The organism is Mesorhizobium sp. M8A.F.Ca.ET.207.01.1.1, from assembly GCF_004794715.1.
Classification (GTDB): Bacteria; Pseudomonadota; Alphaproteobacteria; order Rhizobiales; family Rhizobiaceae; genus Mesorhizobium.
Genome location: NZ_SRUS01000011.1, coordinates 1 through 110,365, shown reverse-complemented (window position 1 = coordinate 110,365; position 110,365 = coordinate 1). Strand labels below are relative to the sequence as shown.

The 110,365-nt window shown below is 64.6% G+C and carries 117 protein-coding genes and 3 pseudogenes (1 of these 120 cut by a window edge); 46 read left to right on the top strand and 74 right to left on the bottom strand.

Translation table 11 applies throughout. The features are described 5' to 3' along the window. Window positions 1-208, bottom strand: the 5' portion of a protein-coding gene (locus EN850_RS27450) for a P-II family nitrogen regulator (protein WP_127280023.1). It extends 131 nt beyond the left edge of the window; 208 of the gene's 339 nt are visible here — the first part of the coding sequence; its start codon is at window positions 206-208; its stop codon lies beyond the left edge, outside the window. A gap of 302 nt (window positions 209-510) precedes the next feature. Further along, window positions 511-1,371 carry an acyl-CoA thioesterase II gene (tesB, locus tag EN850_RS27445; RefSeq protein ID WP_023771879.1) on the bottom strand — a complete coding sequence of 287 codons (861 nt, stop codon included), beginning with the start codon at window positions 1,369-1,371 and terminating at the stop codon, window positions 511-513. A 118-nt stretch (window positions 1,372-1,489) separates the two neighbouring features. On the opposite strand from tesB, the gene EN850_RS27440 reads away from it, so the two are divergent. Then, window positions 1,490-2,749 (top strand): ubiquinone biosynthesis hydroxylase, encoded by a 1,260-nt coding sequence (locus EN850_RS27440; RefSeq protein ID WP_136092686.1) that lies wholly within the window; start codon window positions 1,490-1,492, stop codon window positions 2,747-2,749. A gap of 60 nt (window positions 2,750-2,809) precedes the next feature. On the opposite strand, the gene EN850_RS27435 is transcribed toward EN850_RS27440, so the two are convergent. The 3 genes from EN850_RS27435 to EN850_RS27425 form a co-directional block, all read right to left on the bottom strand. Further along, window positions 2,810-3,340: a hypothetical protein gene (locus EN850_RS27435; RefSeq protein WP_135921984.1), complete on the bottom strand. Its 531-nt coding sequence runs from the start codon at window positions 3,338-3,340 to the stop codon at window positions 2,810-2,812. A gap of 153 nt (window positions 3,341-3,493) precedes the next feature. Then, complete coding sequence (locus tag EN850_RS27430) at window positions 3,494-3,850, bottom strand: YciI family protein (protein WP_127276761.1); 357 nt, start codon at window positions 3,848-3,850, stop codon at window positions 3,494-3,496. Next, window positions 3,847-4,074 carry a hypothetical protein gene (locus tag EN850_RS27425; protein ID WP_127276763.1) on the bottom strand — a complete coding sequence of 76 codons (228 nt, stop codon included), beginning with the start codon at window positions 4,072-4,074 and terminating at the stop codon, window positions 3,847-3,849. The genes EN850_RS27430 and EN850_RS27425 overlap by 4 nt, the downstream gene beginning before the upstream one ends. Window positions 4,075-4,290: 216 nt before the next feature. On the opposite strand from EN850_RS27425, the gene EN850_RS27420 reads away from it, so the two are divergent. Continuing rightward, window positions 4,291-4,716: an OsmC family protein gene (locus EN850_RS27420; protein WP_135863403.1), complete on the top strand. Its 426-nt coding sequence runs from the start codon at window positions 4,291-4,293 to the stop codon at window positions 4,714-4,716. A gap of 67 nt (window positions 4,717-4,783) precedes the next feature. On the opposite strand, the gene EN850_RS27415 is transcribed toward EN850_RS27420, so the two are convergent. The 7 genes from EN850_RS27415 to EN850_RS27385 form a co-directional block, all read right to left on the bottom strand. Then, window positions 4,784-5,410: a DUF480 domain-containing protein gene (locus EN850_RS27415; protein WP_136092685.1), complete on the bottom strand. Its 627-nt coding sequence runs from the start codon at window positions 5,408-5,410 to the stop codon at window positions 4,784-4,786. Between the two features lie 229 nt (window positions 5,411-5,639). Next, on the bottom strand, window positions 5,640-6,419 hold the full coding sequence (locus EN850_RS27410; protein ID WP_127276771.1) for a succinate dehydrogenase iron-sulfur subunit: 780 nt from the start codon (window positions 6,417-6,419) through the stop codon (window positions 5,640-5,642). After that, entirely contained in the window at window positions 6,419-6,853 is a 435-nt protein-coding gene (locus EN850_RS27405) for a DUF3052 domain-containing protein (protein ID WP_127872833.1), read from the bottom strand. Before EN850_RS27405 ends, EN850_RS27410 begins: the two co-directional genes overlap by 1 nt. 2 nt (window positions 6,854-6,855) lie before the next feature. Next, window positions 6,856-8,691, bottom strand: a complete 1,836-nt coding sequence (gene sdhA / locus EN850_RS27400) for a succinate dehydrogenase flavoprotein subunit (RefSeq protein ID WP_127872832.1) — start codon at window positions 8,689-8,691, stop codon at window positions 6,856-6,858. A 4-nt stretch (window positions 8,692-8,695) separates the two neighbouring features. Continuing rightward, a complete protein-coding gene (sdhD, locus tag EN850_RS27395) occupies window positions 8,696-9,091 on the bottom strand; it encodes a succinate dehydrogenase, hydrophobic membrane anchor protein (RefSeq protein ID WP_136092684.1) in 396 nt (131 codons plus the stop codon). A 2-nt stretch (window positions 9,092-9,093) separates the two neighbouring features. Further along, entirely contained in the window at window positions 9,094-9,507 is a 414-nt protein-coding gene (gene sdhC / locus EN850_RS27390; protein WP_127276780.1) for a succinate dehydrogenase, cytochrome b556 subunit, read from the bottom strand. A 256-nt stretch (window positions 9,508-9,763) separates the two neighbouring features. Continuing rightward, a complete protein-coding gene (locus EN850_RS27385) occupies window positions 9,764-10,189 on the bottom strand; it encodes a hypothetical protein (RefSeq protein ID WP_135883208.1) in 426 nt (141 codons plus the stop codon). 271 nt (window positions 10,190-10,460) lie between these two features. On the opposite strand from EN850_RS27385, the gene EN850_RS27380 reads away from it, so the two are divergent. Continuing rightward, on the top strand, window positions 10,461-10,823 hold the full coding sequence (locus EN850_RS27380) for a hypothetical protein (protein WP_127872906.1): 363 nt from the start codon (window positions 10,461-10,463) through the stop codon (window positions 10,821-10,823). Here the strand turns inward: EN850_RS27380 and EN850_RS27375 are convergent. From EN850_RS27375 to rplS, 9 genes are all read right to left on the bottom strand, one after another. After that, complete coding sequence (locus EN850_RS27375) at window positions 10,807-12,024, bottom strand: GGDEF domain-containing protein (RefSeq protein ID WP_135863416.1); 1,218 nt, start codon at window positions 12,022-12,024, stop codon at window positions 10,807-10,809. The genes EN850_RS27380 and EN850_RS27375 overlap by 17 nt on opposite strands. A 75-nt stretch (window positions 12,025-12,099) precedes the next feature. Continuing rightward, window positions 12,100-13,296 (bottom strand): GGDEF domain-containing protein, encoded by a 1,197-nt coding sequence (locus tag EN850_RS27370; RefSeq protein ID WP_127276786.1) that lies wholly within the window; start codon window positions 13,294-13,296, stop codon window positions 12,100-12,102. Between the two features lie 157 nt (window positions 13,297-13,453). After that, on the bottom strand, window positions 13,454-14,863 hold the full coding sequence (gene leuC / locus EN850_RS27365; RefSeq protein WP_127276788.1) for a 3-isopropylmalate dehydratase large subunit: 1,410 nt from the start codon (window positions 14,861-14,863) through the stop codon (window positions 13,454-13,456). A 401-nt stretch (window positions 14,864-15,264) separates the two neighbouring features. Beyond that, on the bottom strand, window positions 15,265-15,900 hold the full coding sequence (locus EN850_RS27355) for a class I SAM-dependent methyltransferase (RefSeq protein ID WP_127872827.1): 636 nt from the start codon (window positions 15,898-15,900) through the stop codon (window positions 15,265-15,267). Window positions 15,901-15,955: 55 nt separating this feature from the next. Further along, a complete protein-coding gene (locus EN850_RS27350; RefSeq protein ID WP_136092683.1) occupies window positions 15,956-16,765 on the bottom strand; it encodes an amino acid ABC transporter permease in 810 nt (269 codons plus the stop codon). A 260-nt stretch (window positions 16,766-17,025) separates the two neighbouring features. Beyond that, window positions 17,026-17,823, bottom strand: coding sequence for a transporter substrate-binding domain-containing protein (locus EN850_RS27345; protein WP_127276794.1), 798 nt, complete (start codon window positions 17,821-17,823; stop codon window positions 17,026-17,028). 169 nt (window positions 17,824-17,992) lie between these two features. After that, a complete protein-coding gene (locus EN850_RS27340; protein ID WP_135922246.1) occupies window positions 17,993-18,493 on the bottom strand; it encodes a MarR family winged helix-turn-helix transcriptional regulator in 501 nt (166 codons plus the stop codon). Then, a complete protein-coding gene (locus tag EN850_RS27335; RefSeq protein ID WP_135863425.1) occupies window positions 18,490-18,903 on the bottom strand; it encodes an organic hydroperoxide resistance protein in 414 nt (137 codons plus the stop codon). Before EN850_RS27335 ends, EN850_RS27340 begins: the two co-directional genes overlap by 4 nt. 427 nt (window positions 18,904-19,330) lie before the next feature. Next, window positions 19,331-19,879, bottom strand: coding sequence for a 50S ribosomal protein L19 (gene rplS / locus EN850_RS27330; protein ID WP_096451662.1), 549 nt, complete (start codon window positions 19,877-19,879; stop codon window positions 19,331-19,333). 338 nt (window positions 19,880-20,217) lie between these two features. Here rplS and EN850_RS27320 point away from each other — a divergent pair, with 338 nt between their 5' ends. Further along, window positions 20,218-20,970: a sulfite exporter TauE/SafE family protein gene (locus EN850_RS27320; protein ID WP_136092682.1), complete on the top strand. Its 753-nt coding sequence runs from the start codon at window positions 20,218-20,220 to the stop codon at window positions 20,968-20,970. Here EN850_RS27320 and trmD read toward each other — a convergent pair. Then, the gene (gene trmD, locus EN850_RS27315) at window positions 20,952-21,650 is read right to left on the bottom strand and encodes a tRNA (guanosine(37)-N1)-methyltransferase TrmD (protein WP_136092681.1); all 699 of its coding nucleotides are present in this window, start codon (window positions 21,648-21,650) and stop codon (window positions 20,952-20,954) included. The two genes, EN850_RS27320 and trmD, sit on opposite strands and share 19 nt — an antisense overlap. Next, window positions 21,647-22,246, bottom strand: coding sequence for a ribosome maturation factor RimM (gene rimM / locus EN850_RS27310; RefSeq protein ID WP_136092680.1), 600 nt, complete (start codon window positions 22,244-22,246; stop codon window positions 21,647-21,649). Before rimM ends, trmD begins: the two co-directional genes overlap by 4 nt. A 115-nt stretch (window positions 22,247-22,361) precedes the next feature. Between rimM and EN850_RS27305 the strand changes: the two genes are divergently transcribed. Together EN850_RS27305 and EN850_RS27300 are read left to right on the top strand one after the other, a co-directional pair. After that, window positions 22,362-23,300, top strand: coding sequence for a tyrosine recombinase XerC (locus tag EN850_RS27305; RefSeq protein WP_136092679.1), 939 nt, complete (start codon window positions 22,362-22,364; stop codon window positions 23,298-23,300). A gap of 62 nt (window positions 23,301-23,362) precedes the next feature. Further along, entirely contained in the window at window positions 23,363-24,433 is a 1,071-nt protein-coding gene (locus EN850_RS27300) for a TraB/GumN family protein (RefSeq protein WP_127276291.1), read from the top strand. Window positions 24,434-24,436: 3 nt separating this feature from the next. On the opposite strand, the gene EN850_RS27295 is transcribed toward EN850_RS27300, so the two are convergent. The 12 genes from EN850_RS27295 to mdh all read right to left on the bottom strand — a co-directional run bounded on the left by EN850_RS27295 (window position 24,437) and on the right by mdh (window position 37,055). Further along, window positions 24,437-24,913, bottom strand: coding sequence for a DUF2867 domain-containing protein (locus EN850_RS27295; protein WP_135883808.1), 477 nt, complete (start codon window positions 24,911-24,913; stop codon window positions 24,437-24,439). Window positions 24,914-25,681: 768 nt separating this feature from the next. Beyond that, complete coding sequence (gene lpdA, locus EN850_RS27285; RefSeq protein ID WP_136092678.1) at window positions 25,682-27,088, bottom strand: dihydrolipoyl dehydrogenase; 1,407 nt, start codon at window positions 27,086-27,088, stop codon at window positions 25,682-25,684. Window positions 27,089-27,112: 24 nt separating this feature from the next. Next, window positions 27,113-27,868: an SDR family oxidoreductase gene (locus tag EN850_RS27280; RefSeq protein ID WP_136092677.1), complete on the bottom strand. Its 756-nt coding sequence runs from the start codon at window positions 27,866-27,868 to the stop codon at window positions 27,113-27,115. Continuing rightward, window positions 27,865-28,377, bottom strand: coding sequence for a hypothetical protein (locus EN850_RS27275; RefSeq protein WP_246689285.1), 513 nt, complete (start codon window positions 28,375-28,377; stop codon window positions 27,865-27,867). The genes EN850_RS27280 and EN850_RS27275 overlap by 4 nt, the downstream gene beginning before the upstream one ends. Before the next feature lie 35 nt (window positions 28,378-28,412). Beyond that, window positions 28,413-29,690 carry a 2-oxoglutarate dehydrogenase complex dihydrolipoyllysine-residue succinyltransferase gene (gene odhB, locus EN850_RS27270; protein WP_136092676.1) on the bottom strand — a complete coding sequence of 426 codons (1,278 nt, stop codon included), beginning with the start codon at window positions 29,688-29,690 and terminating at the stop codon, window positions 28,413-28,415. Window positions 29,691-29,736: 46 nt separating this feature from the next. Next, complete coding sequence (locus EN850_RS27265; RefSeq protein ID WP_135883795.1) at window positions 29,737-32,721, bottom strand: 2-oxoglutarate dehydrogenase E1 component; 2,985 nt, start codon at window positions 32,719-32,721, stop codon at window positions 29,737-29,739. A 97-nt stretch (window positions 32,722-32,818) separates the two neighbouring features. Further along, complete coding sequence (gene sucD / locus EN850_RS27260; RefSeq protein ID WP_136092675.1) at window positions 32,819-33,721, bottom strand: succinate--CoA ligase subunit alpha; 903 nt, start codon at window positions 33,719-33,721, stop codon at window positions 32,819-32,821. Window positions 33,722-33,733: 12 nt separating this feature from the next. Continuing rightward, window positions 33,734-34,231 (bottom strand): DUF1579 family protein, encoded by a 498-nt coding sequence (locus EN850_RS27255; RefSeq protein WP_136092674.1) that lies wholly within the window; start codon window positions 34,229-34,231, stop codon window positions 33,734-33,736. Between the two features lie 2 nt (window positions 34,232-34,233). Beyond that, a complete protein-coding gene (locus tag EN850_RS27250) occupies window positions 34,234-34,605 on the bottom strand; it encodes a cupin domain-containing protein (RefSeq protein WP_136092673.1) in 372 nt (123 codons plus the stop codon). 1 nt (window position 34,606) lies between these two features. Further along, complete coding sequence (locus EN850_RS27245; protein WP_135922252.1) at window positions 34,607-34,840, bottom strand: hypothetical protein; 234 nt, start codon at window positions 34,838-34,840, stop codon at window positions 34,607-34,609. 7 nt (window positions 34,841-34,847) lie between these two features. After that, window positions 34,848-36,041, bottom strand: a complete 1,194-nt coding sequence (gene sucC, locus EN850_RS27240) for an ADP-forming succinate--CoA ligase subunit beta (RefSeq protein WP_136092672.1) — start codon at window positions 36,039-36,041, stop codon at window positions 34,848-34,850. Window positions 36,042-36,086: 45 nt separating this feature from the next. Next, window positions 36,087-37,055, bottom strand: a complete 969-nt coding sequence (mdh, locus tag EN850_RS27235) for a malate dehydrogenase (protein ID WP_135932789.1) — start codon at window positions 37,053-37,055, stop codon at window positions 36,087-36,089. Between the two features lie 215 nt (window positions 37,056-37,270). Here mdh and EN850_RS27230 point away from each other — a divergent pair, with 215 nt between their 5' ends. Then, window positions 37,271-37,696 carry a GNAT family N-acetyltransferase gene (locus tag EN850_RS27230; RefSeq protein WP_136092671.1) on the top strand — a complete coding sequence of 142 codons (426 nt, stop codon included), beginning with the start codon at window positions 37,271-37,273 and terminating at the stop codon, window positions 37,694-37,696. A gap of 67 nt (window positions 37,697-37,763) precedes the next feature. Here EN850_RS27230 and zapE read toward each other — a convergent pair whose 3' ends face one another. From zapE to EN850_RS27215, 3 genes are all read right to left on the bottom strand, one after another. Next, a complete protein-coding gene (gene zapE / locus EN850_RS27225; RefSeq protein WP_136092670.1) occupies window positions 37,764-38,984 on the bottom strand; it encodes a cell division protein ZapE in 1,221 nt (406 codons plus the stop codon). 129 nt (window positions 38,985-39,113) lie between these two features. After that, window positions 39,114-39,653 (bottom strand): protease inhibitor Inh/omp19 family protein, encoded by a 540-nt coding sequence (locus EN850_RS27220; protein ID WP_127872818.1) that lies wholly within the window; start codon window positions 39,651-39,653, stop codon window positions 39,114-39,116. A 138-nt stretch (window positions 39,654-39,791) separates the two neighbouring features. Further along, entirely contained in the window at window positions 39,792-40,232 is a 441-nt protein-coding gene (locus EN850_RS27215) for a hypothetical protein (RefSeq protein WP_127281262.1), read from the bottom strand. A gap of 213 nt (window positions 40,233-40,445) precedes the next feature. Here EN850_RS27215 and EN850_RS27210 point away from each other — a divergent pair, with 213 nt between their 5' ends. The 8 genes from EN850_RS27210 to EN850_RS27175 all read left to right on the top strand — a co-directional run bounded on the left by EN850_RS27210 (window position 40,446) and on the right by EN850_RS27175 (window position 47,887). After that, on the top strand, window positions 40,446-41,465 hold the full coding sequence (locus tag EN850_RS27210; protein WP_136092669.1) for an MBL fold metallo-hydrolase: 1,020 nt from the start codon (window positions 40,446-40,448) through the stop codon (window positions 41,463-41,465). A 90-nt stretch (window positions 41,466-41,555) separates the two neighbouring features. Continuing rightward, a complete protein-coding gene (locus EN850_RS27205; protein WP_136092668.1) occupies window positions 41,556-41,717 on the top strand; it encodes a DUF1328 family protein in 162 nt (53 codons plus the stop codon). Window positions 41,718-41,808: 91 nt separating this feature from the next. After that, complete coding sequence (dapF, locus tag EN850_RS27200) at window positions 41,809-42,693, top strand: diaminopimelate epimerase (protein ID WP_136092667.1); 885 nt, start codon at window positions 41,809-41,811, stop codon at window positions 42,691-42,693. Next, a complete protein-coding gene (gene mtaB, locus EN850_RS27195; RefSeq protein WP_136092666.1) occupies window positions 42,693-44,018 on the top strand; it encodes a tRNA (N(6)-L-threonylcarbamoyladenosine(37)-C(2))-methylthiotransferase MtaB in 1,326 nt (441 codons plus the stop codon). Before dapF ends, mtaB begins: the two co-directional genes overlap by 1 nt. Window positions 44,019-44,031: 13 nt before the next feature. Next, complete coding sequence (gene ftsY / locus EN850_RS27190) at window positions 44,032-45,945, top strand: signal recognition particle-docking protein FtsY (RefSeq protein ID WP_136092665.1); 1,914 nt, start codon at window positions 44,032-44,034, stop codon at window positions 45,943-45,945. A gap of 57 nt (window positions 45,946-46,002) precedes the next feature. Continuing rightward, window positions 46,003-46,677, top strand: coding sequence for a septation protein A (locus EN850_RS27185; protein WP_127872812.1), 675 nt, complete (start codon window positions 46,003-46,005; stop codon window positions 46,675-46,677). A gap of 23 nt (window positions 46,678-46,700) precedes the next feature. Beyond that, a complete protein-coding gene (locus EN850_RS27180) occupies window positions 46,701-47,321 on the top strand; it encodes a pyridoxamine 5'-phosphate oxidase family protein (RefSeq protein ID WP_127280264.1) in 621 nt (206 codons plus the stop codon). A 35-nt stretch (window positions 47,322-47,356) separates the two neighbouring features. Beyond that, the gene (locus EN850_RS27175; protein WP_135922263.1) at window positions 47,357-47,887 is read left to right on the top strand and encodes an NADPH-dependent FMN reductase; all 531 of its coding nucleotides are present in this window, start codon (window positions 47,357-47,359) and stop codon (window positions 47,885-47,887) included. Window positions 47,888-48,169: 282 nt separating this feature from the next. Here EN850_RS27175 and EN850_RS27170 read toward each other — a convergent pair whose 3' ends face one another. Continuing rightward, entirely contained in the window at window positions 48,170-48,376 is a 207-nt protein-coding gene (locus tag EN850_RS27170; protein ID WP_127280266.1) for a 4-oxalocrotonate tautomerase family protein, read from the bottom strand. A gap of 162 nt (window positions 48,377-48,538) precedes the next feature. After that, window positions 48,539-49,459, bottom strand: coding sequence for an SMP-30/gluconolactonase/LRE family protein (locus tag EN850_RS27165; RefSeq protein WP_127872809.1), 921 nt, complete (start codon window positions 49,457-49,459; stop codon window positions 48,539-48,541). 250 nt (window positions 49,460-49,709) lie between these two features. Here EN850_RS27165 and EN850_RS27160 point away from each other — a divergent pair, with 250 nt between their 5' ends. Continuing rightward, on the top strand, window positions 49,710-49,877 hold the full coding sequence (locus EN850_RS27160; protein ID WP_127280268.1) for a hypothetical protein: 168 nt from the start codon (window positions 49,710-49,712) through the stop codon (window positions 49,875-49,877). Between the two features lie 222 nt (window positions 49,878-50,099). On the opposite strand, the gene EN850_RS27155 is transcribed toward EN850_RS27160, so the two are convergent. The 4 genes from EN850_RS27155 to ccmA all read right to left on the bottom strand — a co-directional run bounded on the left by EN850_RS27155 (window position 50,100) and on the right by ccmA (window position 52,463). Next, complete coding sequence (locus tag EN850_RS27155; RefSeq protein WP_127872808.1) at window positions 50,100-50,675, bottom strand: DsbE family thiol:disulfide interchange protein; 576 nt, start codon at window positions 50,673-50,675, stop codon at window positions 50,100-50,102. Then, complete coding sequence (gene ccmD, locus EN850_RS27150) at window positions 50,672-50,845, bottom strand: heme exporter protein CcmD (protein WP_127280270.1); 174 nt, start codon at window positions 50,843-50,845, stop codon at window positions 50,672-50,674. Before ccmD ends, EN850_RS27155 begins: the two co-directional genes overlap by 4 nt. A 132-nt stretch (window positions 50,846-50,977) precedes the next feature. Further along, window positions 50,978-51,643, bottom strand: a complete 666-nt coding sequence (ccmB, locus tag EN850_RS27145; protein WP_127872807.1) for a heme exporter protein CcmB — start codon at window positions 51,641-51,643, stop codon at window positions 50,978-50,980. A 211-nt stretch (window positions 51,644-51,854) separates the two neighbouring features. Then, the gene (gene ccmA / locus EN850_RS27135) at window positions 51,855-52,463 is read right to left on the bottom strand and encodes a heme ABC exporter ATP-binding protein CcmA (protein ID WP_135863545.1); all 609 of its coding nucleotides are present in this window, start codon (window positions 52,461-52,463) and stop codon (window positions 51,855-51,857) included. A 281-nt stretch (window positions 52,464-52,744) separates the two neighbouring features. Here ccmA and acnA point away from each other — a divergent pair, with 281 nt between their 5' ends. Both acnA and EN850_RS27125 read left to right on the top strand, forming a co-directional pair. After that, window positions 52,745-55,435: an aconitate hydratase AcnA gene (acnA, locus tag EN850_RS27130; RefSeq protein ID WP_135863433.1), complete on the top strand. Its 2,691-nt coding sequence runs from the start codon at window positions 52,745-52,747 to the stop codon at window positions 55,433-55,435. 422 nt (window positions 55,436-55,857) lie between these two features. Continuing rightward, window positions 55,858-56,673: a thioredoxin family protein gene (locus EN850_RS27125; protein ID WP_136092664.1), complete on the top strand. Its 816-nt coding sequence runs from the start codon at window positions 55,858-55,860 to the stop codon at window positions 56,671-56,673. Window positions 56,674-56,719: 46 nt separating this feature from the next. On the opposite strand, the gene EN850_RS27120 is transcribed toward EN850_RS27125, so the two are convergent. From EN850_RS27120 to EN850_RS27110, 3 genes are read right to left on the bottom strand one after another with little or no spacing between them, the layout of a single operon-like run. Further along, window positions 56,720-58,105 carry an FAD-binding oxidoreductase gene (locus tag EN850_RS27120; protein ID WP_136092663.1) on the bottom strand — a complete coding sequence of 462 codons (1,386 nt, stop codon included), beginning with the start codon at window positions 58,103-58,105 and terminating at the stop codon, window positions 56,720-56,722. Window positions 58,106-58,136: 31 nt separating this feature from the next. Next, a complete protein-coding gene (locus EN850_RS27115; protein WP_246689284.1) occupies window positions 58,137-58,382 on the bottom strand; it encodes a TOBE domain-containing protein in 246 nt (81 codons plus the stop codon). Window positions 58,383-58,402: 20 nt separating this feature from the next. Then, entirely contained in the window at window positions 58,403-59,062 is a 660-nt protein-coding gene (locus EN850_RS27110; protein ID WP_136092661.1) for an XRE family transcriptional regulator, read from the bottom strand. Window positions 59,063-59,592: 530 nt separating this feature from the next. On the opposite strand from EN850_RS27110, the gene EN850_RS27105 reads away from it, so the two are divergent. Further along, entirely contained in the window at window positions 59,593-59,979 is a 387-nt protein-coding gene (locus tag EN850_RS27105) for a DUF2794 domain-containing protein (protein ID WP_127279199.1), read from the top strand. Window positions 59,980-60,085: 106 nt separating this feature from the next. Here the strand turns inward: EN850_RS27105 and EN850_RS27100 are convergent, their stop codons facing one another. From EN850_RS27100 to EN850_RS27085, 4 genes and pseudogenes are all read right to left on the bottom strand, one after another. Beyond that, on the bottom strand, window positions 60,086-60,658 hold the full coding sequence (locus EN850_RS27100) for a GNAT family N-acetyltransferase (RefSeq protein WP_135883783.1): 573 nt from the start codon (window positions 60,656-60,658) through the stop codon (window positions 60,086-60,088). A gap of 104 nt (window positions 60,659-60,762) precedes the next feature. Next, on the bottom strand, window positions 60,763-61,536 hold the full coding sequence (locus EN850_RS27095; RefSeq protein WP_127872799.1) for a Bax inhibitor-1/YccA family protein: 774 nt from the start codon (window positions 61,534-61,536) through the stop codon (window positions 60,763-60,765). A 230-nt stretch (window positions 61,537-61,766) separates the two neighbouring features. After that, window positions 61,767-64,317: pseudogene (locus EN850_RS27090) on the bottom strand (ABC transporter permease). Further along, window positions 64,317-65,012 (bottom strand): ABC transporter ATP-binding protein, encoded by a 696-nt coding sequence (locus EN850_RS27085; protein WP_135883781.1) that lies wholly within the window; start codon window positions 65,010-65,012, stop codon window positions 64,317-64,319. The pseudogene EN850_RS27090 and the gene EN850_RS27085 overlap by 1 nt, the downstream one beginning before the upstream one ends. A gap of 84 nt (window positions 65,013-65,096) precedes the next feature. Between EN850_RS27085 and EN850_RS27080 the strand changes: the two genes are divergently transcribed. Beyond that, complete coding sequence (locus EN850_RS27080) at window positions 65,097-65,741, top strand: arylesterase (protein ID WP_135863450.1); 645 nt, start codon at window positions 65,097-65,099, stop codon at window positions 65,739-65,741. 128 nt (window positions 65,742-65,869) lie between these two features. Then, window positions 65,870-66,466, top strand: a complete 597-nt coding sequence (thpR, locus tag EN850_RS27075) for an RNA 2',3'-cyclic phosphodiesterase (protein WP_135883779.1) — start codon at window positions 65,870-65,872, stop codon at window positions 66,464-66,466. Here the strand turns inward: thpR and EN850_RS27070 are convergent. After that, the gene (locus EN850_RS27070; RefSeq protein WP_136092660.1) at window positions 66,370-66,888 is read right to left on the bottom strand and encodes a low molecular weight protein-tyrosine-phosphatase; all 519 of its coding nucleotides are present in this window, start codon (window positions 66,886-66,888) and stop codon (window positions 66,370-66,372) included. The two genes, thpR and EN850_RS27070, sit on opposite strands and share 97 nt — an antisense overlap. Window positions 66,889-66,993: 105 nt before the next feature. On the opposite strand from EN850_RS27070, the gene EN850_RS27065 reads away from it, so the two are divergent. The 3 genes from EN850_RS27065 to EN850_RS27055 all read left to right on the top strand — a co-directional run bounded on the left by EN850_RS27065 (window position 66,994) and on the right by EN850_RS27055 (window position 68,566). Then, window positions 66,994-67,290, top strand: coding sequence for a 4a-hydroxytetrahydrobiopterin dehydratase (locus EN850_RS27065; RefSeq protein WP_136092659.1), 297 nt, complete (start codon window positions 66,994-66,996; stop codon window positions 67,288-67,290). 138 nt (window positions 67,291-67,428) lie between these two features. Then, on the top strand, window positions 67,429-67,791 hold the full coding sequence (locus EN850_RS27060; RefSeq protein ID WP_127278702.1) for a YkvA family protein: 363 nt from the start codon (window positions 67,429-67,431) through the stop codon (window positions 67,789-67,791). 271 nt (window positions 67,792-68,062) lie between these two features. Continuing rightward, on the top strand, window positions 68,063-68,566 hold the full coding sequence (locus tag EN850_RS27055) for an invasion associated locus B family protein (RefSeq protein ID WP_127278701.1): 504 nt from the start codon (window positions 68,063-68,065) through the stop codon (window positions 68,564-68,566). A gap of 54 nt (window positions 68,567-68,620) precedes the next feature. On the opposite strand, the gene EN850_RS27050 is transcribed toward EN850_RS27055, so the two are convergent. Together EN850_RS27050 and EN850_RS27045 are read right to left on the bottom strand one after the other, a co-directional pair. Continuing rightward, window positions 68,621-69,976: a chloride channel protein gene (locus EN850_RS27050; RefSeq protein ID WP_135883777.1), complete on the bottom strand. Its 1,356-nt coding sequence runs from the start codon at window positions 69,974-69,976 to the stop codon at window positions 68,621-68,623. 209 nt (window positions 69,977-70,185) lie between these two features. Next, on the bottom strand, window positions 70,186-70,485 hold the full coding sequence (locus tag EN850_RS27045; RefSeq protein WP_127278699.1) for a hypothetical protein: 300 nt from the start codon (window positions 70,483-70,485) through the stop codon (window positions 70,186-70,188). Between the two features lie 268 nt (window positions 70,486-70,753). On the opposite strand from EN850_RS27045, the gene rlmN reads away from it, so the two are divergent. Genes rlmN through EN850_RS27030 form a run of 3 tightly spaced genes read left to right on the top strand, consistent with a single transcriptional unit; the run spans window position 70,754 to window position 72,911 of the window. Further along, on the top strand, window positions 70,754-71,989 hold the full coding sequence (gene rlmN / locus EN850_RS27040) for a 23S rRNA (adenine(2503)-C(2))-methyltransferase RlmN (RefSeq protein ID WP_136092658.1): 1,236 nt from the start codon (window positions 70,754-70,756) through the stop codon (window positions 71,987-71,989). Further along, window positions 71,986-72,435, top strand: a complete 450-nt coding sequence (locus EN850_RS27035; RefSeq protein WP_135863465.1) for a hypothetical protein — start codon at window positions 71,986-71,988, stop codon at window positions 72,433-72,435. Before rlmN ends, EN850_RS27035 begins: the two co-directional genes overlap by 4 nt. Continuing rightward, window positions 72,432-72,911, top strand: coding sequence for a hypothetical protein (locus EN850_RS27030; RefSeq protein ID WP_135863467.1), 480 nt, complete (start codon window positions 72,432-72,434; stop codon window positions 72,909-72,911). Before EN850_RS27035 ends, EN850_RS27030 begins: the two co-directional genes overlap by 4 nt. Here the strand turns inward: EN850_RS27030 and EN850_RS27025 are convergent. Then, on the bottom strand, window positions 72,883-73,524 hold the full coding sequence (locus EN850_RS27025) for a LysE family translocator (RefSeq protein ID WP_136092657.1): 642 nt from the start codon (window positions 73,522-73,524) through the stop codon (window positions 72,883-72,885). The genes EN850_RS27030 and EN850_RS27025 overlap by 29 nt on opposite strands. Before the next feature lie 91 nt (window positions 73,525-73,615). Next, a complete protein-coding gene (locus tag EN850_RS27020; protein WP_246689283.1) occupies window positions 73,616-75,667 on the bottom strand; it encodes a bifunctional diguanylate cyclase/phosphodiesterase in 2,052 nt (683 codons plus the stop codon). Between the two features lie 307 nt (window positions 75,668-75,974). On the opposite strand from EN850_RS27020, the gene EN850_RS27015 reads away from it, so the two are divergent. Both EN850_RS27015 and EN850_RS27010 read left to right on the top strand, forming a co-directional pair. Next, complete coding sequence (locus EN850_RS27015; protein ID WP_127872787.1) at window positions 75,975-77,198, top strand: argininosuccinate synthase; 1,224 nt, start codon at window positions 75,975-75,977, stop codon at window positions 77,196-77,198. Between the two features lie 5 nt (window positions 77,199-77,203). Further along, complete coding sequence (locus EN850_RS27010) at window positions 77,204-77,725, top strand: hypothetical protein (protein WP_136092655.1); 522 nt, start codon at window positions 77,204-77,206, stop codon at window positions 77,723-77,725. A gap of 48 nt (window positions 77,726-77,773) precedes the next feature. Here EN850_RS27010 and EN850_RS27005 read toward each other — a convergent pair whose 3' ends face one another. After that, window positions 77,774-78,571: a lytic transglycosylase domain-containing protein gene (locus EN850_RS27005; protein ID WP_127872785.1), complete on the bottom strand. Its 798-nt coding sequence runs from the start codon at window positions 78,569-78,571 to the stop codon at window positions 77,774-77,776. 296 nt (window positions 78,572-78,867) lie between these two features. Between EN850_RS27005 and EN850_RS27000 the strand changes: the two genes are divergently transcribed. From EN850_RS27000 to rpsP, 6 genes are all read left to right on the top strand, one after another. Continuing rightward, entirely contained in the window at window positions 78,868-79,965 is a 1,098-nt protein-coding gene (locus EN850_RS27000; protein WP_135863469.1) for a putative zinc-binding metallopeptidase, read from the top strand. Between the two features lie 63 nt (window positions 79,966-80,028). Next, window positions 80,029-80,628 (top strand): DUF1236 domain-containing protein, encoded by a 600-nt coding sequence (locus EN850_RS26995; RefSeq protein ID WP_127280417.1) that lies wholly within the window; start codon window positions 80,029-80,031, stop codon window positions 80,626-80,628. A 173-nt stretch (window positions 80,629-80,801) separates the two neighbouring features. After that, window positions 80,802-81,755: a type II CAAX endopeptidase family protein gene (locus EN850_RS26990; RefSeq protein ID WP_136092654.1), complete on the top strand. Its 954-nt coding sequence runs from the start codon at window positions 80,802-80,804 to the stop codon at window positions 81,753-81,755. A gap of 291 nt (window positions 81,756-82,046) precedes the next feature. Continuing rightward, window positions 82,047-83,651 carry a signal recognition particle protein gene (gene ffh / locus EN850_RS26985; protein WP_136092653.1) on the top strand — a complete coding sequence of 535 codons (1,605 nt, stop codon included), beginning with the start codon at window positions 82,047-82,049 and terminating at the stop codon, window positions 83,649-83,651. 7 nt (window positions 83,652-83,658) lie between these two features. Beyond that, on the top strand, window positions 83,659-84,000 hold the full coding sequence (locus EN850_RS26980; RefSeq protein WP_135883770.1) for a chorismate mutase: 342 nt from the start codon (window positions 83,659-83,661) through the stop codon (window positions 83,998-84,000). Window positions 84,001-84,063: 63 nt separating this feature from the next. Next, window positions 84,064-84,465: a 30S ribosomal protein S16 gene (gene rpsP, locus EN850_RS26975; protein ID WP_136092652.1), complete on the top strand. Its 402-nt coding sequence runs from the start codon at window positions 84,064-84,066 to the stop codon at window positions 84,463-84,465. 76 nt (window positions 84,466-84,541) lie between these two features. On the opposite strand, the gene EN850_RS26970 is transcribed toward rpsP, so the two are convergent. From EN850_RS26970 to EN850_RS26960, 3 genes are all read right to left on the bottom strand, one after another. Continuing rightward, the gene (locus tag EN850_RS26970) at window positions 84,542-84,805 is read right to left on the bottom strand and encodes a YMGG-like glycine zipper-containing protein (protein ID WP_127279015.1); all 264 of its coding nucleotides are present in this window, start codon (window positions 84,803-84,805) and stop codon (window positions 84,542-84,544) included. A gap of 122 nt (window positions 84,806-84,927) precedes the next feature. Next, window positions 84,928-85,338 (bottom strand): DoxX family protein, encoded by a 411-nt coding sequence (locus EN850_RS26965; protein ID WP_136092651.1) that lies wholly within the window; start codon window positions 85,336-85,338, stop codon window positions 84,928-84,930. A gap of 103 nt (window positions 85,339-85,441) precedes the next feature. Then, window positions 85,442-86,347 carry a bestrophin family ion channel gene (locus EN850_RS26960; protein WP_135930010.1) on the bottom strand — a complete coding sequence of 302 codons (906 nt, stop codon included), beginning with the start codon at window positions 86,345-86,347 and terminating at the stop codon, window positions 85,442-85,444. A 176-nt stretch (window positions 86,348-86,523) separates the two neighbouring features. Between EN850_RS26960 and EN850_RS26955 the strand changes: the two are divergent. Beyond that, window positions 86,524-86,932: pseudogene (locus EN850_RS26955) on the top strand (ACT domain-containing protein). A 2-nt stretch (window positions 86,933-86,934) separates the two neighbouring features. On the opposite strand, the gene EN850_RS26950 reads toward EN850_RS26955, so the two are convergent. The 3 genes from EN850_RS26950 to EN850_RS26940 form a co-directional block, all read right to left on the bottom strand. Beyond that, window positions 86,935-87,288 (bottom strand): GNAT family N-acetyltransferase, encoded by a 354-nt coding sequence (locus EN850_RS26950; protein WP_246689291.1) that lies wholly within the window; start codon window positions 87,286-87,288, stop codon window positions 86,935-86,937. 296 nt (window positions 87,289-87,584) lie between these two features. Next, window positions 87,585-88,619 (bottom strand): aspartate-semialdehyde dehydrogenase, encoded by a 1,035-nt coding sequence (locus tag EN850_RS26945; protein WP_127279020.1) that lies wholly within the window; start codon window positions 88,617-88,619, stop codon window positions 87,585-87,587. Window positions 88,620-88,726: 107 nt separating this feature from the next. Beyond that, window positions 88,727-88,915, bottom strand: a complete 189-nt coding sequence (locus EN850_RS26940; RefSeq protein ID WP_136092649.1) for a hypothetical protein — start codon at window positions 88,913-88,915, stop codon at window positions 88,727-88,729. 345 nt (window positions 88,916-89,260) lie between these two features. Between EN850_RS26940 and EN850_RS26930 the strand changes: the two genes are divergently transcribed. Further along, window positions 89,261-91,129 carry a DEAD/DEAH box helicase gene (locus EN850_RS26930; protein WP_127872776.1) on the top strand — a complete coding sequence of 623 codons (1,869 nt, stop codon included), beginning with the start codon at window positions 89,261-89,263 and terminating at the stop codon, window positions 91,127-91,129. 28 nt (window positions 91,130-91,157) lie between these two features. Here the strand turns inward: EN850_RS26930 and EN850_RS26925 are convergent, their stop codons facing one another. After that, a complete protein-coding gene (locus tag EN850_RS26925; protein ID WP_136092648.1) occupies window positions 91,158-92,591 on the bottom strand; it encodes a glycosyltransferase in 1,434 nt (477 codons plus the stop codon). A 136-nt stretch (window positions 92,592-92,727) separates the two neighbouring features. Between EN850_RS26925 and EN850_RS26920 the strand changes: the two genes are divergently transcribed. The 3 genes from EN850_RS26920 to EN850_RS26910 all read left to right on the top strand — a co-directional run bounded on the left by EN850_RS26920 (window position 92,728) and on the right by EN850_RS26910 (window position 94,473). After that, a complete protein-coding gene (locus EN850_RS26920) occupies window positions 92,728-93,438 on the top strand; it encodes a DUF805 domain-containing protein (protein WP_136092647.1) in 711 nt (236 codons plus the stop codon). A gap of 158 nt (window positions 93,439-93,596) precedes the next feature. After that, window positions 93,597-94,025, top strand: a complete 429-nt coding sequence (locus EN850_RS26915) for a polyketide cyclase (protein WP_136092646.1) — start codon at window positions 93,597-93,599, stop codon at window positions 94,023-94,025. Next, complete coding sequence (locus tag EN850_RS26910; protein WP_136092645.1) at window positions 94,018-94,473, top strand: MarR family winged helix-turn-helix transcriptional regulator; 456 nt, start codon at window positions 94,018-94,020, stop codon at window positions 94,471-94,473. The genes EN850_RS26915 and EN850_RS26910 overlap by 8 nt, the downstream gene beginning before the upstream one ends. A gap of 13 nt (window positions 94,474-94,486) precedes the next feature. Here the strand turns inward: EN850_RS26910 and leuB are convergent, their stop codons facing one another. The 3 genes from leuB to EN850_RS26895 form a co-directional block, all read right to left on the bottom strand. Then, window positions 94,487-95,590, bottom strand: coding sequence for a 3-isopropylmalate dehydrogenase (gene leuB / locus EN850_RS26905; protein WP_136092644.1), 1,104 nt, complete (start codon window positions 95,588-95,590; stop codon window positions 94,487-94,489). Between the two features lie 178 nt (window positions 95,591-95,768). Then, window positions 95,769-96,119 (bottom strand): VOC family protein, encoded by a 351-nt coding sequence (locus tag EN850_RS26900; RefSeq protein WP_127276575.1) that lies wholly within the window; start codon window positions 96,117-96,119, stop codon window positions 95,769-95,771. Window positions 96,120-96,131: 12 nt separating this feature from the next. Further along, a complete protein-coding gene (locus EN850_RS26895) occupies window positions 96,132-96,515 on the bottom strand; it encodes a RidA family protein (protein WP_127276581.1) in 384 nt (127 codons plus the stop codon). 213 nt (window positions 96,516-96,728) lie between these two features. On the opposite strand from EN850_RS26895, the gene EN850_RS26890 reads away from it, so the two are divergent. After that, the gene (locus tag EN850_RS26890; protein WP_136092643.1) at window positions 96,729-100,178 is read left to right on the top strand and encodes a tetratricopeptide repeat protein; all 3,450 of its coding nucleotides are present in this window, start codon (window positions 96,729-96,731) and stop codon (window positions 100,176-100,178) included. A gap of 164 nt (window positions 100,179-100,342) precedes the next feature. Here EN850_RS26890 and EN850_RS26885 read toward each other — a convergent pair whose 3' ends face one another. Together EN850_RS26885 and leuD are read right to left on the bottom strand one after the other, a co-directional pair. Next, the gene (locus tag EN850_RS26885; protein ID WP_136092642.1) at window positions 100,343-101,278 is read right to left on the bottom strand and encodes a hypothetical protein; all 936 of its coding nucleotides are present in this window, start codon (window positions 101,276-101,278) and stop codon (window positions 100,343-100,345) included. Between the two features lie 54 nt (window positions 101,279-101,332). After that, window positions 101,333-101,938, bottom strand: coding sequence for a 3-isopropylmalate dehydratase small subunit (leuD, locus tag EN850_RS26880; protein WP_127276567.1), 606 nt, complete (start codon window positions 101,936-101,938; stop codon window positions 101,333-101,335). A 153-nt stretch (window positions 101,939-102,091) separates the two neighbouring features. Here leuD and EN850_RS26875 point away from each other — a divergent pair, with 153 nt between their 5' ends. The 5 genes from EN850_RS26875 to EN850_RS26855 all read left to right on the top strand — a co-directional run bounded on the left by EN850_RS26875 (window position 102,092) and on the right by EN850_RS26855 (window position 104,758). Further along, window positions 102,092-102,517 carry a GNAT family N-acetyltransferase gene (locus tag EN850_RS26875; protein WP_127276565.1) on the top strand — a complete coding sequence of 142 codons (426 nt, stop codon included), beginning with the start codon at window positions 102,092-102,094 and terminating at the stop codon, window positions 102,515-102,517. Window positions 102,518-102,603: 86 nt separating this feature from the next. Then, the gene (locus EN850_RS26870) at window positions 102,604-102,924 is read left to right on the top strand and encodes a metalloregulator ArsR/SmtB family transcription factor (protein ID WP_136092641.1); all 321 of its coding nucleotides are present in this window, start codon (window positions 102,604-102,606) and stop codon (window positions 102,922-102,924) included. After that, complete coding sequence (locus tag EN850_RS26865; protein WP_135930019.1) at window positions 102,921-103,367, top strand: SRPBCC family protein; 447 nt, start codon at window positions 102,921-102,923, stop codon at window positions 103,365-103,367. The genes EN850_RS26870 and EN850_RS26865 overlap by 4 nt, the downstream gene beginning before the upstream one ends. 43 nt (window positions 103,368-103,410) lie before the next feature. Continuing rightward, window positions 103,411-103,902, top strand: coding sequence for an SRPBCC domain-containing protein (locus tag EN850_RS26860; RefSeq protein WP_135930020.1), 492 nt, complete (start codon window positions 103,411-103,413; stop codon window positions 103,900-103,902). Between the two features lie 70 nt (window positions 103,903-103,972). Continuing rightward, complete coding sequence (locus tag EN850_RS26855; protein ID WP_135930021.1) at window positions 103,973-104,758, top strand: DUF72 domain-containing protein; 786 nt, start codon at window positions 103,973-103,975, stop codon at window positions 104,756-104,758. Window positions 104,759-104,880: 122 nt separating this feature from the next. Here EN850_RS26855 and EN850_RS26850 read toward each other — a convergent pair whose 3' ends face one another. The 5 genes and pseudogenes from EN850_RS26850 to EN850_RS37875 form a co-directional block, all read right to left on the bottom strand. Beyond that, window positions 104,881-106,047: an FAD-binding oxidoreductase gene (locus EN850_RS26850; protein WP_135867704.1), complete on the bottom strand. Its 1,167-nt coding sequence runs from the start codon at window positions 106,045-106,047 to the stop codon at window positions 104,881-104,883. Between the two features lie 27 nt (window positions 106,048-106,074). Next, on the bottom strand, window positions 106,075-107,691 hold the full coding sequence (locus EN850_RS26845) for an ATP-binding protein (protein WP_136092640.1): 1,617 nt from the start codon (window positions 107,689-107,691) through the stop codon (window positions 106,075-106,077). Next, window positions 107,682-108,374, bottom strand: coding sequence for a response regulator transcription factor (locus tag EN850_RS26840; RefSeq protein WP_127276548.1), 693 nt, complete (start codon window positions 108,372-108,374; stop codon window positions 107,682-107,684). The genes EN850_RS26845 and EN850_RS26840 overlap by 10 nt, the downstream gene beginning before the upstream one ends. 3 nt (window positions 108,375-108,377) lie before the next feature. After that, window positions 108,378-109,922 (bottom strand): DUF4173 domain-containing protein, encoded by a 1,545-nt coding sequence (locus EN850_RS26835; protein WP_136092639.1) that lies wholly within the window; start codon window positions 109,920-109,922, stop codon window positions 108,378-108,380. Between the two features lie 339 nt (window positions 109,923-110,261). Continuing rightward, a pseudogene (locus EN850_RS37875) lies at window positions 110,262-110,365 on the bottom strand (IS110 family transposase); the annotation flags it as partial.

The window sequence follows — 110,365 nt, the reverse complement described above, 5'->3', positions numbered from 1 at the left end:
CCATGTCGGCCGCGACCGCGACTTCGATCTTGATCTTCGGCAGGAAGGAGACCGCGTATTCCGCCCCGCGATAGATTTCCGTATGTCCCTTCTGACGCCCGTAGCCTTTGACTTCGGTGACGGTCAGGCCCTGGATGCCGACGGCGGTGAGCGCCTCGCGCACCTCGTCCAGCTTGAACGGCTTGATGATTGCCATCACGATTTTCATAAGGTTTCACCCTTTGCTGTTGCGGTCCCCCGCGTTTGCACACCTTCACCGATCCCGAGGAGCCGGAGAGTGCCCCCAAGGATTCAAGCTCCGTGCCAAGTGCCGAAGCAGGGTATTAACCTGTTGTAAACAAAGGGAATGGAGTGGCCGGAACCGGCGGGTGCTGGCGCCTGCGGTGCATCATATGCTCAAAAATTATGCAATTTTTCGAAATTGCCTATTTTGCCGGCTTCGGGAGTGACCCCGAAAAGGCGAGGCTGGGTTTCGGAAAAGATCATGCTCAAACAAGACCCGCAAAGTGCTCAACGCTTGAGCCGGATCAGGCCTTCCTGTGCCATCGAGGCAATCAGCGTGCCGTCACGGGCATAGAGCGTGCCGCGGCTGAAACCGCGCGATCCCGAGCTCGAGGGACTGTCCTGTGCATAGAGCAGCCAGCCATCGAGCGAATGCGGCCGGTGGAACCACATCGAATGGTCGAGGCTGGCGGCCTGGATGTCGGGATCGAACAGGCCGCGCCCATGCGCGAAGGTCGAGGTGTCGAGCAACGTCATGTCGGAAAGATAGGCGAGCAGCACCGACTGCAGCGCGCGGTCGTCGGGGACGGGACCGGCAAGGCGGATCCAGACATTCTGCCGGGGCGGCAGCTTGTCGCGGCTTTCATAGTGCTGGAGATTGACGGGTCTCAGTTCCAGCGGCCGCTCGCGCGCCCAGAAACGGCGCACCGCTTCCGGCACCCGGTCGGCAGTTTCGAGCAGCTGGCGCTGCGTCTTCAGCCCTTCCGGCGGCGGCACGTCGTCGGGCAGCGCGAACTGATGCTCGAGCCCTTTCTCGTCGACCTGGAACGAAGCCTCCAGCGAAAAGATCGCCTGTCCGTGCTGGATCGCCAGCACGCGCCGCGTGGTGAAGGAACCGCCGTCGCGGATGCGGTCGACCTCGTAGATGATCGGCACCTTGATGTCGCCCGGGCGCATGAAATAGCCGTGCAGCGAATGCACGAAACGGTCCGGCTCCACCGTGCGCTGCGCCGCCACCAGCGCCTGGGCGATGGTCTGGCCGCCGAACACGCGCTGCCACTCCACCTGGGGGCTGCGACCACGATACAGATTGTGTTCCAGCCTCTCGAGGTCGAGAATGCGCAGAAGCTCGTCGATCGCCGCCGTCATGTTTTGTGACCTCGCCGCAAAATTGCTATGGCGGTTTCCGACAGGAAGAACGAGCCGTCAAGGGCGCGAGCCCCCGGTCGGCGCGCCCAAAGGGTCGCCGAGAGAAGGAGCCAGGACAATGGAACGCAAGGCGGACGCCAAGACCAGATCCGGGCTCGATGTTCTCGTCGCCGGTGCCGGCTATGTCGGCCTGGCCGCCGCCGTCTCGCTGAAGCAGGCACGGCCGGGCCTCGCCGTGGCGCTGGTCGATGCGGCGCCCGCCGGATCCTGGCAAAGGGATGGCCGCGCCTCGGCCATCGCCGCGGCCGCGTGCCGCATGCTCGACCAGCTCGGCGTCTGGGCCGAAATCGCGCCGAGGGCGCAAGCGATCACCGAGATGATCATCACCGACTCACGCAGCGCCGATCCGGTGCGCCCGGTTTTCCTGACCTTCGGCGGCGAGGTGGCGCCGGGCGAACCCTTCGCGCACATGGTCGCCAACCGGGCGTTGAACGGCGCCTTGCGGGCCAAAGCCGAAAGGCTCGGCATCGACATCATCGAAGGCGTGGCGGTGCAAGGTTTTGAGACCAATGGCGCCGGCATCACGGTGCACCTGGCCGACGGCGCCACGTTGACGGCGCGGCTGCTGGTTGCCGCCGACGGCGTCAATTCGAAACTGCGCGACATGGCCGGCATCAAGACGGTCAAGTGGGAATACGGCCAGTCCGGCATCGTCTGCACCGTCGCTCACGAGCGGCCGCACAATGGTCGCGCCGAAGAGCATTTCCTGCCCGCCGGCCCCTTCGCCACGCTGCCGCTGAAACCCGACGAGGACGGCACCAACCGTTCGTCGATCGTCTGGGTCGAACGGACGGAAGACGCCAAAACGCTCGTGGAAGGCGACGATCTCGTCTTCGAGCATGAACTCGAACAGCGCTTCGGCCTCAAGTCGGGAGAAATCCGCGTCGCCGACAAGCCGCGCGCCTGGCCGCTCGGCCTCACCATCGCGCGCGCCTTCGTCGCGCCGCGCATCGCACTTGCCGGCGACGCCGCGCACGGCATCCATCCGATCGCCGGCCAGGGCCTCAATCTCGGCTTCAAGGATGTAGCCGCACTTGCCGAGGTGATCGTCGAGGCCGACCGGCTCGGCCAGGACATCGGCGCGCTCGACGTGCTGGAACGCTACCAGCAATGGCGCCGTTTCGACACGGTGCAGATGGGCATCACGACGGATGTGCTGAACCGGTTGTTTTCCAACGACATCACCCCGCTGCGCACCGTCCGCGACATCGGCCTCGGCCTCGTCGAACGCATGCCACGGCTGAAGGAGTTCTTCATCCGCCAGGCATCGGGCCTTTCCGCCGGCACGCCAAGGCTGCTGAAGGGCGAGGCAATCTGAACCTGCCCAGCTTCGTCATCAATCACCAAGGTCTGCGAACTGCCGATGGACCCAAGGGTCCTAGTTCACTTCAAAACCGAGCTTCTGGCGCAGTCGCAGCATGCGCTGGTCCGGTATCTTCAGGCTCCGCTCTCCGCCCTGAGCAACCCGGTTCAGCATCTGCAGCAGATCGTCCCGTTCGCTCGGGTCGAGGCGCTCGCGCAAGAAGGGTGCTAGCTTGTCGATGACAATGGTGGTGTCGTCTATTTGCGAGGCAGCCCACTTGGCATAGACAACCGCCTCGTCGGTCTTCTTCTGGCCGGCCGCGATCTGCGAAATCACCTCGCGAATGACGGCCTCGCGCTGCGGCAGAACCGGGCCATCTTCCGAAACCATCGCGGTGATCAGCGTCGCGGCGGCCACAACCGGATCGTCGATCGCCGTCAGCGGCGAGAGCGCGGCCTGCTTGCGCAGTTTCTTGCGCCTGATGTTGCCTTGCACGCGCCCGACGACGTCGGCGACCTCGCGCGCGGCGTCGTTCATCGCCTTCATCCGGTACCACCAGAACGCCGCCGCGCCGAGCACGCCAAGGACAGCAATCAGGAAAGGCATGTCCAAATCCCCCGAAAATCCCGGCGACGATAGGAGAACTGTCGCGTTGCTTCAACACGCAAGAGTTGCCTCTAACGAAGAAAAAACAATTCGTGGCTGGTGAAGCTTAGGCGGGTAAACAAGCCGGTTCGCGCCATCGAAGCCGGGGGCCGCCTATGACCCCGGTATGTCGTAGACGGCCCGAACCTCGATCGTGCCGATTTCGGCCAGCGGAATGCCGGCGGCAATGTCCAGCGCCTCGTCGAGATTTTCGGCCTCGACCATGACGAAGCCAAGCAACTGCTCCTTGGTTTCGGCGAAGGGCCCATCGATGATCAATCGCTTGCCCGTGCGACGGCGCACGGTCTTGGCTGTCGTCACCGATTGCAGTGCCTGCGCGACGATCAGCTTGCCTTGTTGATCCAATGACCTGTCGTAGGCCAGCGAGTCGGCGTCGAGTTTGGCCGACCTTTCGGCGGTAAGTGCATAAAGATCTTTTTCCTCACCATAGACCAGACAGACATATTTCATTTCAAGCTCCCTTCCTGCGCCAAACCATAGGATGCGGCGACAACCATGTCAGCCTTGCGGTCGACCGCCGCCGCATGATCGAGAAGGCATGCCGCGACCACAATGATGGCAACAGCGGCCAGCAGCCTGCCGAAGCCGGACGCCGGCGGGTCCAGCCAGAAGTCTTCCTCTCGCTCAGGCCTGCGGCCCGGCCTCTTCCACAGCGCGAAAAACAGATTGTCCATGTGAACCTCCATCCGGCCACAATTCCCGTGGCCGCCCGCAGGACGGTCGGCCCGGATGGAAGCCGACATTTTTGCATGCATATTTTTTCCCGGAAGAAGGGGGCCGTCATCGCGCCGTGGTGCAAACAGCGCAGTGGTCTTCGCGCACGCCCGCGCTATAGTTGGCCTGACGCTGGCTCACCCACGACAAAGTTCACGACAACCCAGGAGGACTCCATGGACCGCACCGCAAACGCCGTCTGGAAAGGCAATCTGAAAGAAGGCAAGGGCACGCTCGACACCCAGAGCGGAACCCTGAAGGGTACGCCCTATTCGTTCAAGGCGCGCTTCGAGGACGAAAGCGGCAAATCCGGCACCAATCCGGAAGAGTTGATCGCCGCCGCCCATGCCGGCTGCTACGCCATGCAGCTCTCGCATTTCCTGGCCGAGAACGGCACGCCGGCGGAAGAACTCGACGCCAAGGCCGTGGTGACGCTGGTTCCCGGCACCGGCATCACCGGCAGCGCGATCACGCTGGTCGGCAAGGTGCCCGGCATCGATGCGGCGAAGTTCAAGGAACTGGCCGAGAAGGCCAAGGCCGAATGCCCGGTCTCGAAGGCGCTTGGAGCCATCAAGGTTTCGCTCGACGCCAGGCTTGGCTGAGATTACGGCATCCCGTGTGAAATCCGGCGCGCATGGTCGCGCCGGGCACGTTAATCCGAGGAGAGGGCTAACCGCCCAGCGCATCAAGCCGCGCGCGTAGTGCCGCGACTTCCTGCTCAAGCGCCTCCAACCGCGCTTCCAGGTCGGAGGCAGGCATCGCCATCACACTCCGTTGCGCCGATAGCGCTGCGACATCCACCGGGCCGGCGAGCAGATGCACATAGCGATCCTCGCGCTGGCCCGGCCCGCGTGGAATTTCCTGCACCAACGGCGGCCGGCGGCCGATCAGCATGTCGAGTTCTCCGCGCAGATCCTCGATCGACGAAAACCGCGCCATGCGCTCGGCTCGCGCCAGCAGTTCATGCGCCGTCTGCGGTCCGCGCAGCAAGAGCAGGCCAAGCAAGGCGGTCTGCGGCGTGGTCAGCGAAAAGCGCTGCGCCATCTGGTGCTCGTAGCGCTCGACGCGCGAGCCGAACATCTGCCGCACCAGCCCTTTCTGCTCAAGCAGCTTCAGCGCCCGGTGCACCTCTGTCTGTTCCAGCGCCATGACAGGCTCACGCGCCGTCTTCTGGTTGGCTGCGGCAAGTGCCGCATTGAGCGTCAGCGGATAGACGTCCGGCGTCAGCTCCTTCTTCTCGATCAGGCAGCCAAGCACGCGCGCTTCGACGGGAGAGAGGATGGGAAGGTCAGTCATTGGGCTGCTATCCTTTCTGACGCTCGCGGGACAGCGCCCCCCTTTGTCCTGCCGGACATCTCCCCCCATGGGGGGATCGGCAGCTTCGCCGACGGCGCCCGATCTTTCAACCTTGAGATTGGCCAAAGCCAGGATGACGGCCAATCTCCCCATCCGTGGGGGAGATGTCCGGCAGGACAAAGGGGGGCGCGAAGGATCGCTGCGTTGGAGATTGCCCGCAAGCGAAGGCCTAAACCCGTCTCTCCACCATCATCTTCTTGATCTCGGCGATCGCCTTGGCGGGGTTCAGCCCCTTCGGGCAGGTCTGCGCGCAGTTCATGATGGTATGGCAGCGGTAGAGCCGGAACGGGTCTTCGAGATTGTCGAGCCGTTCGCCCTTGGCCTCGTCGCGGCTGTCGATCAGCCAGCGATAGGCCTGCAGCAGCGTCGCCGGGCCGAGATAGCGGTCGCCGTTCCACCAGTAGCTCGGGCAGGACGTCGAGCAGCAGGCACACAGGATGCACTCGTAAAGCCCGTCGAGCTTCTCGCGGTCCTCATGGCTCTGCAGCCATTCCTTGGCTGGCGTCGGCGACACCGTCTTCAGCCACGGCTCGATCGAGGCGTGCTGGGCATAGAAATTGGTGAGGTCCGGCACCAGGTCCTTGACCACCTGCATATGCGGCAGCGGGTAGACCTTGACGGCGCCGGAAATGTCGTCACAGCCCTTGGTGCAGGCGAGCGTGTTCGAGCCGTCGATGTTCATGGCGCAGGAGCCGCAAATGCCTTCGCGGCAGGAGCGGCGCAAGGCCAGCGTCGGGTCGATCTTGTTCTTGATGTAGAGCAGCGCGTCGAGCACCATCGGCCCGCAATCGTCCATGTCGACGAAATAGGTGTCCATGCGCGGGTTCTCGTCATCATCCGGCGACCAGCGGTAGATGCGGTATTCGCGCAGGTTGGTCGCGCCTTCCGGCTTCGGCCAGGTCTTGCCCTGCTGGACCTTGGAATTCTTGGGAAGCGTGAGTTCGACCATTACCTCAGGTCCTTTCGGATGACGAGCTTCAGCCCGGACCAGATTTCGTTCACGGCGGCGACCTTGACGTCGACAAGGTCGAGCTTGAGCGCTTCAGCGCGGACAACGCCCTCGGTGACGTCGGTGACCACCTTCGAGGCTTTCTTTGGCCAGGACACCCAGACCATGCCATCGCGCTTGATCGCCGCTTCGACGGCGCCGAGGCGATCCTCGATCTCGGCGCGCTGTCTGGTGAAGGCGTGGACGGCATCGTATTTCAAGGTTGCGCCCGAAATGTCGGACCATTCGGCCAGCCGGTCGACCTCGGCGAAATCAACGGCCCCTGTGAGGCTCTCGAGCTCCCTCGGCAACGCGATGAAGGCGGCAATCATGCCGTCCTTCAGGCCGAGCTTGGCCGGAAGGGGGGTACCGGAATATCCCGCCGCCGTAGCCATTGTCAGTACACCCTGGCCTTCGGCGCGATCTTGGCGAGACTGATGCCGCCGTCCTTTTCGGCCACCAGCGGCTCGGTGTGCACCGGCCGGTAGGTCAGCGTGACATTGCCGTCCTCGCTCAGATGGGCAAGCGTGTGCTTGCGCCAGTTGGCATCGTCACGGGCGGAAAAATCTTCCCGCGCATGCGCGCCGCGGCTCTCCTTGCGCGCTTCGGCGCCATAGACGGTGGTGATGGCGTTGGCCATCAGGTTTTCCAGCTCCAGCGTCTCGACCAGGTCCGAATTCCAGATCATCGAGCGGTCGGTGACCTTGATGTCCTTGAGCTCGCCCCAGATCTCGGAAACGCGCTTGCAGCCTTTTTCGAGCGATTCCTGCGTGCGGAACACCGCAGCGTCCTCCTGCATGGCGCGCTGCATCTTCTCGCGCAGCACCGCCGTCGGCGTTGAGCCGTTGGCATGACGCAGCCTGTCGAAGCGGTCCATGATCTTCTCGACCGAGGCCGCGTTGGGCGAAGGGATGGGCGAATGGCGGTCGATCACCTCGCCGGCGCGGATCGCCGCGGCACGGCCGAAGACGACCAGATCGATCAGCGAATTCGAGCCCAGCCGGTTGGCGCCGTGCACGGATGCGCAGGCGGCCTCGCCGACCGCCATCAGGCCGGGCGAGACCCGGTCTGGATTTTCGGCGGTCGGGTTGAGCACCTCGCCCCAATAATTGGTCGGCACGCCGCCCATATTATAATGCACCGTCGGCAGCACCGGGATCGGCTCCTTGGTCAGGTCGACGCCGGCGAAGATCTTGGCCGATTCCGAGATGCCCGGCAGCCGCTCATGCAGCACGGCCGGGTCGAGATGGTCGAGGTGCAGGAAGATGTGATCTTTCTTCGGCCCGACGCCGCGGCCTTCGCGGATCTCCATCGTCATGCAGCGTGAGACCACGTCGCGCGAGGCAAGGTCCTTGGCCGACGGCGCATAGCGCTCCATGAAGCGCTCACCCTCGGAATTGACGAGATAGCCGCCCTCGCCGCGCGCGCCCTCGGTGATCAGGCAGCCGGCGCCGTAGATGCCGGTCGGATGGAACTGCACGAACTCCATGTCCTGCAGCGCAAGCCCCGCGCGCGCCGCCATGCCGCCGCCGTCGCCGGTGCAGGTATGCGCCGAAGTGGCGGAGAAATAGGCGCGGCCATAGCCGCCGGTCGCCAGCACCACCATCTTGGCGGAGAACCGGTGGATGGTGCCGTCGTCGAGGTTCCAGGCCACCACGCCGGTGCAGGTGCCGTCCGGCTCCGTGATCAGGTCGAGCGCGAAATATTCGATGAAGAACTGCGCGTTGTTCTTCAGCGACTGGCCGTAGAGCGTGTGCAGCATGGCATGACCGGTACGGTCGGCGGCCGCGCAAGTGCGCTGCACCGGCGGCCCTTCGCCGAAATTCATCATCATGCCGCCGAAGGGCCGCTGGTAGATCTTGCCCTCTTCCGTGCGCGAGAACGGCACGCCGTAGTGCTCGAGCTCGTAGACTGCCGCAGGTGCCTCGCGCACCATGTATTCCTGCGCGTCGATGTCGCCCAGCCAGTCCGACCCCTTGACGGTGTCGAAGAGGTGCCACTGCCAGTTGTCCGGACCCATATTGGCGAGCGAGGCGGCGATGCCGCCTTGCGCGGCGACCGTATGCGAGCGCGTCGGGAACACTTTGGTGATGCAGGCCGTGCGCAGGCCCTGTTCGGCCATGCCGAGCGTGGCGCGCAGGCCGGCACCCCCGGCGCCGACGATGACCACGTCGAACTTGTGGTCGACAAAGGTGTAGCCTGCCGTGTTGGCTGATTTCGTGTCCTGGGCCAAGACTTCAGCCTCCGAATGCCAGTTTGAGCAGGGCGAAGAGCGAAGCGACGCCGACCGCTATCGAAAAGAAGGTGTTGAATGCGATCAGCGCCAGCTTCATGCCCTCGCCACGCAGATAGTCCTCGATGATCACCTGCATGCCGAGCCGCATATGATAGAGCCCGGAGATGAGCATCAGCGCCAGCACCAGGGCCACGAAGGGATTGGCGAGCGTCGCGCGCACTTCCGCGTAGCCATGGCCGTTGAGCGCGATGAGGAAGCCGACGAAGAACAGCGTCAGCGGGATGTTGGCGATCGCCGTCAGCCGCTGGCGCCAGAAATGCCCGGTGCCTTCGCGGGCCGAGCCCAGGCCGCGGACCTTGCCCAGCGGCGTACGCATGTCGGTCTTTCCGGTGCTCATGGTCAGGCTCCCCGCGCCATATAGCCGGCGATCCAGATCAGGAGTGTGAGCAGGACCGAGCCGGCAAGCGTCGCCCAGGCGATCTTCGAGGCCGTGTGTTTTTCCAGGCCGGCGCCGGTGTCCCAGACCAGATGGCGGACACCACCCAGCATGTGATGCATCAGCGCCCAGGTGTAGCCGAACAGGATGAGCCGGCCGAGCCAGGTGCCGAAAGCCCAGTTCACCCAATCGAACGTGGCTTGCGAACTCGCCGCCGCCATCAGCCAGACGGCGACCAGCAGCGTGCCGAAATAGAGCGCGCCACCCGTGATGCGATGGATGATCGACATCGTCATGGTGATCGGCGGCCGGTAGACCGTCAGGTGCGGCGAAAGCGGCCTTTCGCGTCTGGCTTGGGTGGCTGGTGATTTGCTCATGGCTGCCCCAGTTCGGCGTCTCCCGCCTCAGGTGGAAATGCGGCATTGCCGCTTCCGGTTGCGACTTCGGACAGCCGGTTTCTAATGCTCTTTTTGCACCGCGTCAAAGCCAGAAAACCGTTTCGAAAACGTAATTTAGTCTGACTAAAAGGCCGGATGCGGCTTCAATCGATTAGCGGCCGGACATCCGAAGCCGGCTCGATATCGCTGCAGTGCAGCATGTCTGGCCCGGGGCGCTGCCGTGTCGGGATTTGCGTCAGCGGGTGCAGGTCTGCGGCGTCGACCCTCTCTTCATCACCAGCGCCTCGCGTCCGTCGATCACGATTGCGTCATGTGTCACCGCCTGGTAGCGGCTGCTCTGGTTGGCCGGCGACGCCGCGAACTCCTCGGTGGCGCCTTCCTGCCCCACCACACGCAGCGACGTGCCGAGATTCTGGATGGTGATCATGCCGCCATTGCCGCATCTATAGGTGGCCGTGCCCGTGGTGAAGCGTGGCGCCGTGAGGTCCGTGGTGATCTTGGTCGCCGGCGGCGCGGGCTGTTGCTGGGCGGGGGCGGCAGGCGCCACCACGGGTGTCACCGTGCTCGCTGCCTTGGGCGCGCCGTCTTGCGGCACACAGGCACCGGCCGCGAGAAGCAGCGGAATAACGAACGACACCCGAACCGTTCGGCCAAACATCATGTGCTGCCCCTCTCATGCCCGGGCACGCTAGCCACGCGGCGCGCCAAGATCAAGTTCACCCGGGATTCCAGCGGGCCACGTCGGCCGGCTGTGGATATCGGCGGCAACTCGAACGCGACGCCTATAAATTAACCATGTTCATTAAGAAACGGCCACGGAACCGCTCCTCCCCTTAACAAAGGTTAAGAAAGGGTTAATTTCCGATTCGGACCAGATCGGGGCGCGATCTCTCTCGCGCCGACAAAGGGAGAGCGACATGCGTTCCAAATCAGTGCGGGCCAAATCAGTACGGACAAGCCTCGCGGCCGTCACGCTGACGGCACTTGCGGTTGCGGTGGCCGCGCCGGCCGAGGCCGGCTTGCGCCACCATGACCGCGTCTACGCCGATTCGTTCGGCAATCTCGTCATCGACAGCGCCGCCGGCTACAAGCGCATCATCGTCGGCGAGGGCAAGCTGGCCAAACAGCTGTCCGACTACACCAGCGCCGGCCAGCCCAAGGTGATCTACCAGAACGAATCCGACGACATATCGGGCGACGGCGACTGCTATCGCCCGCCGGTGTTCGTCAAGGGCCGCTCCTATATGTACGGCCTTTCCGATGGCGAGATGCCGCAGCTCAGCCCCTGCCGCTGAAACGGGCCTGGCCGATTTTTACAACGGCCAGCCCATCGGCCGGCCCGGTGGAGACACGCACGCAGTCGCGCCCGGCATTCTTTGCCAGATAGAGCGCTTCATCCGCACGCCGCATCAGGTCGGAGAAACCCTCGCCGATGTGAAGCTCGGCAATGCCGAAGCTCGACGTGCAGCGGCTGTCGGCCGGCAGCCCGCTGATGGGCAACGCGCCGAATGCGTGGCGGGTGCCTTCCGCGAACAGCCGGGCGGTTGCAAGATTGGCGCCTGACAGGATAACGGCAAACTCCTCGCCACCGATGCGGCCAACCACGTGATGGCTCTCGGCCGCTTCTCGCAGCAGGCCGGCGAAGGTCTCGATCACCCGATCGCCGGAGGCATGGCCGAAACTGTCGTTGATGGTCTTGAAATGATCGAGATCGGCAATGACCATCGCCACCGGCATGCCCGAACGCGTGGCGTCGTGCACGGCCAGCTCCGCCTGACGCGTGAAGCCGCCACGGTTGAGCAGGCCCGACAGCGTGTCCATCTCCGACTTCGATGTCACTTCGGCGAGTATGTCGCGGACCAGGATGGCCAGAATGAGCAGCGCCAGCGCCAGCCCGAAGACCGTGCCGAGCGACTGCGACACCAGCGCGTAGCTGCTTTGCAGATAGGCCTGCGGATTGGCGCCCCAGCCGCCCAGCGCATGCGCGATGAAAGGCTTTGAGGCAAACTGCAGGCCGCTGGCGGCAAGCACCGCCATCAGGATCAGATCGAGCCGGCCACGGCTTTGCCGCGACGACCAGACGATGCCAAGGCCGACGAACTGCATGACTGCGTAGGGAAGCTGGTAGGCCATCATGCGAGTGAGCGACTGGCGCGGCAGATCCTGCACGAAATAGACCGCGATGGTGGCGGCGGCCAGGAAGAACAGCATCGGCGTCCATGGCGGCGCCACGCCATATTTTCGCGCAAGCCCGCCATTGAAGGCAATGGTGGCGCCAAGGAAGACGGCGAAGGCGGCAGCCACCGGAAGCCGCGCGTCGCTGAAGGCGGGAATGCTGAATTCGATGGCAAAGTAGGCCATGCCCAGGACATAGCCTGACGCCAGCCAGCGCGCCGGGGCGCGGCCGGCATCATGGAACGAGACCGCCATGAAGGATGCCGCCAGCAGGCCGGCAACCGACAGGTTGATCAACAGGATGAAGTTGGCGCCGTTCATAGATCCTCAAACCCCCGCCGACAGCTAAACATCGACGGGCGAAAAAGACGTTAACGCGAAGCGCGGAGGTGGTGGTCAGCAGGCCTTGACCGGCTCCGGCACGAACACCGTCTCCGGTCGCTCGTAGGAAAGGCGCACGCTGTCGCGACCGTTTTTCTTGGCCTTGTAAAGCGCCTCGTCGGCCCGGCGCATCAAGGGTTCCAGCGTCTCGTCGCCGCTGCGGGCCGCCACGCCGAAACTGGCGGTGACCTTGGTGCCGGCGGGAAGCCCGTCGACGCCGCCGGCCGAATAGACCGTGCGCACCGCTTCGGCGAACAGCCGCGCGGCGGCGAGATCGGTCAGCGGCAGGAGCACGGCGAACTCCTCCCCGCCGATACGGCCCGCGGCACCTCGTGCTCCCGTGGCCGAGCGCAGTTTGGCGGCGAAGTCCGCGATCACCCGGTCGCCGGCGGCGTGCCCGTGCACGTCGTTGAGGGCCTTGAAATGGTCGAGGTCGGCCAGCACCAGCGCCACCGGGAATTTGGCCACGGCGCAACGCTGCAGCAGCATGGCCGCGCGCTCCCCGAAACCTCGGCGGTTGAGCAGCCCCGAAAGCGGATCGGTATGGGTTTCCGTCTTGAGTGCCTTCATCACGTCGAGCGCGGCGGCGGTGAAGAGGCAAAGCGCGATCAGCAGCGACAGCAGCGCGTGCGACAACAGCGCCGTTGTCCAATAGGACGAGCCGTAGAAGCCGTCATAACTGGCGAAGGGCCCGTGCGCGATGACCACCACCAGGGTGCGCACGAAGAAGTTGACGCTGGACAGCAGCGACAACACGAACAGGATCATTTCTGTCGGGCCATTGTTGCGCACCGGGCGCAGTTCGGCGGCGACGAGCAGGCTGACGCCACCGAAACCGAAATTCATCGCCAGGATGCGCCAAGTGAGATCCGGCGTGACGAACAGGAACCACGCGAAGGCCGCAAGGCCGCCGCCCGCCAGAACGGCGATTCCCACTGCGGGCACCTTCCTGCCATAGCGGGCGATGATGGCGCCGGACAGGCAGCAGGCGGCGATGGAGAAGCAGATGTTCGACACCAGCTTGGTCAGCACCACGCCAATGGGCAAGGTGAAATACTGGAACAGGAATCCCGGCGCCGAGACGCAGTAGCTGAGCGCCAGCACCGCCAGGTAGGGACGATGGCGCTGATGGAACCACAGGACGAGGAACGCCGCGCCGAGCGCCAGCGCGATCGTCGGATTGAGCAGCGCTATCAATAGGCCGGTGTCCAAAGGACCGTGACTTCCCTTCGTTTGACGTCGGGGAAGACCATAGGGGGCAAGCCCAAACAAGCGGTTAAGCGAAGGCGCATATGCGGCCGCGTGAATGAAGAAAGGCCCCGGACAGCGACGCGGTCCGGGGCCTGGAATGCGCTCGGGATCGGACGGCCTACTTCCAGTCGCGGATGTCGACGAAGTGGCCGGCGATCGCCGCCGCCGCCGCCATCGCCGGCGACACCAGATGGGTGCGGCCCTTGAAGCCCTGCCGGCCCTCGAAATTGCGGTTCGAGGTCGAGGCGCAGCGTTCATGCGGCTTCAGCCGGTCGTCGTTCATGGCAAGGCACATCGAGCAGCCCGGCTCGCGCCAGTCGAACCCGGCGGCGCGGAAGATCTTGTCGAGACCCTCGGCTTCCGCCTGCTCCTTGACCAGGCCGGAGCCCGGCACGATCATGGCATCGACATGCGGGCTGACCGTCTTGCCTTCGACCACCTTGGCGACGGCGCGCAGATCCTCGATGCGGCCATTGGTGCAGGAGCCGATGAAGACGCGGTCGAGCGTGATGTCGGTGATCTTCGTCCCCGGCGTCAGGCCCATATAGTCGAGCGCGCGCAGCTTGGAGGTGCGCTTGTTCTCGTCTGGAATGTCTTCCGGGTTGGGCACGATGCCTTGCACGGAGACGACGTCCTCGGGCGAGGAACCCCAGGAGACGATCGGCGGCAGCTTGGCCGCGTCGAGCACGATCACCTTGTCGAAATGCGCGCCTTCGTCGGTCCGCAGCGTCTTCCAGTATTCGAGCGCCGCGTTCCAGGCAGCGCCCTTGGGCGCGCGCGGCTTGTCCTTGACATAGGCGAAGGTGGTCTCGTCCGCCGCGATCAGGCCGGCGCGCGCACCGCCCTCGATCGACATGTTGCAGATCGTCATGCGGCCTTCCATCGACAGCGCACGGATCGCCTCGCCGGCATATTCGATGACGTAGCCGGTGCCGCCGGCGGTGCCGATCTCGCCGATGATGGCGAGGATGATGTCCTTGGCGGTGACGCCTTCGGGCAGCACGCCATCGACGCGCACAAGCATGTTCTTGGCCTTGCGCTGGATCAGCGTCTGCGTCGCCAGCACATGCTCGACCTCGGACGTGCCGATGCCATGCGCCAGCGCGCCGAAAGCACCATGGGTGGAGGTGTGGCTGTCGCCGCAGACGATGGTCATGCCGGGCAGCGTAAAGCCCTGCTCGGGGCCGATGATGTGGACGATGCCCTGGCGGATATCGTTCTCCGAATAATACTCGACGCCGAAATCCCTGGCGTTCTTGGCCAGCGCCTCGACCTGGATGCGGCTTTCCTCGTTCTTGATGCCGAACTTGCGCTCGGGCGAAGTCGAGACATTGTGATCGACCACGGCCAGCGTCTTTTCCGGATGGCGGACTTTTCGGCCGCTCATGCGCAGGCCTTCGAAGGCCTGCGGGCTGGTCACTTCATGGACGAGGTGGCGGTCGATATAGAGCAGGCAGGTGCCGTCGTCCTGGCGGTCGACGACATGGTCGTCGAAAATCTTGTCGTAGAGGGTGCGCGGTGCGCTCATGTGCGTAAATCCGTCGATATGAGAATGGGAAAGAGCTGATGCCGCAAACCCGCGGCCGGCCGTCAGGGATCAGCGAAGTCGGCTGGTCAGGGCGCCGGACACGCGCGCGGAAAAGCGCGACGGCAGGCGTTTTCTGTCCTGCAGCACGAATCCCTTGTAAGCCGGATCGCCAAAAAGCTCTTCCATGGCCGGGTAGATAGCAATGTTTTGGCTTTTCGGCAATTGCGGCGTGGGTCAGCGCTTCTTCCTTCTCCCCTTGTGGGAGAAGGTGTCGCCGCAGGCGACGGATGAGGGGTGTTCCAGCGGAGTGAGACGCTGGCTTTCCCCTGGAACACCCCTCATCCGTCTCGGCGCTATCGCGCCGATCCACCTTCCCCCACAAGGGGGGAAGGGAAGTCCGCTCAAAGCACCTCGAACACAAACGTCTTCACCAGCGCGTCCGGATCGCCGATCGCATAGCAGCGGAACCACGGGCTTGCCTCAACCGCCCGCCATTTCCCTGCCTGCTCCAATTCGTCGAAGACAGCCTGAAAACCGCCGCTCTCGAACACCTGGTCGCGCACGGTGAAGATGGCGTGGCCGCCCTTCTTCGTGATGCGCACCAGTTCGTGCAGGCTCGATGCCGGCGCATGGCTGATGGTGAACACGCCGGTCGAGAAGAAGGCTCGGAAATGCCCATCCGGCCACGGCAGCGGTCCGCCCAGCATCGCCTGCTTCAGTTCGCTGTAGGCGTTGCGGCTGCCGGCGATCTTGAGCATGTCGTTCGAGAGATCCAGCCCGGCGATGTCGCCGTAGCCGAGCGCCTTCAACGAAGGTCCCGACAGGCCGGTGCCGCAGCCGGCGTCGAGCAGCGGCCCCTCGCCCGCCGGCACGTGGCGCGCCACCCAGGCGGTGATCAGGAACGGCAGGAGATAACCGAGCGAGGCGGTCTCGCTGTCATAGGTCGCCGCCCATGCGGCATAGGCCTGCGCCAGCGTTTCGGGCGTATCGGCGGTGTAGACCGAATCCAGCGCCGCATTGGCCTTGTCGATGTTCATGGGCAAGCTCCTCCTCCGGTCAGCAGCCGAGCCTAAAGCTGTCCTTGCCGAAAAACTATTCCTCCTGCTGGCGGCGCAAACGCCGCTCCAGCGCCCTGAGCGCCAGCGAAAGGCCGACGGTGAGGATGAGGTAGATATAGGCCGTTATCGAATAGGTCTCGAAGAAGCGAAAGGAACCGGCGGCATAGACCTTGCCCATCTGGGTGATGTCGGCGACGCCGAGCACGGAGACCAGCGAGGAATCCTTGACCAGGGCGACGAAATCATTGCCGAGCGGCGGCAGGATGGTGCGGATTGCCTGCGGGAACACGATCAGTCGGAAGCGTTGCGCGCGACTCAGCCCCAAAGCCTTCGCCGCCTCGATCTGGCCTTTCTCGACCGACTGGATGCCGGCCCGGAAGACCTCCGAGATGAAGGCCGAATAGCCGATGGTCAGCGCCATGATGGCACGCCACAGCAACGACACGTCGCGCACCAGCAGTTCGCCGAGAATGCCGGCATTCTGCAGCGGTGCGGTCAGCGCGTTCCAGGCCGCGACGAACGCCGGCGCGCCGGCAAACGCGATCCAGAACAGCAGCACCAGGATCGGCACGCCACGGATGATCTCGACATAGAAGCGCGCGATCTGCCGCAGCCAGGTTGAAGCAGACAGGCCCATCAGCGCGATGCCGAGGCCAATCGCCGAGGCGAGCGCGAAGGCGACCACGGTGACGAAGACGGTGATGCCGATGCCCTTGGCGACGGTGGCGAAGACCTGGGCGTAGAGGTCGCTGGTGGCGATGAACAAGGCAGCCGCCAAAGCGAGGGCAGCGGCGACGGCGAGCCACCAGGGGAATTCGGGTTTGGAGGGGGAGGGGGCTGCCATTAGGCGACGCCGCCGGAATAGAAACCCCGAGACGGCAGCGCCCAGGCGCCCCCCTCTGTCCTGCCGGACATCTCCCCCTCAAGGGGGGAGATTGGCAGCATTGAACCCGCCGTCAGTTCTGCAGCGTTGGGAATTGGTGAAAGCCAAGACGACATCCGATCTCCGCCCTTGAGGGGGAGATGCCCGGCAGGACAGAGGGGGGCGCTCAAGCGCAAACTCAGCGCAAGTTCCTGCACAAGCACTGCTATCAACAAATAGGCCTACTGCCCCATCTTGTAATCAAGGAACCACTTCTTGTTCAGCGCATCCAGCGTGCCATCCGCCTTGAGCGCGGCGATCGCGGCGTTGACCGGCTTCACCAGGTCCGACCCCTTGGGGAAGATGAAGCCGAAATCCTCGGTGCCGAGCGGGCCGCCGATCAGCTTCAGCTTGCCCGCCGAAGCGTCGACATAGCCCTTGCCGGCGGTGCCGTCGGTCAGCACGACATCGACGTCGCCGGATTTCAGCGCCTGTACCGTGGCCCCGAACGTCTCGAACAGTTTGATGCGCGGGTTCTGCTCGTTGCCGTCGAGCACGCTGTAGACGGCGGTGTAGAACGGCGTCGTGCCTGCCTGCGCGCCGATCAGTCCGTCCTTGAAGGCGCCGAAGGTCTTGGCGTCGGTGAAGCGGCTTTCATCGCCGCGCACCAGCATGAACTGTTCCGAGCGCATGTAGGGATCGGAGAAATCCACCTTCTCCTTGCGGTCGTCCTTGATGGTGATGCCGGTCATGCCGATGTTGTACTGATTGTCGGAAACCGCCTGGATCATCGCGTCCCAGGAAGTGTTCTGGTACTCGACCTTGAAATTGAGCCGCTTGGCGATCTCGTTCATCGCGTCATATTCCCAGCCGATCTGTTTGCCGGTCTTGGCGTCGATGAACTGCAGCGGCGGATAGGCGTTTTCCGTCACCACCACCACCTTCTTGCCGCCGAGATCGGGCAGCGCCTGCGCGAAGGCGGCAACGGGCGCCAGGACCAGAGCCAACAGGCCGGCCAGCAGCAATTTTGATTTTGTCACGACACACTCCCCGAAATGATTGGCCGCGCGATGCCGGCGCGGCAGAGAAACCCGGCGCCGACTTTAGCTTTCCGCAAGCGCCTTGCAAGACGGGTCCACTGCGACGTTACGCATCAACGTGGATTCCAGTGCTTCCGGGAGGCGGTTTTGAGGGCAGTCCTTGCCGCGATCAATCTTGGTCGATCGTGGCTTCGCGCAATCCCGCGACCAGGCGGGTGAGCGTGCCATGTAGGGTTTTGAGCTCGGTCCACTCGAGCGGCATGCCGCAATCGAGCGCGGTCTGCACATCCTTCATGTTCGCGCGCAGGGCCTGGCCCTTGGCCGTCGGCTCGACCAGCACCCGGCGCTCGTCGGCGGCATCGCGCCGGCGGGTGACGAGCCCGCCCGCCTCCATGCGCTTGAGCAGCGGCGTCAGCGTCGCCGAATCCAGGCCGAGCGCCTCGCCAAGGTCGCCCACCGTGCTCGGCGCGCGTTCCCACAGCGCCAGCATCACCAGATATTGCGGATAGGTCAGGCCAAGCGGATCGAGCAGCGGCCGGTAGAGCTTAGTCATCAGCCCGCTCGCCGAATAGAGCGCGAAGCAGAGCTGCTGATCGAGCCGTGGCACGGGGATCGCCCCGGCGGCTTCCGCCGGGACTTCGCTGGCTTTCGTTTCGACCTTTGCCGTCATACCGCCTTTACCGAAAGCGCCACTTCGACATTGCCCCTGATGGCGTTCGAATAGGGGCAAATCTGATGCGCCGCCGATACAAGCGCTTCCGCGGCCGCCTGATCAAGGCCTTTCGTCTCCGCCGCCAACGCGACGCCGAGCTTGAAGCCCTCGCCATTGGGAAGCAGGCTGACCGTGGAGGTTACCGCGGCATCCGCGAGCGGCAGCTTCTGCTTGCGCGCGACGAAGCGGACGGCGCTTTCGAAGCAGGCGGCATAGCCGATGGCGAAGAGCTGCTCGGGATTGGTGGCGCCGCCCGGCCCGCCGAGCTCCTTGGGCATCGCCAGGTCGACCTTGAGCAAACCGTCAGCGGTCTCGCCATGGCCGGCGCGGCCGCCGGTGACGCGAGCCTGTGTGGTGTAGAGTGCCATATCGTAGTCTCCAATTAATTTGTACACGATTATTTAGTGTACAAGATAATTCGAGTCAAGCCTCCTGCTGCTGTGCTTTTCGCTGCCAACCCCTGAGTTCGTCATCCTAGGGTGGAGCAGTCGCGAAGCGACGTCGCGGAAACCCTAGGATCCATTCCGTGACGGTCAACCTAGCACAGCGGTTCAGATGGGGTCGCGCTCACCGGAGCCAGCTCTGCACCGTAGCGGCGCTCAGAAGTTGCGGCATGGATCCTCGGGTCTGCGCCGCGTCGCTTCGCTCCTTCCTTCGCCCGTGGATGACGACACACAGATGTCTCGGCCAATCGCCAAGGTGTCCGTAAACACGAAGAACCACGGTAGAATGCCTGGCTGTTCGCCAAAACGAAAAAGGCGGCCGAAGCCGCCTTTTGAATGGATTTCCGAAACCTTATTCGGCCGGAGTGGCTTCCGCGGCGGCCTTGGCTGCCTCGGCCTCGGCGGCCGCCTTCTTCTCGGCGGCTTCCTTGGCGGCCGTCTCGGCGGCCAGCGCCTGGGCGGCGGCGACCTTCTCGGCCTCGATGCGGGCCTTCTCGGCGTTCAGCGCATCGCGCTCCTCATCGTTGAGCTTGCGGGCGCGCACGCCGGTGTTTTCCGAAATACGGGCCGACTTGCCGCGACGGTCGCGCAGGTAATAGAGCTTGGCGCGGCGCACCTTGCCGCGGCGCACGATCTCGACGCCTTCGACCATCGGCGAGAACACCGGGAACACGCGCTCGACGCCTTCGCCATAGGAGATCTTGCGGACGGTGAAATTTTCCTGGAAGCCGGAACCGGCGCGGGCGATGACGACGCCCTCATAGGCCTGGACGCGGGTGCGGGTGCCTTCGGTCACGCGGACCTGGACGCGCACGGTGTCGCCGGGCTGGAATTCGGGAAGCTTGCGCTTGGCTTCGATCTTGGCGGCCTGTTCGGCCTCGAGCTGACGGATGAGATCCATCTTGAAATCCACTTCTTGTTCTTCCGACAGTCAGAGCGCCCTACGCTTGCCTTGCAGTTCCATTGACCGCTCGGCTATGCCCTTTGTCTCCAAGACATTTGTCTTTAAAACATCGGACAGGGGCGACTACACCGTCATTGTTGACGGGTCCGGAAGATTGTTCTTGCCGGTACGGGCGGGCACATACAGCTATTTCGGCGCTTTGTCACGCCTTGGCCATGCATTTTTTGCCGGCATGGCTCCCGGCATGGCACCATCGTAATCCTGTCGTGCCGGGTTGCGCCGGTCCGGCAAGGTTCCTAAGCCAGAAATAGCACAGTTCTTCACGGCGGCCTTCCATGTCAGTCTTCGATGCCATCCTGCTCTTCCTGGCGGGCTTTCTGTCAGGCGCCGCCAACGCGGTCGCCGGCGGCGGCACCTTCATCACCTTTGGCGCCATGACATTGATCGGCGTGCCGCCGATCGTCGCCAACGCCACCTCCTCGGTAACGCAATTTCCCGGCTACATCACGTCGACGCTCGCCTACTGGGACGACATCAGGCACTTCTGGCGCGGCGCGCTGCTGCTCTGCCTGATCTCCGCCATCGGCGCCATGGCCGGCGCGCTGATTCTGCTCGCGCTCGACAATCCATCCTTTCGGGCATTGGTGCCATGGCTGCTTTTGGGCGCGACCGCGCTGTTTGCCGCCGGACCATGGCTGAAGCCGGCGCCGAAAGCCGGACACGAAGCGGCCGTGGGCTCGCTCGCCGGTTCGCTGGCGCAGTTCATCACCGCCATCTATGGCGGCTTCTTCGGCGCCGGCATGGGCGTGATGATGCTGGCAACGCTCGGTCTGACCCAGGCCGGCGACTACCACCGGCTGAACGCGCTGAAGAACATGCTGGCCGTGGTCATCGCTGCAGTCGCCATCGTCGTCTTCGTCTCGGGCGGTGTCGTCGCCTGGCCGCAGGCGATCGTCATGATCCCGGGCGGAGCGCTGGGCGGCTATACCGGCGTCTGGATCGCCAAGCGCGTGCCGCAGAACGCGGTGCGCGGCTTCGTCGTCGCCGTCGGCCTGTTTCTGGCTTTTTACTATTTCACCAAGGGCTGAGCGCTCAAAAGATCGGGCCGCCTCTCCTTCGTCAGCCGCTCTGACTGGTCCCGCCGCCATTCGGCGATCTTCTTGTGATTTCCGGAGATCAGTACGTCCGGAATCGGCCTGCCCTCGAACTCTTGCGGCCGCGTGTAATGCGAATGTTCGAGCAGGCCGTTCTCGAAACTCTCTTCCTCGCCGGAGACCGCATTGCCCATCACGCCGGGCAACAGCCGCACCACCGCGTCGAGCAGCACGAGTGCTGCCGGTTCGCCGCCCGACAGGATGAAATCGCCGATCGAGACTTCCTCTAGGCCCCGCGCGTCGATCACCCGCTGGTCGACGCCTTCGAAGCGGCCACACAGGATGACAGCGCCCGGCCCGGCGGCGAGTTCGCGCACGCGCGCCTGCGTCAGTGGTTTGCCGCGCGGGCTCATCAGCAGGCGGGGGCGCGCATCTCCCGGCGGCGAGGCATGGTCGATCGCCTTCGCCAGCACATCGGCGCGCATCACCATGCCGGCGCCGCCGCCGGCCGGCGTGTCGTCGACGGTGCGGTGGCGGTCGGTGGCGAAGTCGCGGATATGGATCGCATCAAGCGACCAGGTGCCCGCTTCCAGCGCCCGCCCGGCCAGCGACAGGCCGAGCGCGCCCGGAAACATCTCGGGATAGAGCGTCAGCACCGACGCGGCAAAGCTCACCGGTTGCCCCCGGCGTCACGCGGTCCGCGCGGCCGGCCCTTGGGATCGAAATCGTCCTCGCGCGGCGCCTCGCCATCCTCGTCCTCGACCAGCCCGGCCGCCACCGGGTCGACGCGGACGAACCCCTCGGCGATCGACACGGCAGGCACGGCGGCCTGCGTGAACGGGATCAGCACGCCCTTGCGCCCGGCGAGCGTCACATCGAGGATGTCGCCGCCGCCGAAATTGTGCACCGCGACGACCTTGCCGATGGCAGCACCGGCATCATCCCGGATTTCCAGCCCGATCAGGTCGGCATGGTAGAATTCGTCCTCCTCGCCATCGTCCGGCAGCATCGAACGGTCGACGAACAGCTCCGTGCCGGCGAGCGCTTCGGCCGCGTTGCGGTCGCTGACGCCCTTGAAGCGCACCACGACAACGGTGTTGGCGGGCCTTATGTCGGTGATCTGGAAGGCACGGCCGTCCCTGGCGTAGAGCGGCCCGTAGTCTGCCAGCGCCATTGGATCGCCGGTGAAGGTTTTCACCCTGAGCTCGCCCTTGATGCCGTGGGCGGCACCGATCACGGCCATCTGGACGGGGTTTTGGAGCTTGCTCATGGCGAAAAATCCTTTGTCCCTGCTCTAGCGCCGCCCCGCCGTCATTTCAATGACGGGCTCTTCACCGCTTCCTAACCCGGCTGCCGGAAAATGACCGCGAACCGGAACAGACCCGATGCAGGAATTCCTCATACCGGCAAAACCCGATCTCCAGGCGGCGCGTGAAAACTGGCTGAAGATGCTGGCGCGCGAACGCCGGCTGTCGCCGCAAACCGTCGAGGCGTACGAGCGCGATTCTCGCCAGTTCCTGCACTTCCTCACCGGCCATATCGGCGGACCGCCCGGCATTTCCGATATCGCCAATCTGCGCCCGGCCGATCTGCGCGGCTTTCTCGCCGCCCGGCGCAATGCCGGCGCCGGCGCTCGCACGCTCGGCCGCGGGCTGGCAGGCATCCGCTCGCTACTGCGGTTCCTCGAACGGCGAGGCCTGGCCAATGCGGCAGGTGCCGCGGCCCTGCGGGCGCCGCGCCAGCCCAAATCGCTGCCCAAGCCGCTGACGGCGAGCGATGCCAGGCAGGTGGTCTCCGTCGAGGGTCAACTGGCCGAAGAACCCTGGATCGCCGCCCGCAACGCCGCCGTGCTGACGCTGCTCTACGGCTCGGGCCTGCGCATTTCGGAAGCGCTTGGCCTCAGCGCCGCCGATTTGGCATCTGAAGCCGACACCGTGCTGCGCGTCACCGGCAAGGGCGGCAAGACGCGGCTGGTGCCGGCGCTGCCGGTCGCGCTCAGGGCTGTCGCCGAATACCGCCGGCTCTGTCCCTACCATCTCGATCCAAAGGAGTTGCTGTTTCGGGGCGCGCGCGGCGGCCCGCTCAACCCGGCCATCATCCAGCGCGACATGGCAAAACTGCGCTCGGCGCTCAACCTGCCCGATACAGCGACGCCGCATGCCTTGCGCCATTCCTTCGCCACTCATCTGCTCGGCCGAGGCGGCGATCTGCGCACCATCCAGGAATTGCTCGGCCACGCCAGCCTGTCGACGACGCAGATCTACACCGGCGTCGACACGACGAGACTGCTGGAAATCTACGAATCGGCCCATCCCAGAGCCTGAACCCTTCAATTTTGCCGTCCCGATTAACGGTTTTGCCGCTTTTCGGTCCTAGGAATGGGATCATGAAACGCGTCATCGCCATCGCCGACCGTGCAGCTTCCATCTCGCTGAAGCTGCTTGTCGCGCTCAACGTGCTGTTTTTCCTATCCTTCCTTGCTGTCCTGCTGTTCGCGGCCGGCAGGGCGCACGCGGAAATCCCGACCTGCACTGGCGCCGACATGCTGTCGGCCTTGCAGAAGGGCAGCCCTGCCACCTACGACAAGATCGAGGCAGAGGCCGCTGCCACGCTCAACGGCAAGGGTCTGCTGTGGAAGCTGGAAAAATCAGGCGAACAGCCATCCTACCTGTTCGGCACCATGCACATGACCGATCCGCGCGTCACCACGCTGCCGGCCTATGCACAGAAGGCCTTTGACGCCGCCGGCACCCTCATCATCGAGACCACCGACGTGCTCGACAAGCAGAAGATGATGACGGCGATGCTGAAGGAGCCGGACCTGATGATGTTCACCGACTCCACGACGCTGTCGTCATTGCTGTCGCCGGACGAGGCGGCAGCCATGAACGCCGCGCTCGACGCGCGCGGCATCCCGCCGGCAACGGTCGCCAAGATGAAGCCGTGGATGCTGTCGGCCATGATGGCGCTTCCGGCTTGCGAACTCGCCCGCCAGTCCAGCGGAGCGCCGGTGCTCGACGTCAAGCTGGCCGAGAGTGCCAAGGCGGCGGGCAAGCCGGTGGAAGGATTGGAAACGGCCGAGAGCCAGTTGCGCGCCATGGCTTCCCTGCCGCTCGCCTTTCACATGAAGGGTCTGGTCGACACGCTGAAGCTGGGCGACAAGGTCAACGACATCAACGAGACCATGATCGTGCTCTACCAGCGTGGCGACACCGGCATGTTCTGGCCGCTCTTCCGCGCCGCCATGCCCGACGAGCAGAATGATCCCGCGGGCTACGCCGCCTTCGAGGAGACCATGATCACCAGCCGCAACAAGGTGATGGTCGATCATGCCGGGCCGATCCTGGCCAAGGGCAACGCCTTCATGGCGGTCGGCGCGCTGCATCTTCCCGGTCCCGAGGGACTGGTCGAGGATTTCCGCAAAGCCGGCTATACCGTCACGGCGGTGGGGCTTTAAGCCCTATTTGATCAAGACCTGAGCCAGCATCGCCGGAACGACGATGCGGTGAAACGGCATGATGATGGCGAGATAGGTCCGCCCAAGCAGATTATGCGTCTTCACGATCGTCGACGCAGCCACCTCCTGCCGGCCCGCGCCGAGATCGTTCACCTCCACCAGGATGCGGAAATCGAGATGCCGGTCGTCCAGCCCAAGGACGACCCTGCCATGTGTCTGGCTGATGAGCGGAAATATGCCGATCCTGCTTTCCGGCGGCGCGTCGGGTTCCGCCCCCGTTTTCAGCCCAAATGGCCTGACGGCGAGGTTGCGCAGCTGCGTCAGCAGGCCGACCCACCCCGGTGTCCGCCCCAGCACGCGTTCGGCCGCGCCAATGGCGGTCAGGGCAAGGCCATCGGTTATCAGCACATATCGGTCGGCGAACTGAGCGCCGGCAAGAGCACCTTCGGGATCAGGAAAAGTCCGTGCAGTGGGCGTCATACCGGCAAATCCCTCGTAACCAACGATAGCATCCGCTGGTGTGGCTGGCTGCGTGGCGAAACGCCGCCTGACCGACGCGTTCATCGCGGTCGGCGCGCCGCACTTCCCGATCCAGAGGGACTGGTCGAGGATTTTCGTAAAGCCGGCTATACTGTCGCCGCTGTCAATTGAGTCGGATGGCAACTGGCGGATCTGCCCGTCGTATTTTCGGCGTGTCCCTTCGCTAGCGTGAAACCTGTTCAACGATAGCGCGTTGATGTCTGTTGATTGATAATTTTCATCCACGGAGGACACTTTCATGGCGAACACACCAAACGACACTCCTAGGCCAAGCGGCGGCGGCGGCGGCAGCCCTTGGCTGATTGCGCTGGTCGTCGTTATTCTGGCGATTGTCGCGTATTACGTTTTCGGAAGAAGCGGCGAGCACCCGGCACCCGCCGAGCCGCCAGCGGCGAGCACCCCGGCCCCGGCGCCCGCGCCGGCTGAACCGATGAAGCCTGCCGAACCGGCCAAGCCAGCCGAACCGGCGCCCGCGCCCGCCCCGGCTCCTGCACCAGCGCCCGCGCCGGCCCCAGCGCCGGCCCCCGCGCCAGCTCCGGCACCGGCTCCGGCACCGGCCAACTGATCGGCTCGATATCAAAGACGAACGGCCCGCCGAATGGCGGGCCGTTTTGTTTTGGGCCACGAGCACGGGGTGTTTTGAGATTCAGGGCAGGCCGAACCGACCCGTCGTTCGCAGGCCGGCATCACCTGAATATCAAGACAACCCTAAATGTGGATCGGCTTGAAGAACGTGGCCAGCGCCGCTTCCTTCACCGCTTCCGACATCGTCGGATGCGCGTGGCAGGTGCGGGCCAGATCCTCCGACGAACCGCCGAACTCCATCAGCACCGCCGCCTCATGGATCATCTCGCCGGCGCCGAAGCCGACGATATGCACGCCGAGCACGCGGTCGCTCTGCTTGTCGGCGAGGATCTTCACGAAACCGTCGGTGTGCAGCATGGCGCGGGCGCGGCCGTTGGCGGTGAAGGGGAATTTGCCGACCTTGTAGTCGATGCCGGCCTTCTTCAGCTCCTCCTCGCTCTTGCCGACCGAGGCGATTTCCGGACTGGTGTAGACGACGCTCGGAATGACATCATAGTTCACGTGGCCGGCCTGGCCGGCGATGGTTTCGGCCACCGCCACGCCCTCGTCCTCGGCCTTGTGCGCCAGCATCGGCCCGGCGATGACATCGCCGATGGCATAGATGCCGGGCACGTTGGTCCTGAGATGCCCATCGGTCTTGACCCGGCCGCGCTCGTCGACCTCGACGCCCGCTTCCTTCAGCCCAAGGCTGTCTGAAAAGGCGCGGCGCCCGGTCGAGATCAGCACGACGTCGGCATCGATGGTCTCAGCCGCCCCGCCCTTCACCGGTTCGAAGGTGACGGTCGCGCCCTTCTTGGCCTTGGCGACGCCGGTGACCTTGGCGCCGAGCTTGAACTCGAAGCCCTGCTTGGAGAGCAGCCGCTGGAACTGTTTCGACACCTCGCCGTCCATGCCGCCCAAGATGGTGTCGAGGAACTCGACCACGGTGACCTTGGCGCCGAGCCGTGCCCAGACCGAGCCGAGCTCGAGCCCGATGACACCGCCGCCGACCACCACCAGATGGCCGGGAACCTTCTCCAACGACAGGGCCCCGGTCGAAGAGACAATCACCTTCTCATCGAAATCGACCTTGACGCCTGGAATACCGGCGACGTCGGAGCCCGTGGCAATGACGATGTTCCTGGTCTCGATCTCCTCGACCTTGCCGTCCTCGCCGGTCACCGAGACCTTGCCGGCTGCGACCACCTTGCCGGTGCCGCGGAAGGCATCGATCTTGTTCTTCTTGAACAGGAAGGCGACGCCGTTGACGTTGGCCGACACCGTCGCGTCCTTGTGCGCCATCATCTTCTTCAGGTTGAGCTTCGGCGCCGGTATCTCGACACCCAGCGTGTCGAAGGAATGGCCGGCCTCGGCGAACATCTCCGAGGCATGGAGCAGCGCCTTGGACGGGATGCAGCCGATGTTGAGGCAGGTGCCGCCGAAGGTAGCGTTCTTCTCGACCACCGCGACCTTCAGCCCAAGCTGTGCCGCCTTGATGGCGCAGACATAGCCGCCCGGTCCAGAGCCGATGATAACGACGTCATAAGCCATGTTTGTTTCCCTTTTGCTTGGGGCTCAGCGGCCGCCGCTGACATTCAGGATCGCGCCCGTCGTATAGGACGCGGCATCGGATAAAAGATAGAGGACCGCGCCGGCGACTTCATCCGCACTACCGGCTCTTTTCATCGGCAGCAGGTCGCGGAACCGTTCGATGCGGTCGGGCTGGCCGCCGGAGGCGTGGATTTCGGTGTCGATGATGCCAGGCCGCACCGCATTGACGCGGATGCCCTCCAGCGCCACCTCGCGGGCAAGCCCGATGGTGAAGGTGTCGATGGCGCCCTTGGAAGCGGCATAGTCGACATATTCACCCGGCGAGCCCAGCGTCGCCGCCGCCGACGAGATGTTGACGATCGCGCCGCCCGAACCGCCATGCCGCGTCGACATGCGCTTGACCGCCTCGCGGGCACACAGGAACGAGCCCACGACATTGATGCGCATCATGCGCTCCAGCCGCGAAACTTCCATCTCGTCGACGCGCGCCTTGACGTCGACGATGCCGGCGTTGTTGACGAAAGCGTCGAGCCGGCCAAAGGCGCGCTCGACGGCGCCGAACATGGCCACGATGTCGGTTTCCTTGCCGACATCGCCCCTGACGCCAACAGCGTCGCCGCCGCCGGCCTTGATCTCGGCAACCAGCGCATCGGCGGCAGCCTTGTTGGAGGCGTAGTTGACCGCGACACGATAGCCGGCCTTGGCTCCGAGCCGGCAGATAGCGGCGCCGATGCCGCGGCTGCCGCCGGTGACCAGCAGCACTTTTTGCATCGTGGTCATTCCTGGCACCCCTTCATCGAGAACACATCCGAGGGCACTTTCGAGAAGCCGGTGCCGCCGCCGTAGGCTCGGGATTGCCTGAGCACTGGCCCGAGATCGGGCAGGATCAGCGTCTTTGGCGCCTCTGCGCCCTCGGCCGGCAACAGGCCGACAGCGCCCTTGTCATCGGCCGTATAGATGACGCCGTTCCACAGCGTGCAGGCGGCAAGCTCGGCGCCGGTCACGTCACCCTCCGGGCATTTGTACATCAGCGCGCCGTTTGGCCGCGATACGTCCTGGGTCCACATGACGATGCCGTTCAGCACCACATTGTTGTCGAGGATCAAGCGAAACGTGTTGGTGACTGTGGCCGAGGTGCCTGTCGGGGTGAAGTCGATCTCGGCGCCACTTTGTGCATCGCCGTAAACGGCAAGCTCGATTGGACAGGCGGCCTGGGCATTTGCAACAGGCGCGAGAATGCCCGCCACCAGCACGACCGGTCCGGCGAGCCCAAGCAAACGGGCCGTCATTGGCCACCCCTGCCGCAACCCGCCATCCGACCGCCTCAGAGATCAAGCACCAGCCGTTCCGGATCCTCCAGGCTTTCCTTGACGCGCACCAGGAAGGTCACCGCTTCCTTGCCGTCGACGATGCGGTGATCGTAGCTGAGCGCCAGATACATCATTGGCCGGATCACGATCTGGCCGCCGACCACGACCGGCCGGTCCTGGATCTTGTGCATGCCGAGAATGCCCGACTGCGGCGCGTTGAGGATCGGCGTCGACATCAGCGAGCCATAGACGCCGCCATTGGAGATGGTGAAGGTGCCGCCCTGCATGTCGGCGACCGACAGCTTGCCGTCGCGCGCGGCGATACCCAGCCGGCCGATATCCTTCTCGATCTCGGCGATCGACATCTGGTCGGCGTCGCGCACGACCGGAACCACGAGACCCTTTTCGGTGCCCACCGCGACGCCGATATGGGCATAGTTCTTGAAGATGATGTCGGTGCCGTCGATCTCGGCATTGACCGAGGGGATTTCCTTCAGCGCGTGCGTGACGGCCTTGGTGAAGAAGCCCATGAAGCCGAGCTTCACGCCGTGCTTCTTCTCGAACACGTCCTTGTATTTGGTCCTGAGCGCCATCACCGCCGACATGTCGACCTCGTTGAAGGTGGTCAGCATGGCGGCGGTCGACTGCGCTTCCTTCAGCCGGCGCGCGATGGTCTGACGCAGCTTGGTCATGCGCACGCGCTCCTCGCGCGAAGCATCGTCGCCGGACGACGGCGCGCGCACGGCAACCGGTGCCGGCGCCGCCTTTGGCGTTTCGGCCGGCTGCGACGGCGCGCCCTTGGAGATGGCGTCCAGCACGTCGCCCTTCAGCACCTGGCCGCGCTTGCCCGAGCCGGAAAGCTGGTCGACCGACAGATTGTTCTCGGCGATCAGTTTTGCCGCCGCCGGCGCCGGCGGCATGGTGCGTGGCTCGACCGCGCCGGCATCGCCGGCAACCTTGGCGGTCTCGACCGCGGCCTGCTTGGTGGTCTGCGCCGCGTCGGGGCTGGACGCCTGCGCCACCGCTTGCGGCTTGGTCGCGGGAGCAGCCGCGCCACCGCCCGAAATCGAACCGAGCAGCGCGCCGACGCCGACCGTCTCGCCTTCTTTTACAGTGATTTCGCCGAGCGTGCCGGCGGCGGCGGCGGGCACTTCCACCGTCACCTTGTCGGTCTCGAGCTCGACCAGCGGCTCGTCGGCGGCAATGGCATCGCCGACCTTCTTGAACCATTTGCCGACGGTCGCTTCGGTGACGGATTCGCCCAGGGTGGGGACGCGGATTTCGGTAGCCATTGTGCCTGTCCGTTCTTTCGGTTCAGTTCTATTCGCCCAGTTCTGCCTATTCGCCGAGCGCGTCTTCGAGCAAGGCGGCGAGCTGGGCAAGGTGCTTCGACATCAGGCCGGTCGCCGGCGACGCGGCCGCGGGACGGCCGGTGTAGCGCACCCGCTGATGCTTGGCGTCGATATGCGCCAGCACCCATTCCAGATACGGATCGATGAACGACCAGGCGCCCATGTTCTTGGGTTCCTCCTGGCACCACACCATCTCGGCGTTCCGGAAGCGTGACAGCTCGGTGATCAGCGCCTTGGCCGGGAACGGGTAGAGCTGTTCGACGCGCAGCAGGTAGATGTCGTTGATGCCGCGCTTCTCGCGCTCCTCGTAGAGGTCGTAATAGACCTTGCCCGAGCACAGCACGACGCGGCGGATCTTGGAATCCTTGGTGAGCTTGATCGCCTGGTTGGGCAGCAGCTGGGCATCGTCCCACAGCAGCCGGTGGAACGAGCTTTCGCCCGAGATTTCCGGCAGCGTCGACACCGCCCGCTTGTGGCGCAGCAGCGACTTCGGCGTCATCAGGATCAGCGGCTTGCGGAAGTCGCGCTTCAGCTGCCGGCGCAAGATGTGGAAGTAGTTGGCCGGCGTCGTGCAGTTGGCGACCTGCATGTTGTCTTCGGCGCAAAGCTGCAGGAAGCGTTCCAGCCGGGCCGAGGAATGCTCCGGGCCCTGGCCTTCATAGCCATGCGGCAGCAGGCAGACGAGGCCCGACATTCTGAGCCACTTGCGCTCACCCGACGAAATGAACTGGTCGAACACCACCTGGGCGCCGTTGGCGAAGTCGCCGAACTGCGCCTCCCACAAGGTCAGCGCCTTCGGCTCGGCCAGGCTGTAGCCGTATTCGAAGCCTAGCACCGCCTCTTCCGACAGCATCGAGTTGATGACTTCGTAGCCGGCCTGCGCCGCCGACAGATTGTTGAGCGGGATGTAGCGGGTCTCGTCGCGCTGGTCGTAAAGCACGGAATGGCGCTGCGAGAAGGTGCCGCGCTCGGAATCCTGGCCCGAAAGCCGGATCGGGTTGCCGTCGAGCAGGATCGCGCCGAAGGCCAGCGCCTCCGCCGTCGACCAGTCGATGCCTTCGCCGGACTCGATCGCCTGACGCCGATTCTCGAGGAAGCGGATGATCGTCTTGTGCGCCTCGAAATCCTTCGGCACCTCGGTCAGCTTCTTGCCGATTTCCTTCAGCGTCTTGACCGGCACGGCGGTCTTGCCGCGCCGCTGTTCGTCCTGGTTGTCGGCCGTGCGCAGGCCCGACCAGGCGCCGTCGAGCCAGTCGGCCTTGTTGGGCTTGTAGGCCTGGCCGACTTCCCATTCGGCTTCCAGATGCGCGCGCCAATCGGCCTTGAGCTGGTCGAGTTCGGCCTGGGTGATGTGGCCTTCGGCGATCAGCCGGTCGCCATAGATCTGCACCGTCGTCTTGTGGGTGCGGATGTTGCGGTACATGAGCGGCTGCGTGAAGGCCGGCTCGTCGCCCTCATTGTGGCCGAAGCGGCGGTAGCAGAACATGTCCACGACCACCGGCTTGTGGAACTTCATGCGAAACTCGATCGCCACCTTGGTGGCGTGCACCACGGCTTCCGGGTCGTCGCCATTGACGTGGAAGATCGGCGCCTCGATCATCTTGGCGACGTCGGACGGATAAGGCGACGAGCGCGAGAAACGCGGATTGGTGGTGAAGCCGATCTGGTTGTTGATGATGAAGTGCAGCGTGCCGGCGACGCGGTGACCGCGCAGGCCCGACAAGCCGAGGATTTCGGCGATCACGCCCTGGCCGGCGAAAGCGGCGTCGCCGTGCAGCAAGAGCGGCAGCACCTTGGCGCGCTCTTCCAACGGCACGATCTCCTCGCGGCCGCGGCCGAACAGATAATCCTGCTTGGCGCGCGCCTTGCCCATCACCACGGGATCGACGATTTCAAGATGCGAGGGGTTGGCGGTCAGCGACAGGTGCACCTTGTTGCCGTCGAACTCACGGTCGGAGGAGGCGCCGAGATGGTACTTCACGTCGCCCGAGCCTTCGACCTCGTCGGGAGCGGCCGAGCCGCCCTTGAACTCGTGGAAGATGGCACGGTGCGGCTTGGCCATCACCTGGGAAAGCACGTTCAGCCGGCCGCGATGGGCCATGCCGAGCACGATTTCCTTCATGCCGAGCTGGCCGCCGCGCTTGACGATCTGCTCCAGCGCCGGGATCAGCGACTCGCCGCCATCGAGGCCGAAGCGCTTGGTGCCCTTGTACTTGACGTCGATGAACTGCTCGAAGCCTTCCGCCTCGACCAGCTTCTGCAGGATCGCCTTCTTGCCGGTGGCGGTGAAGGAAATTTCCTTGTCGGCGCCTTCGATCCGCGCCTGGATCCAGGCCTTCTCCTCGGGATCGGAAATATGCATGAACTCGACGCCGAGCGTCGAGCAATAGGTGCGGGTGAGAATTTCCAGCATCTGCCGGATGCTGCCGAATTCGAGCCCGAGCACATTGTCGAGGAAGATCGGCCGGTCGTAGTCGGCTTCGGTGAAGCCGTAATTCTCCGGCGACAGCTCGTTATAGTCTTCGAGCTTGGCAATGCCGAGCGGGTCGAGATTGGCGTGCAGATGGCCGCGCATGCGGAAGGCGCGGATCATCATGATGGCACGCACCGAATCGCGCGTCGCCTGGTGCACGTCGGCGTCGGACAGCACGACCCCGTTGGTGACCGCCTTGTCCTTGACCTTCTTTTCCAGGTGCTTCTCGACAATGCCCCAATTGCCGTCGAGCGCGGACACCAGTTCGCCATTGGCCTGCAGCGGCCAGGAGGGTTTTGCCCAGGAAGCGCCCTTGGCGTTCCTGCGCACATCACCGGCATCGTCCTTCAGACCCGCGAAGAACTCCTGCCACTCGGGATTGACCGAAGCGGGATCGTCCTCATAGGCGGCGTAGAGCGCGTCGATGTAATCGGCGTTGCCGCCATAGAGGAAAGAGGTGAGCGAAAACTGGTCGTTGGCCTGATCTTGTCGTGCCATTTTTGTCCGCGGAGCCTGGCTCCGTCTCCTTTTGAAGGGAATGGTGAGCAGTCAGCTGCTACTCACCGTTAGTCCCTATTCACTACTGCCTACTCACTTAACCCTTGATCGCCTCGACCAAGGTCGTGCCCAGCCGCGCCGGCGAGGGCGAAACCTTGATGCCTGCCGATTCCATCGCCGCGATCTTGTCTTCGGCACCGCCCTTGCCGCCGGAGATGACCGCGCCCGCATGACCCATGGTACGGCCGGCCGGCGCGGTGCGCCCGGCGATGAAGCCCGCCATCGGTTTCCTGCGGCCGCGCTTGGCCTCGTCCTTGAGGAACTGCGCGGCGTCTTCCTCAGCCGAGCCGCCGATCTCGCCGATCATGATGATCGACTTCGTCTCGTCGTCGGCAAGGAACATCTCGAGCATGTCGATGAACTCGGTGCCCTTGACGGGATCGCCGCCGATGCCGACGGCGGTGGTCTGGCCGAGGCCGACATTGGTGGTCTGGAACACAGCCTCATAGGTAAGCGTTCCCGAGCGCGAAACAACGCCGACCGAGCCCTTGCGGAAGATGTTGCCGGGCATGATGCCGATCTTGCATTCGTCGGGGGTGAGCACGCCCGGGCAGTTCGGCCCGATCAGCCGCGACTTGGAGCGGTCGAGCCGCGCCTTGACCTTGACCATGTCCATTACCGGAATGCCTTCGGTGATGCAGACGATGAGCGGGATTTCAGCCTCGATCGCCTCGATGATGGCTTCGCCCGCGCCAGCCGGCGGCACGTAGATGACGGAGGCGTTGGCGCCCGTCCTTTCCTTGCCTTCGGCGACAGTGGCGAAGATCGGCAGGCGCTCGCCCTTCGAGCCGTTCCAGGTCTCGCCGCCCTTCTTGGGATGGATGCCGCCGACCATCTTTGTCCCGTGATAGGCCAGCGCCTGTTCGGTATGGAACGTGCCGGTCTTGCCGGTCAGGCCCTGCACCAGCACCTTGGTGTTCTTGTCGACGAGAATGGACATCGGAGCCCTTTTCTAAAAACCGTTGATCGAGGAAGGCGAGACGCGCCGGTAGACGCCGCTCACCATGTCTTGCCAGCCTTCGCTGCCGGCGGGTTTGAATTGCAATCGCATGCGATAGGTGTCGGGATCTTCGAAACTATACGTCACGCGCGCGGCGCCGCGCGGCGACGACCGTTCCAGATTGAGTTCACTGCCGTTCCATATGCCGGTGGCAGGCGACACGGGCACGAAGCCCGTCGAATCGAACTGGTGCATGGTCACGACGCCATTTTGCTGGTCGAAACCAAACACGGTGTGCGAACCAAACGAAATCGTGCCGTCGCGGCGCTGGCGATAACGCTGCACCACGAACTGGCCGCCGAACTGTGCCTCAGCCAGCACTTCGCTGGTCGCCGCACCGCCATCGGCCCATTGTGTATCCGCCACCTCTTCTTCGCCGCGCCACGCACCGACCAGCGCCTGCAGGCGCTGGTGATCGGCCGAGAGCGAAGAGAAGGACGCCGCGTTCATGGTCAGAGCCGCTTCAGATCGGTGACGGTCAGATCGCTCTTGGCATTGCCGGTATTGAGCGTCGTCGCCGGCTCGAACATCAGCACCACCGGCTCCGGGGTCAGCGAACGCGGCCGGTGCTCGACGCCACGTGGCACGACGATGAAATCGCCCTCGCCAAGCTCGACCGGACCGTCGCGGAAATCGATGGCGATGCGCCCGCGCAGCACCAGAAAGGCTTCGTCCTCATGCTCATGCGCATGCCAGTCGAAAGTCTCGCCGAACTTGGCGACCTTCGCCTGGCTGTCATTGACGTCGCCGGCGATATGCGGATCGAAGACTTTTTTAATCGTCCGATCCGCCGCCTCGACGAGGTTTATCTTGCGCGGAGGCATTCTATGATTTCCGCCCTTGAAGTTCCGACTTCAGGTCACGCAGCACCGCTACAATCTCTCGATTTGTCTCGACGAGTTCACGAATAGCAGCAGCATTGTCATGGCCGGCGCGTTCTCGAGCCCGCACATATTGCTTCAGTGTCACGAGGCCCCAGACCCAGATCACCACGAAAACCGCCATCGGCAACCAGGCGATGATGTATCCAAGCAAGCTTTCGGTGGCGTCTTGTTCCACAGCCGTGTCAGCCCTTCACCGCCGCCACGATCTTCTTGGCCGCGTCGTCGAGATCGTCGGCCGACACGACATTGAGGCCGCTGTCGTTGATGATCTTCTTGCCGAGCTCGGCATTGGTGCCTTCCAGGCGCACCACCAGCGGCACTTTCAGGCCGACTTCCTTGACCGCGGCGATCACGCCCTCGGCGATGATGTCGCACTTCATGATGCCGCCGAAGATATTGATCAGGATGCCCTTCACCGCCGGGTCCTTGGTGATGATCTTGAACGCCGCCGTCACCTTCTCCTTGGACGCGCCGCCACCGACATCGAGGAAGTTGGCGGGTTCGGCGCCATAGAGCTTGATGATGTCCATCGTCGCCATGGCAAGGCCGGCGCCGTTGACCATGCAGCCGATATTGCCGTCGAGCGCGACATAGGCGAGGTCGTATTTCGACGCCTCGATCTCCTTCTCGTCCTCTTCGGTGGTGTCGCGCAGTTCCATCAGGTCGGGGTGGCGAAACAGCGCGTTGTTGTCGAACGAAACCTTGGCGTCGAGCACGCGCAGCCGGCCGTTCTTCATGACGATCAGCGGGTTGACCTCGAGCAGGCTCGTATCCTTCTCGACAAAGGCCTTGTAGAGGATCGGGAACAGCGTGCCGCCATCCTTGGCCGCGTCGCCGTCGAGCTTCAGCGCGCCATTGAGCGCCCTGACGTCATCCGCCGTCACGCCCTTTTCCGGATCGATGGCGACGGTGATGATCTTTTCCGGCGTATCATGCGCCACCGCTTCGATGTCCATGCCGCCTTCGGTCGAGACGACGAAAGCGATGCGGCCGACCGAACGGTCGACCAGGATCGACAGATAAAGCTCGCGCTCGATATCGGCGCCGTCCTCGATATAGAGACGGTTGACCTGCTTGCCGGCCGGGCCGGTCTGCTTGGTCACCAGCGTGTGGCCGAGCATCTCATTGGCGTTGGCCACCACCTCGGCAACCGACTTCGCCAGCCGCACACCGCCCTTGGCGTCGGGGCCTAACTCCTTGAATTTGCCCTTGCCGCGGCCGCCGGCATGGATCTGACTCTTCACCACATAAAGCGGGCCGGGCAGCGCTTGCGCGGCGGCTTCCGCCTCGCTTGCCTTGAACACCGGCACGCCTTCGGCCACCGGCGCGCCAAAGCTCTTCAGCAGCGCCTTGCCTTGATATTCATGGATGTTCATGGGGAACTATCTCCAGGTCGTTTGCCGGGGGTGATGTTGGGGAGGTCACTTCGAGGCGAGTTGCGGCGCGATCTTGACGCAGGCCTCGGTCAAGCCCTGCACGGTCGCCACCGAGGTGTCGAACATCTTCTGCTCGGCCTTGTTGAGGTCGATCTCGATGACGCGCTCGACACCGCCGGCACCGATCACCACGGGAACGCCGACATAGGTGCCCTTGACGCCATACTGGCCGGAGAGGTGCGCCGCGCACGGCAGCACGCGCTTCTTGTCCTTGAGATAGGATTCGGCCATCTGGATCGCCGAGGCCGCCGGTGCGTAATAGGCCGAGCCGGTCTTCAAGAGGCCGACGATCTCGGCGCCGCCGTCGCGGGTGCGCTGCACGATCTGGTCGAGCTTTTCCTTCGAAGTCCAGCCCATCTTGATCAGGTCTGGAAGCGGAATGCCCGACACCGTCGAATAGCGGATCATCGGCACCATGGAATCGCCGTGGCCGCCGAGCACGAAGGCGGTGACGTCCTCGACCGAGACCTTGAACTCCTCGGCCAGGAAATAGCGGAAACGCGCGCTGTCCAGCACGCCGGCCATGCCGACGACATGGGTCTTGGGCAGGCCCGAAAACTTCTGCAGCGCCCACACCATGGCGTCCAGCGGATTAGTGATGCAGATGACGAAGGCCTTCGGCGCGTACTTCTTCAGCCCGGCGCCGACCTGCTCCATGACCTTCAGGTTGATGCCCAGCAGGTCGTCGCGGCTCATGCCCGGCTTGCGCGGCACGCCGGCGGTGACGATGCAGACATCAGCGCCCTCGATGCCGGCATAGTCGTTGACGCCGGTCAGCCGGGAATCGAAACCATCGACCGGCGATGACTGCGCGATATCGAGCCCCTTGCCCTGCGGAATACCCTCGGCAATATCGAACAGGACCACGTCGCCGAGATCCTTGAGGCCGATCATATGCGCGAGCGTGCCGCCGATCATGCCAGAGCCGATAAGCGCTATCTTGTTGCGTGCCATGTGAGGATGATTTCCCTTTGTCTGTGGCGACGCCAACACGGCGTCGAGGAAGAGGCCGGAATGCTGCGGGGAACCGCGAATTTCGCCGCACCCAATAGCTCTGGTGCGAAATAAATTCAAACGATTATTTCAACCCCTGCATTTTCAATCGGTTAGAGTGCTTGGGATTTACGTAAACGTCAAAATTTGTAAGCCGACTTGGGAGAATTTACACAATGACGGTCGAGATCAGAAGGCTCTATCCCGGCGATGACGCCCTTGTGATGCGAGTGGCCGACGACGTGTTCGACGAGCCGGTCCGGCCCGATCGCCTGGCCAGTTATCTCGCGCAATCGGGCCATTTCATGATCGTCGCCCTCGTCGAGGGCCTGGTCGTCGGCCAATGCGCGGCGGTCATCCACCGCCATCCGGACAAGCCGACCGAACTTTATATCGACGAGGTCGGCGTCTCGCCGGCCTTCCGGCGCCAGGGCATTGCGCGCAAAATGCTCGACGCCATGTTCGCGCTCGGCAGGGAGCATGGTTGCGAGGAGGCCTGGGTCGGCACCGAACCTGACAATCTGCCGGCCCGAGCGGTTTACGAGGCGCGCAAGCCGCATGCCGAGGCGGAGAGCTTTGTGATGTATGTGTATCGACTTTAGCGGGACGATCGAAGCCCCGCTACCGCCGTCATCCCTAGGGTCCGCGCTCCGCTTGCGTCGCTTCGCTCTAGGATGACGAAGGCATGGTGGCCTGCGCCCGTGACGCGTCAGCCGGGGCAGCCTTCGCCTTCCGCCGCACGGCCCAATCGTCCAGCCAGTCGCGGCTCTGCATCTCGATCAGACGCGAGGCCGTGCGCTCGAATTCGAACACCTCGACGCCGCGCCTAGCCACATAAAGCTCGTGCGGCGGCGCATCCGCGCTCACCACCAGGCGCACATGATGGTCGTAGAGCGTATCGATCAACAGGATGAAGCGCTTGGCCTCGTTGCGCTTGCCTTCGCCCAGCACCGGGACATGGTCGATGAAGACGGTCGAAAACCGGCCGGCGATCGCCAGGTAATCGCGCGCGCCGAGCGGCTTTTCGCACAGGTCGGCAAAGGAGAAGCGCGCCGCATCGCCGGCGGCGGCCGGCACGGCCACCTTGCGGCCCTTCAGCGTCAGCGACGTCTCGGCCGTCGGCGCCCCGTGCGTCATCGCCTGCCAGGCCTCGTCGAGCGCCTCGTCGGCAGCCGCATCCGCCGGCATGAGGTAGACAGGCGTGCGGGCAAGCTTTTCCAGCCGGTAGTCCTTGTCGCTGTCCAGCGACAGCACCTCAGCATGGCGTTTCAGTATGGCGATGAACGGCAGGAAGAGCTGGCGGTTCAACCCGTCACGGTAGAGGTCTTCAGGCGCCACGTTCGAGGTGGCGACGAGCACGACCCCACTGGCGAACAGTGCCGAGAACAGCCTGGACAGGATCATGGCGTCGGCGATGTCGGTGACCGAAAATTCATCGAAGCACAGCACCCAGGCCTGCTCGGCGAGCGCCTTGGCCACCGGCGGGATCGGATCGTCTTCCCTGACCGTGCCTTCCTTGCGCGCCTGCCGGTGCTTCTGGATGCGGTCCTGCACGTTGGCCATGAAGTCGTTGAAATGGACGCGGCGCTTGCGCCTGACCGGCAAGAGTTCGAAGAACATGTCCATCAGCATGGTCTTTCCGCGCCCGACGCCGCCATGGATGTAGAGGCCCTTGACCGCCTCCTGCGTCTCGCGCTTGCGGGCAAACAGCCAGCCCAGCGCGCTGGACTTTTGCGCAAGCCGCTTGGCCGAGATCTCGTCGGTCAGCCGGTCGAGCGCGGCGGCGATCTCCTCCTGCGCGGGGTCGCGTCCGATCGCGCCTGATACCACCAGATGGTCGTAGCGCTGCCGGACGGTCGCATGGGTCTGGAGGCCGTCACGCAGATGCATCGGTCACGTCGTTGTTCGGAGCGGTATGCTCAAGAGAGAAGGTATGTTGAGATTCAGGCCAGGCCGAGCCGAAACGGCAGGAAGCCGCGATTCGCAGGCAGGCATCACCTGAATACCGGCATACCCAGCCTATCTTGTAAGCGAAATCGGTTGCCCGTTGGAAGTCTGGCCGTCGAATTTCGAGCCGCCCGACGAATAGAGACGTGCCAGCGAACCGCCATTCTCGTCATAAAGCGTCAGCTGCTTGCCGGCGACGTTCCACGATTTGATGCCGTCGATCGGCGCCGGGCAGTGCAGCGGACCGGCGCGGAAGCCGGCGCCGAACTTGGTCTGTGGCGTCGCCACCTTGCAGCTCTGGCCGGAAACGCTGACGTTCCAGACACCGGCGACGCTTGCCGCGTTGAGATCCGCGGCACCCGCAGGCGCCGCGCCATCCGGCGGCAGCGAGGCAACCTGCGTGTTTGCCGGCGCGGTCGGGAATTGAGACGGGTCGGTGGTGCCGGGGGACGCCGGCGGCGGCAGCTGATTCGAGCTCACCTGGCCGGCAGGCGCCGGCTGCAGCGGGGCGGGCTGCTGGTCGTCCATCGACGAGAAGCGTGAGGTTGAGCAGCCGCTCGCAACGAGCGCCGCCAGGGATACGGCCACCAGGCCGCCTTTCGCAAAATTCATTACAACCTCCGTCGGATTCGGCTGGGGGTGCCGTCCGCGCAATCTCACCTCCACCAAGATGGAGAAGGTGGCGAAATTTCAACCCGATATGGTTAAAATAGGGTTTGCAGCAAGATTGTTGCAAATTTATCGCAATCATTACGCAAGGGCAGCACTTGGGACGAACACATATCCGTCCGGCCCGACGATATAGCACTCGCGCAAACCATGCGGCTTGTCGACGGCGCCGGCCAGCACGATGTGGCCATGATCCAGCGCCGCCGCCTCGATCGCGTCGGGATCGGCGCCATAGAGGCGCAATTCGATGCCAGCACCGCGTGTCTCGGCGCCCGTGATGGAGCCCGTCATCGGGTTGTCGAGATAGGAATGGTCGGCATGCAGCATGAATACCGACCCCAGAAGCTCGATCGCCGCGAAATCTTCGTCGGCATAGATGACCCGGGCGCCAAGCACGTCGCGGCAGAAGGCTTCCATCGCCGGCATGTCGGTCACCAGCAAATTGACGCCGACGCCGCGCGGCAGCGAGCGGCCAAAATCCTCGGCCTTCATCCAGGGCGTCTTCGTTCGCTTCATCGCCATGGCGTCTTCCTCCTGATCCGCGATCCTAGCCGAGGCCGCTTCGTCCCCCTTGGCCTTCGGCCGGCAAACGCTTGCACCAGCCGCGGCAAGGCTTATGTCTAGAATAGTCCCAGGAAAAGTGTGCAGCGGTTTTCCCGGGAAAACGCGTAGCGCTTCCCCCCAGGGAATTGCGTGAAAACAAAGAGTTCACCGAAACCCGCTGGAGCGCAGACCTTGGCCGCGAGACACAAAGCCGCCAACTGCTACTACAGCGGCCCGCCCAGCGATCATTTCGACGGCACCCTGTTCTTCAACCCCGACGGCCGGATGCCTGGCCCCTTCACGGACCTGCTGAAATGGCAGTTCAGCGGCCAGCGTTCGAAATGGCCGCCTGCGAGTCCGAGCCCCTTCGCACAGGCAAAGCCGGCCGCGATGGTCGAAGGTACCGAACTGACCGTGACCATGGTCGGCCATTCCACCTTGCTGATCCAGACCGCCGGGCTCAACATCCTCACCGATCCGGTGTGGTCGGCGCGCACCTCGCCGTTCTCCTTTGCCGGACCCCGGCGCGTCAATCCGCCGGGCATCGCTTTTGACGATCTGCCGGCGATCGACGTCGTGCTGGTCAGCCACAACCACTATGACCATCTCGACCTTGCCACGCTGAGGCAGCTGAAGGAGACGCACGATCCGCTGGTAGTGACGCCGCTCGGCAACGATGCCATCATCGCCGCCGCGGTGCCCGGCATGCGGCTTTCCGCGCATGACTGGGGCGACAGGGTCGACGTCTCCGACGGCACCGCCATCCACATCGAGCCCGCGCATCATTGGTCGGCGCGGGGTGCCCGCGACCGGCGCATGGCGCTGTGGGCCGGCTTCGTCATCGAAACAGCGGGCGGGAAGACCTACTTCGCCGGCGATACCGGCTTCCACGACGGCATCAACTACCGGCTGATGGCGGAAAAACATGGCGGCTTCCGCTTCGCCATCCTGCCGATCGGCGCCTACGAGCCACGCTGGTTCATGGCCCCGCAGCACCAGAATCCCGAGGAAGCGGTGCAAGGCATGAAGCTGTGCAACGCAAGCTTTGCCGCCGGCTGCCACTGGGGTACCTTCCAGCTCACCGACGAGCCGATCGACGAACCGGTCCGAAAACTGGCCGAGGCGCTCGGGGCTGAGGGTGTACCGCAAGAGCATTTTCGCGCCTTGCGGGCCGGCGAAGTCTGGGACGTGCCGGAAACGACGGCGGCCTGAGCCGACCAGGCTTCGAAACGAGCGGGAACCCAAGCACGACAGCCGCGTTTTTCCTGCGGTTTCAAATCTGTCGGCTTACGAGGCATTCCCATGCTCAAATGGATCATCATTCTTCTCATCGTCGCCGCCGCGGCGAGCCTGCTCGGCATGCCGGCGCTGGCCGGCGCCGCCGCCACCGGCGCGCGCATTCTCATCGGCATCGTGCTCGTGATCTTCCTGTTGATCTTGCTGGGGGTCTTCGCGGTGACGTAAGTCCGGCGCCGTCGCGTGAAAGCGGCTGCGCACTGGTAATTCCTGCCCGTTTCCGCCATATAGCGCCGAACGGACATGGAATTTCGGAGCAATGGCAGGCACGGCCCCTTTCGCCAAGATGAACGGCATCGGCAACGAGATCATCGTTGCCGACATGCGTGGCCGTGCGGATCGGGTGACGGCCGCGGCCGCCATCGCGCTCAATGGCGACGTCGCGACGCGGTTCGACCAGATCATGGCGATCCACGACGCCAGGACACCAGGCACCGGCTATTTCGTCGACATCCTGAATTCCGATGGCTCCGGAGCGCAGGCCTGCGGCAACGGCATGCGCTGCGTCGTCCAGGCCCTGGCCGCCGAGACCGGCGAGAAGACCTTCACCTTCGAGACCGTGGCCGGCATCCTCAATGCCCGCGAACACGCCGACGGCTCGATCTCTGTCGACATGGGCACGCCGCGCTTCGGCTGGCGCGACATTCCGCTGGCCGAGGAGTTCCGCGACACCCGCATGATCGAGTTGCAGGTCGGCCCGATCGACGCGCCTGTGCTGCATTCGCCTTCCGCCGTTTCGATGGGCAACCCGCACGCCATCTTCTGGGTCGATGACGACGTCTGGACTTATGAACTCGACCGTTTCGGCCCGCTTCTGGAAAACCATCCGATCTTTCCCGAACGCGCCAACATAACCATCGCGCAGGTGACCTCGCCCGACAGCATGATCATCCGCACCTGGGAGCGCGGCGCCGGCCTGACCAAGGCCTGCGGCACCGCGTCCTGCGCGGCTGTCGTCGCAGCGGCCCGCACCCGGCGCACGGGCCGCAGCGTCAACCTGCTGACGCCTGGCGGCGGCACGCTGCATGTCGAATGGCGCGATGACGACCACGTCATCCTGACCGGGGCGGCCGAATGGGAATTTTCCGGCAGCTTCGATCCGTCGACCGGACAATGGGCCCGCGACACCGAAAGCGCGGCCTGATGTCCGCTCTTGCCAAAGGCGTCGACGTGGCGAAGCAGCCCGGCCGCATCGACGTGGTGACCTTCGGCTGCCGTCTCAATACCTATGAGTCCGAGGTGATGCGGCGCGAGGCCGAAAGCGCGGGCCTCGGCGCGCTCGACGGCGGCGCCGTCATCGTCAACACCTGTGCCGTCACCGGCGAAGCGGTGCGCCAGGCCAGGCAGGCGATCCGCAAGGCGCGCCGCGACAACCCGGCCGCGCGCATCATCGTCACCGGCTGCGCCGCGCAGACCGAGCCCGAAAAATTCGCCGCCATGGACGAGGTCGATCTCGTGCTTGGCAATGAGGAAAAGCTCAAGGCGAATTCCTATCGCGCGCTGCCCGATTTCGGCGTCAACGACACCGAGAAGGCGCGCGTCAACGACATCTTCTCGGTGCGCGAAACCGCCGGCCACATGGTCGACGCCATCGAGGGCCGGGCACGTGCCTTCGTGCAGGTGCAGAACGGCTGCGACCACCGCTGCACCTTCTGCATCATCCCCTATGGCCGCGGCAATTCGCGCTCGGTGCCGATGGGCGCCGTGGTCGAGCAGGTCAAGCGCTTGGCCGGCAACGGCTATGCCGAGATCGTGCTGACCGGCGTCGACATGACGTCTTTCGGCGCCGACCTGCCTGGTGTGCCGAAGCTCGGCAAGCTTGTGAAGACCATCCTCAGGCAGGTGCCCGACGTAAAGCGGCTCAGGCTGTCCTCGATCGACTCGATCGAGGCCGACGAGGACTTGCTCGACGCCATCGCCACCGAGCCGCGGCTGATGCCGCATCTGCATCTGTCGCTGCAGTCTGGCGACGACATGATCCTGAAGCGCATGAAGCGAAGGCATCTGCGCGACCAGTCGATCCGCTTTTGCGAGGATGTGCGCAAGCTGCGTCCCGGCATTGTTTTCGGCGCCGACATCATCGCCGGCTTCCCGACCGAGACCGACGCCATGTTCGAGAATTCCGAAAAAATCGTCGAGGAATGCGGCCTGACCCATCTCCACGTCTTCCCGTTTTCACCGCGCGAAGGCACTCCCGCCGCGCGCATGCCGCAGGTTCGCCGCGAGCTGGTCAAGCAGCGCGCCGCCCGGCTGCGCGCAGCCGGCGAAGCGGCCTACCAGCGCCATCTGTCTTCGCTCGCCGGCAGCCGCCAGTCGATCCTGATCGAGCGCGACGGCCTTGGCCGCACCGAAGGGTTCACGCTTGCCGCACTCGCCACCGGTGCGCCGGGAGAGATCGTCGAAGCTGAAATAACCGGCCACGATGGCGCGCGGCTGACAGCCGCTCCCCTTGCCGCCCGCGCCGCCTGAGAAACGCAAAAGCATGGCTGGTTTTTTCAAGAAGATATTCTCGTTCGGCAAGAAGGAGGTCGTCGAGGAGCGCATCGACGAGACCGCCCCCCTCCCGCCGATCAAATGGGATCAGCTCGACGCGCTGAAGCCGGCGGCCGAGCAGGCCGTGCCGGAGTTTTTGAAGCGGAAGGAGGCTGTGGCGGAAGCCGCGCCGGCGGCCGCGCCTGGACCGGAGCCCGAGGAGCCCAAGCCCGAACCTGTCCCCACCATTCCGCCCCCGCCGGAGCCTACCGTTCCGTCAGAACCGGAACGGCAGCCGGAGCCTGCGCCGGAAGAGAAACCGGCAGCCCCGCCCCAGACGCCTGAACCACTGGCGCCCGAAGAGGTGCCGCAGCCACCCGTCGTTCCGCAGCCCACGCCCGAACCGCGGCCGCGGGAGATTCCGCCCGCACCATCAGAGCCCGAGATCGTTCCATCGCGTCCGGAGAGGCAACCGGAACCCGCGCCCGTCGAAGTGCCGACACCTCCGGTCGAAGTGCCGGTCGACATGCCCGCACCGGTCGAAGTGCCGCCGGCGTCGCCGGTTGAGGCCCCTCAGTCGACGGCCGCCTCCGAGCAGCCGACTTCTGAGGCCGGCGCAGCCCCTCATCCGCCTGCCGGCCCCTTCTCCCCGTATAGGGACGGGGAGAAGGGGGCTGACATCGGGGCCGGCGCCCCTCCTGGCGACATCAAACAAAAAAGCTCGACGCTGACGCCCCCCTCTCCCCGTCCTTCACGCGGAGAGGGTAAGGGTGAGGGGCAGCGCCAGCCTGCGGAAATTATCCCATCCCCGATCGAGACCGCTCCACCAGCGGAAATCGCCCCTCCCATTCGCCAGCCGGCACCCGTCGAGACCCAGCCGGTCATTGCCGAGGTCGCGCCAGAACCGCAACCCATTCCACAGCCTGCCCCCGCTCCCGGCAAGGTGACGGTTGCCAAGAAGGTCGAACAGAAAGCCGAGCAGCAGAAGGCGCCGGAGCCGGCGCCGAGGCGGTCCTGGTTCCAGCGCATGCGGGACGGGCTTGCCCGGTCTTCGCGCGAGCTGACCGGCAACATTGCCGGCGTCTTCACCAAGCGCAAGCTGGACGAGGAGACGCTGCAGGACCTGGAGGACGTGCTGATCCGCGCCGATCTTGGCGTGGAAACGGCGCTGCGCGTCACCGATTCACTGGCCTCAAGCCGCTACGGCAAGGATGTTTCCGATACCGAAGTGCGCGCCGTAATGGCGGCCGAGGTGGAGAAGGTGCTCGCCCCGGTCGCAAAATCGCTCGAGCTCGATCTCTCGCACAAGCCGCATGTCATCCTGGTGGTCGGCGTCAACGGCACCGGCAAGACCACGACCATCGGCAAGCTCGCCGCCAAGCTGACCGATGGCGGCCTGTCGGTGATGCTGGCCGCCGGCGACACGTTCCGCGCCGCCGCCATCGAACAGTTGAAGATCTGGGGCGAACGCACGAAATCGCCGGTCATTGCCTCCAAGCTCGGCGCTGATGCCGCCGGCCTCGCCTACGACGCCTTCGAGAAGGCGAAGGAGGCGGGTTCCGACGTGCTGATCATCGACACTGCCGGCCGGCTGCAGAACAAGACCGAACTGATGGCCGAGCTGGAAAAGATCGTTCGCGTGCTTGGCAAGCTCGACCCGGAAGCGCCTCACACCGTGCTGCAGACGGTCGACGCCACCACCGGCCAGAACGCGCTCAACCAGGTCGAGATCTTCCGCAATGTCGCGGGCGTCAACGGCCTGGTGATGACCAAGCTGGACGGGACCGCGCGCGGCGGTATTCTGGTGGCGATCGCGGCAAAGCATAAATTGCCGGTCTATTTCATCGGCGTCGGCGAGCAAGTCGACGACCTCGAACCGTTTTCCGCAAGCGAATTCGCCAGGGCGATCGCTGGAGTGGCTTGAACAGGCACGATGCCGGAAGTGAGGCTTCCGGATTGGATCGTGCGTAAGAAGGAAACCATGAACCCACCCATTCTCGAACGCGATCCGTCCGACCCGCAGAAAGAGAAGAAGGAAGGCATCAACCCCCTGCTCAAGCTGGCGCTGGAGCTGGGGCCGCTGCTCGTCTTTTTCTTCGCCAATGCGCGCGGCGAGTGGCTGACGCAGAAATTTCCCGTGCTGGCCGAATTCGGCGGTCCGATCTTCGTCGCCACCGGCCTGTTCATGGCCGCGACCGCGATCGCGTTGATCGCCTCATGGCTGCTGACCCGCACCTTGCCGATCATGCCGATGGTGTCGGGCGTCGTCGTTTTCATCTTCGGCGCGCTGACGCTCTATCTGCAGGACGACATCTTCATCAAGATGAAGCCGACCATCGTCAACACGCTGTTCGGCGGCGTGCTGCTCGGCGGCCTGTATTTCGGCCGCTCGCTGCTCGGCTATGTCTTCGAGTCCGCCTTCAAACTCGATGCCGAAGGCTGGCGCAAGCTCACCTTCCGCTGGGGCCTGTTCTTCCTGTTCCTGGCCATCGTCAACGAAGTGGTCTGGCGCAATTTTTCCACCGACGCCTGGGTTACCTTCAAGGTCTGGGGCATCATGCCGATCACGCTTCTGTTCACCTTCAGCCAGATGCCGCTCATCCTGCGCCATTCGCTCGACGACAAAGCCGGCGGGGAAGAGAAAGCCGGCAAATAAGGCAGGGAATAAAGGGGAGAGCCATGGAATTCGTCACCACCCAGGAAGAGCTGCGGACGATCTACAAGACGCCGCGCCCGACCGATGGTTCGATCCGCAAGGAATTGAAGGCGCTCGACGGCCATTGCCGCTCCTTCATCGGCAAGAGCCCGTTCGTGCTGATCGGCTCGTCCGATGGCGAAGGCAATGCCGACGTTACCCCGAAAGGCGACAAGCCCGGCTTCACCGCCATTCTCGACGAGAATACGATCGCCATTCCCGACCGGCCCGGCAACAACCGGCTGGATACGCTGGAGAACATCCTGCGCAATCCCTCGGTCGGGCTGCTCTTCCTCATCCCGGGCATGAACGAGACGCTGCGCGTCAATGGCGAAGCCCGCATCACCGTGGATGCCACTTTGCGCGAGCGCCTCGCGGTCGACGGCAAGGAGCCGCAAAGCGTCATCGTCGTCGCCGTCAAGGCCGCCTACATGCATTGCGCCAAGGCCTTCATGCGCTCCGATCTGTGGAAGCCCGAGAGCTGGTACGACCGTGCCACGCTGCCGACGCTCGGCCAGATCCTGCGCGATCAACTGGCATTGGCCGATTCGGCCGAGGCGACCGACCGCTGGCTGGACGACGAGTACAAGCAGACGATGTGGTAGGGTTTTCGGCCACGATTCGCCCGGACCTATCCATCTTGCTCCATCTTCTTGCCATCTCAGGCAGCCTGCGGGCGGCCTCCACCAATTCGGCCCTGGTCGCGGCACTGGCGCTGAACGCGCCCGAGGGCTGTCGTATCACCGTCTATGACGGACTTCGCGGCCTGCCGATCTTCAACCCCGACGACGAGGGCGAGCGAACACCGGGCGAAGCCTCCGACCTGATCGACGCCGTCACCCGCGCCGACGGCGTCATCGTCTCCTGCCCCGAATATGCGCATGGCGTGCCGGGCGGACTGAAGAACGCGCTCGACTGGCTGGTCTCGCGCGACGCCGCCGTCGACAAGCCGGCCATGCTGGCCCACGCCTCGCCGCGCTCGATCTATGCCCGAGCGGCGCTCGCGGAGATCATGCGGACCATGTCGTTCGCGCTGCATGATGGTGGGTTGGAGATCGCCCTGCTCGGGAAGAAGCCAGCGGAGATGGAGGCCATTTTGGCTGAGCCGGAAAAGGTGCTGGCAATGCGCAATGCGCTGTCCGGTTTCGCAGATTTCATACGCTCGCCTTGATCCTTTAGCGGCCAACCATGCGACTTCGTCATTCTAGGGCGGAGCAAGGAGCGCAGCGACGCGGCGCAGACCCTATAATCCATGCCGTGACATTTGCCAAAGAATGCAGCGGTTCAGAACAGGCACCCCAACGTGGCTAGTACACTGACCGTATCACAGACGGAAACTGCACCGCCGCGACGTTCGAAAGGCCCGGCATGGATCCTAGGGTCTCCGCGACGTCGCTTCGCGACTGCTTCGCCCTAGGATGACGAAGTGGAAAGGACTTCGCCTTCCTTCGATCTACCCCTTCCGCAAGGTCTCGACATCGGTCTTGCCGACATACCAGTCGCGCGCGTTGACCTCCTCGAACACCACCCAGACATCGTCATTGCCGAGTCCGGTGGCGTCCATGATGGCCGCCGTGACTTTCCTGGCGATGTCAGCCTTCTTGCCTGCCGGATCGGCGGCGATCACTTCCTTGACGATGCGGATGTTGACGAATGGCATGACGTCCTCCCATTGATTTGTGCCTGATACCATCGGCGGACTGCTTCGAACTCCGCTCCGGCGGAGCAAATAATGGCGGCTGCGGAAGCCGCGGCGAAGCGGGTGCCGCGGCTATCCGCAGAAGCGCCAACAAGGGCCGCCAGAGAAAAGTTGCGAGCAGCCTCAAAAAGTCTTGGCCCCATTCACCATCAGCCGCACCGAATAGAGCGAGGTGGTGCCGGCGATGTAGAGGCAGTTCAGCTTGGTGCCGCCGAACACGCAATTGGCGGTCACCTCCGGCACCTTGACCTTGCCGATCAGCGTGCCGTCCGGATCGTAGCAGTGGATGCCGTCGGCAGCGCTGGTCCAGATGCGTCCGTCGGCGTCGAGCCGGAACCCGTCGAACAGGCCTGATGTGCAGTCGGCGAAGACCTTGCCGCCGGAAACCTTCTTGCCGTGCTTGCCGACGTTGAACACCCGCATATGCGCCGGGTTCTCAGCGCCATGCGTGCGGCCGGTGTCGACGACATAGAGCAGGCTTTCGTCGAGCGAGAAGGCAAGCCCGTTCGGCCTGACCATGTCGGTGATCACGGCCTCGACCTCGCCCGTGTCGGGATCCACCCGGTAGACGTTGCAGGCGCCGATCTCGCTCTCGGCCTTGTCGCCCTCATAGTCGGTGTCGATGCCGTAGCTGGGGTCGGTGAACCAGACCGAGCCGTCGGATTTCACCACCGCGTCGTTGGGCGAGTTCAGCCGCTTGCCCTTCCATTTGGCGGCGATGGTGGTGACCGAGCCATCATGCTCGGTGCGGCTGACGCGGCGGCCCGAATGCTCGCAGGTGACGAGCCGGCCCTGCCGGTCGACGGTGTTGCCGTTGGAATTGCCCGAGGGCTGGCGGAACACGCTGACGCTGCCGTCGGTTTCGTCATAACGCAGCATGCGGTTGTTCGGAATGTCCGACCACACGACATAGCGGCCGGCGGCGAACCAGGCCGGCCCTTCGGCCCAGCGGCAGCCGGTGAACAGTTTCTCCACTTGCGCGCTGCCATTGAACAGGCGCGCGAAACGCGGATCGAGAATTTCGTAATAGTCTGCGGCCGCCATGCATTTCCTCCCGGCATCACGTGACGCCGGATCAAGCCAGCCCGCGATCGATCTGGCAAGACGGGGTATCAGCAATTTGTAAGACAAAACGGCGGGACGTTCCTTAGGACGCCATTAACCGGCTATGCGCGCAGTGCAATGGTGCATTGCAACATCTTCTTTTTGCAATGCACCATTACTATGTCATGCTCCGTATCGATCAAGGGAGGAAGAACCCGCCGCGAGAATGCGGCACAGAAGGAACCTTGCTATGATCTTGAATGACCTGATGACCCGCGCTCGCAGCAGCATCGCCAAGCGCAAGCACTACAACCGCCTCGTCGCCGAAATCGACAGCTTCTCCAGCCGCGACCTCGCCGACATGCGCGCCGACCGCTCGGAAATGCTCTACCAGATCCACAAGCAGATCTACGGCTGAGCCCCACCGCGTTTCGTCATCCTCGGGCTTGACCCGAGGATCCATGCCGCGACTTCAAACGAAGCATGCAGCGGCTCGGAATAGCGGTTCTATCAGCGGCGAAGAGTCCCTTATCCTGATCCGCCTTGCCTGTCACTAATATCACGGCATGGATCCTAGGGTCTGCGCCGCGTCGCTTCGCTCCTTGCTTCGCCCTAGGATGACGAAGGCGAGTTGGAGTTGTCAGTTCGGTACGGCCAGCGCTTTTTCAATCTGTGGCAGCAAGAGATCCCTCGCCGACTCCGCCGTCAGCGGGCCGACATGCTTGTAGGCTATCTTGCCATCCTTGCCGATGACGAAGGTTTCCGGCACGCCATAGACGCCCCAGTCGATCGCCGTGCGGCCGGCTTCGTCGACGCCGATCGCCTGGAACGGATTGCCGAGGTCGCCGAGGAAGCGGCGGGCGTTTTCCGGCCGGTCCTTGTAATTCAGCGCCGCCATCGTGAACCGCTTGTCCTGCGCCAGCGCCAACAGAACCGGGTGCTCTTCCCGGCACGGCGCGCACCACGACGCAAAGACGTTGACCAGAGTGACCTTGCCGGCGAAGGCTTTCGAATCGAGCCCCGGCAGGTTTGACCCCTCCAGCGCCGGCAGACTGGTCTGCGGCGCCGGCAGGCCGATGAGCGCCGATGGCACTTCCGAGACATCGCGTCCCGACAGAAGCTGCGACAGGAACAGGCCGGCCAGGCCGAGGAAAACCAGCAGCGGCAAGAACACGAACAGGCGGCGACGCGTCGGCGTTTCGATTTCGCTGCTCACGGCTTTCCCGCCCCGGTCTTGTCGGAGCGCCGCCGCACCCCGGCCGCCTCGAGTTCGGCGAGTTCGCGCTTGCGTGCCCGCTGGTCAAGCAGGATCCAGCCGATCAGCCCGGCCAGCACGATCGCGGTGATGGCATAGGCGGCGGTGACGTAGAGTGCGTGCGGGCTCATGCCGGCCGCCTCCCTGGCATGCCGCTCGCCAACCCGGTCCGTTCGCTGCGCTCGCTCATGCCTTCCCTTAACCTCGCGCCACGGGCCGCGCAATCTGCCGCCGCGCCGCAGCCTCTGCCGCTCGCGGCCGACTCAATCCGTGCCATGGCGCAGCGCCAGCGCCGCGGCCACGGGGCCCAGCACCGCAAGAAACAACGTCAGCGCGGCAAGAATGAGGAAAGGCTGCAGGAACGGATCGGGATTCGCCGTCGCCCCGTAGCTTGCCGAAACACCGAAGATCAACACCGGAATGGTCAGCGGCAGCACCAACACCGAGATCAACAGCCCGCCGCGCGGCAGCGCCACCGCCACCGCGGCGCCGACGGCGCCGATGAAGGTGATGGCCGGCGTGCCGACCAGAAGCGTCAGTGCCGTGGCGCCGATGGCGACCGGTTCCATGTTCATGAACAGGCCGAGCAGGGGCGCGGCGACCACCAGCGGCAAGACGCTTCCCGCCCAATGCGCGACGCATTTCACCAGCACCGTCAGCGCCAGCATGTGCCGGTCGTGGCCGAGCACCAGCAGATCGAGCGCGCCGTCCTCGCGGTCGGCCTGGAACAGCCGGTCGAGGCCGAGCAGGCAGGCAAGCAAGGCGCCGATCCACAGGATCGCAGGGCCGATGCGGGCCAAGAGCTTGAGGTCCGGCCCGACGCCGAAGGGGATGGTGGCGATGACGGCAAGGAAGAAGATGACGCCGGTCAGCGCGCCACCGCCGGCACGGATATTGAGGCGGATGTCGCGGGCTAAGAGGGACCACATTACGATGTGGTCCCCGGTTGAAGAAGGCGTTCCGTCACGCCCCCCTCTGTCCTGCCGGACATCTCCCCCACGAGGGGGGAGATCAGCCGTCGGTTCGGCTTTCGCCAATCACTAGCGTCGCCAAGATGAGCGAGGCGCCGAAGCCACCAATCTCCCCCCTCGTGGGGGAGATGGCCGGCAGGCCAGAGGGGGGCGCCGTAGAGCACGGAAATCAATGGCCTACCCTCATTTGCAGCTCGCGCGCCCCTTCCAACCCCAGCGGCAGATGCGTCGCCGCGACAATCATCCCGCCTTCCGCGCAATGCCCGCTCATCAACCGCGCGAACCTTCCCTCCGAAGCCTTGTCCAGGCCCGCCGTCGGCTCGTCCAGCAGCCACAGCGGCCTATGGCTGACCAAAAGCTTGGCGATCGCCGCGCGGCGCCTTTGCCCGGTCGAGAGATAGCCGAACGGCAAATGACCGATGCCGCCCAGCCCGACCGTTTCCAGCGCCTCCTCGACACCGAGCCGGCCTTCGCCATGGAACTCCCGCCAGAAGCGCAAGTTCTCCGCCACGCTCAGCGCCGTCTTCATTGCATTCTGATGGCCGAGATAATGGCAGGCCGACGCGATCGACGGGAATTCGTCGCCGCCGCCTTCGAGCAGCAGGCGGCCTGCGGCTTTCGGCAGCAGCGCGGCGACCACCCTGAGCAAGGTCGATTTGCCCGAGCCGTTCGGCCCGGTGACGACCAGCGCCTGCCCCGTCTCCAGGGCAAACCCGATGCCGGAAAACACCGCCTCGCCGCCGCGCTCGCCGCCCAGATTTTCGGCGATCAGCCGCATCCCTTGCCTGTCCCTCGAACGAAGCGGCACGGCCGCTGCCGCATCGCACAAATTTGCTTTGCAACTGTCTAGAACTATTCCAGAAAATTCTCTATATGCGGGTCATCCGTGCCAGCGGTCGGCACGGGAACAGAATTAGCGCCGAACCAGCGCACGCGCCGCCTTGAACGGCTCGGGTTGCTTGGGAGCGGACAGCGGAAATGGCCGTACCCGCACCTTTGCGCGTGATTGCATGCCATCGGCGTCCGTTCCCTTTCAGGCTGAACAGACAAGGATCGCACGTGTCAAAATCCCTCGACAGTTTCAATTGCCGCCGCACGCTGAAAGCGGGCGACGCCGAGTATGTCTATTTCGACCTCGTCGAGGCCGAGAAGAACGGCCTCACCGGCATTGCCCAGCTGCCCTATTCGATGAAGGTGCTGCTGGAAAACCTGCTGCGCAACGAGGATGGCCGCTCCGTCACCAAGGAATCGATCCAGGCGGTGGCCGGCTGGCTGACCGACAAGGGCACCGCCGGCGTCGAGATCGCCTACCGCCCGGCCCGCGTCTTGATGCAGGATTTCACCGGCGTCCCGGCCGTGGTCGATCTCGCCGCCATGCGCGACGCCATGGCCTCGCTCGGCGGCGATCCGCAGAAGATCAACCCGCTGGTTCCGGTCGACCTCGTCATCGACCATTCCGTCATCGTCGACGAGTTCGGCACGCCGATGGCCTTCGCCCGCAATGTCGAACTCGAATATGAGCGCAACGAAGAGCGCTACAAATTCCTGAAATGGGGCCAGCAGGCGTTCCGCAACTTCCGCGTCGTGCCGCCCGGCACCGGCATCTGCCACCAGGTCAACCTCGAATATCTCGGCCAGGTCGTGTGGACCAGCACCGAGGACGGCGAAACCACAGCCTATCCCGACACCTGCGTCGGCACCGATTCTCACACCACCATGATCAACGGCCTTGGCGTGCTCGGCTGGGGCGTCGGCGGCATCGAGGCCGAGGCGGCCATGCTCGGCCAGCCGGTTTCCATGCTGTTGCCCGAAGTCATCGGCTTCCGCCTCACCGGCAAGCTCAAGGAGGGCGTCACCGCCACCGACCTCGTGCTCACCGTCACCCAGATGCTGCGCAAGAAGGGCGTCGTCGGCAAGTTCGTCGAGTTCTTCGGGCCGGGCCTCTCCAACATGACGCTGGCCGACCGCGCCACCATCGGCAACATGGCGCCCGAATACGGCGCCACCTGCGGTTTCTTCCCCGTGGACTCGGAAACCATCCGCTACCTCACAATGTCGGGCCGCAGCGAGGACCGCATCGCCTTGGTCGAGGCCTATTCCAAGGCGCAAGGCATGTGGCGCGAGGCCGGTTCCGCCGATCCGGTCTTCACCGACCTGCTCGAACTGGAACTCGACAGCGTCGTGCCGTCCATGGCCGGCCCCAAGCGCCCGGAAGGCCGTGTCGCGCTCGAGGGCATTCCGGCCGGCTTCGCCAAGGCGATGGACACCGAGTACAAGAAGGCCGCGGAAATCTCCAAGCGCTACGCCGTTGAAGGCACCGACCATGACCTCGGCCATGGCGACGTCGTCATCGCCGCCATCACGTCCTGCACCAACACCTCGAACCCGAGCGTGCTGATCGGCGCCGGCTTGCTTGCCCGCAACGCCAACCGCCTCGGCTTGAAGCAGAAGCCGTGGGTAAAAACCTCGCTGGCACCCGGCAGTCAGGTGGTGGCCGAATATCTGGAAAAGTCGGGCCTGCAGAAGGAGCTCGACCAGATCGGCTTCAACCTGGTGGGCTTCGGCTGCACCACCTGTATCGGCAATTCCGGCCCGCTGCCGGCGCCGATCTCCAAGACCATCAACGACAAAGGCCTGATCGCTGCCGCCGTGCTCTCCGGCAACCGCAACTTCGAAGGTCGCGTCTCGCCCGACGTGCAGGCGAACTACCTCGCCTCGCCACCGCTGGTCGTGGCCCACGCGCTCGCCGGCACCGTCACCAAGGACCTGACATCAGAGCCGCTCGGCGACGACAAGAACGGCAATCCGGTTTATCTCAAGGATATCTGGCCAAGCTCGGCCGAGATCCAGGAGTTCATCGAGAAGAACGTCACCCGCGAGCTGTTCGCCCGCAAATATGCCGACGTCTTCAAGGGCGACGAGTACTGGCAGAACGTCAAGGCGCCGGAAGGCCAGACCTATGCCTGGGACAACAATTCGACCTATGTGCAGAACCCGCCCTACTTCGCCGGCATGACATCAGGTTTCGGCAAGATCGGCGACATCAAGGGCGCCCGCGTGCTCGGCCTGTTCGGCGACAAGATCACCACCGATCACATCTCGCCCGCCGGGTCGATCAAGGCCGCCTCGCCGGCCGGCAAATACCTCACCGACCATGGCGTCGGCGTCGCCGACTTCAACCAGTACGGCACGCGGCGCGGCAACCATGAGGTGATGATGCGCGGCACCTTCGCCAACATCCGCATCCGCAACCACATGCTGGGCGAGAATGGCCGCGAGGGCGGTTACACCATCCACTATCCCACGAAGGAAGAGGAATCGATCTACGACGCGGCGATGGAATACAAGAAGGAAGGCGTGCCGCTGGTCATCTTCGCCGGCGTCGAATACGGCAACGGCTCGTCGCGCGACTGGGCGGCCAAGGGCACCAACCTGCTTGGTGTCCGCGCCGTCATCGCCCAGTCCTTCGAGCGCATCCACCGCTCGAACCTGGTCGGCATGGGCGTCATCCCCTTCGTCTTCGAGGAAGGCACCTCCTGGGCCTCGCTCAACCTCAAGGGCGACGAGCTGGTCGAGATCGATGGGTTGAGCGCCATCAAGCCGCGCCAGACGATGACCGCCAAGATCACCTATGGCGACGGCACGGTGAAGAACGTGCCGATCATCTGCCGCATCGATACGCTGGATGAGCTCGACTACTTCAAGAACGGCGGCATCCTGCAATACGTGCTGCGCGATCTGGCAGCGTAGAAAGCAGGGGAGTAGGGAACTAGCCGGGGACGGGTAACCTACTCCCCTACTCCCCTACTCCCCTACTCCCCTACTCCCCTACTCCCCTACTCCCCTACTCCCCTACTCCCCTACTCCCCTGCTCCCCACAGTCCTGCGGCGATGAAGGCAAGGTCCGTCAAAGCATTGACCGGCTCGGACCAAAGTCCACGGCTGGTTCGCTCGCAATAGAAATCGACGGGGGTGAGGAGAACCTGCCACATGGGGATGATGCCACCGCCGAATCGAACCACGCCCTGAAATGCCGTGGCTTCTCCTATTGCGGCCTTACCTCACGGTTGCGGCGGTAAAATTTCACCGCAACGTGACTTCCCGTTGACTTCCCGTTCTGCCACATATTTCGGCAAAGCAGAACAAAGCCGGCATCACCGGCGGGAATTGGAATGGTCATGGCCTCGCGACGATCTTTGTGGCTGGCAGCCTTCGCGCTGGCCTTCTCGGCTTTTGCCGGCGCTGGCCATGCCGGCGAGACCGAGAGGGCCCAGGCAGACAAGCCCCAGCTGGAGAAGCCGCTCGGCGTGGTTGAGCTTTTCACCAGCCAGGGCTGCAGTTCCTGTCCGCCGGCCGATGCATTCTTCGCCGAACTTGCCGTCCAGGAAGACCTCGTCGCGCTCTCCTATCACGTCGACTATTGGGACTATCTCGGCTGGCGGGACACGCTGAGCCATAAAGAGAATACCGAGCGCCAGAACGACTATATGCGCGCCTTCGGCAGCCGCTCCGTGTACACGCCGCAAGCGGTCATCAACGGCCGTGTCCACGTCAACGGCGCCAACCGCGGCGAAGTCGACGGCGCGCTTGCCCGTATGGCCCGGGGCGGCGAAGGCATGCGCGTCGCCATCAAGGTCAGCCGGACCAGCGACCGCGTGATCATAGACGCCGGCGATGCCGGGGCGGGCCCCAGCGACGCCCATGTCGTCATCGTCTATTTCGAGCCTCCGCAGACGGTCAAGATCGCCGAGGGTGAGAACTCCGGCCGCAAGATGACCTACTGGAACGCGGTGACCGGGATCCAGACCGCCGGCATGTGGCACGGCAAGGCGCAGCGCTACGAATTGCCGCTGAGCGAGATCACCAAGAAGGGCGGTTGCGCCGTGCTTCTGCAGTCGGTCGGCAAGGATGGCCTGCCAGGTCCCATCCTGGGTGCGGCTTTCATCCACAAGCCCGGATCCGAGACCTCTCTCGATCGAAAACTGTAACGTCACGCGGTTCGGCGCGGTTCCAGACGGAAACCGCTGCACATCGTCAGTGCCCGGTCAGGCGATCGGCAAAGGCCGCAAGGCGTGAGGTCCGGCCCAGGCCGTTTGCTTCACGCCGGTCGGCGATGCGATAGAGCTGGTACATGGTGTGCACACCGAGCCAGCGCAGCGGTTCCGGCTCCCATTTCTTGACCGTGCGGTTGACCCAGGGCAGCCGGGTCAGCTCGGTGTCGTGGCCGAGCACCAGGTCGCGCAAGGTGCGGCCCGACAGGTTGGAGCTCGACACACCGAGCCCGACATAGCCCCCGGCCCAGCCAATGCCGCTTTCCCTATCGAAACCCGAAGTCGTGCACCAGTCGCGCGGCACGCCGAGCGTGCCGCACCAGGCATGGTCGAGATGCGCGCCCTTGGTCTGCGGCAACAACCTGGTCAGCACCTCGTGCAACTGGTCGATGGTCGCCTGCTGGGTCTGGCCTCGCACATCCGTGCGTGAACCGAAGCGGTAGGGCACGCCGCGGCCACCCATGGCGATGCGGCCTTCGCGCGTGCGTTGCGCGTAGCAATAGGTGTGCGCGGCATCGCCCAGCACCTCGTAGCCGTTCCAGCCGATCGCGTCCCAGAGCTTCTGCGGCAGCTTCTCCGTCACCACGATGGCGCTGTTCAACGGCAGCCAGAGACGCTCATAGCCGGGAATGCCCGCCGTGAAGCCTTCGGTGGCGCGGACGATCTTCTGCGCCCGCACGATGCCCCTGGTGGTGGTGACCTTGCCCTTCTCGATCGCCAGCACTTGCGTCTGCTCGTAGATCGGCACGCCGAGCCGCACGACCGCCGCCGCCAGACCCTGGACCAGCTTGGCCGGCTGCACGCGCGCGACGTTGCGCACGACGAAAGCACCCAGCACCTTGTCGATGGCGATGCGCTGGCGCGCCTCCCGCGCGTCGAGGAAGGCCAGCCGCTCCGGCGGCATCTCCCAGCTCAGCAGCTCCTCGTATTCGGCCCTGGCGCGCTGCAATTGCGCGGCGTTGGTGGCGACGGTGATGTTGTCGACACGGCGGATATCGGCGTCGATGCCCTCGGCTTCCGTCACCGCGATCACCTCGTCGACCGTGCCGAACATGGCGCGCTGCATGTCGATCACGGCGCCACGCGACGAGGTTTTTGCGTATTTCTCGCGCGACCAGCTGAAGCCGCCCGACAGCCAGCCGCCATTGCGGCCCGAAGCGCCGAAGCCCGCGAATTCCTTCTCGACGATGGCGATGCGCAGCGCGGGCTGCGCCTTCTTCAGATAATAGGCGGTCCACAAGCCGGTGTAGCCGGCGCCGACGATACAGACATCGGCCTCGATGTCGCCGGGCAAGGATGGCCGATAGGCCGGCACGCCGCCGATATCGGCATACCAGAACGACACGTCGCCATTGTGCTTGGCTTGCATTTTTGAAATCCGTTCCGAAATCAGGTGAGCGTCAGGTCGGCCTGTCGTCATCGGCGAGCAGCTTCACGTCGCTGCCGGCGAACAGCACCTCGACCTCGTCTCCGATGGAAAAACTGTCTGCTTCCAGCGTCGAGCGCACGATGGCTTTCGAGCCGTCGGCCAGATCGACCTCGTATTTGGAGCCCGAACCGAGGTAGATCGCTTCGCCGATGCGCCCCGTGAGCCGGTTGCGGCCGTCACCGGCAACGCCGCGACGGGCGAGCGCCAGTTTTTCCATTGCAGAACTCGCATGTGTTTTCATTCACCCGGACGCGAGCGGTTTCCGGGCCTGTATTGATCGAGTTCGAACGCGCCGGCGGTCGGCGGGGCGATGATCCACAGCACCTCCGCCGGCGTGTCGCCGATATTGACCGTGCGATGCGGCACCGAGGTTGCGTATTCGACGCTGTCGCCTTCGTGCATGACGTGGAGCTCATCGGCGAGTGTCAGTTCAACGGTGCCCTTGAGCACCATGAACATTTCATGCTCGCCGCTATGGACATAGGTCTCGTCGCCGGTCGAGCCGCCCACCTCGAAATGGCCGGCATAGACCTCGAACTGGTGGATCGGCCGCCGCGACAGGAGCATCTTGCGGCCGTACCTGCCGACCGGGACGACCGGCCGTTCCTCACGCCGCAGCACCTTGTGCAAGGGGCGGGCATTGTCCTCGAACAGATCGTTGATGCCAAGGTCTAGAGCGCCGGCGATCTTGAGCAGCGTGCCGGTGTTGGCGCCGCACAGATTGCGCTCGAGCTGGCTGATGAAGCTCGCCGTCGTGCCGGTCATGTCGGCGAGCTGCCGCAGCGAGACGCGCCGTGCCGTGCGCAACGCCTTGATGCGAGGGCCGACGCCGCCGGCCTCCGGCGCGGCCGCTACACCATCCAACTGCTTTGCCGTGGAGTCCGATGCGCGTGGCATTGCTGTCTCCGTTCCACTTAACACCCTATTAAGTGAGACGGCAGATGGCAAGCAGGGTCGGCGGAATTGAGTCGCGATGTGAGGGCTGGCCGCCTCGAGCCTGCGCCGGCTTCCCACGCTCGCCACGATCCGGGTTAAAAAAAGGTCCAAAAACGAAAAAACCGACGTCAGCTTGCTTCTGACGCCGGTCATTTAGGTTTTGGGATCGTCGCACCTGGTTTTTCCGAGGAAAAGACCGAGGTTGGTTCGATCCGACGCAGACCCGTGGGCGGGGGGCTTGGGGTTTACGAGCCGGTGCCGGACCGAACCGTCTCAGGCAACGCCGGTAAATTCGTCGGACATTGGGGCATGAGCGCGGATAAAAAAAGGCAGAAATGTGGCGAAGCATCACCAATTCCAACATGCGTTTCACAAACGTGACTGGACGCGACGGAAACGGCGCACCGCCGCCTCCGCTTCGCCGGCTCTTGCAATTGCGGTGCGAAGGGGCCAACTTTGGTTGGCAAAGATTCATTTCGAGGGATCGAGGCATGACTGATGACGGCGGCGGGATGGGGGATGGAGATGCATCCGCAATATTGATCCCGCTACACGAGGCGCGACGTGAACGCCTCGACCAGCCGGTCCGCTTCGACCGGCGTGAACTGGATCTGATCCTGAGGCTCTACGGACGCATGGTCGCCGCCAATGAATGGCGCGACTACGCCATCGATCATCTCACCGACCGCGCCGTCTTTTCCGTCTTTCGCCGCGCCAGCGAAGTGCCGCTGTTCCAGATCGTCAAGGATCCGAAACTGGCACGCAAACAGGGCGCCTTCGCCGTCATCGCGGCGGGCGGCCGTATCCTCAAACGCGGCCAGGAGCTTGGCCGCGTGCTTGGCGTCTTCGATCCGAAGCTGAAGGTGGTCGAGGCGTGAAGGGGAACTGAGGAATCGAAGAAATGAGGAATTGGAGAAAAGAGCGCTAAGCGCCTGACATTTCTCCAGTTCTTCAATTCCTCAATTCTTCAATTTCCCATTCTTCTCATTTCCCTCCGAGCCTGAACCTCCGCTCCGGCAGCGAATCCGGGTCGGGCGCGACCAATGCCCCGCCGTTCAGCGATAGCTGCATGAACACCGTGTCCAGCCAGCGCCCATGCTTATAGCCGGAGCCTTCGAGGCGGCCGGAATGGCGAAAGCCGAGCTTCTCGTGCAACCTGACCGAGGCGCTGTCGGCGCGGCCGTCGCCGATCACCGCGACGATCTGGCGAAAGCCCGCCCCCTCGACCGCGGCGACCAGGCTTTGCATCAGCTTGAGACCGACGCCCTGGCCCTTGGCGTCAGGCGCGACATAGACCGAATCCTCGACGATGAAGCGATAGGCCGGGCGCGGCCGGAAGGGGCCGGCATAGGCATAGCCGAGCACGGCGCCGTCCTTCTCCGCCACCAGATAGGGAAAGCCGCCGGCCGCGAGCGTGGCGAATCGCGTCCCCATCTCGGCACGGCTGGGCGGCTCCAGTTCATAGCTCGCCGTGCCGTTGGCGACCGCGTCGGCATAGATTTCGGTGATGGTGTCGAGGTCGGCCGGGGTCGCCGGCCTGATCACGATGTTGCTCATTCTTTATGCAAACCTCTTTTGTGCCTTCAACAACAGCAGAGGCCCGCACAAAAGAAAAGGGCGGCCATTGGGCCGCCCTTGCGAAAGTTGATGGTCCAATACCCTTAGCGGCGGTCGCCCATGAACTGGAGCAGGAACATGAACAGGTTGATGAAGTCGAGGTAGAGCGACAGCGCGCCCATGATCGCCTTGCGGCCGGCGACATCGGAAGCGTCACCCTCGAAATACATCTCCTTGATCTTCTGCGTGTCGTAGGCGGTGAGGCCGGCGAACACCAGCACGCCGATCGCCGAGACGGCGAAGGTGAGCGCCGACGACTGCAGGAAGATGTTGATCACCGAGGCGATGATGATGCCGAACACGCCCATGATCAGGAACGAGCCCATCGCCGACAGGTCGCGCTTGGTGGTGTAGCCGAACAGCGACAGCGCCCCGAAAGCGGCGGCGGTGGCGAAGAAGGTCTGCGAGATGCTTGCCGTGGTGTATACCAGGAAGATCGAAGACAGCGACAGGCCGACCAGGCCGGCATAGACCCAGAAGGTCGTCTGCGCGGCGGCGACGCTCATCGACCGGATCCTGAACGACAGGAAGAACACGGCGGCCAGCGGGGCCAGCATGACAACCCAGCGCAGCGGCGAACCGAAGATCGCGTAGCCGAAGGAGGTCAGCATCTCGCCGCTCGGCAGCGTCGCGACGGCCGAGGCCGGGTCGGTGGTGGTGGCCAGCATGATCGTGCCGATGGCGGCAAGGCCGGTGATGAGCAGACCGAGCCCCATCAGATTGTAGACCTTGATCATATACGCGCGCAGACCCTGGTCGATGTCGGCACGGACGCCGGGCACCGCCGACGTCTGATAATTGCGAATGGGATCAGCCATTGGAAATCCTCTGTTGCTTCTGCCCCGTCCGGTGTCGGGCCTCTTGCGGACCCAGGCGCCGCTGGCGGGGCTCCAGCATGCCTGCGCGGAATATGATGGTTCTTGGCGTCAAGAACAAGTCCGTAACCTGTTGTAACGGTTCGTGACAGGCTAAAATGCCGCTTCGCCGGCCGTTTCGGACGGTATTCTTACCAAGATTTAACCCGGGGCAGGCGCGCCGGACCGGCGAATCAGAGGTTGCGCAGCACGGGCGCCGCCTTGTGGCCGAGCACCCGCCAGGTGCCGGCAAGGCCGATGCCGACCGTGATCACCAGCGAAAAGGCGATTGTGGCGACCGCGACCTCCGGCATGAAATGCGACGGCAAGGCCATGATGCGCGCGACGATGTACCAGGCGGCTGCACCGCCGGCGGCGAGCGCGAAGATGGCGGTGGCGAGCCCGATCAGCATGTATTCCAGCGAGAAGGCCGATATCAGCGTCGTGCGCGTCGCGCCGAGCGTTTTCAGCACCACTGCGTCGTGGATGCGCGCCCGGTTGCCGGCGGCAAGCGCGCCGGCAAGCACCAGAACCGAGGCGATCAGCGCCACGCCGGCCGCCGCCCGGATCGCCGTGCCGAGCTGGCCGACCAGCCGGTTGACGATGTCGAGCGCGTCCTTGACCCGCACCGTCGTCACGGCCGGAAAAGCGCGGGTGACGGCGTTGAGGACGCGCGCGTCATCGGCCGTCGACGCGCTCTTTTCTGTGAGCGTCGCTATCCAGCCATGTGGGGCGCCCGCGAATGTGTTGGGCGAAAACACCATGACGAAGTTGATGCCCATCGTCTCCCATTCGACCTGGCGGAAATTGGCGATCCGGGCCGTGACGTTGCGGCCAAGCACATTGACGGTGACGGTGTCGCCGAGCTTCAGCCCGATTTCCTTGCCTTCCTTGTCGGAAAACGAAACCAGCGGCTCGCCGGCATAATTGTCCGGCCACCATTTGCCCTCGGTCAGCGTCGTGTTTTCCGGCTGCCTGGTGTCATAGGTCAAGCCGCGATCGCCCTTCAGCACCCAGGCGCCCTCGGCCGGCACCTTGACCTTGTCGACATCGACGCCGTTGAGCGCCATCACCCCGGCCACGCAGCATCGGCACCCTGGCCAGCGCTCCCCGCGGCGCCTCCTTTGCGATCAGCGCGGAGAAGGCATCGACCTCGCTGCCCTGGATGTCGACGAAGAAGAAGTTGGGCGCCCGCGCCGGCAGGTTGCCGGAGATCTGGCGCCTGAGATTCCCGTCGATCAGCGCCAGCGTCACCAGGAGTGTCAGTCCAAGCCCCAGCGACAGCACCACGGACGGCGTCAGCGCACCGGGCCGGTGGATGTTGCCGATGGCGAGCCTGAGCGCGACAAAGCTCACGCGCGGACTTTTCCTGGCTGCCCATTGCACCAGCGCGCCGACGAGACGCAGCACCAGGAAAGCAAAAATCGTGGCGCCGACGAAGATCGAGGCGATGCGCTGGTCGCCCGAAAACAGGATCGCCAGCGCCGCCAGGAAAAGCGCGATGCCGAGCGCGCAGACGACATAGACGGCGCGCGGCAGGCCACGGCCTTCCAGCCCCATCTCCCGGAACAGCGCGGTCGCCGGCACATCACGGGCGCGGCCGAGCGGCAGCAGCGCGAAAGCGAGCGTCACCAGCAGGCCGAACAGGGCCGCCATGGCGAGCGCGCCGGGATAGAAGCCGCCTTGCGCCGGCACCGGAATGACGGACTGCAGGGCCGCACTTGCGGCAAAGGGCATCAGCGCGCCCAGCACCAGGCCGGCGCCGATGCCGATCAGGGCGATGATCAGGATCTGCACGAGGTAGACGGCAAAGACGAAGCCGCCGGATGCCCCCAGGCTCTTGAAAGTGGCGATGACGCCGCGCTTGCCGTCGAGATAGGCACGCACCGCGTTGGCGACGCCGACGCCGCCGACCACCAGCGCGGTGAGCCCGACCAGCGTCAGGAACTGCGAGAAGCGTTCGATGTTGGAAGACAACGCCGGGGCGGCATTGCCGCGCGTGCGGATCGACCAGCCGGCCTCCGGAAAATCCCTGGCCGCCTGGTCCTGGATGGCCTTGAGCCGCGCCTCGTCGGCATCGGCGGGCAGCCGGACCTTGTAGGCATTCTCGACCAGGCTGCCCGGCTGGATCAGCCCTGTGGCGGTCAGGCCCTCTGCCGAGATCATCAGCCTTGGCGCGAAGCCGAAGCCGTCGGAGACCGCGTCGGGCTCGGTCACCAGCCTGGCGCGCAGTTCGAAGATGGCGGTGCCGAGCTTCAGCCGGTCGCCGATCTTGAGATGCAGCCGTTCGAACAGAAGGTCGGGTGCCGCAGCGCCGAAAACGCCGAACTGCCCGCCGAACAGTTCCTGCTTCGTCAGCGCCGGTTCGGTTTCCAGCGCGCCATAGAGCGGATAGGCATCGTCGACCGCCTTGGCCTCGACCAGCGCCTGGTCGGATCCGTCGGCCAGGCGCGCCATCGAGCGCATGCCGGCGGTGTGCGAAACGACGCCCAGCCCGTCGAGAAAGCCAAGTTCGGCCTGGCTGGCGTCGCGCTGGTTGATCTGGAAGCGAAGGTCGCCGCCAAGCAGCGTCTGGCCCTGATCGGCGACACCGGCGGTGATGGAGCGGGCCACCGAATTGACGCCGCCGATGGCCGCGACGCCGAGTGCTATGCATGCGAGGAAGATGAGAAACCCGGACAGGCCGCCGCGCATCTCGCGCAGCGAGAAACGGATGGCGAGCTTCAATGTCCGCGCCAGCGGCATCAGGCAATGACCTTGATCGGCGCCGGCGCTTCGATCCTGCCGGAGCGCATCGACACCTGGCGCGAACAGCGCGCCGCGAGCGCCGGATCATGGGTGACCAACACCAGCGTCATGCCGCGCTCGGCCGCCTTGGCAAACAGCAGGTCGGCGACCTGCCGCCCCGTCGCCTGGTCGAGATTGCCGGTCGGCTCGTCGGCGATCAGGATGCGCGGCGATGGCGCCAGCGCCCGCGCGATCGCCACGCGCTGCTGCTCGCCACCGGAGAGCTCGCCGGGGTAGTGGGTGACGCGGTCGCTGAGGCCCACGGCCGCCAGTTCCCGCTCCGCCACCGAAAACGGATCCGCGTGGCCGGCCAATTCCAGCGGCACCGCGACATTTTCGAGTGCCGTCATGTTCGGGATAAGGTGGAAGGACTGAAACACGATGCCAATGTTTCGGCCCCGAAACGAAGCGATTTGATCCTCGGTCTTGCCGTTGAGCAGTTCGCCGGCGATTCGTACCGTACCCGAATCGACCCGCTCCAGCCCTGCCAGAACCATCAGCAATGTGGACTTGCCGGACCCCGACGGGCCGACGATACCAGTCGCCTCGCCGCGCGCCACCTCGAGGCTGACGCCCTTCAGCACATGGACGGACGAAGCGCCTTCGCCGAGTGTCAGGGATACATCTTTCAGCGCGATGACGGCTTCTGTCAAAATGAAAGCGTCCTATATGGGGAGGGAGGCTCTGCCTGTCGCAGCCATCGCCGGAAGAATTCTCTGTCATATGGGGCTTGCCGCATGTCTTTCAAACGCCGCTTTGCCGCAGGCCTGATCGTTTTCCTCGCCATTTGCGGCGCCATTTCGTCGGCGCGCGCCGAGCCATTCAAGATCGTCGGCTTCGGTGACAGCCTGATGGCGGGGTTCGGTCTTGGCCCGGGCCAGGGTTTTACAGACAAATTGCAGGCCGCCCTTCGCGCCAGGGGCCATGACGTCACCGTCGCCGATGCCGGCGTCTCCGGCGACACCTCCAGCGGCGGCCTGGCGCGGCTCGACTGGTCGGTGCCCGACGGCACGCAACTGGTGATCCTCGAACTCGGTGCCAACGACATGCTGCGCGGCGTTTCGCCCGACATCACCCGGAAGAACCTTGACGCCATGCTGGGCAAGCTCAAGGAGCGCAAGATCGCCGTGCTCCTGGCCGGCATGCGCGCCGCGCCCAATCTCGGCGCCGACTACCAGAACGCCTTCGACGCCATCTTTCCGGACCTGGCCGGCAAATACGCTGTGCCGCTCTACCCGTTCTTCCTCGAGGGCGTCGCCGGCCAGCCCACCCTGCAACTCGAGGATGGGCTACATCCGAACGCCGGGGGTGTCGACCTGATGGTCGAGCGCATCCTGCCGACGGTCGAGAAGGCCATCGCCACGGCCCCGGGAGGGTCGTGAGGCCGCCAGGAATCGCTTTCCGTTAGGGAAGTTTTTAGCAATGACTGTGACCAATAAACCTCTTGCTCGATCAGGCTATCGATGATTCGCTACAGGTGACAGTTCGATTCGAGGAAGGGAGGCTCTTCATGCCGCGTCTTTTCACCGCCCTCGAAATTCCGCGTGACGCTGCCCTTTCGCTGTCCCTGCTCCGGGGCGGCCTGCCCGGGGCCCGCTGGATCGACGTTGAAAACTACCATCTGACGCTGCGCTTCATCGGCGATGTCGAGGGTCATGTCGCCGACGAGATCGCCAACGCGCTGGACCGGGTGCACCGCCCGTCCTTCTCGCTGACGCTGTCGGGTGTCGGCGCTTTCGGCCAGAAGAAGCCACACGCCGTGTGGGCCGGCGTCGCCCCATCACCGGATCTGAGCGCCCTGCAGGGCGAGATCGACCGCATCTGCCAGCGGCTCGGCTTGGCCGCCGATCCGCGCAAGTTCACGCCGCACATCACCCTGGCGAGGCTGCGCAATTCGAGCCCGCTCGACGTCGCCCAATATCTGTCGGCGCGCGGCAATTTCTCGACGCTGCCCTTCCGCATCGGCCGCTTCGTGCTGATGTCGTCGCGCGATTCGGTCGGCGGCGGCCCCTATATCGTCGAGGAAGCCTGGCCGCTGTCAGGCGTCGATACCCGCGCCGCCAGCCGTGTCGCCAGCGCCTCGGACGCCTCGCGGATCATGCGGTAGACCGAAGCAAACGCTTCCTGGTCCTCATAATAGGGATCCGGCACATCGCGCGGCTCTCCCTCGGCGAATTCCAGAAACAGGTGGACGCGGTCGCGCACCGCCGCCGGCGCCAGCGCCTTCAGATCGGCGACGTTGGACCGGTCCATGCCGAGGATCAGGTCGAAGCGGTGAAAATCCGCCGGTGTGATCCTGCGCGCCCGCTGCCCTGAAAGGTCGATGCCGTGGCTCGTCGCGACCGCGATCGAGCGCGGATCCGGGGCGGAGCCGACCTCCCAGCCGCTGGTGGCGGCCGAGTCGAGCACCATATCCCCGCCGTACCCGCGCTCCGCCAGCACGGCGCGAAGGACGCCCTCGGCCAGAGGCGACCGGCAGATGTTGCCGAGGCAGACGAAAAGAATGGAATTTATCGGCTTTATGCTCATTCGATATGCGCCGTTTGTGCATCTGGAGCCACAAAACCGCAAAACACTTTTGGGCGACTTGCACTATGGTGAGGGTCGAAATTCGAGATAGCACGGGAAATCATCATGACGAGAGAAAAACTCAGCAAGGACGCCATCACAATTGCCCTTGCCGAACTCGGCGGCTGGTCGCTGGCCACCGACGGCGCCTCGATCAAGCGCAGCTTCGTCTTCAACAATTTCTCCGAGGCCTTCGCCTTCATGACCCGCGTCGCGCTCGCCGCCGAGAAGATGGACCATCATCCCAACTGGTCGAATGTCTACAAGACGGTCGACGTGACCTTGAACACGCATGACGCCGGCGGCGTGACGGCGCTCGATATCGAGCTGGCCAAGAAGATGAACCGCTATTTCGGCGGCTGAACACCGGCTGTCCATGCTCTGGACCGGGCGCGGACCCGCCAAATCGGCGCCCGCATCTTGCAGCCGGGTTCGGCTTTCACCACATTTTGATCCGCGAGCATGCGCCAGTCCGCGCATGGGACCCGCAAGGAGAGATTGATGGCGCAACAACCCGGTTTTGACTTTTTCGGCTTTGGCGACAGGCTGGGCGGCGAGGGCGAAGTGCGCGAAAAGTTCTGGCGCACGGCCAAGAAGGCCGCGCGGCAGATACCGTTCATGGAAGACGTCGTCGCCGCCTATTACTGCGCCATGGACAAGAACACGCCGCTTCGCGCCAAGGGCATATTGGTGGCCGCGCTCGGCTATTTCGTCCTGCCGGTCGACCTCATCCCCGACTTCATCTTCGGTCTCGGCTTCACCGACGACATCGCCGTGCTGACCGCCGCGATCACCGCCGTCAGCGCCCATATCACGCCCGCGCACCGGCAGGCCGCCAAGGACGCCATCGCCGACAAGGGCTAAAGTCCCGCCGCGTCGGCCCGGCTTCTGGATCGGGCGTTCAGCGGCGCGTCAAAAGTCAAACTCTTGCCGTTTTCGTGGCCTCCAAGTCACCAAAGGGACGCCGTGCCGGCCGCTGACAAGGCGGCGGCGCGGAAATGGCGGCGGTTTCCTGGGGTGAGGGTCCTTTTCTCTTGGGAACTTCACCGTTTGGTAACCCAGATTAAATCAAAATGAACCGACGGCAGGACGCCATGCGTCCCGCCTCCGCACCATTTGGAATACGGGAAAAACGATGCGCGGATTGATTGCACTAGTTTCGAGCCTGGTCCTGGCCGCCTCGGCAGCGCCGGCGCTGGCGCAGCAGGCGACCAAGATCGGCCAGCACAATGCCTGGGGCACCTACAGTTACCAGGCGTCGGGCGGCAAGGTCTGCTACGTGCTGACCGTGCCGACCGACAAGCAGCCGCCGACGCTCGACCATGGCGACATGTTCTTCTTCGTCAGCCAGCGGCCCGGCCAGCAGGTATCCTATGAGCCGCAGTTCATCGCCGGCTACAATTTCCAGGAAGGCTCCAAGGCCACCGTCACCATCGACAAGAAGACCTTCTCGATGTTCACGCGCGGAAAATCGGCCTGGGTCGAGAACGCCGCCGAGGAGCCGGTGCTGATCGCGGCGATGAAGACCGGCACCGACATGAAGGTGTCGGCGAAATCGGGCCGCGGCAATCCCACGAACTATGTCTTCTCGCTGAAGGGTATTTCTGCGGCGCTGTCCTCGATCGCCAAGTGCAAATAGGCTATCTTCGTTTTTGAACCAAGGCCTGGCCGCAACGCCAGGCTTTTTGCTTTTTCAGCCCAGGCCTGATTCCGGTGCGGCCTCCGCCCGCCGCCGCCGGATTGCCTCGGCGATGAAGACCCGCGACAGCGCGTGATAGAGCGGCTCGTGCGAAATCAGGCGCGCCGTGCCGTAGCCCAGCATCGAGGCCAGCATCAGGCCGATGACATTGTCGTGATTGCCGGTCATTTCGAGGATGATGACGAAGGCCGTCATCGGCGCCTGCACGACCCCGGCGAAATAGCCGGCCATGCCGAGCAGCGCCGCGACGCCGGCGCTGCTGCCGAACACCAGGCCGAGCGAACTGCCGATGCCGGCGCCGACCGCCAGCGAGGGCGCGAAGATACCGCCAGGAATTCCTGAAATCATCGATAGCAGGCCGGCTGCGAATTTCTCGGCAAAGAAGAACCAGGGCAGGGGCGTGCCTTCGACGGCGCTGCGCGCCTGCACGTAGCCGGTGCCGAAGGTCAGCCCGCCCGAGACGATGCCGATCACCGCCACGGCCAGCCCGCAGACGGCCGCCACCAGCAGCGCGCGCCACAGCGGCTGCAGCGCGTTCCAGCGCCGGATGCGCCGCGTCGCCTTCAGCGCCAGCAACGAGAACAGGGCGCCAAAGCCGCCGCCGATGACGCCGCAGACGATCACCAGCGGCCAGTCGGCGGCAAACGAGATCGTGTCCTTGGACACGCCGAAATAGGTGTAGTTGCCGAGCACGCCAAGCGAGGCGAGGCCGGCCAGGATGACCGCCGTCAGCACCAGCCCGTTGGTGCGCGCCTCATAGGTGCGGCCCATCTCCTCGATGGCGAAGACGATGCCGGCAAGCGGCGTGTTGAACGCGGCGGCGATGCCGGCGGCCGATCCGGCCAGGATCAGGCCGCGCGCCTGCGCCATGCCGCCCCAGCGTGCCGCCTGCAGCATCAGCGACGCGCCGACCTGCACGGTCGGCCCTTCGCGGCCGATGGAAGCGCCGCAGAACAGGCCGACAAGCGTGAGGGCTATCTTGCCCGCCACCAGCCGCAGCGACAGGATATGGCTGCGGTCGTCATCGTCGCGCAGATGCCGGGCGGCGATCGCCTGCGGAATGCCGCTGCCTTGCGAGCCCGGAAAGAAGGCGTGCGCCAGCCATGCGCACAGGACAAAGCCGAGCGGCGTGATCGCCAGCGGCAGATACGAACGCCAGCCGCCATCATTGCCGATCACCACATGGAACAGCGCCTGTGCCTTGTCGGCCAGCACGGCAAACAACACGCTGATCAGGCCGATCGAGATCGCACCCGCCCAGAACACCAGGCGCGGCTGCCAGACACGCCGCGATGCCCACATGGCGCGCGAACGCCGCAGCATGGGATGTCTTCGCGATTGGCCGGCCATGTCTGTCCTCGTGGGGAAACCCCAGCCGTAACACAGGCACGATGCCAATCAAGCAATAGTCTGATGATCGGACCGGGGACCAAAAGGCCGCGATGTTGGGCGTCCGCTCGCGGGCATGATCCGGAAAGCGCATAAGCCGCGTTCAATCGAAGTGAAACCTGCCCCGTCCCGCCGGCCTCCAAGCCGGCGGGCAAGCGCTCGCGAGATCGTCACATGGCCATCTTTTCACATTCGGCCTGGGCCTTCTTGGTCGACGTATCGATCATATAGGCCTTACCCTTGGCGTCGGTCATCATCATCATGCAGTGCTTGATGGGCTTGGCCATTTTCATCATGTCGGCGCTCATCTTCGCGTCCGGCATCATGGTGCCCATGTGCCCGTCCGGCATGATCGCCGTCACCTGGCCACCTTTCATCATGGTCATGGTGCCCATCGTATCCTCGGCAAGCGCCTGCGAGGCGCAAAGAGCGGCGACGCCGGCAATGACGGCGAATTTGATCGATTTCATTCTGCATACTCCCATTGTGCGGGGGCACAGTTGCCCCGTTTCAGGGTTCGCCGATGGCTCGCCAGCCGTTACGCCGACACGAATATGTGATCGATCGCGCGCCGGCAAACAGCACCAGCCAGGCGCGGCTTGTCCACCGCCACCCGGCGGCGGGACAGGCTGCCCGATCGCCCGCGGCATGACTCTGCCGCCAAGCTGTGCTATGCGCCGCGCTTGACATCGGCCCGATGGATGAAATCGGCCGTAAACCGCTTATATCAGTGGAACCATGACCCTTTCACTCGACCTTACCGCCGAAGGCGCCCGCGACGCCTTGCGCGCTCGCCCCGTGCAGACAGAAAAGCCCTCGCTGATTGGCCTGACACGAGCCGAACTCGGCGAGGCTCTCGTCGCTTCAGGCATCGTGCCGGAGCGTCAGGCAAAAATGCGCGCCCAGCAGCTCTGGCACTGGATGTATGTGCGCGGCGTTTCAGACTTTGCCGGCATGTTCAACATCTCCAAGGACCTGCGCGCCGAGCTCGACAGGCATTTCACCGTTGCCCGGCCAGAAATCGTCGAGGAGCAGATTTCCGCCGACGGCACCAGAAAGTGGCTGTTCCGCTTCCCGCCGCGCGGCGCCGGCCGGCCGGTCGAGATCGAAACCGTCTATATCCCCGAGGAAGGCCGAGGCACGCTCTGCATCTCCTCGCAGGTCGGCTGTACCTTGACCTGCTCGTTCTGCCACACCGGCACGCAGAAGCTGGTGCGCAACCTGACCACGGAAGAAATCCTGGCGCAGTTGCTTACCGCGCGCGACCGGCTCGGCGACTTCCCCGACCGCGACACGCCCGACGGCGCCATCGTGCCGGCCGAAGGCCGCAAAGTCTCCAACATCGTCATGATGGGCATGGGCGAGCCGCTCTACAATTTCGAGGCGGTGAAGAAGGCGCTGCTGATCGCCTCCGACGGCGACGGCCTGTCCCTGTCGAAGCGCCGCATCACGCTGTCGACCTCCGGCGTCGTGCCGGAAATTTTGCGCACCGGCGAGGAGATCGGCGTCATGCTGGCAATCTCGCTGCATGCCACCAATGACGATCTGCGCGACTTGCTGGTGCCGATCAACAAGAAGTATCCGCTGAAGGAGCTGATCGCCGCCTGTCGTGCCTATCCCGGCCTGTCGAACGCCAGGCGCATCACTTTCGAATATGTGATGCTGAAGGACGTCAACGATTCCATCGAGGACGCCAAGGGCCTGATCAAGCTGCTCAAGGGCATTCCGGCCAAGATCAACCTGATCCCCTTCAACCCGTGGCCGGGCACCAATTACCAGTGCTCGGACTGGGAGACGATCGAGAAATTCGCCGACTACATCAACAATGCCGGCTATGCCTCGCCGATCCGCACGCCGCGCGGCCGCGACATCCTGGCCGCCTGCGGCCAGCTGAAGTCGGAATCGGAGCGCATGCGCAAGGTCGACCGGCTGGCGCTGGAGGCCATGATGATCGCGGGGCACGGCGAGGTGTGAGCCGTCTCGTCGCCGGCCTCACGCGCCTCGCCATAATAGCAGTCGGCTACGTCGCCGCCGTGCTGACCTCTATCCTGGTGCCCGTGCTGCTGATCGTTCTTCTGGCCGGGATCGAGGACGGCAACTGGTCGATCATTTTCACATTCGACTGGCTGGCCTCCTTCCCGCTCGCCGTGCTGACCGTGGCGATCTGCGCGCTGCTGATCGTCGGTCCCGCGATCTTCCTCGCCGAACGGCTGGCGCTGCGAGGATGGTTCTACTTCGCCGTCACGGGTGCGGTCACGTCGATCGCCTTCGGTGTTTTTGTCCCTGGCTCGGCAGGAGGCTTCGTTTTCAACCCGGGCTTCCTCGGTTTTCTGGCCGCGGCCGGTGTTGCCGCCGGCTGGGTCTACTGGCTTCTGGCTGGACACAAGTCCGGGCATCTCACGGGACGCGACCCCCCATGACCCGTCTCGTCGCCTATATCGTGCGCTTCGCCGTCATCCTGTTCGGCTACGCCGTCGCCGCGCTGGCGGCGAGCGCCTTCCTCAACGTCCTGTTCCTGGCCTCGCTCGGCTACGCGCCGGCGCAAGCCCATCCGGCGGCGACGGCATCGCTCTATTTTTCCATTCCTTTCGTCGCCCTGTTCGTTGCTTATTTTGGCTTCATGCCGGCCGCCGTCGTCATCCTGATTGCCGAAATCCTGGGCCGGCGCGACTGGCTGTTCTACGCGCTGGCGGGCGCGCTGGTGGCGGGGGTTTTCCTCGGCCTCGTCGACAATGTCCGCGAATCCGCTTTCGCGGTCACCGAGACCAGCGCCATCATGGCCGTCATTGGCGGCGGCATGGTCGGCGGCATCTTCTACTGGCTCAGCGCCGGGCGCTGGGCGGGAAGCTGGTGGGTCGAGAAAGCCCCTACTTCGCCTGGGCAGTCAGGATCTTGAGCGCGAAGGCCGAGAACACGCCGGCGAAGAGATAGTCGACGACCCGCGTCATGCGCGGGCTGGCCTTCATCGCCGCCGAGAATTTTTCCGCCGCCAGCACCATCGGCACCGTCACCGGGATCGACAGGACGATGAACATGGCGCCGAGGAAGAACAGCTTCCCGGGCGCGTTCGGATCGTGCGCGGAGACGAATTGCGGCAGGAAGGTCATGAAGAACAGAATGACCTTCGGGTTGAGCAGGTTGACGCCGATCCCCGCCGCCCAACTGCGCAGCAGCGAAATCCGCGGGCCTGTCTTCTTCTCCGGCGAGAAGGCCGAGCCCTTGGCGATCGCCTGCCAGGCCAGGAAGACGAGATAGCCGGCGCCAAAGATCTTCAGCACGAAGAAAGCCATCGGCGAGGCGACGATCAGCGCCGAGACGCCGACCACCACCAGCGTGGTGTGGATCAGCGTGCCGCACAACGCGCCGGCCATCGAGGCAAAGCCGGTGGCGCGGCCCTGGCTCAGCGTGCGCGAGACGAACAGCGTCATGTCGGGGCCCGGCGTGATCGCCAGGATCACGGTGGCGATCGCGAACTGGATCAGCGTGGTCGTATCGGGAATGAAGGACATGCAAGGCCTCGGGAAGGTCCCGAGCCTATACAAGATACGCCGCGCCGACGCCAGATGCGCAGGCGGGAGTATCCTCCCGCGGCGGGGTTTTCTAAGCCGCCGACAGATCGATCTCGGCCAGCGAATGGGCGGCCGCTCCGGTCAGCAAAATCTGGTCGATCGGCTTGAGGCGGCCGAGGAAGTAGCCTTGCGCCTCGTTGCAGCCTTCCACTTGCAGGATGGTGAGCTGGACATGCGTCTCGACACCTTCGGCAAGCACCGGAATGTCAAGGCTGCGCCCCAGTGTCAGCACCGCGCGGATGATCGCCTTGGCCTGCGGGCTGCGCTCGACATCGGCCATGAAGGAACGGTCGAGCTTGATCTTGTCGAACGGAAACGAGCGCAGCGTGTCGAGCGACGAATAGCCGGTGCCGAAATCGTCGATCGCGATCGTCACGCCCAGCGCCTTGATCTGGCGCAGCACGTGCAGCGTGCGGACCTTGTCGGCGACGATCGTCGATTCGGTCAGCTCCAGTTCGAGGCGCCTCGGCGACAGGCCGGTTTCGACCAGGATCTGGTGGACGAGCTTGGCGAGATCGGCATGGGCGAGCTGCACCGGCGACAGGTTGACCGCGATCTTGTGACCCTTGTCCCAGGACGCTGCCTGGCGGCACGCGGTGCGCAGCACCCATTCGCCGATCGCCAGGATCGAGCCGTTCTCCTCGGCGATCGGAATGAATTCGGCGGGCGGGATCATGCCATGCACCGGATGGGTCCAGCGCAGCAGCGCCTCGTAGCCGCAGGTGGCGCCGGTCGAAACCGAAGTCTGCACTTGGTAGTGGAGCGTGAGCTCGCCACGTTCGATGGCCTGGCGAAGGTCGGTGGCCAGGGCGCGCCGTGCCCGCGCCGTCTCGTCCATGGCCGATTCGTAGAAACAGACGGCCCGCGCCACGTCGTTCTTGGCGCGGTACATGGCCAGATCCGCATTGCTGACCAGCCTCTCCCGGTCGGCCCCGTCACGCGGATAGACGGCGACGCCGATGCTGGCGCCGGTAACGGTCTCGAAATCGTCGAGCAGCAGCGGCTCGAACAGGGACTTCTCCAGGCGTGAAACCAGGCCGAGCAGCTCGTTCTGGTCCTTGAATTGCTTGATGGCGGCGAATTCGTCGCCGCCGAGCCTGGCGACGAACTCGCCGTCGCCGGTCAGTTTCGCCAGCCTGCGGGCGATGATCTTGAGTGCCTGGTCGCCGGCCGCATGGCCCCTGAGATCGTTGATCTCCTTGAAGCGGTCGAGATCGATGACGATGACGGCCGTCATCGCGCCTCCCTCGCGTGCCCGCTCGATCTCATGGTCGAGGCGGTCGTTGAAGGAGACCCGGTTGGCGAGACCTGTCAGCGCATCGTTGAGGGCAAGGTGCTGCAGTCGCTCGAAGCTCTCGAGCCGGCCGCGTTCGTCGATCAGGTAGCTGGCAAAGCCTGTGGCCGCGACGATCAGGCCGACCACGGCGACGGCGACGGCCATCGCTTCGAGGATATCGGGATTGGTGCCCGTGGTGATGAAGGAGAGCGGCGTCACCGCCACCGCGGCCATGGCCGTGAAATGCAGGCCGACGATCGCCAGCACCAGCAATCCGATGCCGAGATAGTGCGACCAGCGATATGGCCGGCGCTGGGCCTGGCCGATCGCCACGGCGGAGAACGCCATCGCGATCAGCAGCGAAGCGACCACATAGCGGGCGTCCCATTCGACGATGCCGGCCACGTGATAGGCGATCATGCCGGTATAGTGCATGGCACAGATTGCCAGCCCAACAAGGCATCCGCCCCATTCCGGCGCCAGGCCGCGGCTTTTGTCGAGGGCAAGACCGAAACCCGCCCCGGTTCCAACCATGGCGATGACCAGGGATATCATGGTGAGCGCCGGATCGAAGGTGATCGGCGCGCCGGGCTGATAGGCCAGCATGGCGATGAAATGCGTACACCAGATCGAAGAGCCGGCCGCGACCGCGGTCAGGAACAGCCAGCCCCGCATCTGCATGCCGACGGTCTTCCTGGCGCGATCCAGGAGACCGATCGTCACCCAGCAGCCGGTGACGCACATCAGCGCGGCCAGCAGGACAAGCCACAGATTATGCTCCGTGACGATGCAGGATATAACGCGCATCGAGGATGACCCAAGCCCGAGGATACCCGCGACGAACGGGCAAAAGCCGCTTCGGCGCCAACATGCGGCCAGGCGGCTCTGTCTTGGTTGTTTAGCGGCTGGGGGTGAAAACTTGATTAAATACGGCATATAAATGCAGCCACTGATTGTAGCAGGTTGTTTCCCCAACCCGTTCGGCTGCCCCGCCATTGGCTGGATCAGAAGGCTGGCGCCGCCTGCGCTTGCTCGCTTTGCGGTTCCTGCTAAAAGGCGCTCCGACAATCCGTGACGCCATTGCCTCAAGCGTCCGCTTTTCGACGGAGCAGAAATGTCCAAGACCAAAGACGTCAAGAAGGTCGTGCTCGCCTATTCGGGCGGCCTCGACACATCCATCATCCTGAAATGGCTGCAGACCGAACTCGGCGCCGAAGTCGTCACCTTCACCGCCGATCTCGGCCAGGGCGGCGAATTGGAGCCGGCGCGCAAGAAGGCCGAGATGATGGGCATCAAGGACATCCGCATCGTCGACGTGCGCGAGGAATTCGTCGCCGACTTCGTCTTCCCGATGTTCCGCGCCAACACCGTCTACGAAGGCACCTATCTCTTGGGAACCTCGATCGCGCGGCCGCTGATCTCCAAGCACCTGGTCGACATCGCCAGGGAGACCGGCGCCGATGCGATCGCGCATGGCGCCACCGGCAAGGGCAACGACCAGGTCCGCTTCGAGCTTTCGGCCTATGCGCTCAACCCCGACATCAAGGTGATCGCGCCATGGCGCGACTGGTCGTTCAAGTCGCGCACCGACCTGATCAACTTCGCCGAACAGCATCAGATTCCCGTGGCCAAGGACAAGCGCGGCGACGCGCCGTTCTCGGTCGACGCCAATCTTCTGCACTCCTCTTCCGAGGGCAAGGTGCTGGAAGATCCATGGAGCGAGCCGCCGGAATTCGTCCACCAGCGCACCGTGTCGCCGATGGACGCCCCGGACGCCGTCACCGAGATCGAAATCGAGTTCCTCAAGGGCGATCCGGTCGCGCTCAACGGCAAGAAGCTGTCGCCGGCCACCATGCTGGCCGCCCTCAACGATCTCGGCCGCGACAATGGCATCGGCCGACTCGACCTGGTCGAGAACCGTTTCGTCGGCATGAAATCGCGGGGCGTGTATGAAACGCCCGGCGGCGCCATCCTGATCGTGGCCCACCGAGCCATCGAATCGATCACCCTCGACCGCGGCGCCGCGCACCTCAAGGACGAGTTCATGCCGCGCTACGCGGAACTCATCTACAACGGCTTCTGGTTCTCGCCCGAGCGCCTGATGCTGCAGGCGATGATCGACAAGAGCCAGGAAGACGTCGAAGGCACGGTGCGGCTGAAGCTGTACAAGGGCAACGTCATGGTCACCGGCCGCAAGTCGAAGAAGACGCTCTATTCCGACGCGCTGGTCACCTTCGAGGACGACCGTGGCGCCTACGACCAGAAGGACGCCGCCGGCTTCATCCGCCTCAACGCGCTGAGGCTGCGGACTTTGGCCGCGCGCAACCGCAACAGCTAGACGGAATGCGCTGTCCCGGCCGATGCCTGGTGCCGCTGGTCCTTCTGGCGGCCCCAGCCATGGCTGGGGATTTCGACCCTGGCCCGCTCGACCTTGCCGCGCTGATCGAGTGCCGGGTCGACGTGCCCAGCTACAACGGCTTTGCCCTTTGGCTGGCAGGCGAGCCCAGCGTGGCGGACACGCTCGGCTGGAAAGAAGTTCCGTCAGGCAATCCGTTCCTGCGCCAATACAGCTTGCCCGCCCCGGTCCACGTCTTCGGGCGCGAGACCGGAGCGATCGTCTTTACCGCGACGGGCCCGATGGCGGTGCTTGACGGCATCGCCGCGCCCGACCTCGCCCGCCAGCTCGACGTCCCGGCGACGGTCTCGACGCCTGGCAAATTCCTCGGCGAGAAGGTCGTGGCCGAAAACACAGAGGAAGCCGGCGGCGTGAGCCTTGTCACGCGCGTCACGCTCAACGTCTCGACGGTCGAGTCCCATCCCGGCAAGGCGCTGGCCGGCTGCTCCTATGCGCTCGACGTGAAATGAAAAACCCGGCGCGGAGGCCGGGTTCTTCGTTCAATACCGTATGTTCGATCAGTTGGCATCGATCGCGTCGGCGATGCGGGCGATGGCTTGCTGATAGACGTTTGCCGAATTCCAGCCGGCAATCGCGCCCATATTGGCGCTCGCGCTCGCGCCGGCCCGCCAGCCATGACCCTTGAGGTAGTTGGCGGTGGAAGCCAGCGCGGTGGCCTTGTCGCGCAGGTTTCCGTTGCCGACCGCATATTTCAAGACATTTCCGGGCAGGAACTGCGTGTGGCCGACCTCGCCATGCATGGCGCCGACCGACGACGAGGTCAACGCGCCGCGGTCAACCAGCTTCAGGGCCGCGATGGCATGCGGGTGGAAATAGTCCGGACGGCGGCAATCATAGGCAAGCGTCAAAATCGCTGAGACCGTGTTCTGGTTGCCCATCGAGGCACCGAAGCCGGTTTCCATGCCCCAGATGGCGAGCAACACGCCCGGCGACACGCCGTAATTGGCTTCGATCTGGTTGAACAGCGCCGCGTTCGACTTCTTCAGCGAACGGCCCTTGGAAATGATCGCCGACCCGCCACGGCGTTTCATGAAATCGTCCACCGAGCCGCTGAAAGCCTTGTGGATGGCGCGGTCCGCGGAGATCGTCCTCGTTGCGTAGGTCGCGCCCGCCAGAGCGGCCAGGCCCCTCGACCCGACACCCTCGGACTTGGCCTCGGCGGCGAAATCCTGCTTCCAGGCGTCGAAGCCGGCGCCGGTCTTGCCGCAACTGGCCGCCGCCTGCGCGCCCGTTGCCAGCCCCAGCACCGCCACCATTGCGGCCGCTAAAATCCTACCCTTGGCAAGAAATGCCATGTTGTTCTCCTGATTGCCTGATTCACGTCCCGATTGCGAATTTGCCAGCGAAACGCGCATTTGTCACCGTCTGTGGCGCGATGCTGGCGAATGCCGGGGAATTTGCCTACGATCAAGTGATTATTATGGCGAGGCCAGGCATGAGAGACGTTGATGCCGGCCGTGGACAGCATCGGCGGGGCGGCCGGACCGGCGAAGCGAAATAGTCTCGATGGAGTGCGGAACGCCGGCCGGTGGTTCGCGTTTGGGCACGGGCCGCCATGCATCCTATGCCTTCCTGATGAATTGAGACCGACATGAAACTTTTCGACTGCCCGCATTGCGGGCACCGTCTCTATTTCGAGAACGCCCAATGCCTGAACTGCCGCAGTCTCGTGCTCTACGATCCCGAGGGCGCGCACTTTGTCTTGTCCGGCGTCGATGGCGCCATCCAGTGCACCAACGCCGACGAATGCGCCTGCAACTGGATGGCCGAGCCGGGGCAGGTCTTCTGCCGTGCCTGCGTGCTGAACCAGCTGATCCCCGACCTCTCCGTCGACGGCAACCGCCGCCGCTGGATCCGTGTCGAGGCGGCGAAGAAGCGCGCCATCTATTCGCTGCTCGCCTTCGGCCTGCCGGTCGCGCCCAAGCAGAGCCCGACGGACGAAATCGGGCTGGCCTTCGACTTCCTCGCCGATCCGATCGGTGGCGGCCCGGGCGGCGAACGGATTCTCACCGGCCACGACAACGGCCTGATCACGCTGAACGTCGCGGAGGCCGATTCAGCCGAGCGTGAAAAACGTCGCATCGAGATGGGCGAGAACTACCGCACCCTGCTCGGCCATTTCCGCCACGAGCTCGGCCATTATTACTGGGACCGCCTGATCCGCGACGATCCGCAAGGGCTGGAGGCCTTTCGCGCTTTGTTCGGCGACGAACGCGCCGACTACGAACAGGCGCTGAAGGCTTACTACGCCAACGGCGCCGCGCCCGACTGGCAGCAAAACCACATCTCGGCCTACGCCACCTCGCACCCATGGGAGGACTGGGCCGAGACCTGGGCCCACCACCTGCATATCACCGACACGCTGGAGATGGTCCATGCCCTGAACTTCCCGCTCGGCCGGCTGGAAACGGTGGAGGCGAACGAACTGTCACGGGGCGACACCGGCGGTGAACTGCAGCCAGCGCCTTCGGAGCCTGCAAACACGCCCGAGCCTTTCGACAGGATCCTTGTCCGCTGGCTGGTGCTGTCGGAAGCCTCCAATTCGATCAACCGCTGCATGGGCCTGCCCGATCTCTACCCCTTCGTCATTTCGGACGTGACGGCGCAAAAACTGGCCTTTGTTCACGACCTTGTGACCGATTTGCCGAAAGGCGCGGGAACAAATCGTGAGTTGGCTCGCGCACTTTAGCCGGAACGCATGCGCCGCTGCCCCGTTTTCACAGCCGAGGGGTCACGAAAACGGAGAGTACCCATGAAATCCTTATTGTTTCCCGCAATAGCCGGGATGCTGACCGCAATGTCTGGCGCCGCATTGGCCGATACCGCTGTCTCGGCGGTCACCGATCTCAATGTGCGCGCCGGTCCGGGTCCGCAATATCCGGTGATCGGCGTGCTCGCCGCGGGCCAGTCGGCGACGCTCAACGGCTGCATCGAAAACAGCAAATGGTGCACCATCGCCGAAGCCGGCGGCCAGGGCTGGGTTTATTCCGACTACGTCACCGCCGATTTCGGCGGCAGCCGTGTGGTACTAACGCAGCGCCGCTCCGCTGTCGCCGTCGTCTCGCCGCCGGAGGACATCGGCAACTACTCCACCGACTATACCGGCGCGATCATTTCCAGTGATCCTGTCGTAGGCGAGTTCCCCGCGCCGCCGGCCGCGGTGCGGACCTATGTCGACACCCACCGGCTGGACCCCGTCTATCTCGACGGCGAGGTGGTCACCGGCGCGACCCTGCCAGACACGGTCGAGCTGCGCGAAATTCCTGACTACAACTACCGTTATGTCTATGTGAACGGCCAGCGCGCGCTGATCGATCCGCAGACACGGCGCATCATGTACGTGGTGCGTTGATAGACGCCGGCGGTCGCCGTCGCGGCCGCTGGCGACACCTGGGTTGGCGATCGGGGCAAGCCGGCCAGCGCCGGGTGCCGCGGCCGGTTTGCGCCTGTCCCTGCTGATATCGATTCCGATTCCCGAGGCCATCGGCTAGATCAAGCAGCTATGGATTGGGATCGAGGACAAGCGTGACAATCGACGACACTGCCTTCGAGCGCTATCGCAACAGCCCGAACGCTAGGACGACCTTGCCGCGCCTGTTGCTGGGAACGCTGATCGTCGTCCTGTTCTGGGGCGCCACCACCGCGGCGGTGCTGTTCGGCGGCAGCCATGTTTACTTCGCCTGGCAGGCGGCGGCTTCGCCATACGGCATGGAGGGCTTCCTTGCCTCGCCGATCGGCATCCTCAGCGCGCTCACCTCTTTCGGCGGGATCTGGATCGGCCTGTGGATCGCCATGCGCTGGGTGCATGGCGAGCCGCTGTCGGCCCTCCTCGGCACTGGCCGCCGCGTATCGCGACCGGACTTCCTCAAGGGGCTGATCGCGGTGCTGATCACCTCGGCTTTGTCCGAAATCCTGCTCTATCTGCTGGAGCCGGGGATCGCTCGCGGCACGATCAGCCTGTCGTCCTGGCTGTTGTTCGCGATCCCGATCGTCGCGCTCGTCTTGCTGCAGACCTCGTCGGAAGAGGTGCTGTTTCGTGGCTACCTGCTGCGCGGCCTGGCCAACCGGTTCCGCAACCCTTTCATCTGGGGGCTGCTGCCCGGCCTGCTGTTCACCTCGCTGCACTGGAGCGGAGGCACCTCGGCCGCCATCAACGCCTGCGTCCTGGTCTCGATCGCCGCTTTCGCGCTGCTTCTGACGCTCGTGGTCTATGCCACCGGCAATCTCGGCGCGGCACTTGGCGTTCATCTCGGCAACAACCTGACCGGCTTCCTGCTGATCTCGCATCAGGAGAGCTACAATTCCTTCGCCTTGTTCACCGCCAAGCCGCTCGAAGGGCCGGGCTGGATGATGTCGGATGCCATTCTCATTGCCCTCATCGGCATCGCCTGCAGCCTGCTGACGATTGTCTTGCTGCTGCATCCGCGCTCGCCGCTGAGGGTTACGGCCGAGGTTACGGACGGCGCGGGTGCGGCCTGATCGCGGCCCGGGAACGGCGTGACGCGGGCCTTGCCTTGACTCTCGCGCCGATTTCCTGTCTACAGCCCCCGAATTCCGCGACGAGTATCCCTCCGAGCAAGCCGACCAGGACGCCGAAGCCTCTTTGAGGCCAAGTGCTGTAAACAGATCCTGGAGGCCAACACCCGGCAGCGCTGTGCGCCCCCGGGTGCTTTTTGGTTTTGGGCTTTTGCTTGGACTGGCTTTTGCTTGGAGACTGGGCGCGAACGCATTACCTCTCGGATCGAATGAACCGGGATCGAAGGAAGCAAGATGTTTGAATCGCTGCAGGAGCGCCTTGGCTCCATCCTGAACGGCCTGACTGGCCGCGGCGCGCTGTCGGAGGCTGATGTCTCGGCGGCGTTGCGCGAGGTGCGCCGTGCGCTGCTCGAGGCCGACGTGGCGCTGGAAGTGGTGCGCTCCTTCACCGACAAGGTGCGCGAGAAGGCCGTCGGCGCGGCGGTGCTCAAGTCGATCAAGCCGGGACAGATGGTCGTCAAGATCGTCCATGACGAGCTGGTCGACATGCTCGGCGCCGAGGGCGTCGCCATCGACCTCAACGCGCCGGCCCCGGTCGTCGTCATGATGGTCGGCCTGCAGGGCTCCGGCAAGACGACGACTTCGGCCAAGATCGCCAAGCGCCTGACCGAGCGGCAGAACAAGAAGGTCCTGATGGCCTCGCTCGACACGCGGCGTCCCGCCGCGCAGGAGCAGCTGCGCCAGCTCGGCGAGCAGGTCAAGGTCGCGACGCTGCCTGTGATATCAGGCCAGAACCCGGTCGATATCGCCAAGCGCGCCGTTCAGGCGGCCAAGCTCGGCGGCCATGACGTCGTCATCCTCGACACCGCCGGCCGCACCCATATCGACGAGCCGCTGATGGTCGAGATGGCCGACATCAAGAAGGTGTCGAGCCCGCACGAAATCCTGCTGGTCGCCGACTCCCTGACCGGCCAGGACGCCGTCAACCTGGCGAAAAGCTTCGACGAGCGCGTCGGCATCACCGGCCTGGTGCTGACCCGTATGGACGGCGACGGCCGTGGCGGCGCCGCGCTTTCGATGCGCGCCGTCACCGGCAAGCCGATCAAGCTGATCGGCACCGGCGAGAAGATGGACGGGCTGGAGGAATTCCACCCCAAGCGCATCGCCGACCGCATCCTGGGCATGGGCGACATCGTCTCGCTCGTCGAGAAGGCGGCGGAAAACATCGACGCCGAGCAGGCGGCGGCGATGGCCAAGAAGATGCAGTCGGGCAAGTTCGACCTGAACGACCTTGCCCAGCAGCTTCAGCAGATGTCGAAAATGGGCGGCATGGGCGGCATCATGGGCATGATGCCCGGCATGGGCAAGATGAAGGACCAGATGGCCGCCGCCGGTCTCGACGACAAGATGTTCGGCCGCCAGCTCGCCATCATCTCCTCGATGACCAAGGCCGAGCGCGCCAATCCCGACATGCTGAAACACTCGCGCAAGAAGCGCATCGCCGCCGGCTCCGGCACCGATGCCGCCGAGATCAACAAGCTGCTCAAGATGCATCGCGGCATGGCCGACATGATGAAGGCGATGGGCGGCAAGGGCAAAGGCGGCGGCTTGATGCGCGGCATGATGGGCGGTCTTGCCTCCAAGATGGGCCTCGGCGGCATGATGCCTGGTGGCATGGGCGGCATGATGGGCGGCGGCATGCCCGATCTGTCGAAGATGGACCCCAAGCAGCTCGAAGCCTTGCAGAAGCAGGCGCAGGCCGCCGGTCTCGGCGGCGCAAAGGGCTTGCCCGCCCCGGGCGGCGCTGGCCTGCCGGGCTTGCCCGGCGGCATGAAACTTCCGGGGCTTCCCGGCCTTGGCGGCGGTGGCGGCCTGCCCGGTCTCGGCAAGAAGAAGTGAGGACGCTATGAACGAAGAAAAGGACATGGCCGACGCCCGCATCATCCTGGCCGGCTACCGCGCCTCGATCGACAACATTGATGCAGCCCTCATCCATATGCTGGCCGAGCGCTTCCGCTGCACCAAGGCGGTCGGCGTGCTCAAGGCCGAGCATGGCCTGCCGCCGGCCGACCCGGCGCGCGAGCAGCAGCAGATCGCGCGTCTCCGCCAGCTGGCGCATGACGCGCATCTCGACCCCGATTTCGCGGAGAAGTTCCTCAACTTCGTCGTCCGCGAAGTGATCCGCCACCACGAACAGATCGCCGCTTCGAGCAGCGGCGGGTCAAAAAACGCGCTGCCGACGGCGTGACGAAAACCGGCTGATGACCAGCCTCGATTAATCAACGAAATCAATGCTTTTAGGAGAAAAGAAATGGCACTGAAGATCAGACTGGCCCGTGCGGGCTCGAAGAAGCGTCCTTATTACCACGTCGTCGTCGCCGACGCCCGTTCGCCCCGCGACGGCCGTTTCATCGAGTCGCTCGGTTCGTGGAACCCGCTGCTGCCGAAGGACGGCGAGCGCATCAAGGTCGACGCCGACCGCGTCAAGCATTGGCTGTCGCACGGCGCCCAGCCTACCGACCGCGTGCTGCGCTTCCTCGATGAAGCCGGCCTTGCCAAGCGCCAAGCCCGCTCCAACCCGAAGAAGGCCGAGCCCGGCAAGAAGGCGCAGGAACGCGCCGCCCTGCTGAAGAAGGCCCAGGAAGACGCCGCTGCCGCCGTCGCCGCGGCCACTGCCGCACCGGCCGAAGCGGAAGCCGCCACGGCGGAGTAATCGCTTCCTATTCCTTGCGGAAACAGAACGGCGGGCCTGTGCCCGCCGTTTTGCTGTGTTCAATCTTGGTCGCCGATCAATAGCCGCTTGGGCAGCGATCGACATAGGTGCGACCGTAGCGGTCGCGGTACCGGCATTGGCCGCTTTCGCTGGCATGGCCGATCAGCGCCCCGGCCACCGCGCCGACAGCGCCGCCGACGACTGCGCCCTGCACCGGGTCACCAGCCACCGCTGCGCCGACCGCTGCACCGCCAAGGCCGCCGACGGCCGCGCCTTTCTCCGTTTGCGAACAGGCGCCGAGCGCCGTCGTCAGCACCAGAATGGTCAGGATTTTCTTCATTTGTCGTTCCTCTCACATGCGGGTCGCCGTCTCGCCGCCAAGGGCTTAACTCTCAGACGGCTAATTTGATCCCGAGAGAATCAAGATCGCCACGGCAGCCAGCAGCGGTTGGCGCGGAACTGCTATCGGCTGAGCGGGATCAGAGCGCGCACCCTGGGGTCGCGCAGATAGAGGCCGCCCCACAGGACGATGCCGAGATAAACGCCGAACAGCGTGTGCGAAAACAGCGGATTGCCGATACGCGCATTGGTGGCGATGGCGCCGCCCATATAGGCGGTGAGCAGGATGGCGCCGAGCACGGAGGTGCGCGGCAGTGCGTAGAGCGCGGTCGAGACCAGGCCGATAGCACCCAGCATGCGCGCGACGTTGGCGCCGGCCGGCCAGCCGAGCGGCACCATCGTCTGGGTGACGATATCGAGCGGCGGCAGCTTGATGGCGCCGTCGAAGATCATGAACAGGACGATGAGGCCGCTGAGCACGCGGCCGGTCCACAAGGCGCCGGACGAGACGGGCGCGATTTCGGAAATGCTCATTGGTTTCCCTCCGGTTGGTTAGCCCCTTTTCAGCGGGGTCGAACCAAGGACGTGCCGTGAGGCGTCGGTCCGACAAGTGTCCGGATTCTTTGACGCTGCGGCCTTACGAAAAATAGAACTTTTCGGCCGGCAGCATCTTTGGCGGCGTTTCGCCCAGGGCCTCGAACACAGAGATTTCACAGACCCGGCACAGGCCGTCGAGCGCGAGGTCGTTGGCTTCGGTGCCGAACGGATCCTCGAGTTCTTCCGAAAGCGCGTCGAGGCCGAAGAAGGTGTAGGCGATCAGCGCGGTGAACAATGGCGTCGCCCAGCCGGTGGTCGAGATCAGGCCGATCGGCAACAGCAGGCACACGATGTAGGCCGTGCGGTGCACCAGCAGCGTGTAGGCGAAGGGCAAGGGCGTGCCGGCGATCCGCTCGCAGCCGGCCTGGATGGCGGTGATTGATGCCAGCCTCTCATCCAGGATGCGGAAACCAATCGTGTCGAACTCGCCAATTTGGCGCTGCGCGTTGGCACGGCGGCCCATGCGCCTGACCATCTCGTCCGCCGGATTGGCGAAACGCGCCGCCGTCTCGGCTTCTGCCTCGATGAAGGCACGGACGTCCTTGACGCTGTCGATCCTGCGCAACTGGCCGCGCAGGAAATGACAGAAGGCCAACGCCTCCATCAGCAGGGCGCGTTGCTCGGTCCGATCGGGGATGAGGCTGGTCGTGGCGCGGGCCAGATTGCGGATTTCGAAGACCAGCGCGCCCCACAGCTTGCGCGCCTCCCACCAGCGGTCATAGGCGGCGTTGTTGCGAAACGACAGATAGATCGACAAAGTCACGCCGACCAGGCCGAAGGGTGTGATGTTGAAGACGCCGAGATCGAGCTGGAACCAGCGCGCCAGGACAAGGATGACCGCCGAATAGATCGCGAAGCCGAAAATCTGCGGCAGGATGCGTGGCACCACCGAGCCGCGCATGATGAAGAACAACTGCAGGAAGGTGGGGCGCGGGCGAACGATCATTCGGAGCCTTTCACGGGCCGGCGTCGGCCCTCAGATCCTCTATTGTGCGATGCGCCAGATGCGCAAGCGCAGCCGCCAACGACATCGCCATGTCGTCCACACGGTGTGCGGACTACCGGTGTGTGCTGGTTGCGGATATTGAGAAGCCCGCGGCCGTCCCGATACAGGCGAGAAAAATGACCGGCGAGACCGATCTGAGGACTCTGTTGGCGTCGATGACGCCGGAATTGCTTGATGGCACCTATGTCTTTGCCACGCTGAAGCCCGGCATTCCGCGGCCCGAAGGCCTGGAGCCGGTGATGGTGTTTCGCGAGCGCGAAGGCACGACCCTGATCGTGACCGAGGAAGCCGCGCAGACCATGGGGCTGGCGGCCTCGTTCCGCTGCCGGATGATCACACTGAACATCCACTCTTCGCTGGAAGCGGTCGGCTTCCTTGCCGCCATCACCGCGCGCCTCGCCGCCGCCGGCATTGGGCGTCAATCCGGTCTCGGCTTTTTATCACGACCATCTGTTCGTGCCGGCCGAGCGGGCGGAAGAGGCGATGGCATTGTTGCTAAGGCTGGCGGAGGACAGCGCGACCTGAAATCAGCGCCTGCGGACATAAAGAATGTCCGGCAGCCCTTCCTCGTTGGTCGTGCCGTCGCCGAACGCCTCCGCCTGGAACCCATGGCGCTCATAGAACCGCCGGGCGCCGGTATTGGCCTGGAAGCAACGGAGTTTGACTTGAGGCAGCGCGGCGGTCGCGTCCATCAGCAGCCGGCTGCCGATGCCTTGCCCGGTCGATGCCGGGTCGAGATAGAGCTGTTCCACCCAATCGCCGATGACGGCGATGAAGCCGACAATGTCGGCGCCGTCCTCGGCGACCGTGACCTGCTGGTTGGGCAACACGATATCGCGGATGAAGGCGAGGTCCTCGACCGGCGTGTGAATGACCGGCATCCAATCGAAGGAGTTGAGCGCCGCCCGCAATATTCTGGCGATGGCGGCTGCATCGGAAGCGACGGCCGGGCGCAGAGCAATTTTGGCGCTATCAATCATACCAAGCCCCGCGACGAAAGCGGATTTCGCGGCCGGCGCCGCCCTTCATCCGCCTGCCGGCACCTTCTCCCCGTATAGTGACGGGGAGAAGGGAGCTAACGGCCGAACGCTGAGCCCGCGACCGCGGGCCGCCGGTTGTCCGGCGCCCCCGCGGAGGGCCAGCCGCGGCAGCGGCGGTGCGGCCAGTGAGCGAAAAATTATGCCGCCTTCTTCTTCGGCTGGATGAGGCCGCGCTCGACCAGCAGCTCGGCGATCTGCACCGCGTTCAGGGCCGCGCCCTTGCGCAGATTGTCGGAGACGATCCACATCGACAGGCCGTTGTCGATGGTCGAATCCTCGCGGATGCGCGAGATGAAGGTGGCGTCCTCGCCGGCCGATTCCAGCGGCGTGATGTAGCCGCCGTCCTCGCGCTTGTCCAAGACCTGGCAGCCCGGCGCCTCGCGCAGGATGTCGCGCGCCTCGTCGGCGGTGATCGGCTTTTCGAACTCGATGTTGACCGCTTCCGAGTGGCCGATGAACACCGGCACGCGCACGCAGGTCGCCGTCAGCTTGATCTTGGGGTCGAGCATCTTCTTGGTCTCGGCGACCATCTTCCATTCTTCCTTGGTGGAACCGTCGTCGAGGAAGACGTCGATATGCGGAATGACATTGAAGGCGATGCGCTTGGTGAACTTCTTGACGTCGACCTGGTCGGCGACGAACACCGCGCGTGTCTGCGTGAACAGTTCGTCCATGCCTTCCTTGCCGGCGCCCGACACCGACTGGTAGGTGGCGACGACGACGCGCTTGATGGTGGCGGCGTCATGCAGCGGCTTCAGCGCCACGACGAGCTGCGCCGTCGAGCAGTTCGGGTTGGCGATGATGTTCTTGCGCGTGAACAGCGAGATCGCGTCCGGATTCACTTCAGGCACGATCAGCGGCACGTCCTGGTCGTAGCGGAAGGCCGACGAATTATCGATGACGACGCAGCCCTGCTTGCCGATCTTCGGCGACCATTCCTTGGAGACGTTGCCGCCGGCCGACATGATACAGATGTCGGTGTCGGAAAAATCATACTGGTCGAGCGGCCTGACCTTCAGCGTGCGGTCACCGAACGACACTTCCGTGCCCATGCTTCGCCGCGAGGCCAGCGCCACGACTTCGCTGACCGGAAAGCCGCGCTCTTCCAGTATGTTGAGCATTTCCCGGCCCACATTGCCCGTGGCGCCGACGACTGCAACCTTGAAACTCATAGAAATCTCCTGTCCCTCTCCGCTTGGTTTTTGGAGAAAACCCGCCGGCCAAGTGCGGGTTCCGTCCCCCGGGCCGGACCCGGGAGAGGGTGGTTAGGCCAAGGGAATCACACCGTTTTGGTGATGGTTTTTTTGGCCATGGTTTTGCTGGAACGAGCGGACGCGCCGACACGCCCGGCCCAATGGTTCGCATTGAGGCTGGGGGCATCGAATGCAAGATGAGCCATCAAAAGGCCGCGCATCGAAAAACGATCCCGTTCGAAGCGGGCTTTTACGCGGTTTCGATAAAGAGTCAATTGGCGCGCCCTTCCTTCTCCCCGTCACTATACGGGGTGAAGGTGCCCGAAGGGCGGATGAGGGGCGGCGCTGACGTTGGCAGATAGCTCGTCCGGAGTGAGCCTCCTCGCCTTACCTATCAGCATTCGCGCCGCCCCTCACCTGCCTGCCGGCACCCTCTCCCCGTATAGTGACGGGGAGAGGGGCGCTCCCGCCAGCGGTTTCGCCAATCGCCGTGCTACGCAGCACCCTGTACAAGAAGGGCGGCAGGAAGTACGAACGGCCAAGATTGTTCGGCTGGCGCGGCGCCAGCCCCGGCATGTGCTCCATGATGAGCGCAGAACCCTGAATTCCGAAAGAACGAGATGTCCAACTTCGATGGTATTGTTCCCGCGCTGGCCCAAGCGCTGGAAAAACGCGGCTATTCCGACCTGACGCCGGTGCAGAAGGCGGTACTGGAACTCGGCCAGGCCGACGCGCTGGTGTCGGCCCAGACCGGCTCGGGCAAGACCGTGGCCTTCGGCCTTGCCATGGCGCCGACGCTGCTCGACGGCGCGGAACGTTTCGGCCCGGCCGCGGCGCCGCTGGCATTGGCGGTGGCGCCGACGCGCGAGCTGGCGCTGCAGGTGACGCGCGAGCTCGAATGGCTCTACGAGCCGACCGGCGCCACGGTGGCGTCCTGCGTCGGCGGCATGGACATGCGCACCGAACGGCGCGCGCTGGAGCGCGGCGCCCATATCGTCGTCGGTACGCCCGGCAGGCTGCGCGACCACATCACCCGCAATTCGCTCGACATGTCGACGCTCAAGGCCGTGGTTCTCGACGAGGCCGACGAGATGCTCGATCTTGGCTTTCGCGAAGACCTCGAATTCATCCTCGACGCCGCGCCGGCCGACCGTCGCACGCTGATGTTCTCGGCCACCGTGCCGCGCTCCATCGCCACGCTCGCCCAGGGCTATCAGCGCGATGCCGTACGCATCTCGGCCGCCGGCGAGGAAAAGCAGCATCTCGACATCGAGTACCGGGCGCTGAATGTCGCCCAGGCCGATCGCGAGAACGCCATCATCAACGTTCTGCGCTTCTACGAGGCCAAGAACGCGCTGGTGTTCTGCAACACCCGCGCCGCCGTCAACCATCTCACCGCACGCTTCAACAACCGCAATTTTTCGGTCGTGGCACTTTCGGGCGAGCTCAGCCAGAACGAACGCAGCCACGCGCTGCAGGCGATGCGCGACGGCCGCGCCAAAGTCTGCATCGCCACTGATGTCGCGGCGCGCGGCATCGACCTGCCCAACCTCGAGCTGGTGATTCACGCCGACCTGCCGACCAATCCGGAAACGCTCCTGCACCGCAGCGGCCGCACCGGGCGTGCCGGGCGCAAGGGCGTCAGCGCACTGATTGTGCCGGGCAGCGCCCGCAGGCGCACCGAGCGGCTGCTGCAAAGCGCCAAGCTGACGGCGACATGGGCGAGCCCGCCCTCGGCCGACGACGTGATGCGGCGCGACGACGAGCGCATCCTTGCCGATCCGGCTTTCGACGAACCGGTGAAGGATGACGAGCGTGCATTCATCGACGCGCTGCTCGCCAGGCACGGCGCCGAACAGGTCGCGGCCGCCTTCGTGCGCCAGTGCCGCTCCAGCCGCTCGGCGCCCGAGGACCTCATGGACGTCGCGCCGTTCACACCTTCGCGCGAAAGACTGGCGGGCGAGAAGTTCGCGCACCGCGACGAGGCGCCCAGCCGCCGGGACGATTTCGGCGCCAGCGTCTGGTTCTCGCTCTCGGTGGGGCGCCGGCAGAATGCCGAGCCGCGCTGGCTGATCCCGATGCTGTGCCGTGCCGGCAGCATCTCGAAGCGCGAGATCGGCGCCATCAAGATGCAGCCGGAAGAGACGTTCGTGCAGATCGCCGCCGACTGGGCGGACCGGTTCGTGGCGGCAATCGGCCCCGACCGCAAATTGCAGGGCACCATCCTGGTGAAGCGGCTGGACGGCACGCCGGACCTGTCGCGGGCCGGCTATCAGCCGCCGAGCCCGGACAAGAAGCCGCATCGCGGCAAGGCGCCGTTCGATCCGAACGCGCCGAAGCGCAAATTCGACAAGCGTGCTCCGGCCTCGGTCGACCAGCGCCCGGCCGCCGCGCATGAGGCAAAGCCGTGGGCGAAAAAACCCAACAAGCCGAAATTCGAAAATACCGGCGCGCCGAAGCACAAGAAGACGAAGAAGCGTCCGTCGTAAGACCGACGCGAAAGCCGCGGATTTTGCGTCAGGCCGTCTCGGAATGTTGGCGGGCCGCGCTCTCCTTCAGGCCGGCCTTGATGGCGGCCCAGCTTGCCGATGCCGGCGTCGGCCGGTGGTTTTGGGCGATGCGCCCCGCCAGCGCGGATCGCCAGGCATGGTCTTCCGCCATTTTGCGGATCGCAGCGTACCAGCCGGCCTGGTCGTCGGGGTCGATCGCCGGCATCATTCCGCCGGTCGCCTCGATCAGTGACGGCGCGGTCGAGACGATGACCGGAACGCCGAAATCGAGACATTCCGAAGCGCCGTAGCCCCAGCCCTCTATATGCGAGGGAAAGACGCCGAAAGCGGCCCTGCGATAATAGCCGATGAGCTCCTCGTCGCTGACCAGCCCGGTGAACGTGACCGACTGGAGCAGCTCGGGATGCACCGCGAGATAGGCGCGCAGCGGCTCGATCATCCAGCCCCAGCGCCCGGCGCAGACAAGCCGCGGCAGTTTTACGCCTTCTTCCAGCGCCTGCTGCCAGATCCGGGCCAGCAATATGTGGTTCTTGCGCACTTCGATGGTCGAACAATAGATGACGAACGGTTCGCCGGTCTCGATGCGCGAGGTCGCGCCCATGCGCGAAGCGGTTTGGTGCAGGATCGAAGGCATCGGAAAGCGGTACACCACAGGCGCGGAGACGCCGGCCTTGCGCATGTGATCGGTCAGAGTCGCGCCAACCTCGTCGGAAGCGCAGAACGCCGGCGCGCCGCTGCGCACCAGCTGTTCGAGATAAGAGCCGAAACGGGTTTCGCCGATGCCCGAACCGACCAGGTCCGGGCGCAGCGCCGGGATGAGATCATGGCAAAGCAAGGCAAGCTTGCCGGCGGCGCTTGAAACCGCGGAGCGGTCTTGCTGGGTCAGGACGTGATGGCTGATCAGCACGAGGCCCGGCTCCGCCTCGGTGCTCCGGCCCGGAGCATCGGGCTCCACGCACAGCCGGATCCGCGCCCGCTGGTACAGGCGATAGGCGCGGATCAGCAGCCGCGTCGCCTGGTAGGCAGCCCCTTTGCGGCCGCTTGTCACCGTCTTGGCAAGATGGCGGTCCGTCTCGCGCTTGTGCCATGGCTGTTGCCTCACCGCAGCCAAAGCCTGCGACAGGGCCGTGCGATTTCCCGGCCACCGTTTGGCGCGGTGCGGTGAAATCCGGCCCGTCGCGACGTGATCCAGTTCATAGGGGGCAAGCGGCCGAAACTTGCCCTCGTTCGGCCTGAACGCCACCACCTCCACGCAAGGATCGGGATCCGCCAGCGCCGCGTTGACGAGAAAGCTCTCCACGCGCGGAATGCCCGCAAGGCCCTTGCCGGCCGGCCACAACATCAGTCCGGTGGCGTCGATGGCCAGAGAGCCCCGTCCCGGTGGCATGGTCACCTCGCCATCCGTAGTCACCGCGCCGGCATCGGAACGTTCGACTGTCATTGTCTGCCTTGGCCAAAACGGTTGCACTCGATGTCTTATGCTTCATTTGCCGCGAAGGCGGTAGCTATCGGCGGCTTGCCCATCGGCTCGGCCCTGTGCCACATCTTGGCAGGGACGTGGCGACAAGGGGTGGGCGATGCGCGGTGAAGTGCTCCACTATGACGAGGACCAGGGCTTCGGCTTCATCATCGGAGCCGACGGCAACCGCTACACCTTCACCCGCGAGAACCTGCGCCGGCAATCCGCTATGTCCAAGGGCACGGTGGTCGAGTTCCAGGCCGGCGGCGGTCAGGCGCGCGACGTCTTCTCCATCGCCGCCCAGGCCGCAAGCCCTGCCACCGACGCCGCCACAGGCACCGCACCGGCCCAAGGTGGCCCCGCACCCGCGGCCGCCGCATCGCACGCGCAGCATTTCGGCCGGATGTCCGAGCCAACCGAACCCAGTGATCTCTGGGGCTATTTCTGGCGTGGACTGACTCAGAACTACTTCAACTTCGCCGGCCGCGCCCGCCGTAAGGAATATTGGGGCTACTGCCTGTTCTGGGTGGTCTGCCTGCTGATCATCTTCGGCATCGGCATCTTCACCGATATCGAAATGGGCAATTTCGACTCCGACGTCTCGGCGGCGGTCACGGTCGGCCTGTGCGGCACCTTCCTGCTGGCGACGTTCCTGCCCGGCCTCGGCATGACCGTACGCCGGCTGCACGACATCGGCCTGTCGGGCTGGCTCTATCTGCTGATCCTCATTCCGAGCATCGGCAGCCTGATCATCCTGGTCTTCGCGCTGATCCCGACCCAGGCGCGGGAAAACCAGTGGGGACCGGTGCCGGCGGGGGTCAGAATCTAGCCCAGCGTGCATATTGCGGAGGATTAGGTCACTCCCAGGATTCCACCGTGGGGCCGGAGGTCATCACGGCGGAAGATTCTTCTTGCCATTTAGTCTGCGCACAGATAATCTGTGCACGGATCGAATGATCGATCAGGCAAAACGGATGGAGCAAGACGATGTGGACCAACGAATACACCGCGACTTCCCCGCTTCCGGCGCAAGCCATCTGGAACGCGCTCAAGGCATTACATGAAGGCCGCCTGACCTATGAGGGCTCCGACACCTTCGTGCTGCACGGGCCGTTCGCCAAGGGCACCCGCGTCTCGGTGACACCGGTCGGTCAGGACACGTTCGAATCGGTCATCGTCGATCTCGTCGACAACGTGACCTATGCCGACGAAACCTCGTTCGGCGACACGACGCTGCTGTTCCGGCACACGCTGGTGCCGGTCGAAGGCGGCACGCAGGTGACGCACCGGCTCGATATCTCGGGCCCTTCGGCCGCCGAGGTCGGCCCGGAACTCGGGCCGCAGATCAGCGGCGATTTCGACGTCTCGATGGCCAAGCTGTTCGAGCAAGCGGAGGGGTTGGCGAAGAATGGCTGACGATCAGGATTTGAACACCCGCTTCAGCGGACCTTCGGAGAGCCCCGGCTTGTTGCTCTGGCGAACCACCATGCGCTGGCAGCGCGTCATGACGGCGGCGCTGGCGCCGCTCGACCTGACGCATGTCCAGTTCGTGCTGCTCGCATCGGCGATGTGGCTCGGCCGCGATGGCGAGCCGCCCAACCAGGTGCAGCTCGCCGCCCAGGCCGGCACTGAGGTGAAGATGACCTCGGATGTCGTCGCCCGGCTGGAAGCCAAGGGATTGATCGCACGCGAGGCTGATCCCCGGGATTCCCGGGCCAAGGTGATCCGCGTCACATCAGCCGGGGCGGCGGCGGCGCAGCGCGCCATTGTCGCCGTCGAGGCCGCCGACGCGGCCTTCTTCGAACCGGTGGACGAGGCGAGGCTCGTCGGCCTGCTGCGTCAGCTTGCCGGCGAGATCCGCTGAGGCCGAACGAGCGTTACGCCAGGAATTTGGCGATGATCGCGTCACCCATCTCGACAGTACCGACCTCGGTCATGCCCGGCGAGAAAATATCCTTGGTGCGCAGGCCCTGGTCGAGCACGGCGGCGATTGAAGCTTCGAGCTTGTCGGCTTCATCGACCATGCCGAAGGAATAGCGCAGGCACATGGCGAAGGAGGCGATCATGGCGATCGGGTTGGCGATGCCCTTGCCGGCAATATCGGGCGCCGAGCCGTGCACCGGCTCGTACAGCGCCTTGCGCTTCTTGGTCTTCACGTCGGGCGCGCCGAGCGAGGCCGACGGCAGCATGCCGATCGAGCCGGTCAGCATGGCGGCGATGTCGGACAGCATGTCGCCGAACAGATTGTCGGTGACGATGACGTCGAACTGCTTTGGCCAGCGCACCAGCTGCATGCCGCCGGCATCGGCTAGCATGTGGTCGAGCTTGACGTCGGAATAGCGCGCCTTGTGGGTTTGGGTGACGACCTCGTTCCACAGCACGCCAGACTTCATGACGTTGCGCTTTTCCATCGAGGTGACGTGGTTCTTGCGGGTCCGCGCCAGCTCGAAGGCGACGCCCGAAATGCGCTCGATCTCGAACGTGTCGTAGACCTGCGTGTCGATGCCGCGCTTCTGGCCGTTGCCGAGATCGATGATCTGCTTGGGCTCGCCGAAATAGACGCCGCCGGTCAGCTCGCGCACGATGAGGATGTCGAGGCCTTCGACCACTTCCTGCTTCAACGAGGAAGATGCCGCCAGCGCCGGATAGCAGATTGCGGGCCTGAGATTGGCGAACAGCTCCATGTCCTTGCGCAGGCGCAAGAGCCCGGCCTCGGGGCGCACCTCGTAAGGCACCGCATCCCACTTCGGCCCGCCGACGGCGCCGAACAGCACCGCGTCCGCCGCCATCGCCTTTTCCATGTCGGCATCGGAGATCGCCGCGCCATGCGCATCGTAGGCACAGCCGCCGACAAGGCCCTCTTCGGTGACGAAGCCGCTGCCGAGCTTTTCGTTCATCGCCGCGATCAGCTTCTTGACCTCGGCCATGGCCTCGGGGCCGATGCCGTCGCCGGGGAGCAGGAAAAGATGCTTCGTTGCCATGGAGAAAACCGTCCCAGAAAGATTTGAACCGCGGCCTTGCTAAACGCCAAGTGGTTGCAGCGCAAGCCGTAACGGGAGGGAGAACGCCGCGATGCGAACAAGGGCACCATCGGCGATCCTTCGCGCTGCCCCGCTGACATGTCACGGAATCCAAGCCATAGCCCCATGGGAGATGCCATCACCGGTGCGAGAGAATGTTGACCAGCCGTCCGAGGGGATCGCGCACATAGAAGCGCCGCACGCCCCAGGGTTCGTCGGCAGGCCCATATTCGATGGCGAAACCGGCGGCCTGCATCGCTTCGAGCGCCGCATCGACATCGTCGACTTCGATCGACAGGTCCGGCACCGGCGTGCCGGACCCGCCTTGCGCCATGAAGCTGACCTGCACCTGCATCGTCTCCCCGGAGCCGTAGGTTGCGATCCAGCCCTGGTCCATGAGCAGATCGAGGCCGAGCACATCGTGGTAGAAACGGCTGGCCGCCGCCGCGTCCCGTGTCTCGATATTGGCCACGATGCGCCGGACCTTCATCGCCTTGGTCTCTCAGGCGGTACGCCGCAGCGCCGTCACCTCGATCTCGATCTTCATTTCCGGTTTGTTCAGCTGGCACACGATCATCGTCGCCGCCGGCCTGATGTCGCCGAACGTCTCGCCGAGTATCGGGAAGACGACATCCACGAAGGCCTGATCGGTGATGTAGTAATGCGCCCGCACCACATCCGCCATTTCGAAGCCGCCATCCCCGAGCGCCTTGCCGATCGTCGCCAGGCAGTTGCGCGTCTGCGCCTCGACCGTCTCCGGCATCGTCATGGTCGCATAATCATAGCCGGTCGTCCCGGACACGAAGCACCAGTCGCCCTGCACCACGGCACGCGAATAGCCGGCGGTCTTTTCGAAGGGTGAGCCGGTGGAGATGAGTTTGCGCATGAGGAGCCTCGCCATGATTGCAACCATTCTGTGGCGAAAACGCCGATCCTGCCATGGGCCAATACGAATGGATCGGCAGTGCAGAATCGGCGCCACCGACGGGCCCGCCCTGTCCGCCTCCGCGCCCTGTTGGCCTCCGCGAGGACGGGAATCCGTGAAGTATGCCGCCATTGCAATTTCTGCCGCGGCAGCTCCGGGGGGAGGATCAGAGCCATGTCAGGCGGCACCGACGCGCTTGCGCGCGCATTCGTTGGTTCTTTGCGCGTCTGGCTGTCGTTGGCTGGGATGGGAGCCATTATCGTTCTCGCCACGCCGGCGTTCGCGGCCGGCGCCGACCATGCAACCTGTTTCAGCCGTGGCAAGGTCGACCCCGACCAGCGGATCGCTGCCTGTACCCGCGCGATCGCGCTAACGCCGGACGACGCCGGCCTCTATGTCAATCGCGCCAAGGCTTTCAGCAGGAAAGGCGAGCACGACCGCGCCATCGTCGACTGCGACGAAGCGATCGAGATCGACCCCGCCAACGCAAGGGCTTACGGCGTGCGCGGCATTGCCTGGCAGGACAAGGGCGACCACACCCGCGCCATTGCTTCGTTCGACGAGGCGATCCGGCTGGACCCGGCAAATTCGGCTTTCCGCTTTAACCGCGCCAAGAGCTGGGGCTTGAAGGGCGACTATGCCCGGACTCTCGCCGATCTGGATGAAGCGATCCGCCTCGACCCGGCCGACGCCCAGGCTTACCGGGTACGCGGCATGACGATGGCCCGGATCGGCAAGGCAAAAGAAGCATTTGCCGATCTCGACAAAGCCATCTCCTTGAAGCCGACCGATCCAGGGTCTTACTTTATCCGGGCATTGGTCTGGAAGACGATCGATCCCGACAAGGCCATCGCCGATCTGGACAAGGCCATCGCGCTCGATCCGGCCAACCCTAAATACGCCGAGGAAAGGCTGAGCCTCCAAGCCACCCGACGGCCCCCCGACCCCGCGCCCAGTCCGGCTTATGAAGCAGCCGAAGAGCCTGCCGCGCCACGCGTATACGCGCCGCTTCAACTCTACCCCAGGAAAGAGGACCATTCCGAGCGCGTTGCCTGGGAACTGAAGCGGGGATTGGAGCAGCAGGTACAGGGCTACGTCGCCGGCGCAATCGAAAGTTTCAGCTCTGCCATTCAGCTCGATCCCTACAATGCCGAGGCCTTTTACGATCGGTCGCTCGCCGAGGCATCGCAGGGCAACTACGCCGCTGCCGCCAATGATTGCCGACGCGCCGTTGAGCTGGACCCCGGGCGCGCGGGCTCGTGCAACGAGCATGCGCCCGGCGCACCGGACCAGTCGGCAGCCGGGAATGTGAGGGATCCGGCCGCCGCAAAAGTCCTGGTCGAACGCGCTGAGGCGCGGCTGGCGGATTATAGCGTCGGTGGCGCGCTTCTCGATCTTTCCAAGGCGATCAGCCTCGACCCTAACAATGCCGAGGCCTATCTCGTACGCGGCCGCGCGAGGACATTGAGTGGCGACAAGGCCGGCGCCGCGGCGGATTGCCGGCGCGCCGTCGAACTCGATCCGCGGCGGGCTGGAATCTGCGACAAGCAGGTCACGGGCGACAGCGTCGAATTGGCGCCACCGCCGGACGCACCAGCGGCGGAGCCCGAGAAGCCGCCATCGGCCATTCCGGAGATGACGGCCGCGCAAGGCAAGGCGCTGACAGAGAGGGCGCTGGCCGCAAAGGATCCGCGCGCCCTGGAGGCCGTCCTTGGTGGCGACGCCTTTCTCGACATGGGCAAGTATGACCAGGCGATCAGCGCCTACGACAAGGCGATCGAGCTCGATCCCGAAAACCGCTTTGCCCATTTCGGCCGCGGCCGGGCCTGGGCCGCCAAACGCGATTACGGCAAGGCGATCGCGGACTACGACAAGGCCATAAGGACCAGTCCCGACTTTGGCGCGGCGCTTTCGCATCGGGGTCTGGCCAAGGCCACCTCGGGCGATGCCGATGGCGCGCTTGCCGACTGCGGCCGCGCCGCCGACCTCGACCCGAAGGCGCGCGACGCCTTCTACTGCAAGGGCGTGGCCTGGCACGCCAAGGGCGACGCCGGGCGTGCGATCGCCGCCTATTCCGTCGCGATCGGGATCGATACGAAGGATGACGCCAGCTATTATGCGCGCGGCATGGCGCGGGCCGACCGGAAGGACTATGCCGGCGCCGTCGTCGACTTCGACGAGGCACTGCAGCTCGACCCCGGCAATCCCGACTATGCCATCGCCCGCAAGGCAGCGGCCAACGCCGGCGGGGAGCCAGCGGCGAAAGCCAAGGCCGCTGCAACCAAGCCCGCCGGCCGGGCGCGGAACAAGATCGTCGAGGACGCTATCGAGCAGGGAACGATCTGGCGCGCCCAAAATCAGTTCGACCGGGCGATCGAGCAGTACGACATAGCGGTCGCCGCCGACCCATCCAATGCCGGCGCCCACACCTTGCGCGGCTTCACCTATGCTTTGAAAGGCGACCCCGACCGGGCCATGGCCGACTACGACAAGGCGACAAAGCTCGATCCAAAGTCGACCGACGCCTATTTCTACCGTTCCGCCATCTGGCTGCAGAGAGGCAAGATCGACCGCGCCATCGCCGATCTGAGCACCATCATTTCGTTGCAGCCGGCCAATGCCGACGCTTATGTGCTGCGCAGCCGGGCCCGCGCCGTGAAACACGATTGCGATGGCATCATCGCCGATTCGACGGAGGTGATCCGACTGCGGCCAACGGATGCCGAAGCATGGTTCAATCGCGGATTCTGCTGGAACAGGGAGCAGCAATACGACCGCGCCATCGCCGACCTGGATGAGGCTTTACGCCTCGATCCAAACCACGCCAATGCCAGCAAGGAGCGCGACGATGCGGCCATGGCGAGAGCGGCAAACAAGCAGGCGCCAACGACACGGGGCGCGGCGGCAACGCTGCGCGACATCACGAAGAGTGGCATAGCCCTCTACAACAAGGGTCGCTACGACCTTGCGATCGCCAAATTCGATCAGGCGTTGGCGCTCGATTCCAACGATGCCGAGGCTTTCGGATATCGCGGTCTCGCCTGGGGGCAGAAGGGCAATTACGATCGCGCCATAACGGACTACGGCAGCGCGATTGCGCTCGAGCCAAAGAACGGCAGCTATTATTCCGCCCGTGGCTTTGCCTGGACCGCCAAGAACGACCACAAACGTGCCATCGACGATTTCAGCAAGGCGATCGAGTTCGATCCCACCTACCCCCTGCATTTCCACGCTCGCGGGATCAGCCGGATGACCATAGGCGATTACGACGGCGCCATAGCAGACTATGACGAAGCCATCGGCCTTAGTCCGGGCGTCGCCAAAATGCGTGTCGATCGCGGTATCGTCTGGATGGCCAAGGGCGATGCGAAGCGCGCCCTGGCGGATTTCGACATGGCGATCCAGATCGATCGGAACAGTCCGGGCGGCTACTTCGGCAGAGGCCTGGTGCAGGCACGCGCGGGCGATCACGACGGCGCGATCGCCAACTTCACTCACGCCATCAAGCTCTACCCCAACTATGCCGATGCCTACACTTTCCGGGGCCGTTCCTGGGAGGCAAAAGGCAACACCAAGCGCGCCAAGGCCGACCGCAGGAAGGCGCTGAGCCTGGGAGGGAATTGAGACTTGTCCGGCTGGTGTCGCGCGCTACTTCCCGGCCGGCCCAATGCCGGCTTCGCCTGAGCATCCCTCCCGTCGTCATCCCATGGCGGAGCAAAGGAGCGGAGTGACGCAGCGCAGACCCCTGGACTGCTCCCCGTGGTAACGAAGGCGCGATGCCAGCAACCCTAGTTCGCCGACCCCAGCGCCTTGTCCAGCGCTTCCTTCACATCGGCCGGCCATGTCGCCACCGCCGGCCAGGCGTTCGGTTGGCCATTGTCGCCGCGGCGGGCGAAGTAGAGCTGGTGCTTGGCCGGGTCAACCGCCATGAAGCCGTCATTGCCGCCGCAATCATGCGGTACGCAGCCGCTGGCGTAGAAGGCGCCGGACGCGGTCTTTTCCGTGCCGCCGCCGACCAGCAGGCTGGTCGCCATGTCGGACATGTCCTTGCCGAGCAGTTTCTGGGCTTCCTTGTAGACGGCCTCATTGTGGAAGGCGTCGATGATGTTGTCGTATTTCGTCGGGTCGATATCCTTCCAGTCCGTGCCGGGCTCCGGCATGTAGGCCAGATTGCCCGAAATGGTCAGTCCGCTCGCTGGCGACCATTGCAAAGCCGGCTTTTCATCGCCGGGCAAAAGATACGGCACGAAATAGATGGCGTTGTCGGACACCGCCGAGGGCGGCGCGCCGCACTCGTCCTGCTCGACCGTGATGCTCTGGATGGCGCCACCCTCCGGCTTCCAGACGATCACCTTGGCCGGGCCGCACTGGTTGCCGCCATCGCCGACATCGACCAGCGCCACATTGACGTCGCCGATCTTGACGATCTTATCGAAAAAGACGTCATAGTTGCTGGCCAGCTGTTTGCCGTCATAGGACAGCACCTTCTCGCCGTCCTGCTCCGGCTGCGTGATGGTGAGTTGGCCGCCTTCGAACGGGATCGGCGCCTGCTTGTCGTCCTCGGAAGCGTCGGCAGCGTTCGTTCCCGTGTCGTCGTCGGTGGCTGGCTTTTCGGCCGCCGGCGCCTGCTCCGCGGCGGGCGTCTGGGTCTGGGTTTGCGCAAACGCGGTGGGTGCCAACAACAAGGCCACCCCGCAGGCGCCGGCCAGAAGCTGGTGTCTCATGACTGTCCCTCCCTCAGTCGCCGCCCGGCAGGAAAGGCCGGGCCTATCGGCCGCTCAGGCCCAGGGGCGCAGTTCGGCGTTCTTCTTCTCGAACGAGGCGATGGCGCCGGCCTTTTCCATGGTCAGGCCGATGTCGTCGAGCCCGTTGAGCATGCAATGCCGCTTGAAGTCGTCGAGATCGAAGGTCACGACGCCGCCGTCCGGGCCACGGATTTCCTTGGCTTCGAGATCGACCGACAGAGTTGCGTTGGAGCCGCGCGAGGCGTCGTCCATCAGCTTCTCCAGGTCCTCGGGGCTGACGGTGATCGGCAGCACGCCGTTCTTGAAGCAGTTGTTGTAGAAGATGTCGGCGAACGAGGTCGAGATGACGCAGCGTATGCCGAAATCGAGCAGCGCCCATGGCGCGTGCTCCCGGCTCGAGCCGCAGCCGAAATTGTCGCCGGCGACCAGGATCTGCGCCTTGCGGTAGGCCGGCTTGTTGAGCACGAAGTCCGGATTTTCCGAACCGTCGTCCTTGTAGCGCATCTCGGCAAACAGGCCGGTGCCAAGCCCGGTGCGCTTGATCGTCTTGAGATAATCCTTCGGGATGATCATGTCGGTGTCGACATTGACGATCGGCATGGGGGCGGCGACGCCGGTGAGCTTGGTGAATTTTTCCATGGCTTTGGCCCGTGTTTTCGTTGCGGGGGATTTTCTGGAGCCCGGTTTACACAAAGCCGCGGGCAAATAAAAGGCAGCTGTTCGTGCGCGCCGGCGCCAGGGTGCCGACGAAACGGCTTCGAATTCACCGCCCGATGGTGCACTCTGGCTGTGATGGCAGAAAATTCCCACGTCCTCTACGCCCGCGAGGCGTCGCTCGATACCGCGCAGTTCCGCCGCGTGCTGGCCGAATCCGGCCTCGGCGAAGTCAGGCCCGTCGATGACGAGGCCAGGCTGAAGGCGATGCTGGAGGGCGCCGACCTGATCGTGACCGCTCGTCTCGACATGGAAGGCAAGCCGCTGATTGGCGTTGCCCGCTGCCTGACCGACTTTTCCTGGGTCTGCTACATCTCCGACCTCGCCGTCTCGGCCAAGGCGCAGGGACTTGGCATCGGCAAGGGGCTGATGGACGAGGTGGCCCGGCAGCTCGGACCGTCGGTCGCCATCAGCCTGATTTCGATGCCCGATGCCGTCGGCTTCTACGAACGCATCGGCATGAAGCGCATGCCGGACGCCTTCTGGATCTCCCGCAAGCGCTGATTCTTTATCTGCCGCGATCTATCCGGTCGCCAACGGCGTGCGATCTTGCCGCTTGACATGCAACCAAATGGTTGCATATTAGAGCAATGAGCATGGATGCAGTCTTTCGCGCCCTGGCGGACCCGACACGCCGGCAATTGCTGGACAGCCTCCATGCCAGGAATGGGCAGACGCTGAATGCGCTGTGCGCCGAGATGGCCATGACCCGCCAGGCGGTGACCAAGCACCTGGCGATCCTGGAGGAAGCAAACCTCGTCACCACCATCCGCCGGGGTCGAGAGAAGGAGCACTACCTCAATCCGGTTCCGATCAACGAGATCGCCGACCGCTGGATTGGCAAATTCGAGCGGGGGCGGCTGACCGCCCTCAGCGACCTGAAGAAACGCCTCGAAAGGGAAGACCGATGAGCAACAGCTTCGTTTATGTGACCTATATTCGCACCACGGCCGAAAAGCTCTGGGAAGCGTTGACCGACCCGGAGTTCAACCGGCAGTTCTTCCTCTGCTCCTATCAGGAGAGCGAATGGAAGGTGGGCTCCAGCTGGAAGCTGATCTTCCCCGACGGGCGGGTCGCCGACAGCGGCGAGATCCTCGAGATCGATCCGCCGCGGCGCCTGGTCATCAAATGGCGCAATGAATGGATGCCCGAGCTCAGGGAAGACGGCTACACGCGCTGCACCTTCACCATCGAGCCGGACGGCGAGCTGATGAAGCTTGCCGTAACCCATGAAGCGGACGGGCCGCACAGGCTGATCGGCAACGTCGCCAAGGGCTGGCCGCTGGTGCTGGCCAGCCTGAAGAGCCTGCTTGAGACCGGCAAGGGCTTCGAGCGTCCGCCATCAAAGGGCTAAAGGCTCGTTTCGTCAACGAAACAAATTTGATGTGGAGGCATCCATGATCCACGCTCCCAGGGTACGGAGCATGACCAATGGCGACACCGTCATGGCATCGGCCGAGATCGAAGCGCCTCCGGAACGCATCTTCGAGGCACTGGTCGGCGAGGAAATCGGGCAATGGTGGGGGTCGGCCGACACCGAACGGATGGTCGACTGGTCGGCCGACCTGCGAGTCGGCGGCCATTGGACCGCTATTGTCCGAACGGCCGACGGCACGGACCTGCCGGCCAGCGGCGAATTCCTCGAGATCGAGGTGCCGCGCCGGATCGTGCAGACGCGGGCCTATGCATGGGACCATCCCACGCTTGGCCGGCGGCAAACCACGGTAGCCTGGCTGCTGCAGCCGACTGCCAGGGGCACGCGCCTTACCATCTGCCATGGCGGTTTTGCCGGGCTGCACGAAGCGGCGGCGGAACATGCAGAGGGCTGGGCGCGGGTGCTTGCCTGGCTGCAGGCACATGTCGAGGCTGGAAGACTGGCCGCGGCCTGAGCGGCGGGCCGTTGCTTTGCGCAGCCTCTCTCCGCCTTGACCCACACCTCATCCGGCCCACATCCCATGCATGGGAAAACAGGCATGTTTCATAGGCACGGCCGGTTGGGGCGTTCCGACACGATACAGCCAAGACTTCCCGCAACCCGGATCGCATCTCGAACGCTATTCCAGGCACTTTCCGATCGTCGAGATCGACACATCCTTCTACAAGCCGCACCGCCGCGAGACCTATGAGCGCTGGGCACGCGCCGTGCCGGAGCACTTCCGCTTCGCCGTCAAGCTGCCGAAGGCCATCACCCATGAGCACCGCCTCGCCGGCTGCGACGACCTCCTTGAGAGCTTTCTCCTGCAGGCCGAAGGTCTCGGCGCAAAGCTGAGCGTGCTTCTGGTGCAGCTGCCTCCGAGCCTATCCTTCGAGCCGGATGTCGCGAGCGGTTTCTTCGACATGGTCGGCAAGCGAACCCAAGCAAGGCTGGTTTGCGAACCGCGCCATCCCAGCTGGTTCGAAGCCGACGCTGAAGCGCTTCTGGCCGATCGCCGGATCGCGCATGTCGCCGCCGACCCCGCTCCGGTGCCATCTGCTGCGGCGCCGGCAGGCTGGCCCGGCCTCGCCTATTTCCGCTGGCACGGCGCGCCGCGCGCCTATTACTCCGACTACGATGCCGATAGCCTCGCCAGATTTGGCCGGCAAATGGAGGCGGCGGCGGCCTCCGGTGCCGAGGTCTGGGGCATCTTCGACAACACGGCCGCCGGCCATGCGCTGGGCAACGCGCTTGCCGTCGAATCGATGATCGCCCAGACGCTTCTTCCTTCTCCCCTTGTGGGAGAAGGTGTCGCCGAAGGCGACGGATGAGGGGTGTTCCAGCTTGGCAAGGACGGAGATCTGTCACGCACCCCTCAACCGTCTCGGCGCTGCGCGCCGATCCACCTTCTCCCACAAGGGGAGAAGGGAGAGGCAGGCCCAGGCCAGGCGCCTCAAATCACATTCAATTCCCGGAACGCCCGGCCCTCGGCCACCCGTTCGTAGCCAAACGCCGAGCAATCGATCGTCCGGTAGCCGCCATGCACGATCAGTTCCGCCAGCGCCTTGCCGACCGCCGGCGCTTGCTGCAGGCCGTGGCCGGAAAATCCGTTGGCGAAGAGGAAATTCATCACTTCGGGATGCGGGCCGATCACCGCGTTCTGGTCGAGGGTGTTATAGTCATAATGCCCGGCCCAGGCACGCGTCGGCTTGATCGCCTCGAAGGCCGGGATGCGGGTTGCCAGCACCGGCCAGATCACCTCTTCGAACAGCGGCCAGTCGACGTCGAAATCGCCGGGATCGGCCGGGCCGTCGCCCTCTTCCGGTTCGGCGCCGCCGGTGAGGTAGACCGAGCCTTCCGGCCTGACATAGATGCCCGAGGGATCGACCAGCAGCGGCATGTCGGCATATTTCTCGCGCGCCTCGAAGACGAAGACGTTGCGCTTGCGCGGCTCGACCGGCAGCGCCAGCCCGGCAAGGGCGGCGACCTTGCCGGCATTCGGCCCGGCGGCGTTGATGACGGTGCCGGCCTCGATCCGGTCGCCATTATCGAGGCTGACGCCGGTGACGCGGTCGCCCTGCCGCTCGATACCGGTGACCGAAGCGCTGATGAAGTCGATCTTCTTCTGCCGCAGCGCCTTGCGGAACAGCGTCAGCATCGCATGCGCGTCGAACCAGCCTTCGCCGGTGCGGCCATAGGCGCCGGCGGTGATGCCTTCCGCCGACAGCCAAGGGAAGCGGCGCGTCAGCTGGTCAGCGTCCTCGAGCAGTATGTCGGCGCCCTCGGCGACCTGCGCCTCGTGGTTGGCCCTGAGGATCGGCAGCCCGGCCTCGCCGGCAAGGATGAGATAGCCGCCCTCGCGAAAACCGATATCGGCGTCAGTGCCGAATTCTTCCTTCAGCCGCCGGAACAGTTTCAGCGTGAATTGCGACAGGCGGATGTTTTCCGGAATCGAGAATTGCTGGCGGATCGAGGCCATGGATAGCGTCGTCGCCGCATGGGCGAATTGCGGATCGCGCTCGATCAGCGCGATCGAGCCGGAAAACCCTTCCTCGCGCAGATAGTAGGCGACCGAGGAGCCGACGATGGCTCCGCCGATGATGACGATGTCGTAGCGCACTTTTTTCTCCGATCCGCCGTCCACACTCTACGCGACCGGCAAAGTGATCTCGAAGCGCGTGCCGCGCTCGGAGTCAACCAACCTGATCGTACCATCATGCGCTTTCAGGAGGGCCAGCACGATGCCGAGGCCCATGCCGGTGCCGCCGGTAGCGCGCCGCGTGGTGAAGAACGGCTCGAAGATGCGCGCCTGGTTGCTTGGCGAAATGCCGGCGCCGTCGTCGCTGACCAGCACGGTTGCCTTGCCGCCGGCGCTTGCGGCAGTGATCGAAACTTGCGTCGCGCCGTGCCTGGCCGAATTGTCGATGAGATTGCCAAGCACGATTGCTCCGTTCTCGGCCGAGATGCGCAAGGCCAGATCGCCGCCGGCCTCGACGCCAACCGCCAGCCTGGTGTCTGCGGGAAGCAGCGCCAGCGCCGACCTGACCGAGGTGCTTTCGCCGCTGGGCGCGAGGTTTTCGGCCCGCGCCAGGTCGAGCAGCCGCCGGACCAGCAGGTTGAGCCGTCCGGCATCGGTGACGATATTGTTGGAGAAGCGCCGCCGCTCGTCATCATCCATCGCCGAGCCGGAATCGCGCAGCAGTTCGGCCGCGCCCTGGATCGCCGTCAGCGGCGATTTGAGCTCATGCGAGACGTGGGTGGCGAAGGTCTGGATCGAATCCGAGCGCGCCTGCAGTTTCTCCGCCATGTCGAGAAACGCGGCGGACAGTTCGGCCATTTCGCGCGTGCCGTGATGATCGAGCGGCCGGATCGCGTCGCGGTCGCCGGCGGCGATGCGCTGGGTGCGGTCGATCAGCGCATAGATCGGCCGGCTGACAGTGCGCAGGAAGACGAGGCCGATGAGCAGCGTGCCGCCGAGGATGGCGATCGCCGCCGCCGTCACCTTGCCGCGTTCGCCATAGAGATGTTTTATGATGTTGTTGGGCGTCCGCGAGACATAGACCACGCCGGCGACCTTGCCGTTGACGGCAACCGGCAGGGCGACGAAGACGCGCACCTTGGTGCCGCGGCTGACCGAATAGAGCGGCGGCGCCGGCTGGTTGGGGATGCGCAGCCGGAGCGCGCTGGCATAGCGCCCGGCAAGTGCGGCACGCACCTCCTCGACCCCGGCAAGCGACTGCCCGATTTCGTCGCGCCCGGCAATGACGACACCTGCGGGATCAAGCAGCCGGAAACCGGCCAGCGTGGTCTTCTGCGTCGCATCGAGAATGCCGGTCAGGCGCGCGCCGATCGCGGCGAAAGCGGGATCGGCCGTGGCGGGCATCCCGGCAGGCCGGGTCGCAAGCACGTAATCCGAGGCGAGATCGAGCCGCGGCTCGATCGGCCGATAGGGCGATTCGGGATTGGCGCTTCGGCTCGCGCCGCCATTGGCCCCAGGCATCGGCGCGCCGAGCTTTTCCGGCAAAATGCCGGCGTCGCGCACCTCCTGCGCATAGATGGCGGCGATGGCGGCACCCTGCGCGATCAGCTCCGCCTCGGTCTGGCGGATCAGCTGGTTCTCATAGAGGCGGAAGAAGAACAGGCCGACCAGCGGCAGCGCCATCACCAGGATCAGGATGGCGACGACGACCGTGGCGAGACGAGGCCGCCATTTGCGGCCGATCCACTTGCTGCCAATCCATTTGCTTGACGTCGTCAGCCGCATCGGCCGAGCCGGAAGCCGACGCCATGCACCGTCTCGATGACCTCCGGGCAACCCACCGCCGCCAACTTGGCGCGGATGTTGCGGATATGGCTGTCGACGGTGCGGTCGGCGACATGGATCTTGCCCGCATAGGCACTGGCCATCACCGCCTCGCGGTCGAGCACATGGGTGGGCCGCGCCAGAAACCCTTTCAGGATCGAGAACTCGATCCCCGTCAGGGCCAGCGGCTTGCCGTCGAAGGCGGCCGCGTGGCTTGCCGGCGCCAAGGTGAGCTTGCCCTGCGCGAACTGCCTGTCGTCGGCGGGTTCGGGCGCGACGGGGCGGGCGCGCCGCAGGATGACGTTGACGCGGGCGACCAGCTCGCGCGGGCTGAACGGTTTGGTGACATAATCGTCGCCACCCATTTCGAGCCCAAGGATGCGGTCGATCTCCTCATCTCGCGCGGACAGGAACAGCACCGGCACGTCTGATGTGTGGCGCAGCCGCCGGCAGACCTCCAGCCCGTCCATCTCAGGCATGCCGATGTCGAGCACGACAAGGTCGGGCGTGCGCCGTTCGATCGCCTGCAGGGCGGCGGCGCCATCGGCCACGGCAGCCGTTTTCATGCCGGCCTTTTCCAGCGCGAAGCAGATCACTTCGCGGATATGCGGGTCGTCGTCGGCGACGAGGATGTGATGCGGCATGGCTCAGCGATCCGGCACGGGTTCTGCGACACCAGGAACAATGATCGGCCGCCTGCTGTCGAGATAGCGAAGCAGGCGCCAGTCGCGAAAGCTCCAGCTGCGCCAGTTTTCCTGCAGGCTGCGATACCAGCCTTCATCGACACCGCGCAACCTTGCCAGTTCGCCGACGGCGCCGGCATCGGCCGTCTTACGCTGACGATCGAAGAAGCGGTCGAGCGCCGGAAAGGCGCCCGGGCCGAGCGAGCGCAGATACCAGGCGTCGAGGGGAATGCCCTGGCCGGTCATTTCAAGGGAATGGTCGACATTGTAATTGGCGATCAGCGCGGCGAAGTTGATGAAACAGCAGGCATAAAGGGCCAGGGATAACGTCAGAAGATTGGCGGAGAGCAGCCATTCATTGGATTTTCCGAGCGCGATGCGGGCGATGATCAGCGCAAGCCCGGCCGCCACCAGCCCCATCCAGGCGAAAGCAGCGACGCGCCAGTAGGTCAGCGCATAGATGCCGACATAGAGGTCGAGTCGCAGGATCGACGAGACGACCAGCATGATGTTCTGCGCCACCCAGGCATAGACCAGCCGGCGGATGAGCGGATCGGCCGATGCCTCACTGCCAGGCCTCAGCGCCGCAAGGACAAAACCAGCGGCTAGCAGTGCGGTGACAAGAAGCGGATAGGCGCCGCGATGCGCGTAGGCAGCGTAGCTCAAGCCATCGGGAAGCGCGACCCCGCCCCACAGATAGGTGGCGTCGAGCCCGCTCTGCATCGCGAACAGCATGTTGAAGACGATCAATGCGCGCAGGATGGCGGCCTTGCCGAAGACGATGTCCTCGACGACGTGCCTGTCGGGTTTGGTCGCCGGCTGGGCATCGGCAAGGAGATGGTTTGGCCTGGAGATACGCCGCCGGAATCGCGGCAGGCGCGGCCGCAGAAAGGCCCAGACGCCGGCAAGCACGAACAGCCAGAAGGCGATCCGCGTCAGCTGGATCAGGTCGAGCAGCCTGATGAGATCGATCAGCGACAGCCAGTATTCGATGACCGGGTTGGCGGCGCCGAACAGGGCGACGAAGACGGCGCCCAGCGTCAGCGGCATGACCCAGACCGCGATCGCCGCCAGCCTTATGCGATGCCCGCCGAACCGCCGCGCCGCCCTTCGCCACTGGAGAAAATCGCCGAGGAACCGGACCGGCGCCGCCAGCCCGAACAGCGCGATCTGGCCGGCAATGCGCGCCATGCGGTGCCGCAGCCGGCCGCTCAGCGAAAGCGCGAACGCCACCAGGGCCGCGAGCGCGATAGAGACCGACAAAGGGCTGGCAGCCTCGGCCAGCGGCAGCAGCGCGACAAGCAAGGCGGCTGACTTGAGCCACACCTTGCCATCGTTGAAGGCGGCGGGATGCACGGCCACCACCGCCGCGGCAATCAGGATGGCGAACAGGAGAACCGTGATGCCGGCGGGCTGGCCGTAGAACAGGAAATCGGCGATCGCGACCAACAGCAGGGCAACGCCGAAGCGGCTGCAATAGCTTGGCGCCGAAGTGAGCAACACTGTCATGACCTGATCGTCCCCATGGCTTCCAGTCGGGCCGTCGGAGAGCGTCTGCGGACGAAAAGGATGAGGGTTGCCGTCGCACGTGGTGGATCGGCCAGCCACCAGCCTTCGCTGCGCAGCCTGTGGGGCAGGGACCAACGGGGTTTTGCTCGCTTTTGCATGCCGCCTTGTGGCGGGCCGGCATGAAGTTGGCGGGGCAGATACGAGGAGGTTTTCGGCATGCGCGTGCAGTTTTCGTGCAGGGCTGGTGCACTGCCCGCCATTCTTTGCGGACGCGTTGGCGTACCCTAGCCAGGCTCCTTTCCTCTCCCTCCGGAGGGGGGAGAGCGACTATCTGGGGTGTCAAGTTGCATTTGCGAATTCGCTTCTCGCGTCGCGTGCTTTTGCGTTGAGGATGACGAGAAGTTTTCTGGCGAGTGCGATGCGGATGAGCATTTTGGGCTTTC

Excerpts from the sequence above, each read along its gene's own strand:
- EN850_RS27375 (WP_135863416.1), bottom strand. The coding sequence starts at position 12,024 with ATGAACGGCGCCAACTTCATCCTGTTGATCAACCTGTCGGTTGCCGGC.
- EN850_RS27230 (WP_136092671.1), top strand. The coding sequence starts at position 37,271 with ATGACGGTCGAGATCAGAAGGCTCTATCCCGGCGATGACGCCCTTGTG.
- EN850_RS26835 (WP_136092639.1), bottom strand. The coding sequence starts at position 109,922 with ATGACAGTGTTGCTCACTTCGGCGCCAAGCTATTGCAGCCGCTTCGGC.
- sucC (WP_136092672.1), bottom strand. The coding sequence starts at position 36,041 with ATGAACATCCATGAATATCAAGGCAAGGCGCTGCTGAAGAGCTTTGGC.
- EN850_RS27410 (WP_127276771.1), bottom strand. The coding sequence starts at position 6,419 with ATGGTCGAACTCACGCTTCCCAAGAATTCCAAGGTCCAGCAGGGCAAG.
- EN850_RS27320 (WP_136092682.1), top strand. The coding sequence starts at position 20,218 with ATGTCAGTCTTCGATGCCATCCTGCTCTTCCTGGCGGGCTTTCTGTCA.
- EN850_RS27160 (WP_127280268.1), top strand. The coding sequence starts at position 49,710 with ATGATCTTGAATGACCTGATGACCCGCGCTCGCAGCAGCATCGCCAAG.
- EN850_RS26930 (WP_127872776.1), top strand. The coding sequence starts at position 89,261 with ATGTCCAACTTCGATGGTATTGTTCCCGCGCTGGCCCAAGCGCTGGAA.
- sucD (WP_136092675.1), bottom strand. The coding sequence starts at position 33,721 with ATGTCCATTCTCGTCGACAAGAACACCAAGGTGCTGGTGCAGGGCCTG.
- EN850_RS27030 (WP_135863467.1), top strand. The coding sequence starts at position 72,432 with ATGACCCGTCTCGTCGCCTATATCGTGCGCTTCGCCGTCATCCTGTTC.
- EN850_RS27425 (WP_127276763.1), bottom strand. The coding sequence starts at position 4,074 with ATGGACAATCTGTTTTTCGCGCTGTGGAAGAGGCCGGGCCGCAGGCCT.
- zapE (WP_136092670.1), bottom strand. The coding sequence starts at position 38,984 with ATGCATCTGCGTGACGGCCTCCAGACCCATGCGACCGTCCGGCAGCGC.
- EN850_RS27300 (WP_127276291.1), top strand. The coding sequence starts at position 23,363 with ATGAAACGCGTCATCGCCATCGCCGACCGTGCAGCTTCCATCTCGCTG.
- mtaB (WP_136092666.1), top strand. The coding sequence starts at position 42,693 with ATGTCCGCTCTTGCCAAAGGCGTCGACGTGGCGAAGCAGCCCGGCCGC.
- EN850_RS26900 (WP_127276575.1), bottom strand. The coding sequence starts at position 96,119 with ATGAAGGTCCGGCGCATCGTGGCCAATATCGAGACACGGGACGCGGCG.
- EN850_RS27005 (WP_127872785.1), bottom strand. The coding sequence starts at position 78,571 with ATGGCATTTCTTGCCAAGGGTAGGATTTTAGCGGCCGCAATGGTGGCG.
- EN850_RS26910 (WP_136092645.1), top strand. The coding sequence starts at position 94,018 with ATGGCTGACGATCAGGATTTGAACACCCGCTTCAGCGGACCTTCGGAG.
- mdh (WP_135932789.1), bottom strand. The coding sequence starts at position 37,055 with ATGGCACGCAACAAGATAGCGCTTATCGGCTCTGGCATGATCGGCGGC.
- EN850_RS27350 (WP_136092683.1), bottom strand. The coding sequence starts at position 16,765 with ATGGCAGCCCCCTCCCCCTCCAAACCCGAATTCCCCTGGTGGCTCGCC.
- EN850_RS27340 (WP_135922246.1), bottom strand. The coding sequence starts at position 18,493 with ATGACGGCAAAGGTCGAAACGAAAGCCAGCGAAGTCCCGGCGGAAGCC.
- EN850_RS26960 (WP_135930010.1), bottom strand. The coding sequence starts at position 86,347 with ATGATCGTTCGCCCGCGCCCCACCTTCCTGCAGTTGTTCTTCATCATG.
- EN850_RS27110 (WP_136092661.1), bottom strand. The coding sequence starts at position 59,062 with ATGCCACGCGCATCGGACTCCACGGCAAAGCAGTTGGATGGTGTAGCG.
- EN850_RS26995 (WP_127280417.1), top strand. The coding sequence starts at position 80,029 with ATGAAATCCTTATTGTTTCCCGCAATAGCCGGGATGCTGACCGCAATG.
- ftsY (WP_136092665.1), top strand. The coding sequence starts at position 44,032 with ATGGCTGGTTTTTTCAAGAAGATATTCTCGTTCGGCAAGAAGGAGGTC.
- EN850_RS26965 (WP_136092651.1), bottom strand. The coding sequence starts at position 85,338 with ATGAGCATTTCCGAAATCGCGCCCGTCTCGTCCGGCGCCTTGTGGACC.
- sdhD (WP_136092684.1), bottom strand. The coding sequence starts at position 9,091 with ATGAGCACCGGAAAGACCGACATGCGTACGCCGCTGGGCAAGGTCCGC.
- EN850_RS27010 (WP_136092655.1), top strand. The coding sequence starts at position 77,204 with ATGCGCTGTCCCGGCCGATGCCTGGTGCCGCTGGTCCTTCTGGCGGCC.
- EN850_RS27105 (WP_127279199.1), top strand. The coding sequence starts at position 59,593 with ATGACTGATGACGGCGGCGGGATGGGGGATGGAGATGCATCCGCAATA.
- EN850_RS27050 (WP_135883777.1), bottom strand. The coding sequence starts at position 69,976 with ATGGCCGGCCAATCGCGAAGACATCCCATGCTGCGGCGTTCGCGCGCC.
- EN850_RS27100 (WP_135883783.1), bottom strand. The coding sequence starts at position 60,658 with ATGAGCAACATCGTGATCAGGCCGGCGACCCCGGCCGACCTCGACACC.
- EN850_RS27295 (WP_135883808.1), bottom strand. The coding sequence starts at position 24,913 with ATGACGCCCACTGCACGGACTTTTCCTGATCCCGAAGGTGCTCTTGCC.
- EN850_RS26915 (WP_136092646.1), top strand. The coding sequence starts at position 93,597 with ATGTGGACCAACGAATACACCGCGACTTCCCCGCTTCCGGCGCAAGCC.
- rlmN (WP_136092658.1), top strand. The coding sequence starts at position 70,754 with ATGACCCTTTCACTCGACCTTACCGCCGAAGGCGCCCGCGACGCCTTG.
- EN850_RS26950 (WP_246689291.1), bottom strand. The coding sequence starts at position 87,288 with ATGCCGGTCATTCACACGCCGGTCGAGGACCTCGCCTTCATCCGCGAT.
- EN850_RS27000 (WP_135863469.1), top strand. The coding sequence starts at position 78,868 with ATGAAACTTTTCGACTGCCCGCATTGCGGGCACCGTCTCTATTTCGAG.
- EN850_RS27305 (WP_136092679.1), top strand. The coding sequence starts at position 22,362 with ATGCAGGAATTCCTCATACCGGCAAAACCCGATCTCCAGGCGGCGCGT.
- EN850_RS27080 (WP_135863450.1), top strand. The coding sequence starts at position 65,097 with ATGTCTTTCAAACGCCGCTTTGCCGCAGGCCTGATCGTTTTCCTCGCC.
- EN850_RS26890 (WP_136092643.1), top strand. The coding sequence starts at position 96,729 with ATGTCAGGCGGCACCGACGCGCTTGCGCGCGCATTCGTTGGTTCTTTG.
- EN850_RS27120 (WP_136092663.1), bottom strand. The coding sequence starts at position 58,105 with ATGCAAGCCAAGCACAATGGCGACGTGTCGTTCTGGTATGCCGATATC.
- rplS (WP_096451662.1), bottom strand. The coding sequence starts at position 19,879 with ATGGATCTCATCCGTCAGCTCGAGGCCGAACAGGCCGCCAAGATCGAA.
- tesB (WP_023771879.1), bottom strand. The coding sequence starts at position 1,371 with ATGACGGCGGCGATCGACGAGCTTCTGCGCATTCTCGACCTCGAGAGG.
- lpdA (WP_136092678.1), bottom strand. The coding sequence starts at position 27,088 with ATGGCTTATGACGTCGTTATCATCGGCTCTGGACCGGGCGGCTATGTC.
- odhB (WP_136092676.1), bottom strand. The coding sequence starts at position 29,690 with ATGGCTACCGAAATCCGCGTCCCCACCCTGGGCGAATCCGTCACCGAA.
- EN850_RS27065 (WP_136092659.1), top strand. The coding sequence starts at position 66,994 with ATGACGAGAGAAAAACTCAGCAAGGACGCCATCACAATTGCCCTTGCC.
- EN850_RS27385 (WP_135883208.1), bottom strand. The coding sequence starts at position 10,189 with ATGATGTTTGGCCGAACGGTTCGGGTGTCGTTCGTTATTCCGCTGCTT.
- rimM (WP_136092680.1), bottom strand. The coding sequence starts at position 22,246 with ATGAGCAAGCTCCAAAACCCCGTCCAGATGGCCGTGATCGGTGCCGCC.
- EN850_RS27070 (WP_136092660.1), bottom strand. The coding sequence starts at position 66,888 with ATGAGCATAAAGCCGATAAATTCCATTCTTTTCGTCTGCCTCGGCAAC.
- rpsP (WP_136092652.1), top strand. The coding sequence starts at position 84,064 with ATGGCACTGAAGATCAGACTGGCCCGTGCGGGCTCGAAGAAGCGTCCT.
- EN850_RS27180 (WP_127280264.1), top strand. The coding sequence starts at position 46,701 with ATGGAATTCGTCACCACCCAGGAAGAGCTGCGGACGATCTACAAGACG.
- EN850_RS26895 (WP_127276581.1), bottom strand. The coding sequence starts at position 96,515 with ATGCGCAAACTCATCTCCACCGGCTCACCCTTCGAAAAGACCGCCGGC.
- ffh (WP_136092653.1), top strand. The coding sequence starts at position 82,047 with ATGTTTGAATCGCTGCAGGAGCGCCTTGGCTCCATCCTGAACGGCCTG.
- EN850_RS26875 (WP_127276565.1), top strand. The coding sequence starts at position 102,092 with ATGGCAGAAAATTCCCACGTCCTCTACGCCCGCGAGGCGTCGCTCGAT.
- EN850_RS27420 (WP_135863403.1), top strand. The coding sequence starts at position 4,291 with ATGGACCGCACCGCAAACGCCGTCTGGAAAGGCAATCTGAAAGAAGGC.
- EN850_RS27405 (WP_127872833.1), bottom strand. The coding sequence starts at position 6,853 with ATGGCTACGGCGGCGGGATATTCCGGTACCCCCCTTCCGGCCAAGCTC.
- EN850_RS27435 (WP_135921984.1), bottom strand. The coding sequence starts at position 3,340 with ATGCCTTTCCTGATTGCTGTCCTTGGCGTGCTCGGCGCGGCGGCGTTC.
- EN850_RS26865 (WP_135930019.1), top strand. The coding sequence starts at position 102,921 with ATGAGCAACAGCTTCGTTTATGTGACCTATATTCGCACCACGGCCGAA.
- EN850_RS27335 (WP_135863425.1), bottom strand. The coding sequence starts at position 18,903 with ATGGCACTCTACACCACACAGGCTCGCGTCACCGGCGGCCGCGCCGGC.
- thpR (WP_135883779.1), top strand. The coding sequence starts at position 65,870 with ATGCCGCGTCTTTTCACCGCCCTCGAAATTCCGCGTGACGCTGCCCTT.
- EN850_RS26840 (WP_127276548.1), bottom strand. The coding sequence starts at position 108,374 with ATGCCGCATCACATCCTCGTCGCCGACGACGACCCGCATATCCGCGAA.
- EN850_RS27255 (WP_136092674.1), bottom strand. The coding sequence starts at position 34,231 with ATGAACGCGGCGTCCTTCTCTTCGCTCTCGGCCGATCACCAGCGCCTG.
- EN850_RS26885 (WP_136092642.1), bottom strand. The coding sequence starts at position 101,278 with ATGAGACACCAGCTTCTGGCCGGCGCCTGCGGGGTGGCCTTGTTGTTG.
- EN850_RS27415 (WP_136092685.1), bottom strand. The coding sequence starts at position 5,410 with ATGACTGACCTTCCCATCCTCTCTCCCGTCGAAGCGCGCGTGCTTGGC.
- EN850_RS26845 (WP_136092640.1), bottom strand. The coding sequence starts at position 107,691 with ATGCGGCTGACGACGTCAAGCAAATGGATTGGCAGCAAGTGGATCGGC.
- EN850_RS27125 (WP_136092664.1), top strand. The coding sequence starts at position 55,858 with ATGGTCATGGCCTCGCGACGATCTTTGTGGCTGGCAGCCTTCGCGCTG.
- EN850_RS26870 (WP_136092641.1), top strand. The coding sequence starts at position 102,604 with ATGAGCATGGATGCAGTCTTTCGCGCCCTGGCGGACCCGACACGCCGG.
- EN850_RS27060 (WP_127278702.1), top strand. The coding sequence starts at position 67,429 with ATGGCGCAACAACCCGGTTTTGACTTTTTCGGCTTTGGCGACAGGCTG.
- EN850_RS26980 (WP_135883770.1), top strand. The coding sequence starts at position 83,659 with ATGAACGAAGAAAAGGACATGGCCGACGCCCGCATCATCCTGGCCGGC.
- EN850_RS26920 (WP_136092647.1), top strand. The coding sequence starts at position 92,728 with ATGCGCGGTGAAGTGCTCCACTATGACGAGGACCAGGGCTTCGGCTTC.
- ccmA (WP_135863545.1), bottom strand. The coding sequence starts at position 52,463 with ATGCGGCTGATCGCCGAAAATCTGGGCGGCGAGCGCGGCGGCGAGGCG.
- leuC (WP_127276788.1), bottom strand. The coding sequence starts at position 14,863 with ATGAGCGCACCGCGCACCCTCTACGACAAGATTTTCGACGACCATGTC.
- EN850_RS27280 (WP_136092677.1), bottom strand. The coding sequence starts at position 27,868 with ATGACCACGATGCAAAAAGTGCTGCTGGTCACCGGCGGCAGCCGCGGC.
- EN850_RS27025 (WP_136092657.1), bottom strand. The coding sequence starts at position 73,524 with ATGTCCTTCATTCCCGATACGACCACGCTGATCCAGTTCGCGATCGCC.
- EN850_RS27220 (WP_127872818.1), bottom strand. The coding sequence starts at position 39,653 with ATGAATTTTGCGAAAGGCGGCCTGGTGGCCGTATCCCTGGCGGCGCTC.
- EN850_RS27185 (WP_127872812.1), top strand. The coding sequence starts at position 46,003 with ATGAACCCACCCATTCTCGAACGCGATCCGTCCGACCCGCAGAAAGAG.
- EN850_RS27215 (WP_127281262.1), bottom strand. The coding sequence starts at position 40,232 with ATGGCGATGAAGCGAACGAAGACGCCCTGGATGAAGGCCGAGGATTTT.
- leuD (WP_127276567.1), bottom strand. The coding sequence starts at position 101,938 with ATGGAAAAATTCACCAAGCTCACCGGCGTCGCCGCCCCCATGCCGATC.
- EN850_RS26855 (WP_135930021.1), top strand. The coding sequence starts at position 103,973 with ATGGGAAAACAGGCATGTTTCATAGGCACGGCCGGTTGGGGCGTTCCG.
- EN850_RS27115 (WP_246689284.1), bottom strand. The coding sequence starts at position 58,382 with ATGGAAAAACTGGCGCTCGCCCGTCGCGGCGTTGCCGGTGACGGCCGC.
- EN850_RS27440 (WP_136092686.1), top strand. The coding sequence starts at position 1,490 with ATGGAACGCAAGGCGGACGCCAAGACCAGATCCGGGCTCGATGTTCTC.
- EN850_RS26860 (WP_135930020.1), top strand. The coding sequence starts at position 103,411 with ATGATCCACGCTCCCAGGGTACGGAGCATGACCAATGGCGACACCGTC.
- leuB (WP_136092644.1), bottom strand. The coding sequence starts at position 95,590 with ATGGCAACGAAGCATCTTTTCCTGCTCCCCGGCGACGGCATCGGCCCC.
- EN850_RS27355 (WP_127872827.1), bottom strand. The coding sequence starts at position 15,900 with ATGAACATCGACAAGGCCAATGCGGCGCTGGATTCGGTCTACACCGCC.
- EN850_RS27205 (WP_136092668.1), top strand. The coding sequence starts at position 41,556 with ATGCTCAAATGGATCATCATTCTTCTCATCGTCGCCGCCGCGGCGAGC.
- EN850_RS27015 (WP_127872787.1), top strand. The coding sequence starts at position 75,975 with ATGTCCAAGACCAAAGACGTCAAGAAGGTCGTGCTCGCCTATTCGGGC.
- ccmB (WP_127872807.1), bottom strand. The coding sequence starts at position 51,643 with ATGTGGTCCCTCTTAGCCCGCGACATCCGCCTCAATATCCGTGCCGGC.
- EN850_RS27095 (WP_127872799.1), bottom strand. The coding sequence starts at position 61,536 with ATGGCTGATCCCATTCGCAATTATCAGACGTCGGCGGTGCCCGGCGTC.
- EN850_RS27020 (WP_246689283.1), bottom strand. The coding sequence starts at position 75,667 with ATGCGCGTTATATCCTGCATCGTCACGGAGCATAATCTGTGGCTTGTC.
- EN850_RS26945 (WP_127279020.1), bottom strand. The coding sequence starts at position 88,619 with ATGAGTTTCAAGGTTGCAGTCGTCGGCGCCACGGGCAATGTGGGCCGG.
- EN850_RS26925 (WP_136092648.1), bottom strand. The coding sequence starts at position 92,591 with ATGACAGTCGAACGTTCCGATGCCGGCGCGGTGACTACGGATGGCGAG.
- EN850_RS27430 (WP_127276761.1), bottom strand. The coding sequence starts at position 3,850 with ATGAAATATGTCTGTCTGGTCTATGGTGAGGAAAAAGATCTTTATGCA.
- EN850_RS27055 (WP_127278701.1), top strand. The coding sequence starts at position 68,063 with ATGCGCGGATTGATTGCACTAGTTTCGAGCCTGGTCCTGGCCGCCTCG.
- EN850_RS26970 (WP_127279015.1), bottom strand. The coding sequence starts at position 84,805 with ATGAAGAAAATCCTGACCATTCTGGTGCTGACGACGGCGCTCGGCGCC.
- EN850_RS27250 (WP_136092673.1), bottom strand. The coding sequence starts at position 34,605 with ATGCCTCCGCGCAAGATAAACCTCGTCGAGGCGGCGGATCGGACGATT.
- sdhC (WP_127276780.1), bottom strand. The coding sequence starts at position 9,507 with ATGAGCAAATCACCAGCCACCCAAGCCAGACGCGAAAGGCCGCTTTCG.
- EN850_RS27275 (WP_246689285.1), bottom strand. The coding sequence starts at position 28,377 with ATGACGGCCCGTTTGCTTGGGCTCGCCGGACCGGTCGTGCTGGTGGCG.
- EN850_RS27265 (WP_135883795.1), bottom strand. The coding sequence starts at position 32,721 with ATGGCACGACAAGATCAGGCCAACGACCAGTTTTCGCTCACCTCTTTC.
- EN850_RS27045 (WP_127278699.1), bottom strand. The coding sequence starts at position 70,485 with ATGAAATCGATCAAATTCGCCGTCATTGCCGGCGTCGCCGCTCTTTGC.
- ccmD (WP_127280270.1), bottom strand. The coding sequence starts at position 50,845 with ATGAGCCCGCACGCACTCTACGTCACCGCCGCCTATGCCATCACCGCG.
- dapF (WP_136092667.1), top strand. The coding sequence starts at position 41,809 with ATGGCAGGCACGGCCCCTTTCGCCAAGATGAACGGCATCGGCAACGAG.
- EN850_RS27165 (WP_127872809.1), bottom strand. The coding sequence starts at position 49,459 with ATGGCGGCCGCAGACTATTACGAAATTCTCGATCCGCGTTTCGCGCGC.
- EN850_RS27170 (WP_127280266.1), bottom strand. The coding sequence starts at position 48,376 with ATGCCATTCGTCAACATCCGCATCGTCAAGGAAGTGATCGCCGCCGAT.